The organism is Arthrobacter glycogeni, from assembly GCF_054511155.1.
The window spans coordinates 1-114,206 of record NZ_JBTNDE010000008.1; the positions used below are offsets into that span (position 1 = coordinate 1).

Here is a 114,206-nt window from a genome sequence, read left to right on the forward strand (position 1 = left end):
TCCGGGGTGTAACCGGTTGGCGGTGTTCTGCGAACTCGACCACACGATCCCCTGGTCCCGGGGCGGGACGACCAGTTACTCAAATCTGGCAGCGCTCTGTAAACGTCACCATATGTTCAAAACGGAGGGTTTCTGGCATTACACCCAACCTGAACCAGGGACGATCATCGCGATCTCCCCCGCCGGGGAAACCTACCTCACCAAACCCAACCCACCACCCACACCACCACCACCGCGACCAGAAACCCCACCACCGTTCTAGGATGAAGTGCTTCTTGATGGCCCTGATCGTTCGTGTCTGCGGCTGAACGGTGAGGTAGGGCGGGTTCGCGACTGTTGATCCCGCCTTTTCCACTTTTCCACCCTTTCGGGGGCCGTGGCGGGGGTTTGAGGGTGTGAGGTGGGTGGCGGTAGCCGGGTCTAAGATCCGGCAGGGTCCCGCCGGATCAAAGTGATCAATATTGGGTTGTGGATAACTGGTTGCAAAACTTTGGATTCGGTTATTCTGGTGTTTTCGATTGTTTCGACTTGCCCCGTTGTTCCAGGGAGTCACCATGCCACAGCCTCGCAGCACCTATCGTTCGCGGAGTTCGACCGCCGCATTGGCCATTGTTTTCGGCCTTCTTGTTGCCGGTTGTGAGGGTGATGCCGGGTCTCCTGGCCCGACGAGTCCCGGGACGTCGACGCCAGCGGCCACGTCCTCGGCGCCCGCAGGCACCCCCACACCGTCGGAGCCCGCGACGTCTGGGCCCGCGACGCCTGAGCCGACGGCTGCTTCCTCAGACGGCCCGGCCGCGAACATTCCCCTGCCGGAGAAACCTGCCCTGGCCGATGAAAACACGGTTGAAGGTTTGGAAGCGTTCACCGAGTACTGGTTCGAACTTTTCAGCTACGGGTACCTAACGAACGACTGGTCTGAGTTCCTGGAAATTACCGACGGTGGCTGTGGGACCTGCGCAAACGTTGTAGAGGGTGTGAAGGAACATTTTTCGACTGGCGGATGGGTTGTAGGCGGAAACGCTGAGATTGGCGACTTTTCATCGAAATTTGAAGTGAACACGGCCGGCTCGATCAATTCCTTCGTCGAAGTGGGGCAGGAGGAAGTGACGATGTACTCCCCTACAGGGGAAATTGTCGGAGAGTCACCGAGTTCGGACTCGACTATCGACGCCGTCATTGCCATTTACGAAGGGGATCGATGGATCATGCTTGACTTCGGGTCACCCGAGGGGACGTGATGACGGTGTACCTAAGACGACCGAGCTATGCAATGGCCATTGGCATCAGCATCATGGGATCGACGCTTTTATTCACTCCAGCTCGCGCGGCAGAAAGTGAGTCTGGGATCACATTCAGCGAGTCAAATGTAAACGCTCGAAACTTCATCAGAAAATTGGTACTTGGATCTGGAGGGTCCGAATCCCTTGATCGTTCGGTTGAGCCCGCTGTTCTGCCGTCGGATGATGGGGTTGATTATACGTATGAGCGGGTGTGTACGGCGGGGTTGCAGGATTTTATGGATCCGGCGTATTGCGTGGAGTTGAATGCTCAGTGTGCTGCGCGTGAGGATGGGGTGTTGGTGCAGTGGATTGAGGTGAATCGGAATGCGAGTCCGCCGACTCGGACGGCGACGGGCCGGAGTGGGTGTTTGTATCCTGATGAGCCTTTGGTGGCTCCGACGGTTGGGGCGTTGGTGGTGGCTCCGGTGGTGATTTCGTTGGTTGAGTTTGAGAGTCAGCCGATTGTTGCTGCTGGGGTGTTTTCGCAGCCGGATCATTTCGGGGTGCGTAATGCTTATAGCAATGTGTATGCGGTGGCGGAGGAGCAGGAGTTCACGTTTGTGTTTCGGGATGCGCAGATCCGGTTGAGGGCGTGGCCGGTGTCGTATGAGTGGTCTTATGGTGATGGGTCGGATCTGGTGACTACTGATCCGGGGTCGGCTCTTCCTGGTGATGGGTTCAACGTTCAGACGTCGACGAGTCATGTGTATGTGGAGACGGGGGATTATCCGGTGGGGTTGGATACTTTGTTCGCTGGGGATTATTCGGTCGATGGTGGGTCGTGGTTGCCGGTCGCGGGGTTGGCCAGGGTTTCCTCGGAGCCGCATGTGATGAGTATTTGGCGTAGCGAACGGCACAGTGTCGCGCAGACGTGTCTGGAGAACCCTGCCGGGATCGGCTGCTGACCGCCGACGACCGCTGACAACAGCAATCCGCCCAGAAGCCAGCTGAGGTGGATTGGCGGCGTTCCGGCCCGCCGTATCCTATGGCTCGGCGAAGCACGGTTCGGCGACGCACGTCTCGGCGAAGGCCGGGTGGAAGTGGTCCGCACACCGAACCAGTTAGTGTCCACTAACTGGACGACGCGTCCACATAGTGAGACGCGAGACCTGCCCGTTTGACACCCCCCAAAGGGTGAGTGGAAACTACAGATATGCAGTTCGAACCCGTAGTAGTCCTTCTTGCCAAGCGCGTGGCCTAAAGCCCGACTGGTAGTACTACGTCACGCGCAACCCCTCACGGAGCCAACAAGGCTGAGGGGTTTTTTTGTTCCCACCGGACGCAAAGCGCACGACACCCGAAGTACGCAAGCAGTATCGATTCATCAAGGAAGTCACCAATGTCCAAGGGATCGCCCTCCAGCCCCTCGCTGATGGCCAAACCAACCGCTCCGGCGCGCAACCAGCCCCGCGACGCAGTGCAGGCCGTCCAGCCCACTGCGGTCCGAGGCTCCAACACCGTTGTTCCACCCACTGAGATGCTTGGATCCGCAGCGATCGTGCGCTCACTCGAGGAACTCGGTGTCGACGACATCTTCGGCCTTCCCGGTGGTGCCATCCTTCCAACCTACGATCCACTGCTGGCCTCCAAAAAGCTCCGGCACATCCTGGTGCGCCACGAGCAGGGTGCTGGGCACGCGGCTCAGGGCTACGCGATGGTCACCGGCCGGCCGGGTGTCTGCATCGTCACGTCCGGCCCGGGCGCCACCAACCTGGTCACCGCCATCGCCGACGCCCACATGGACTCGGTCCCGATGGTGATCATCACCGGCCAGGTCAACAGCGCGGTGATCGGATCCGATGCCTTCCAGGAGGCGGACATCGTGGGGATCACCATGCCCATCACCAAGCACTCCTACCTGGTCACCAAGGCCGCAGACATCCCGCGGATCATCGCCGAGGCTTTCCACATCGCGTCGACCGGCCGTCCCGGCCCGGTTCTCGTGGACATCTCCAAGGACGCCCAGCAGGCGACGACGACGTTCTCCTGGCCACCCAGGATCGACCTGCCCGGTTACCGCACTGTGGTCCGCGGGCACTCGAAGCAGGTCCGCGAAGCGGCCCGACTGATCGGTGAATCCCAGCGCCCCGTGTTCTACGTAGGCGGTGGAGTCATCAAGGCCCACGGGGCGGCTGAACTGCTGGAACTGGCCGAGCTCGTCGGTGCCCCGGTGGTCACCACCCTGATGGCCCGCGGTGTCTTTCCCGATTCACACCCGCAGCACGTCGGCATGCCCGGCATGCACGGCTCCGTGTCGGCGGTGACGGCTCTGCAGCAGTCGGATCTGCTCATCACCCTGGGCGCCCGGTTCGACGACCGCGTCACCGGCGTGCTCTCCACCTTCGCGCCCGGCGCCAAGGTGATCCACGCTGACATTGACCCGGCCGAGATCTCCAAAAACCGGACGGCGGACGTGCCCATCGTCGGATCGGTCAAGGAGATCATGCCCGAACTCACCATCGCCCTCCGCGAGCAGTTCGCCGCCACCGGTGCGCCGGACATCGAGGCATGGTGGACCATGATCAACCGGCTTCGCGAAACCTATCCGATGGGCTACACCCAGCCCGACGACGGCCTTTCGGCACCGCAGCACGTGATCAAGCGCATCGGCGAAATGACCGGGCCCGAAGGGGTCTACGCTGCCGGAGTGGGCCAACACCAGATGTGGGCCGCCCAGTTCATCAAGTACGAGCGCCCTCACGCCTGGCTGAACTCCGGTGGCCTCGGCACCATGGGGTATGCGGTTCCCGCCGCCATGGGCGCCAAGGTGGGCAACCCGGATCGCGTGGTCTGGGCGATCGACGGCGACGGCTGCTTCCAGATGACCAACCAGGAACTCGCCACCTGCGTCATCAACAACATCCCCATCAAGGTCGCCATCATCAACAACTCCTCACTGGGGATGGTCCGCCAGTGGCAGACCCTGTTCTACGAGGGCCGATATTCCAACACGGATCTGAATACCGGACACGACACCGCCCGGGTGCCCGACTTCGTGAAGCTCGCTGACGCGTACGGATGTGTGGGCCTCCGTTGCGAACGGGACGAGGATATCGATGCCACGATCGCCCAGGCGTTGGAGATCAACGATCGCCCAGTCGTCATCGACTTCGTAGTCAGCCGCGACTCGATGGTGTGGCCGATGGTCCCGTCAGGAGTCAGCAATGACCTCATCCAGATTGCCCGCGACATGACCCCGGACTGGGAGCAGGAGGACTAACATGGCTCGTCACACGCTTTCCGTTCTGGTGGAGGACGTCCCCGGCGTCCTGACCCGCGTCGCCAGCCTTTTTGCGCGCCGCGCGTTCAACATCAACTCTTTGGCCGTCGGCCCCACCGAGGTTCAGGGCATGTCCCGGATCACCGTGGTGGTTGAAGCCGAGGGTGACCTGCTGGAGCAGGTCACCAAGCAACTGAACAAACTCATCAACGTGATCAAGATTGTTGAGTTGCTTCCCGAATCCTCCGTGCAGCGAGACCACATCCTGGTCAAGGTGCGGGCAGACGCTGCAACACGGCTGCAGGTAACCCAGGCAGCCGACCTGTTCAGGGCCTCGGTGGTGGATGTCTCAACGGACGCCCTGATCATCGAAGCCACCGGCACCGCCGAAAAGCTCACAGCACTCCTGTCAGTGCTTGAGCCGTTCGGGATTCGCGAAATCGTTCAGTCAGGAACCCTGGCCGTTGGCCGCGGAGCCAAATCCATGAGCGATAGAGCTCTCCGCAGCGCCTAAAACACGCCGCCGGTTTCACCCCAAGACCACAAGCTGGACTCCAGCACCAAAACACAGGAGAAAATCAAGTGACTGAGTTGTTCTACGACGACGATGCAGACCTTTCAATCATCCAGGGCCGTACCGTGGCCGTCATCGGCTACGGCAGCCAGGGTCACGCTCACGCGTTGAGCCTCCGCGACTCCGGCGTCGACGTCCGCGTGGGCCTCAAGGAAGGCTCGAAGTCACGTGCCAAGGCTGAGGCCGAGGGCCTGCGCGTCCTCAGCGTTGCCGACGCCACCGCCGAAGCTGACCTCATCATGGTGCTCACACCGGACCAGGTGCAGCGCCACGTCTACGCCGAGGACATCGCCCCCAACCTCCAGGCTGGCGACGCCCTGTTCTTCGGTCACGGCTTCAACATCCGCTACGGCTACATCAAGGCACCTGCCGACGTCGACGTCGCACTGGTTGCACCCAAGGGCCCCGGCCACATTGTGCGCCGCGAGTTTGAGGCAGGCCGAGGCGTCCCGGACCTGATTGCCGTCGAGCAGAACCCGTCGGGCAAGGCCCGTGAACTCGCGCTGTCCTACGCCAAGGCCATCGGCGGTACCCGCGCCGGAGTCATTGAGACCACTTTCACCGAGGAGACCGAAACCGATCTTTTCGGGGAGCAGGCTGTCCTCTGTGGTGGCGCATCGCAGCTCATCCAGTACGGTTTCGAAACCCTGACCGAGGCTGGCTATAAGCCGGAGGTTGCCTACTTTGAGGTACTGCACGAGCTGAAGCTGATCGTCGATCTGATGGTTGAGGGTGGGATCGCCAAGCAGCGCTGGAGCGTTTCCGATACTGCTGAGTACGGCGATTACGTCTCCGGGCCCCGCGTCATCGACCCCTCAGTGAAGGAGAACATGAAGGCGGTCCTCGCTGACATCCAGAACGGTGCCTTCGCCAAGCGTTTCATCGACGACCAGGACAACGGCGGCAAGGAATTCGCGGAGCTGCGTAAGAAGGGTGAGGACCACCCCATCGAGACCACAGGCCGCGAATTGCGGAAGCTCTTTTCCTGGATCAAGACCAACGACGATTACAACGAGGGCTCAGTAGCCCGCTAACAAAACGGCAACAAAGCGGCACGACAGGACTCGGCCAGGACGCTCCGGCGTCCTGGCCGAGTGCTGTGACGGCAGGAGCGGTGACGGCAAGGCGGGCCAACGAGCCGCCGAGTCACAAAGCGGACCCAAATGAGACGCCCATTTAGACTTGCCACACCGCTTCACATTCACCAACTCATACAGCACAGCAGCGAAGGATCACCCCCGTGACCAGTAAACCCGTCGTTCTCCTCGCCGAAGAACTGTCGCCAGCCACTGTAGAGGCACTCGGCCCCGACTTCGAGATCCGGCAAATCGACGGGTCAGATCGCGCCCAGCTGCTTGCAGCGATTGTCGACGCCGACGCCATCCTCGTGCGCTCGGCCACCCAGGTGGACGCCGAAGCCATCGCCGCGGCACCGAATCTGAAGGTGATCGCCCGCGCTGGCGTGGGCCTCGACAACGTCGATATCAAAGCCGCCACCCAGGCAGGCGTCATGGTGGTCAACGCGCCCACCTCCAACATCATCTCTGCCGCCGAACTGACCGTCGGCCACATTCTCAGTCTCGCCCGCCACATCCCGCAGGCCAGCGCCGCACTCAAGGGCGGCGAGTGGAAGCGTTCCAGGTACTCGGGTATCGAACTGTACGAGAAGAAGATCGGCATCATCGGCCTCGGCCGCATCGGCGCCCTCGTGGCGGCGCGCCTGCAGGGCTTCGACACCGAAATCCTCGCCTACGACCCGTACATCACGTCGGCCCGCGCCGCCCAGCTCGGCGTCCAGCTGGTCACCCTGGACGAGCTCCTCGAACAGTCCGATTTCATCACCATCCACATGCCGAAAACCCCCGAGACCCTCGGGATGCTCGGCGAGGCCGCCTTCAAGAAGATGAAGTCCTCGGCCTACGTGGTCAACGTGGCCCGCGGCGGTCTCGTGGACGAGGCAGCCTTGTTCACCGCGCTGCAGGCGAACGAGATCGCCGGCGCCGGCGTCGACGTTTTCGTCACCGAGCCCAGCACCGATCTGCCGTTCTTCACGCTCGACAACGTGGTGGTCACCCCGCACCTCGGCGCGTCCACTGACGAAGCGCAGGAAAAGGCGGGCGTTTCGGTTGCCAGGTCGGTGCGGCTCGCCCTCGCCGGGGAACTGGTGCCCGACGCCGTCAACGTCGCTGGCGGCGTGATCGCACCGGAGGTGCGCCCAGGTATCCCGTTGATCGAAAAGTTGGGCCGGATATTCACCGCGCTGACCCACGATTCGCTCACCCAGATCGAGGTCGAGGTCGCCGGCGAAATCGCCTCCCTGGATGTGAAGGCACTGGAACTTGCGGCCCTCAAGGGAGTCTTCACCGACATCGTCTCCGAGCAGGTCTCTTACGTGAACGCGCCGGTCCTCGCCGAGCAGCGCGGCATCATTACCCGCCTGGTCACCACCCCGGAATCGGAGGAGTACCGCAACGTGCTCACCATCCGCGGTGCCCTGTCCGACGGATCGCAGATTTCGGTGGCCGGGACGCTGACCGGCCCCAAGCAGATCGAGAAGCTGGTTGGCGTCAACGGCTACGACCTTGAGATCCCGATCAGTGAACATCTGCTGGTGCTCCTCTACCAGGATCGGCCCGGCGTGATCGGCACCCTCGGCCGGTTGCTGGGGGAGAAGGACATCAACATCGCAGGCATGCAGGTGGCCCGCAACACCGAGGGTGGCCAGGCCCTCTCCCTGCTCACCGTGGACAGCTCGGTGCCGCAGGACGTGCTCGACGCCCTCAAGGAAGCGATCGGCGCCACGGTGGCCCGCGAGGTGGACCTGCAGGGCTAGGTCTCGAAATGTTTCAGGGCCTCTCGCCGCGACAGCGGTGAGAGGCCCTTTTCCTTGTGCTGCACAAACGCCACCACCCAGTCGGCGTTCGTCTTGGCGTACTCCCTCAGCGCCCAACCAATCGCCTTGCGGATGAAGAACTCTCTGCCGTAGCGACTGTCGGAGAGGTTCGTCCCGACGACGTCGGCCAGCAGCTCAGGGTCGGTAGCAGCCTTGCTGGAGAGCTGGCACAGGATCGCTGTCCGGCGCACCCACAGGTGGTCGTCGCGGGCCCACGCCTGCATCAGCGGTGCCACGGTCTGCGGCGATTCCCGCAGGATCGGTCCCACACCGTGGCAGGCAATCACATCGACAAAGTCCCACCAGGCGCCCGTCTCCACCAGCTGCCGATACAGCGCCAGCGTCTGCTCGTCCTGATACCTGCCATACAGGCGGTCGGTCACTAGCGCGACCGCGGCGTATCGTTCCTCGCGAAAGGCGGCCCAGTCCCACAGTTGGCGGACCGCCCACTCCCACTGCGTCCGGTTAGCGAGCGGGTGCTCAGCGAACACCGACCGGCAGATGAGGTGGAGCGGCCGGGACGACACCCCCAGACAGGGCATCGCCGACTTCATGTAGGCCTGCATCCGGGGCGCCCTCGCCGGATCGGCCACCGCCCGGAGCCGGTCGCGCACGGCAGCGACCAGGTGCCTCGCTTCAGCGACCGCGGCAGGGGAGCCGTCGTCGTCGTGCTCCATGTCAGGGACCATGGCAGGGACGTTACCAGCGGGCCGCCCGGTCACGAAGCGACAACCGGGCCGAAAACAGGGTAATTTCTTTAGGTGACATCCACAGAGCAGCTGCCCCCGTATTACCTCACCACGGCGATCTCCTACCCCAACGGGATCCCGCACATCGGTCACGCCTACGAGGCGATCGCCACCGATGCGTTGGCCAGGTTCAAGCGCCTCGACGGCCATGACGTGATGTTCCTGACCGGTACCGATGAGCACGGCCTGAAGATGCAGCAGACCGCCGACCGGGAGGGCATTCCCGTCCGCGACCTGGCCACCCGCAACGCGCAGGCGTTTCAGGCCATGAACGACGACGTCGGCAGCTCCTACAACCGCTTCATCCGCACCACCGACGCGGACCACTACGAGGCTGCCGCCGCGATCTGGAAGCTGATGGAAGCCCGGGGAGACATTTACCTGGACAAATACGCCGGCTGGTACTCGGTGCGGGACGAGGCGTTCCACAACGAGGACGACACCGAGGTGCGCGACGACGGCGTGCGGTACGCCACCGAAACAGACACCGAGGTGACCTGGACCGAGGAGGAAAGCTACTTCTTCCGCCTGTCCGCCTACCAGGATAAACTCCTCGCGCTCTACTCCGACCAGCCCGAATTTGGGGCACCCCAGTCGCGGTTCAACGAGGTCATCAGCTTCGTCAAGCGCGGGCTGGAGGATTTGTCCATCAGCCGTACCACCTTCGGCTGGGGCGTCCCCGTCCCCGGCAACAAGGACCACGTCATGTACGTGTGGGTGGATGCGCTCACCAACTACCTCACCGGCGTCGGCTTCCCTGACACCGAGTCGGAGCGCTTCAAAAAGTACTGGCCGGCGGACGTCCACGTCATCGGCAAGGACATTTCGCGCTTCCACGCCATCTATTGGCCGGCGTTCCTGATGTCCGCCGGGCTTGAGCTGCCCAAGCGGATCATGATTCACGGGTTCCTGTTCAACAAGGGCGTCAAGATGTCCAAGTCACTGGGCAACACGATCGCGCCGAAGGAGTGGGTAAACCAGTACGGGCTCGACCAGGTGCGGTTCTTCCTGCTGCGTGAAGTGCCTTTCGGCGCAGACGGGTCCTACAGCCACGAGGCAATCGTCGGCCGGATGAACTCCGATCTGGCGAACAACCTCGGCAACCTCGCCCAGCGGTCGCTGTCGATGGTGGCCAAGAATTGCGACGCGCAGGTACCCGCTCCGTCGTCGTTGGCGCCAGCCGACGAGGAGATCCTGGCTCAGGCCAGCGGACTCCTCGAGGCGTCCCGCGCCGCGTTCGACCGGCAGGAATTCTCCCGCGCGCTCGAACTGACCTGGGGGGTGCTGGGCGACACCAACGCCTACTTCGCCGACCAGCAGCCCTGGGTGCTGCGCAAGACCGACCCCGAGCGGATGAACACAGTGCTGTACGTGACGCTCGAGGTGCTGCGAATCGTCTCGATCCTCGCGCAGCCGGTGATGCCCGACGGCGCCGCGCGGCTGCTGACCGCGCTGGGGCAGGGGACCGGGCCCAACGACGTCGCCCGCCAGTTCGTTGCGATCGCCACGCCGCTGGTGCCGGGCACGGCGCTCCCAGCGCCGTCCCCAATTTTCCCGAAGTACGAGGAGCCAGCGGAGGCCTAACCCCTTTCCGCCGAGACGTCAGATCTGGCGACTCAAAGCCTGTCTGAGTCGCCAGATCTCGCTGTTCGCGGCAGGTTAGTGGTCGCCGGTGAGGAACCGCTCGTGAGCCGTGACCCGCATGATGTGCGCCAGCTGTTGCTGCTGGGTGCGGGCCCGCTCGGTCAAGCGACGAAGTTGTTCGGCGTCCAGCGCGGTTGACCCGGTCTCGGTAAGGGCCTGAAGGGTTTCCCACATGCATTCCTTGCCCCGGACGGCGCTCTGGAGTGCTTCGAGCTCCAGTTGCGCACCGCTGCCCTTGTCCGAGCGGCGCAGGTTCAGGGGATTGATTCTGGTCAACTGCGCGCCAACCTGGGCGATGACCATCTTGACCTTACTCGGCGTGTAGCCGAGGGAACTCACGATCTGCGCCAGTTCCTCCCGGTCAGCTGAGATTTCCTTCACCAGCGAGGCGAAGGTCTGCTCGTGCTCGGTGCCCTCCCAGGATCCTTTGGCGGTGGCGAACAGCTTGACTCCCGACGCCGCGGCTACTAGATGGTCATCAAGGTAGGCCGATAGCCTGCTCGAGTCCGCCGGGTTCGAGTTGCTGCGGGGAGTTGAGGACTGATCCATGGTCTGACCTTTCGAGCGGAACCTGCGAAACGTAAAATCTTATCTTCGCAGGTTTCCCCCGGGGAGGTGCCCGGAGATTCCCCCGGGCACGTCCCAGGACATCCGGCGGGCTATCCGCCCGCCTAAACCGTTGCGAGCCCGTCCACCGGCGACAGCCGTGCGGCTCTGCGGGCGGGCAGCACCGACGCCAGCAGTGCCGCCAGCACGGCGACGGCAAGAACACCCCCCAGCTGCGCCCAGGGGACCGACGGCGTGACGGGGGCGATTGACCCGAGGGCCGATTGGGCGCCCAGCCATCCGTACATCACCCCGAGCAGACACCCGAAGGTTGCCGCCACCCCTGCGACGAGGACTGCCTCGACGGCCAGCATCCCGCGCAGCTGCGCCCGGGTGAGTCCCAGCGCCCGCAGCAGGGACGATTCACGGGTACGTTCGAGCACGGACAGGGACAGCGTGTTGGCGACACCGATCAGCGCGATCAGCACCGCCACGGCCAGTAGCGCGGTCACCACCAGCAGCAGCACGTCGATGATCTCGTTGAAGGACACCCGCTCCAACGCAGCGCCATTAACCTGGTACTCGGAGACGCCGAGTGCCTCAACAATGTCCGACCGAAGCCCGGTCACCCCACCCGCGTCCAGCGAGTCGTCGAGCTTGAGCCAGAGCACGCTGGTCTCGTCGCCCAGCGATTCCACCCCGGGCAGCTGCCCGTCGCCTAGCCGCTCGGCGGTGGCCTCGGTGATCGAGGGGAGGAAATCGCGTGACTGCACTTCCTGCACCGGCAGCGTGACCGGACCGTCGGAGCCCTGCAGGGTGACCTCGGTGAGCGCCGAGTCCTGTGCCATGAAAACCACGCCGTCCGCGAGCTCCACTTCATCGTTGCGGAGCACCAATTCCGCCTCCTCCGGAGCAAACCCGTAGACGGGTGTCTCGCCGGCAGCCTTATCGGTGACAGCCGCCACGGATAGCGTCATCACCGAGTCAACGCCGGCCAGCCGATCGAGGGTGTCAGCAGCGGTGGCGGCATTGTCGATGTTGCCAATGCCTTGAACTGCGAGGTCCACCGGATAGTTGGCGCCCAGTTCGCCCTCAAGCGCCGAACGGGAGGTTTGCGCTCCGGCCATCATCGTGGTCACCAGGGTCACCCCGACCAGCAGGGCGCTGGCAGTAGCCGTGGTGCGGGCGGGGTTGCGGACTGCGTTGATGGCGGCGAGCCGGCCGGGCACCCCCAGCGGGGCGGCCAGCTTCCCGACGGCGGTGACCAAGGCCGGGAAAAACAGGGAAGCGCACAGCAGTATCCCGACAAAGGAGAACACTCCACCCGGCAAGGCGATCAGCAGGTTCGCCGCCGCGGCGCCTACCCCCAGCAGACCGAAACCCAGGAGCACCAACACTCCTCCTACCATCAGCCGTGCCTTCCCCTTGCGGGTGGCGGTAGTGGTGTCGTCGGCCGGGCGCAGCGCCTCGAGCGGTGCAACGGCCGTCGCCGCACGCGCTGGTATGAACGCCGCTATCAGGGTCATCACCACACCCACGCCGAGGCCCACCAGCACTGACGACGGCGGGACGGCCAGGGTGGCAAACCCGGTACCCTCCTGGGCTGCTGCCACGCTCACCAGGGCAAACATGACCCCGGCGGCCAGCACGACACCGAGCGTCGAGGACACCAGCCCCACCACCGCAGCCTCGATCAGCACCGAGCTGCGGATCTGCCGCCGGGACGCCCCGATGCACCGCAGCAGCGCAAGATCCCGTGTCCGTTGCGCCACGAGCACCGAGAAGGTATTTGAGATCACCAGCCCGGTGACCAGGACGGCGACGACGGCGAACGCCAGCAGGATGATCGTCAAGTGGTCGGTTCCGCCGGACAACGCAGCCACATCTTCGGTGACCTGCTCGGCGCTGGTGCGTATCTCCGCCGTGATCCCGGCGGTGGTCAGTGCCGCGTTGGCATCGGCCCGGACGGTCGATGGATCGGCCGAGCCGTCGAGGGCGAGCTGGGCGGAGGTGGCCTGGGGTGGAGCGTCGCCGGGGGACGGAACACTGAGGGATTGCACCAGATCCGGCGTCGCGTACACGTGCGGCAGGCCGGAAAGGTACGGGTCGGCGGAATTTTCAGTGATCCCTGTGAGCGTCACGGCAACGGTCAGGGGAGCGGCTGCCTCGCCGTCCAGGGAGTAGAGGGACTGAGCCAGCGAATAGGTGTCGCCCACCGTCAGGTCCAGCTCGGACGCCGAGGACTGGTCAATACTGATTCCCGTCCGGTCGGTGGGCAGGCTGCCCTCCACGAGGGTCGACGTCTGAAGCTCCGCGGGAGCCGTGCTCAGCACAAACACATCGGCTGGACCCGAGGGGAGATCAAGTGCAGCGATGGTCCGTTGCTGGGCGTGGACCGTTATGACCCCGTCGACGCCGGCCAGCAGCTGTTCGGTGTCTGACGCCGGCAGTCCGGCGTCGGACATGGTGACCACCAGGTCAGCCTTCGCGTAGGTTGCGCCGACGCTTTCCTGGAGGCTTGCGTGGGTGGTGCCCGAGACCATGAGGGTGGCGGCGAGGAACCCGACGCCGAGCATCACTGCCAGCCCCACCGCAACAAATCGCCGGGTATGAAGGCGCAGCTGGGCGAGTGCAACCTGCAGCATGAGTTACGCTCCCAGTCCGGCGAGGGCCTGCGAGATGACGTCGGGGCTACTGCGCTCGAGCTGACCAGTTCGCCGTCGTTCATGAGCAGGACGCTGTCGGCGTAGGACGCGGCCACCGGATCGTGGGTGACCATGATGATGCTCTGCCCCATTTCCCGGGTGCTGCGGCGCAGGAGTGAGAGCACCTCGGCGCCCGAGCGGGAGTCAAGATTGCCGGTGGGTTCATCGCCGAACAGCACATCGGGGCGGGTCAGTAGGGCACGGGCCACCGCCACTCGCTGCTGCTGGCCACCGGATAGCTCGTGCGGGCGGTGCGTGAGCCGGTCGGTCAGCCCAAGGGTGGAGCAGATTTGGGTCAGCCAGTCCGTGTCGACTTTCCCACCGGCCAGCGCCACGGGAAGGGTGATGTTCTGTTCCGCGGTCAAGGTGGGAATGAGGTTGTACGCCTGGAAGACGAACCCGATCCGGTCCCGCCGTAACCGGGTGAGTTCGTTATCGGTGAGGCCAGTGATTTCCGTACCGCCGATCCGGACGCGCCCGGAGTCGGCGACATCCAATCCCGCCAGGCAGTGCATCAGTGTCGACTTCCCGGACCCGGAGGGACCCATGATCGCAGTGAACCGTGCCCGCTCGAAGGTGATGCTCACGTTTTTCAGGGCGCTTACCCGGGCATCCCCGCGACCGTAGGTCTTCGAGAGTAAATTGGCTACTGCGGCGGGGTGGGACGGGATGGACGACGTCGGCGTCGGATCGGCAAGATTGGCTGAAGTATTCATACCTCAACGCTAGGGACCTGCGGTCCACAGCGGATCAGCCTGCGGTGCGGTCTCCGCGGGTGGGTCACTCATCCCGCGGGATGAGCCTGCGCGGGCGCAAGGAGCCACCTACGGGTGTACAACTCCCGTTTCATAGGCGATCAGCACAGCCTGGACCCGGTCCCTGGCCTGCAGCTTCGCGAGGATGTGACCCACATGGGTTTTTACCGTCGCCTCCGACAGGTACAGATCCGCGGCGATTTCCGGATTCGACAGGCCCCGAGCGATGAGTTCAAATACTTCGCGTTCGCGCACCGTCAGAGACCTCACGGAGTCCGCGTTCTGGCCCGTCGCTGTCGCAGCGCGTCTCAGCATGGGCGCCACGTGGTCCAGGAGTCGGCGGGTGGTGGACGGCGCGATGACGGCGTCGCCCCGATACACGGTGCGGATCGCCTCCAACAGCTCCTCGGGCGGCGCATCCTTGAGGAGGAACCCGCTGGCACCCGCCTGGATCGCGGCCAGGGCATATTCATCCAGATCGAAGGTGGTCAGCACCACGATTCTGGGCCCAGTTTGCCCGGTGTTCGCCGGCAGGCTCGCCGCCGCCAGGATCCGGCGGGTCGCTTCGATGCCGTCCATCCCGGGCATCCGCACATCCATCAGCACCACGTCGGCGCTGGTCGCGTCCAGGGCAGCGACCGCCTCGGCGCCATTGCCAGCCTCGCAGACCACCTGCAGGTCTGGTTGAGAATTGATCAACATGGTGAAGCCGCTGCGAACCAGCCGCTGATCATCAACCAGAGCCACCCGGATGGTAGGAGAGGCAGGCGCGGGTTGAATGGACATAGGTTGGTCGGGCGCGGGGTTGGTGGGGACCGAGTTCTCGATCACCGAGGTATTGAACGCTGGATCGTTGAACACTGTCAAGCCTCCGTGTAGGGGATGAATGCGGTGATGCGGTACCCGCCACCGGCTGGGGCGACGGCGGTCAGCTCCCCATCGTAGAGTCTCAGCCGCTCCCGCATGCCCTTGATGCCCTGCCCGGCACCGGTCGACGCCGGATCGGCGCCAGCGCCGCGGCCGTCGTCGTCGATCGTCAGGTTCAGACCTTTTGGCGTCCACGCCAGCGCGACGACGGCGGACGCCGCAGGGCCCGCGTGTTTCAACACGTTGGTGAGGGATTCCTGTACCACCCGGTAGGCCGTCAGTTCGGCGCCGGCGGGGAGGTCCCGCCGGTTGGTGCCGTCCATCGTGTAGGTGGTGGTGAGACCGGCGTGCTGGACCGTTTCGATCAACGCAGGAATGTCACCCAATACCGGCAGCGGGCGGGTGGAGGCTTCCTCATCGGCGCGGAGAACGCCAAGGAGGCGCCGCATTTCGCGTAGCGAAGCCCTGCCGGTCTCGGCAATGGTGCCGAGCGTCGCCGGTGCCACTGTGGGGTCCTGCGCGCTTGCGTACCTGGCGCCGTCGGCCTGGGTGATGATGACCGACAGCGAATGGGCAACAATGTCATGCATTTCGCGCGCAATGTGGCTGCGTTCGTCAGCCGCTGCCAGATCCCGCTCCTGCTGGCCCTCCACCTCAAGACGGCGGGCACGGTCCTCAAGCGCCCGCAGGGTGAGCCGGCGGTTGCGTGCCAGGTCGCCGGAAGTCCAGGACAGCAGCACCATCGTCTGAACGAGGATAATCACAATCGCGTACAACGGGAGGAAGCCGACACCTACCTGAAGAGGGCTGATCCCAAAGTCGGCGCCGTAGCGGATCACGCCAGCAAAGCAGCCGGCCGAAGCGAGGGCAAGGCCCCCGAGGCTGGCCCACCGCGGAGCAAGGGCGGCCAAGGTATAAAGAGAGATGAGCACTGCAAACTGGGCTGGCATGGGCGGCAGACCAGTGACAAGCTGCAGCACCGAAACGCCAGCGATAGTCGCAGCGGCAGACACCGGGTGGGACCGCCGCCAGGCGAGGGGAATGGTCAGCGTGGCGGACACCAGGACGTGCGTCAGCAACGCGGAGCTGAGGAACAGTGGAACCACGAGGATCAGGAACAGCACCGCCATCAACACCAGGTCCACCCGGCCCGGGTGGGCGCGCAGCAAACGAGCGAGACGGTGGTGAAGGTCCATGAGGCTCAACTCTAGGCTGGCGTGGACTGGTGTACATCAGCCCGCAGGAGGAGAACGCTGTATTGTCTATTCAGCCAATCTCAGGAAGTGAGACCGATTGTCCATCATGTGACCCAAATCCCTAACCTGTTCGTATGAGCGAACTATCTTCAACAGTCCAGCTGGCCGTTATTCCGGGCGACGGCATCGGTCCTGAGGTGATCGCCGAAGCGGTGAAGGTGCTGCGCAGCGTCACCGCGGCCCTCGATACCACCTTTGCCCTGACCGAGTTCAAGCTCGGCGCTGAACACTGGCTCGAATCCGGTGTCACCCTGCCCGAGGAAACGCTGGACCAACTGCGCACGCATGACGCGATCCTCTTCGGTGCGGTCGGCGCCGCCCCGGGCGACACCCGGATCCCCTCCGGGCTCATTGAGCGCGAGATGCTGTTGAAGCTCAGGTTCTCGCTGGACCACTATGTGAACCTGCGCCCCTCCCGCCTCTACCCGGGCATTGCGAGCCCGCTCGCTTCCCCCGGCACCATCGATTTCGTCGTCGTCCGTGAGGGAACCGAAGGACCCTACGTCGGCAACGGTGGCACGCTCCGTGCGGGGACGCCCCACGAAATCGCCACCGAGGTCTCCCTCAACACCGCCCACGGTGTGGAGCGGGTCGTCCGGGACGCGTTCCGCCGGGCCAGTGACCGTCCGCGCCGGCACCTGACCCTCGTCCACAAACATAATGTGCTCGTGTACTCGGGCCACCTCTGGCGTCGGACGGTCGAGGCGGTTGCCGCCGAGTTCCCTGAGGTCACCCACGACTACCTGCACGTCGACGCCGCCATGATCTTCATGGTCACCGACCCGGCGCGATTCGACGTCATCGTCACCGACAACCTCTTCGGTGACATCATCACGGACCTCGCTGCGGCGATCACCGGGGGAATCGGGCTCGCCGCCTCGGGCAACCTCAACATGCACCGGACCGCTCCGTCCATGTTCGAACCGGTCCACGGGTCAGCTCCGGACATTGCCGGCCAGCAGAAAGCCGATCCGACGGCGGCCATCCTGTCGGTCGCGCTGCTGTTGCGTCATCTTGGCTTCGACAGCGCCGCCGCGCGGGTGGAGAGCGCGGTGGACGACGACGTCGCCTCCCGCACCGATGCCCGGCGAACCACAGCCCAAATCGGCGATGCGATCGCCGCCTTGGTGTCCTAAGCTGGTTAACCATGACAGCCACCGACCTGGAATTCAGCCAGCACCCGTCCGCCAACCCGAAATCCGACCAGCAGCGCGCCGAGATTCTCGCCGAGCCCGGGTTCGGTAACCACTTCACCGATCACACGGTTGTGGTCGATTTCACGGTGGACACCGCAGGCAACGGCGGCTGGGGTAACGCACGGCTCGAAGCCTATGGGCCTATCGCGCTCGACCCTGCGGCAGCGGTGTTGCATTACGGTCAGGAAATTTTTGAGGGCATGAAGGCCTACCGTCACGAGGATGGGTCGGTGTGGACGTTCAGGGCTGACCAGAACGCTGCCCGCTTGAACCGCTCGGCGGCACGGTTGGCCCTGCCTCAGCTCCCGGAGGGCATTTTCCTTGAGTCGTTGCGTCAGCTGGTGGCGGCGGACCAGAAGTGGATTCCTACCCGCGAGGGCGAAAGCTTGTACATTCGGCCGTTCATGATCGCCACCGAGGCGTTTCTCGGGGTGCGGCCAGCGCGTGAAGTGTCCTTCAGGGTCATCGCCTCACCGGCCGGCAACTACTTCGGCGGCGAACTGGCGCCAGTGGACATCTGGGTCTCCCGGAATTACGCCCGCGCTGGCCGGGGTGGCACCGGCAACGCCAAATGCGGTGGAAACTACGCCGCATCCCTCGCGGCGCAGCTTGAGGCCGAAGCCCAGGGCTGCAAGCAGGTCCTGTTCCTCGACCAGTTCAATGACAACGCCGTCGAGGAACTCGGCGGGATGAACGTGTTCTTCGTGTTCAAGGATGGTTCGCTGGTCACTCCGGCACTGTCGGGAACTATCCTTGAAGGTGTCACCAGATCCTCGGTGATCCAGCTGGGTAGGGATCGTGGACTCACGGTGACTGAGCGCAAAATCACCCTGGATGAATGGCGCGACGGTGTGGCGTCCGGCGACATCACTGAGGTGTTTGCCTGCGGCACCGCTGCGGTCATCACGCCGATCGGTCAGCTGAAGGATGGCACCGAAGTCATTGGTGCTCCCGACTCCAAGGCTGGCGAGGTGACCATGTCCATCAGGGAGCAGCTACTCGGCATCCAGACGGGCACCTCACCTGACACCCACGGCTGGTTGACCCGCCTGGTCTGACCCGAACTACCAGGAGACTTCTCCACACCCGGGGACGGCGACAGGGGCGTCGCCGTCCCCGGGATGGTTATGAGCCGAGAGGAAGCTTGGCACCGGACCGCAACAGGGTTGTGGTTTTTTCAACGGGCAGCGGCCGGCTGAAGTAATACCCCTGGCCGCCAACGCAGCCCATTTCCTGCAGCTTCAGCGCCTGTTCCTCGGTCTCGATGCCTTCGAAGACGGCTTCCAGACCGGCGGCGCGGATCAGCTGCAGGATGGCTGCGATAAACCCGAACTGGATCGACCCGGTGGACAGTTCACTGAGCAGGGACCGGTCCACCTTGACCATGCTGACCGGCAGTTTCCGCAGATAGCTGATTGACGAGTAGCCGGTGCCGAAGTCGTCGATTTCAATGCACACGCCAAGCTGTTTCAGGCTCAAGAGTGAGTAGGCTTCCACCTCGCCGCCGGTCACGAGGGCGGTCTCGGTGATTTCCAGTACCAACGCGGCGGGGGGAATGTCGAATCGTCGCAGCAGACCCCGCACGTAATCCACCAGGTCGAGCTGCTGCAGTTCGACGGCCGAGAGGTTCAGCCGAAGCTGGAAGTCGTCGTCGAGCTGTATCTCTGCGCGCCAGAGCGCATACTGCTGGATTGCCGAGGCCATCACCCAGCGGTCAAGTTCGATGACCGCACCGATCTCCTCCGCCAGCGGGATGAACTCGTCGGGCATGATGAAGCCCCGTGTCGGGTGGTTCCACCGGACCAGCGCCTCCAAACCGAGGACCCGACCGTCGCGCAGGTCCACCACCGGCTGGTAATTCAGGCTCAACTGGTCCGATTGAATGGCGTCCCTCAGCTCGGACGCAATCTGGCTGCGGAGCTGGCGCTGCAGCAGCATCACCGGTTCGAAGACCTTGATGGTGCTGCGGCCCTCGCGCTTGGCCGCATACATTGCGGTATCGGCATCGAGCAAGACACTTTCGGCGCTCTGCCGGCCGTCAGCGAGCCTGACGCCCATACTCGCACGGGAAAAGACGTGAAGTTCTTCAAGAGAGATCCGGTCGCCCAGTGCAGCCAGGGCTCGATTCGCAATTCTGAGGGCGATTTCCAGCGTTGCCTCGGGTACCAGAATGGCGAATTCGTCACCACCTAGCCGGGCAACAGTGTCGGAATCTCGCACCACTCCGAGGAGGCGGTGGGCGACCTCCTGCAAAACCCGGTCGCCGGCGTCGTGCCCGAAACTGTCGTTGACATCCTTGAAGGAGTCCAGGTCAAGGAGAATCAGCGCCGGCATGGTGGTCTCGCCATCGGCGTTCAGTTCAGCCTCAAGTTTGGCGAGCAGTGCAATCCTGTTGTCCAGGCCAGTCAGGGCATCGGTCATCGCCATAGTCCGCATGTCCTGATGCGCCTGATGGAGCATGGCCGTGCGGCTGGCAACGCGCTCCTCGAAGTCGCGGTGCACCAGTTCGAGTTCTTCGGCGAGCAGATTGAAGCCGGTAATGACGGCATCGACGTCGTCCCGTGCCGGGGAAGGTTCCATCCGGCTGCTCAAATCGCCCCGGGCGAGCTTCACAACCCCTTCGACCAACATGGCGAGTCGGGGATCAGCGTCCTGTTCAGGCATTGAAACAGCTACCCAACCAGGCCATCGCCTCGGACTCAGTGGTGAAGAAACGTGTGGGGCACGGTGGGGGGTCGCCGCCGAGGAGAAAATTGGCTAGCACGCGGTCCACGGAGGAGGTGCCCAGCACAGCGATCGCCGAAGAGGATCGTGAGCCCGTGAAGACGGCCCGTGCATCGCGGCTGATCGAGCCAACCCCGGAGATCTCCAGCAGCACTGGCCGAAGGCTGCCGTTGGCGAGAGCACGCGCCCGTTCGGCATGAGCCTCGGCGATCTCACCCGTGATCTCCACGCCCCGTGGCATGACAAGCCGGATGACGTCAGTCGGGTGATCTTCGCCCGCCTGGTCATTCGGTGTAATTATTGCCGACATGATCCCTTTCACTGCGCCTGCGACTGCTTTTCAACCCGGTGGGTAGTGCACGAACCGCTACCGCGAGGAAATGCGACGGCGACGGTCGTTTGATCCTCTGAGGTCACGGTTGAGGCGGCGATCTCCGTGGTACAGGATGGAGGACCAATCCGCTTCTTCTGGTGTCTTTTCGATGACCGGCGACTTCGTTTCGCGCTTCGTGCGGGGCGGAACATAGAGCCAGTTGAGGACCCCGAGCACCATGTCCACAACTGAATTGTTTACCCCAATGTAGGCGCGAATGGCGCCGGCCGCCAGCACCGCGTTCAGCCCGGCAAACGCGGCGTTGCCCCAGTTCCCCTGCATGGCGTCGCGCCACAGGGTCAGAACGGAGAACGCGACGATGACGTAGGGAATGAACACGTAGAGGGCAGGGGCGGCGGTACGGTCCTTGACCTTCGGGGTGCGCACGAAGGGAATCTTCTCGCCGGTGAACGCCTGCTGGATGGACTTCAGCACACCGGCGAGGTTCACCGGCAGCAGGACAATGTTGAAACCGTAGATCCTGAAGATGTCGCTGAAGCGGTGTCCGCAGTCGCGGAGGTCGCTGCCCATGGCGAGGAAATAGGGCAGAGCGGTCATAAAGACCAACGGGCTGAGAAGCCTGCTGTCGTACGGGTAGCCCAGCAGGAACATCAGCCCGAAGCTGGCCCATGCGATGGACGCCATGTAGTTCACCCGAAGCAGTACCTCGCGCACCAGAATCCGGTCGCGGCGGTAGCGTCGATCCTGGAGCTGGTTCCACAGTTTCGGCAGGATTAGAAGTCCGCCGTTCGCCCAGCGACGACGCTGAACCACCAGGGAGCCAAAGTCCGGGGGAGTGGCGCTGTAGCTAAGACGCTCAGGATAGTTCACGAGGGTCCAGCCGTGGGCGCCCAGGTCGACGCTCGACTCGGTGTCCTCGATGACCGTCCGGTCCTGGATGTAGGTGTGGATCTCGAATCCGCCCACATCCTCAACCTCGAGGATGTCCATCAGGGCTTCCTTGCGTATTACTGCGTTCGCTCCCACCCAGAAGGTGGCGCCGTAATAGGTCATGCCCTGATGCAGGATGTGCTGGATGTCGGTGGTGGCGCCGGCTACCCGTTCAATACGGGTCGGTGCCCCGCGGAAGGAGGAGTACGGGGTCTGCGTGACGGCGACCCGTTCATTTCCCGGCGATTCCAGAAGGTAGACAAGGCGGAGGCAGTAGTCACGCAGAAGCAGCGAATCGGCGTCGAGAGTCAACAGGTAGGTGGAGTCGGGGACGTCAAGGTCCACCTGGGCAGGGCCCTCGGCAGGCCGCAGGATGGTGCCGTTGGGGGACTCCTCGCGATGCCATCGCTTCCCCATCAGGGAGATGTAGGAGTTGAGGTTCATTGCCTTATTGGCCTCATGGGAAAGCGAGGCGAACATCTTCCGTTCAAACGTCTCAAGGCGAGCGGTGAAGATCCGGCACAGCCTGAAGTACAGCTCGGTCACCCGGTCCTCGTTGGGTTGCTCGCCCTGCGCGCGGGCAGCGGTGAGTCCCAGCACCGTCAGCCGAAGCTCCCGGGCGAGACCCATCAGCACCAGGTCGACGAAGAACTCATCGACGTGGTCCTCGACCCGCTCCGCCGCTGCCATGTCTTCAAGCCAGGCGGCGGCCGCGATGTACTCGTTGGTGAGGACTTCCAGTTCGTCGACACCGGGTGGCACCGGCGCGGTGACACGCTCACGATAGCTGATGAGCGCATCGTTGAAACGGGTTGATGGATCGAGCAGCTGCGACTCGATGTCTTCGGAGAGCTCACGGGTGGTTTTCAGGCGTGCTGCAACTGCGGGATCAGTGGGGAACGGGGGATCGTCGAGGAGCAGGACCACCCGGAGGTCAGGAAATTCCTGAAGGGCCGCGGACCAGAGGGTGGCACGCACCACCTGTGGTTCTTCGGCGTAGGAGGGTACCAGGACGGTGATGCCGTCGTCGTAATGCGCGAAGTGGCGGTCCAGCTCACCCCGCGGCACGCGTTTGTGATCCCGGAACCGGTACAGCGCACCCTGGCGTGCCACCAGATACAGCAGGGCGGAAAAGGTAAGGAACGTGACCACGATCAGGTAGGACACCGCTTCGAGCTGGAAGCGGAATCCCGCAGCCGGGTTATCGACGAGCTGCCGCAGGATCGTTGAAACGACGTACGATGCCCAGCCCACCATGGTTGCGACAATCGCCAGCCGGCCGAGTGCTATCTTCCGGCGGGATGGGGTGGGGTGGACTATCGAGAGGGGCTCGGAACGCTTCTCGGCACCCCACTGGCGTTTGCGCGCGCCCGGACCGTTTTCCTTCGTCTGCTCATCAGTCGCTGCGGTCACTTTGTGATCCTTCATCTCGCTCCCCAGCGACTCGATTGCAGGATCGATCCCTGCTGCTCCCTGCGCAGACGGCACTTGCCGACCACCCGACGGGCGGGGTTCTTCTGCGTTCATTTGGCGGCTCCGCGCAACGGCGGTGAACCGGGTGCATCCGTTATCTGACCGTGCAACAGTAGCACTCGGCAGTGGGACTTATCGTGGTCGGGTAACATGACAGTTTACCGTTCAAGTTTCCCCTCGATCGGCGGGGGGCACGATTCGTGGGGGCACTCATTGGCAAGGCACTTTCCGGGCCGGAAACTTTCGTTCGTTCGTCTTGTTCTGGTGATAGGTGTTTTCGTCGCCGTGGTCGCGGCATCGTTCTCCGGGTGGAACCGTTTTGAGGATGCGAGGGCCGCCGAGAACAGTGGTTCCTGGTTCGCTGGCTACGTCGATGCAACAGCCACCCCCTTCTACGCCTTCGAACGCCCACAGACTGAAGAGGGCGGCAGCGTGGTGTTGTCCTTCATCGTGGCTGATCCTGAAAGCCCCTGCGAGCCCTCCTGGGGTGCCGCCTACACCTTTGACGAAGCCGAATCCACCATGGACCTGGATCGCCGGATCGCCCGCCTGATTCAAAGCGGCGGAGAAGTTGCGGTCTCCTTTGGTGGCCTGCTCAACGACGAGCTTGCTACTTCGTGCACCGATGTCGATGACCTGAAGGACGCGTACGGCTCCGTGGTTGAGCGGTACAACCTCACCACCATCGATCTGGACGTGGAAGGTGAGAACCTGCTCGACACGGCCGCTGGAGAGCGTCGGGCCGAGGCCCTCGCCCTGCTGCAGGAAGAACGCCTCGCCGACGACGAACCGTTGAACGTCTGGCTGACGCTGCCGGTCGCGCCATCAGGACTCACCGAACCGGGCACCACAGCTGTGACCCAGATGCTCGAAGGCGGAGTTGACCTCGCCGGGGTGAACATTATGACCATGGACTTCGGTGGAAGCCGGCCGGAAACCATGAGCATGCTCGACGCGTCGATCACAGCCGCCGAGGCCACCCACGCGCAACTTTCCACCCTGTATGGCCGGGCCGACATGCCGCTCGGTCCCCAGGCGCTCTGGACCAAACTCGGGGTCACCCCCATGATCGGCCAGAACGACGTCGTCGGTGAGGTGTTCTCCCTCGAACACGCTGCCGGTCTTAACGCCTTCGCGGTCGAACGCGGAATTGGCAGAATGTCTATGTGGTCGTTGAACCGCGACGCCACCTGCAGCGACAACTACGCCGATGTCTCAGTCGTATCAGTGGGCTGCAGCGGTATCGATCAGGATGGTCAGAGCTTCGCGCAGATCCTCGGCCAGAAGTTCGAGGGAAGCGCCGGGAGTATTGCCACCACGTCGGCGTCGCCGGAGCCGACGTCGGAACTTGTGGAAGATGACCCCAAGACCAGCCCGTATCCCATCTGGTCCGAGGATGCCACCTACGTGGCGGAGCAGCGCGTGGTGTGGCACGGTAACGTGTACGTCGCCAAGTGGTGGAATGAAGAGGCTACCCCTGACAACCCGGTGCTGCAGGCTGACGAGACGCCGTGGACTCTGATCGGGCCGGTTCTTCCGGGTGAAGCGCCGGTCACGGCACCCACCATTCCTGCAGGAACCATTGACGAATGGGATCCGGAACAGGTGTACGAGAGCGGTGACCGCGTTCAGCTCGACGATCACGTGTTCGAATGTAAGTGGTGGAGCCAGGGCGACAGCCCTGAAGCCGCACTGCAGGGCTCGGCCGGATCGCCGTGGAACCGGCTGACCAACGACGACGTCGTCAAGCTACTGGAAGGTCTTGAGGACGCGGACACCCCGACTCCAACGCCGTTGGCGAAGCCGAGTGCCACCGCGAAGCCGAGCGCTACTGCTAGTGCCACCGCGAAGCCCACGGCTGACAAGGACTCCTGAGGCTAGGCGGCCGTGACCGGCGGTAAGCCGGGCTTACTGCGAACTTTCCTGCGGCTGCATCAGGGATTCGATCAGCTTGCCCACGTGAGCGGCGCGGTCCTGAGCTCCTGACTGAACGAAAAACGTCTTGGCGGAATCGAGGTAGCTCATGGCTTCGAAATCCTCGCCACGTCCGGCGAGTGAGCGTCCAAGCAACAGATACGCTTCGCCGGCGGTCTGCGAGGCAAGCATGGTGGCGTCGGCGCAGATCGGTTTGAGACGCTTGACTGCTGCGTTGAGCTGGCCGGTCAGGACCAACCAGTGGGCCCGCGTCAGGGACAGCTCCAGCTGATCACGTTCGTTTCCCCCGACGATAGAGCTGGCGGTCTCTGCCCGCTCGATGCATTCGAGGGTTTCAGCGTCCACGACGCCTGCCGCCAATCTGAGCGCAGCAGATGCACGGTTGAACCGTGCCCAGAGGTCAAGGTCATTGTTAGGGGAGAGACTCACGGCGGCCAAGGAGTGATATTTGGTGCCGTTGGCAACCTCGTGGCGCATGAACGCTACGTTGCCGATCGTCCAGTGAGCCTTACCCGCGGTCTGTGAGCGCGTTTCGGTGGTCAGCAATACTGATAGGGCGAGGCATTGCGCCCAGGCTTCGTCCAATCGGTCGCTTTCGGCGAGCGATGCAATCAGCGCCTGGTGTGCTTCAACCCGGAGCTCGGGAGCATCGATGGCATCGGCATCGGCAGCGACATCGACTGCTGCAGTAGCCTGTCGTACTGCTTCGGGGAGTTGGCCCAGCCCTTGCAGCCCGACGGCAAGCAGAGTAAGAACCCGGACCGCCAGGGACGGTGACTGGCTGGTCAGTGAATGATCCCGCAGTTGCTGAGCTACTTTGACCGACTCTTCGACTGCCCCTTCTTCCCGCAGACACTCAGCCTGCAGGAATGCCATGTTCCACCAGGCAACCTCATTGTCATCGTCGAGCGCCAGATCAACCGCCTGCCCCGCAATGACGCGCGCTCGCTCGTAATCGCGCTGGCTCCACGCCTCCCTCGCCCGCAGCTCATATAACAGCTGGTCGCCGGGTTGGTTTATCGCCATGGGTGGTAGCCCCTTCGTGCGGTTCTTAGTGGACCTCGGGTGGTGCTAACGGAGTCTCCCGAGTGAAGGTGAGACTCCATGATTTGAGTTTAGGGGATATTGGGCGGGTATTGCTTCCGAAAGTCCATCTTTTCAAACGCTTGGTTTTCTGTATATCGTTCGTATACTAATAAAACTGCGTGAGGTTCGGTGTCTCACGCTTTCTCGCACAAGCAAAGGACTCTCGTATGAAAAGATTATTTGCCTCTCTCCTGGTTGTATCCGTGCTGACGATCGGCGGAGTCTCCACAGCGACTGCTGCTGACGCGGCGACCGGGTTCCAAAGCTCCACGACCATTTCCAAAATTGGAAACTGGCCTCACTAGTCACCTTCTGAGTAACCGACACTTCGTTTCTCGTTGATCCGACTGTCTGGCTGGATGGCCGTGAACTTGCCCGCTGGGGACAAGGTTCACGGCCATTCGCATCTCCGGGCCTCGCCCCGATTCCCAGGCAGGACCCGGGCCGCGGTAACGTGTGATCCATGCGTATAGCCCGATTTGTCGTTGACAGTGACCCAGCATTCGGAGTGGTTGAGGGGGAGGATGGGCAGGAGGAGATTGCGGTCATGGCCGGCGATCCCTTCTACTCAGGCGTACAGCTCACCGGAGTTCGCCACCAACTGGCCGACGTCCGACTCCTGGCTCCGGTCATCCCGCGCAGCAAAATTGTCGGCATCGGCCGCAATTACGCCGATCACGCCAGGGAACTGGGCAACGAGGTGCCACCAGCACCCCTCATGTTCTTCAAACCCAACACGTCGGTCATCGGCCCCGGCGACCCCATAGTGCTTCCAGCATTCTCGGATGAGATCTCCTTTGAGTCCGAACTCGCCGTCGTCATTGGTCGGATCTGCAAGGACGTTCCCCTCGATCGCGTGGACGAAGTGGTTTTCGGTTACACCTGCGCCAACGACCTCACTGCCCGCGACGCCCAGAAAACCGATAACCAGTGGGCGCGCGCCAAAGGCTTCGATACCTCCTGCCCGGTGGGCCCATGGATCGAGACGGACCTCGATACCGAGAATCTGCGTGTTCTGGGAAGGCTCGACGGCGAGCTGAAGCAGGACGGGTCGACCAGCCAGATGATCTGGGGTGTCAGAGAGCTGGTGTCCTACGTATCCCAGGCCTTCACGCTGCTCCCGGGAGACCTCATCCTGACCGGTACGCCGGCCGGAGTAGGCCTGATCAGCGAAGGCGAAAGCTACGAAGTAGAGATCGAAGGCATCGGACGCCTGTCGAACCCGGCGCGTCGCTAATCATGCGGCGGGTACCACGGGGGCCCGTGCGGAAAGGTAGTCCGAGCGCTGAACGCCGTCGGCTTGGCCGATACATTGCGGTCGCAGCCTGCGGCATCCCGTTGGTTTCGGCGCGGGCTGCCTCCTTGAGCGGTGCGCCCCAGATATGGGTGGCGGCACTCGCAGCCCTGGGATTTGGCGCGGCCGCTGTTCTGCCGCTGCGGTATTTCCGACCGAAAACCCGGGTCCGTACCCAGGTCCTGGTTGGGCTGGCCGTCGCAACGCTCATCTTCGCCGCCTGGTGGTACTTTGCGGCTCCGCTCGGGGTCGGGGCCCTCGCCCCGTAGCGTCTCCGGGGCTCCCAACTCCTCGCTCCGCTCGGGGTCGGGGCCCTCGCCCCGTAGCGTCTCCGGGGCTCCCAACTCCTCGCTCCGCTCGGGGTCGGGGCCCTCGCCCCGTAGACTTAGGACCATCATGACTAATGCTGCTGAGATCCCCCTCGTCACCGATCAGACCCCCGTTCGTGTGCGGTTTTGCCCCTCGCCGACCGGTACCCCGCACGTCGGCCTGATCCGCACCGCGTTGTTCAACTGGGCCTACGCCCGGCACACGGGCGGCACCATGGTGTTCAGGATTGAAGACACTGACGCGGCACGCGACAGCGAGGAGAGCTACACCCAGCTCCTTGATGCGTTGAAGTGGCTGGGCATTGACTGGGACGAAGGCGTGGAAGTGGGCGGACCCCACGCTCCCTACCGCCAGTCCCAGCGCGGCGAGCTGTATCAGGACGTGATCGCTAAATTGCGGACCGCCGGCCACCTTTACGAGTCCTTCTCCACCCCCGAGGAGGTAGAGGAACGCCACCACGCCGCGGACCGGGATGTGAAGCTCGGCTACGACAACTACGACCGCACCCTCACGCAGGACCAGCAGGAAGCCTTCCGCAGCGAAGGCCGCGCCGCCGTGCTGCGGCTGCGGATGCCCGACGACGACATCACCTTCACCGACCTGGTGCGGGGAGAGATCACCTTCCGCGCCGGCAGCATCCCCGACTTCGCGGTGGTCCGTGCCAACGGCGCCCCCCTCTACACGCTGGTCAACCCGGTGGACGACGCCCTGATGGGAATCACCCACGTGCTGAGGGGCGAAGACCTCCTCTCCTCCACACCCCGCCAGATTGCGCTGTACCGCGCACTGATCGACATTGGCGTGGCCAGCTACATGCCACTGTTTGGTCATCTGCCATATGTCATGGGCCAGGGCAACAAGAAACTTTCCAAACGGGATCCCGAATCCAACCTCTTCCTTCACCGGGAGCGAGGCTTCATTCCCGAAGGCCTGCTGAACTATTTGTCGCTGCTGGGCTGGAGCCTGTCCGCCGATGAGGACATCTTCACTGTCGACACCCTGGTCGAGAAGTTCGATGTCCACGACGTGCTGGGCAACCCTGCCCGGTTCGACTTGAAGAAAGCCGAAGCGATCAACGGAACCCACGTCCGTCTGCTGGAGCCCGAAGACTTCCGCCAGCGGATCATTCCGTATCTGCAGGGGGCTGGACTGGTTGGCGAGACCTTGACCGAGCGGGACCACCGGATCCTCGCCGAGGCCGCCCCGCTGATTCAGGAACGGATCACCCTCCTCGGCGAAGCGCCGGACATGCTGGGCTTTCTCTTCACCGACGACGCCGGTATCGAGATTGCCGACGACGCCCGCAAGGGCCTCCCAGCCAACGTGGGTGAAGTGCTCGACGCTGCCCACGCAGCACTGCAGCCGCTCGAAGAGTGGACCACCGAGAATATCCAGAACGCCCTCCGACAGGCACTGGTCGAAGAACTGGGCATGAAGCCGCGGCTTGCCTTCGGCCCGGTTCGGACCGCCGTCTCCGGCAAGCGGATTTCGCCGCCACTTTTCGAATCGATGGTCATCCTGGGTAAGGACTCGTCGCTGGCCCGGATCAGCGCGTTCCGCAGCACGGCCGCCTGAGCGTGGACAATCTCCCGGAGATCGCCGGGGTGTTATTCGATATAGACGACACGCTGGTGGATCTGGAAACCGCGATGGGCAGGACCCTGCACCACCTTGGCTCCGATACCTTGACGCACCTCAGCAACGCGGACTGGACCGAGTACAAGCGGCTCTATATCCACGACCCGTTGGGCTCGTATGACCGGTTCCTCGCCGGTGAGCTCACCTTCACCGAGCAACGGCTGCGTCGGGCGAAGCACGCTCAGGCGGCCTTCGTCGAGGAACCGCTGGAAGGCGAAGCGGCCCGGCGCTGGAACACTGCCTATGAGGCGACGCTACCGTTGCACTTCGAGCCGTATGACGACGTCGTTCCGCTCCTCGACGCGCTGGACGCGGCAGGCGTGCCCTATGGGGCGGTCAGCAATAACGTTTACGATTATCAACGCGTCAAACTCGACCGCTCAGGACTGTCCCGGTTCGACGTCCTCGTCGGGATCGACACGGTTGGCGCAGCGAAGCCTGCTCCGGCGATCTATTGGGAGGGCGCCCGGCAACTCGGCACCCCGCCGGAGCGCACCCTGTATGTAGGGGACAACAGGGTTGTCGACGCCGAGGGTGCCGACGCCGCAGGGCTAATCGGGGTCTGGCTGGATCGGCGTGCTGCCGGACCGGCCGACTTTACCGGTCGCCGGGTCACGTCGTTGGCAGGCGTTTTGCAGTTCCTGCCGGATGTCCGGTAAAGTGATCTCTCGGCGCAGAGCGGTTTGAAGCGGCCTGGATGCTCCGTCTGGAGCAGTCCGGGATGTGCCATTGGGGTATGGTGTAATTGGCAACACACTGGTTTCTGGTACCAACATTCTAGGTTCGAGTCCTGGTACCCCAGCGTTGGATGTGGGCAATTTGGCCGCATTTAGCAGATGTGAAATAATCATCTAGCTCGTTTGGCGCAAGCCGGACAGCACACAGTACTGGCCCCATCGTATAGCGGCCTAGTACGCTGCCCTCTCACGGCGGTAACGCGGGTTCGAATCCCGCTGGGGTCACCATTACCCCCGGAGCCTCACAGGTTCCGGGGGTTTTTCTTTGCCTACCGCAGACTCAGCAGGGCGTACGGCAGAATGGAGTGGTGACCGACACCCTTCCCGCCGCCCAGCCGCTTCTGGCAACGCTGCGCCAGACCGGGGAGGCCCTGAGGGGGCTGTCCTTCCCCCTTGCCGTCCACGGGTCCGACGACGCACAGCTCACCGCGGCGGCCGTGGCAGCCCAGCTGGAGGACTACGTCGTTCCCCGGCTCCTCAGCCTCGATGCACCGCTGCTCGCCGTCGTCGGCGGATCCACCGGTGCCGGAAAGTCGACCCTGGTCAATGCCGTGGTGGGGCACCCTGTCACCCGTTCGGGCGCCATCCGCCCCACCACACGGCAACCGGTGCTGTTACACCACCCGGCCGATGGCCACTGGTTTGCCGACCAACGCATCCTCCCCACCCTGAGCCGGGTTCATGCTGTCGACGCCGGCAGCGCTGAACAAGTCGCGGGGCAGCCTGCCGGCGCCGGTACTCCCGGCGCCGCAGCTCCGGGCGCCGGTACTCCGGGCGCGGGCACCCTCCTGCTGCGACCCGACGCCATGATCCCGCGGGGTCTGGCACTGCTGGACGCCCCTGACCTCGACTCCATTGCCGACGAGAACCGGCGGCTCTCCGGGCAGCTCCTCGCCGCCGCCGACCTCTGGGTCTTCGTCACCACCGCCAACCGCTACGCCGACGCAGTGCCGTGGACGTTGCTGGCCGACGCCGCAGCGCGGGACATCCTGCTCGCAGTGGTCCTGGATCGGGTTCCCGCAGGGGTCGAGGAGGAGGTGCGCAGTGACCTGCACACACTGCTCGCCGCCGCCGACCTGGGCCATGCACCGATCTTCATCGTTCCGGAGCTTCCTCTGGATTCCCAGGGCATGCTCCCGGCCGATGCGGCAGACCCGATCCGCCGGTGGCTGCAGGCTCTGGCCGTCGACGCGTCGGGACGCCAGGAAATTGCCCGCCGGACCCTCTACGGCGCTGTCAGAGCGGTCGCGGGCCGGGTTCACGCCGCAGCCGATGCCCAGGATAACCAGCACGCCGAGTACCTGCGCCTGCAGGTCGCGGCGACCCGCGCCTACGACGACGCCCTGAAGGGAATCCACGAATCCACTCAGGACGGAACGCTACTCCGCGGGGAGGTGCTGGCCCGGTGGCAGGACTTTGTCGGCACCGGCGAGTTCATGAGGGGACTCGAATCGAGGGTCGGCAGGGCGAGGGATGTAATTGGCTCGTTCTTCACCGGCCGGCCGACGCGGGCCATCACCGTTGAAACCGCCATCGAAACCGGGCTCCACGCAGTCATGGTTGAACAGGCGGCGCAGGCGGCAGAGAAAACCGAGCATGCCTGGCGGGACGGCGACGCAGGCCGGGACCTGCTCGCCGGACTACCCCCACGGGGTGACTTCTCGGCTGAGGCTGCACGGGAAATCCGGGCCTGGCAGAAAGACCTGCTGGACCTGGTCAGCGCCGAGGGCGCCAACAAACGGTTCACCGCGAGGATGCTCTCCTTCGGTGTGAACGGCGTCGCGGTCGCCCTCATGGTCGTGGTGTTCGCCTCCACCGCCGGGCTGACCGGACTGGAGATCGGCGTCGCCGGAGGATCGGCCGTCGTCGGGCAGAAGCTGCTGGAAGCGGTCTTTGGCGACGATGCGGTACGCCGCCTCGCCAAGACGGCGCGGGAGAATTTGCGGCACCGGTGCGAGTCGTTGCTCAGCGCGGAACAGCAGCGTTACCAGGCGCTCCTGGAGCCGGCAGCCCGGCAGCTCCCGGCCGAGGCGCTTCGCTCCTACGCCCGGAAGCTCCAGTCACACGGATCAGCCGACCCCGTCGAGCGTGTCGTGAACGACGACGTGCATGACGACGAGAACGCCGACGAGAACGACGACGACAGGCATGACCAATGAGCCGGCATAAGGGTAGGCAGGCCGAATCGGCGGTGCAGAGCCAGCTCGAAGCCCTGGACACGGCCCGCGAGCTGGCCACCGGGCGCCTGCCCGAGGGAGACCTGCAAGCTGCCTACGACGTACTCGATCGGGCCAGCACGCGCCGGTCGCTGTCAGACGCCCATACGGTTGTCGGGATCTTCGGTCCCACTGGCAGCGGCAAGTCCTCGCTGCTCAACGCGCTGACCGGGACCGACGTCGCACGGGTCGCCGCACGCCGCCCCACTACCTCCGAACCGCTCGCCGTCCTCTGGCAGAGCGACGGCAGCGGACCGCTGCTCGACTGGCTGCAGGTGGCCCAGCGCCACGAGCTCCCCGATGACTCCCGGCTGGCGTTCGGCGGACGGTCATCGGCCGACGACGGCGGCGGGCTGATCCTGCTGGATCTCCCTGACTTTGACTCCACCGCTACTAGCCACCGCGAGGTCGTGGAGCGCCTGGCCGGGCAGGTCGACGTCCTGCTCTGGGTAGTCGATCCGCAGAAGTACGCCGATGCAGCACTCCACCACGGGTTCCTCCGGGGGATGTCCGCCCACGGGGCGGTTACAGTGGTGGCGCTCAACCAGACCGACCGCCTGGTCGGGGACGAAGTGGACCAGGTGACGGCCTCACTGCGGGGCATCCTCGCCGCCGAGGGACTCGGTTCCGTGGGGGTCCACCCGGTCTCCGCGGTGACCGGCGCCGGGCTGGACAAGCTGGTGAGGGAAATCGGGCTGACAGTGAAACGCCGGCAAGCCGCGACCGCGCGCCTTACCGCTGATGTCACGGCAACTGCCACCCGGCTGGCCGGTCAGGCAGGACCCACCGACGCCACGCTGCCGTCCAAGGCCGCACGGTCGCGGCTGGTGGATCGGCTGGCTGGGGCGGTCGGCACCGAAACGGTGGTCGATGCGGTAGTCGGGTCCTATCGCCGGGATGCCCACGCCGTCACGGGCTGGCCCGTGACCCGCTGGCTCGGAAAGCTCCGCCCGGATCCGCTGCGCCGCCTGAACCTGCGCCGCTCCGAGGTGGACGCTGCAGTCAGCCGAACCTCGCTTCCGACGCCGGGCCCCGCTCAGCGTGCCGCCATGGATGGTGCGTTGCGCGACTACGCCGACACTGCTACCGAGACGGTGACCGGACCCTGGCGGGATCAGATCCGTTCCGCCGCCCAGGGGTCAGCCGAATCGCTGGCTGACGGGCTGGATCAGGCCATCGCGCAGACCGACCTGCGCTGGGGGAGGCGCTCATGGTGGTGGCCCGTAATTGGAGTGCTGCAATGGGCGCTCTTCGCCGCTGCAGTCGCAGGGCTGGCCTGGCTCGGTGTGTTGGCAGCGCTGGGTTTCCTCCAGCTCCCAGCGCCGGAGACCCCGCTGCTCGAAGGTTTTCCCCTGCCCACGTTGCTGGCCATTGGGGGAGCGGTACTCGGTGTCGCACTGGCGGTGCTGTCGTCGGTCGCCGCGCGATTCTCGGCAGCGTCGCGTGGGCGCCGGGCACGACGCCAGCTTCACACCGCGGTGACTGAAGTTGCCGTGCGGGACGTGGTCACCCCGGTGGCGGCCGAGATCACCAGGTACAACGGATTCCGGAAGGCTGTGGCGGCGGCACGCGGCAGCGGCTAGCGGATAGGGGAGGAAAACGGGCATCGGTGGGCAACCTTTCCCTCGCGGATGTCTGGGTTGACCCGGCCTGTTGGAGTTGCTCACCGAAATGGCCCTCCCGACGGCGAACTAACCGGCTGCCGGCATGTCAGGGCGGCGCGTCGTGGTCCAGACCCTCGATCAGCTGCCGAGCGCCGCAAGGACCTTGTGCAAGGTGCGCAGGTTCCGGGTGGTGGTCGAGTTCTTGAACCGCGGCTTGGCCGTCAGCTTGCTCAGCGGGGACTCGAGGGTCCCGCCGCGTGGGGCCAGCCAGGCGGCTGCCTCCGGTCCGAGCACAGTCAGGCCCGGTTCCAGATCCGCCGCGGCGTGAACCAGATCGGCGAGCGCGTCCGGGGCCGAGAACAGTGTGAGGTAGCTGTGGGTGTCAGGATCGTCGGCGGGAAACGGACAGGAATCCACCAGCTCGCGGAGACGGCCTGCCTCAAGGACCACCACCCACGCGTCATAGCCAAAGGTTGACCGCAGCAGTGCCTCAACCGAACTCTTGAGCTCCGGCGCCGACAGATCGGTGGAGCAGGTGAGGTTGCCGGATGTTAGCAGGGTCTTCACATTGCCGACCTCGAGCGTCTGAACAGCTGCACGCAGCTCAGCCATCTTGAGGGTGATCCCGCCAACGTTGACCCCGCGCAGGAAGACAGCAAAGTTGGTCATGGCGCACCGGGATTCATAGCCACACCCTACTCGTGCGCCGCCAGGAAGGAGCCAGGTGCCGGCGGTCAGTCGGCGGATTTCCCCACGGCGTGGGTCAGTTGCACGGCGGCGTTGAGCACCACCTCGGCGTGTATGCGTCCCGGCTGCCGGGTGAGCCGCTCCATCGGTCCGGAGATTGACACGGCGGCAATCACCCGCCCCGATGGGCCCCTCACCGGAGCGGACACCGAGGCGACCCCTGCCTCCCGTTCGCCGAGGCTCTGAGCCCAGCCCCGTCGTCGCACCCCGGCCAGTACGGTTGGAGTGAACCGGGCGTCCTGCAGCCCTTTGAGGAGGCGGTCGTGGTCCTCCCAGGCGAGCAGGCACTGGGCAGCGGAGCCAGCCTTCATGGACAGCTGGGTGCCCACCGGAATGGTGTCGCGCAGACCGATCGGGCGCTCGGCCGAGGCCACACAAACCCGCCACTCGCCTTGCCTGCGGAAGAGCTGGGCACTTTCACCCGTCGCGTCGCGCAGGTGCAGCAGCACCGGCGACGCCGAGGCGATCAACCGGTCCTCGCCGGCGGCTGCCGCCAGCTCAACGAGCCGGCTGCCCAGCACGAAACGCCCCTGGATGTCGCGGCTGACCAGTCGGTGGTGCACCAGGGCCTGGGCCAGCCGGTGCACGGTGGGCCGCGCCAGTCCGGTGGCCGCAACCAGCTGCGCCAGTGTGGTGGGACCGGCCTCCAGCGCGTCGAGCACGGTCGCCGCTTTGTCGATCACACCTACACCGCTAGAATTGTCCATAGGATGATATTGCCGTCTCAGCATTTGAGATGCAACTGTTTGGGATGTACGACGTCAGTGGAACAGCACCGAAGGGAACCGGTCATGGGCAACACGCTCGCAGAAAAAGTCTGGGACGCGCACGTTGTGCGCAAAGGCGAGGTGCAGGGTGCCGAATCCCAGCCGGATCTGCTCTACATCGACCTCCACCTGGTCCATGAGGTCACCTCGCCGCAGGCCTTCGAGGGACTGCGGCTCGCCGGTCGCCCGCTGCGTCGTCCCGATCTGACAATTGCCACCGAGGATCACAACACCCCCACCTGGGACATCGACAAGCCGATCGCTGACCTCACCAGCCGCACCCAGATCGAAACCCTGCGCGCCAACTGCAAGGAATTCGGCGTCCGGCTGCACTCGTTGGGCGACGCCGAGCAGGGCATCGTTCACATCATCGGCCCGCAGCTTGGCCTCACCCAGCCCGGCCTGACGGTCGTCTGCGGCGACTCGCATACGTCAACCCATGGCGCGTTCGGCGCGCTTGCGATGGGCATCGGGACCTCCGAGGTGGAGCACGTCATGGCTACCCAGACCCTGTCGCTCAAGCCCTTCAAGACCATGGCCATCACTGTGGAGGGCACCCTGAAGCCCGGGGTGACCTCCAAGGACATCATCCTGGCCGTGATCGCCAAGATCGGCACGGGCGGTGGCCAGGGCTACGTGCTCGAATACCGCGGATCGGCCATTCGGGCACTATCGATGGAAGCCCGCATGACCATCTGCAACATGTCCATCGAGGCGGGTGCGCGTGCTGGCATGGTGGCGCCGGATGACGTCACCTTTGAGTATCTGAAGGACAAGCCCCACGCACCCCAGGGCGAGGACTGGGACGCCGCCGTAGAGAATTGGACGACGCTGCGCACCGACGACGACGCCGCGTTCGACGCCGAGGTCTTCCTTGACGCCAACGAGCTGGAGCCGTTTGTCACCTGGGGCACCAACCCCGGGCAGGGCGTCTCCCTATCCCAGGTCGTGCCGTCCCCGGACGATTTCGCCGACGAAAACGATAAGGCCGCCTGCGAGCGTGCGCTCGAGTACATGGCACTGGATGCCGGAACGCCCATGAAAGACATCCGCGTGGATACGGTCTTCCTCGGCTCGTGCACCAACAGCCGGATCGAGGATCTACGGATCGCCGCCGATATCATTCGCGGCCGGGTCAAGGATCCGGCCATCCGCATGATGGTGGTTCCCGGTTCGGCTCGCGTGCGGCTCGAGGCCGAGGCCGAAGGGTTGGACCAGGTCTTCAAGGACTTCGGCGCCGAGTGGCGCTTCGCGGGCTGTTCCATGTGCCTGGGCATGAACCCGGACCAGCTGGCGCCGGGGGAGCGCTGCGCGTCGACGTCAAACCGCAACTTTGAGGGCCGGCAGGGCAAGGGCGGGCGTACCCACCTGGTGTCCCCGGTGGTCGCCGCCGCGACCGCCGTGCGCGGGACGCTCAGTTCGCCGTCGGACCTCGATCCCCTGCCGCCCACCACAAGCCGGCACGACGATACCGGCCAGCACGACGACGTCGTCGTCCCCTCCGCTTCGAACGCCGCTTAGGAGAGTCCCATGGAGAAGATCATCACGCACACCGGTATCGGAGTGCCCCTGCGCCAAAGCAACATCGACACCGACCAGATCATCCCGGCGGTGTATCTAAAGCGCATCACCCGGACCGGGTTCGAGGATGCCCTGTTCGCCGAATGGCGGAAGGATCCGAACTTCATCCTGAACCAGTCGCCGTTCGATGGTGGCTCCGTCTTGGTGGCGGGCCCCGACTTCGGCACCGGTTCGTCACGCGAACACGCAGTCTGGGCGCTGAAGGACTACGGGTTCAAAGCCGTGTTGGCGTCCCGGTTTGCCGATATTTTCCGCGGCAACTCGGGCAAGCAGGGGCTGGTCGCGGCGCAGGTGGCACAGGACGACATCGAACTGATCTGGAAGGTCCTCGAGAATCATCCGGGCACCGAGGTGACTGTTGATTTGCAGGAGCGCACAGTGGTGTGCGGCAGCGTCACGGCACCGTTCCAGATCGACGATTACACCCGGTGGCGGTTACTGGAGGGTCTCGACGACATCGGGCTCACACTCACCCACGAGGAAGCCATCACCGAGTACGAGAGTTCCCGGCCGGAGTGGAAGCCCAAGACACTCCCGGTTCGGTCCTGAGCATTGCCTTCGGTGAGAGCAGGCTCACCGAAGGCGCACCGATCGGGTGGATCCATCGCTCGGATTTGCAGAAACCGGTGCGGACTCCTACCGCCTCGCCAATACCCTTGTTTCAGTACTTCGGAAGGGTTGTGCTGGTTAGCGGTTCTTGGAGGAAGCCCTCTGGACAATCAGCGTCGCTACTCGGTCCTTGAGGACAACTTCCGCCACGGAGATGAATTCAAAGCTAACCGCTTTGCAGACCACCTCCTCGTCATCGATCAGCAGCGTCGAGTCGCAGAGTTTGATGTCGCCCGTCCGTCGTTCAAAATCCTCAAGCACTGACCTGAACCCGGCCCAAGCCCTCCTGCCGGAACGAGCTTTTGTGAGAACGCTGTTACCAGGTGGTGGTAACGCGACGTCTGGTTGTAGAATTTCGATCGAGTGACCAGGCCGTCATGGTACGTCCGGACGGAGATGCGGATTCTGAGGTCGCCGCGTCGTGTGTCCAGATAGGAAACCTCCGCGACGTCCGTCGGATCCTCACTCGTACCCTCCCAATTGACTCGATGCAAGATGAACTGGTCGGCCGAGGACAGGCTGAGCAACGGGCTACCGAACTGTTCGAATCTCGCCCTGTAGTCGGCCATATAGTCGTCCTCCACCATCATCAGACCCCCTTCACGCTCAGTATCCGTGCCAGGTATCTCGGATTCAACGAAGCAAACGAAGCTAGCCGAGGTGGTGACCCTACCAGTCGAGGCGTACCAGGCTCTCCGGGTGACTCGGACGTACCTGACTTCACCTGCGCCCCCCGCGGCCATCGAGTCCAGATCGTTGCAATGCAATGGCTGACCGCGCACTTATCAGGGTTGGCGAAGTGGTCAGCGGTCCAGCGAATCACGAAGTGGGGCCGAGATGGGCCGTTGGGCGGGGAATGAATACGCGCAACCGGGGGTTTTCGACAGTACCCCCGGGGAGCCTATTTCAGTCTGGTTGGACATGCTCCTATGCTTAGCGGGAGGCAATTGCTGCTTTGGGGGCAATCTCTGTTGTGTGCAAATCGAAGGAATTAGGTGTTCATGGGAAGCGTGCTGACCATTCGTGGTGGAGTCCCTCTGACCGGTAAGGTCTCCGTTCGTGGAGCCAAAAACTTGGTGCCCAAAGCGATGGTCGCCACCCTGCTGGGCAACGCCCCCTCGGTCCTCCGGAACGTCCCCGAAATCAAGGACGTGGAGGTGGTGACCAGCCTCCTGAAGCTCCATGGCGTTGAGGTCACCAAGGATCCGGTCACTGGTGACCTGAGCATGGACCCCAAGGGCGCCAAAATGGCTCAGTCGAAGGACATCGACGCCCACGCCGGCGACTCCCGCATCCCCATCCTGTTCTGCGGCCCTCTGATGCACAGCATCGGCGAAGCCTTCATCCCGGACCTTGGCGGCTGCAAGATCGGCGATCGTCCGATCGACTATCACCTGCAGGTGCTGCGTAACTTCGGTGCGGTGGTGGACAAGCGCCCCGGTGGAATCTCGATCTCGGCGCCAAAGGGCCTGCACGGCGCGAAGCTTGAACTGCCGTACCCCAGCGTCGGCGCAACGGAGCAGGTGCTTCTCACAGCCACCCGGGCAGAGGGAATTACTGAGCTCAAGGGCGCCGCCGTCGAGCCCGAGATCATGGATCTGATTGCCGTCCTCCAGAAAATGGGTGCGATCATCACGGTGCAGACGGACCGCACCATCCGCATCGAGGGCGTTGAGGAACTGAACGGCTTCAACCACAAGGCCATCTCCGATCGCAACGAGACGGCGTCCTGGGCATCGGCGGCGCTGGTCACAAAGGGCGATATCTACGTTGAGGGCGCGCGTCAGCTGGATCTGACCGCCTTCCTGAATACCTACCGCAAAATTGGCGGCGCGTTCGACGTCGACGACGACGGCATCCGGTTCTACCACCCGGGCGGCAAGCTGTCCCCCCTGGTCCTCGAAACCGATGTGCACCCCGGCTTCATGACCGACTGGCAGCAACCTCTCGTCGTCGCTCTGACGCAGGCTGAGGGCGTCTCAATCGTTCACGAAACCGTCTACGAGAACCGCTTCGGGTTCACCGACGCGTTGATTCGGATGGGCGCCAACATCCAGGTGCACCGTGAATGCCTGGGCAGCGTCCCGTGCCGGTTCGGGCAGCGGAATTTCCTCCACTCGGCAGTCATTTCCGGCCCGGCGCAGTTGCACGGGGCGGACATTGACATCCCCGACCTGCGCGGTGGTTTCAGCCATCTCATCGCGGCCCTCGCGGCGAAGGGCACCTCACGGGTGACCGGCATTGAGCTGATCAACCGCGGTTACGAGCGGTTCCAGGACAAGCTCGAAGGCCTCGGCGCCGACTTCGATATCAGCTCCGATCTCGCTGCGGCATCAGTGGAGGGCGGCCGCTAGGCACGGCGGCACTCTTCTATGAATGAATCCCGGAGATCCCGCGCCACGTTTGCCGTGCTGTCAGTCACCGTCCGTCCGATCATGAACGCGCTGATGGCCAAAAAGTATTCGGGAGCGGAGAAACTGCCGCGGGACACCGGTTTCATCGTGTGCCCCAACCACATCACCGAAATTGATCCGGTGGTGATCGGCCACTTTCTGTTCAACCAGAAGGTGACGCCGCACTTCCTGGCCAAAGCATCCTTGTTCACGGTGCCCGTCATGGGGTGGATCCTTCGCGCTACCGGCCAGGTGCCGGTGGATCGGACCACCGCCGGCGCCAACCGGTCACTGGAAGCGGCGCGTGAGGCGATCAATGCTGGCGGCGGCATCGTGGTGTACCCGGAGGGAACGCTCACCCGGGATCCCGATATGTGGCCCATGAAGGGGCGCACCGGCGCCGCGCGGCTGGCCCTCCAGACCGGCGCGCCGGTGGTGCCGATTGCACACTGGGGAGCCCACGAAGTCTTCCCCCGCTACGCCAAACGGTTCTACCTCTTCCCCCGAAAAACCTCGCGGGTCCTGGTCGGCGACCCGGTCGACCTATCGGACCTCGTCGGCCAGCCCATCACCAAGACCGTGCTGGACGCCGGAACAGAGAGGATTCTTGATGCGTTGACGGCCCTGGTCGCCGAGCTGCGTCAGGAGGCACCGCCCACCGAACGATGGAACCCTGCTGATAAGGACCAGAAGAGCACCGGCAGGGATTTCGAGAGCAAGCCCGAGGAGAATCCGTGACGCGTCCGCCGCCGGCAGTGGCCGCCGTCCTCGGCTCCGGTAGCTGGGGGACGACGTTCGCGAAGATCCTGGCCGACGCCGGGGCAGCCCACGGCACGCAGGTGCGGTTGTGGGCCCGGCGTGAAGATGTGGCGGACGAGATCAATACCTCACGCCGTAACAGCAGGTACCTCGCCGACACGGTGCTGCCCGGGAACATCTTGTGCTCCACCGATATTGCCGAGGTGCTCGACGGCGCCGAGCTGGTCGCCGTCGCCGTCCCCGCACAGTCGCTGCGTCCCCAGCTTCAGGGGTGGAAGCCTCTGCTGCGCGACGACGCCGTCGTGGTTTCGCTGATGAAGGGCCTCGAAATCGGATCGGACGCCCGGATGAGCCAGGTCATTGCCGCGGAACTGGACCTGCCAGCCGGCCGGATCGCGGTCGTCTCCGGGCCCAACCTGGCCCTGGAGATCGCTCGCCAGGAACCCACCGCCTCCGTGGTGGCGTGCCCCGATGAGGAAGTCGCAGCGTGGATCGCTGCTGCCTGCACCGCGAGGTACTTCCGCCCGTACACCAACCCTGATGTGGTGGGGGTGGAGATCGGCGGGATCGTCAAGAACGTGATCGCCCTCGCCGTCGGGATCTGTGAAGGAAAGCAGATGGGCGATAACACCAAGGCATCGGTCATCACCCGCGGACTGGCCGAGACCACCCGCCTTGCCGTCGCGCTCGGCGGCGAAGCGGAGACCATGGCTGGGCTGGCGGGGATGGGCGACCTGATTGCTACCTGTTCTTCCGCCCTGTCCCGCAACCATACGGCGGGCCGGCTGCTGGGCCAAGGGCTGACCCTCGCCGAGGTCACCGGGACCATGAACCAGACCGCCGAGGGGATCAAATCGGCGCAGGCTGTCCTGGATCTTGCCGGCCAGCTGGGCGTGGATATGCCCATCACCGAGAACGTGGTGGCGGTGCTCCAGGGCACCGTCTCCGTCCATGACCTGGGGCCGCGTCTGCTGGCCCGCGATCTGAAATCCGAAGGCTGACTGTGACTGCTGTTTTTCCTCATTCCACCGGTCTCGATTCGACGCTTCCCGACTCGACCGGTCCTGATTCGACGCTTCCCGATTCGACCGGTCCTGATTCGACGCTTCCCGATTCGACGCGGCGGCCGCGGGTGCTGGTGCTCTTCGGCGGACGATCCAGCGAGCATGCTGTCAGTTGCATCACTGCCGCAGGGGTGCTGGAAGCGATCGATCGGGAGAAGTACGAGGTGATTCCGGTGGGGATCGCCAAGAACGGCCAGTGGGTCGAGGTCTCCGGTGACCCCTCCCAGTGGTCCCTACGGTCGGCAACCCTGCCCGAGGTCACCGCGTCTGACGAGTCGCTGGTGCTGGCCGCTGCGGCGTCCGGAGCCGATTTCGCTGCCACCGAGCTGATGGTCACCGCGGCAGCCCAGATGCCGCGCAGCCTGGGTGGGGTCGACGTCGTCGTGCCCCTCCTGCACGGCCCGTTCGGCGAGGATGGCACCCTGCAGGGCCTGCTGGAAATGGCTGACATCAGGTATGTGGGTGCCGGGGTGTTGGCCTCAGCTGTGGGGATGGACAAGCACTACATGAAGGTGGTCTTCGCCGCCGCTGGTCTCACGGTGGGGCCGTACGAGGTCATCACCGACCGGCAATGGGCCACCGACCCTGACAGGTGCCTCGAACGGGCCGCCGCCCTCGGGTTTCCGTCCTTCGTCAAGCCCGCCCGAGCCGGGTCCTCGATGGGGATCACCCGGGTCTCATCGGCGTCAGACCTTGCCGCCGCCGTCGAGACCGCGCGGGAGTTCGATCCCAAGGTGCTGGTCGAGGCCGGCATCATCGGTCGGGAGATTGAGGTGGCGGTGCTGCAGGGTCGCGGCACCAACGAACCCCGTACCTCCCTGCCCGGCGAGATCGCTGTCCAGCCGGGGGAGCACGACTGGTACGATTTCGAGGCCAAATACGTCGACGGCGCCGCTGCAGAACTGAGCTGTCCCGCTGATCTGCCCCCCGCCGCCAGCGAAAAGGTCCGTACCCTGGCCGCCGCCGCGTTCGACGCAGTGGGCGCCGAGGGCCTGTCCCGGGTCGACTTCTTCTACACTCCAGCCGGGGACCTCATCATCAACGAGATCAACACCATGCCAGGCTTCACGCCGATCAGCATGTACCCGCAGATGTGGGCCAAGTCGGGCCTCACCTACACGGAGCTGATCGATGAGCTGATCTCTCTGGCCCTGAGCCGCAAAACCGGCCTCCGCTAGCCCTCTTATGGGGTAGCCCGATCCGGTTGCGGGTGATGCAGCACGACGACGGCGCCCGCCCCGTTTGGCCGGTCAGGCGTGGACGACGACGTCGTTCCGGTGAGCAGTCTGGACCGGCGGGGTCAACCTCGACGAGTGGGGCGGAAATGTCGGCCACCGATGTCCAGTTTGCCCACCGATCGGGGCAAAGCCGGAGCCGGAGCCGGAGCCGGAGCCGGAACCGGAGCCGGACCCGGGCGATACAGCTAGGCGGTGACCAGCACAGCCCCGGCGAGCGTGATCCCGCCAAGGAAGACAGTGGAGATGCCGCCGAGGACCAGGTTTTTCCCACCGGTGCGGGCCAGATGGGGGATGTCGATCCCTGTGCCGAGGCCAAACATCGCGGCGGCGAGTAGCAGCGTCGCGGCGAGTGAGGCAAACCCGAGCACAGGTTCGGGTACGACGCCGGTAGAGCGGAGCAGGACCAGTGCCAGGAATCCCACCACGAAGAGCGGCACAATCGGGGCCGCCCGCCCGGGCACGGTCGGCCGGGTACCCTCGGCGCGGCGGATACCGATCGAGACGAACGCGGCCACCGGCGCCAACAGCACCACACGGCCGAGTTTCACCACGGTCGCCACAGCAAGCGCTACAGCCCCGGCGGTGCTGGCCGTCGCCACCACCTGGGCCACCTCGTGCACGGCGAGACCGGACCAGATGCCGAACGTTTCGGGGGAGAGCCCCAGCAGATTACCCATCAGCGGCAACCCCAGAATCACCGCCGACCCGTACAGAGTGACCATCGCGATGGCGCTGGCCACCTCGTCGTCGTCGGCGTTGACAATGCTCTGCATCCCGGCGATCGCCGATGCCCCGCAGATCGAAAACCCGGCAGCCATCAGCGTGGAGGCGGCCCGGCTGAGCCCGAGCCGTTCGCCAATGTACCGGGTGAAGAGGAAGCTAATGAAGACCGAGGCGATGATTAACGCGAGCACCGGGACGCCAAGGCCCAGAATCTCGGGAAGGGACAGTTGCAGACCCAGGACGACGACGCCGAGCCGTAGGAATCTTTTGGTCGCCCGCTGGATACCGGGCCGGATCCGGGGGTGGAACATCCCCGTGTTGCGCACCAGCAGCCCTAGGGCCAGGGCCACGACGAGAGCGCCGATGAACCCCTGCAGGCTGGCGACAAAAAGGGAAAGAGCCACAGCGGCAGCCATGACCAGCACTCCCGGGAGCAGGCTAAGAAACGCGGCCGAGCGCTGTGTAGTCACTGGGTTTCTTTCAGGGCGCTCGGGTGGGAAGTGCCAAAGAGGAGGTGCTGCCCGTCCCAACAGCGAAAAGCCGGGACGGGCAGCCACTGCCTACAGGAGGTTGTACTCTTCGAGGAAGGCTGTCGCGACAGTCTCGCTGGACTCCTTGTCCACCTGAACCCGTGCAAGGTACTCGGTGAGGTTCTCGGTGGTCAGCGCCGCGGAGACCCCGTTGAGCGACTCTGTCACCGCGTCGGTGACCTTCGCTTCGCGCACGATCGGCACAATGTTCTCCGACAGGAACAGGTTCTGGGTGTCCTCGAGGACCACCAGCGACTCGGTTTCGATCGTCGAATCGGTGCTGAAGATGTTGGCGACATCCGCTTCGCCGCTCAGCAGGGCTTCGCGGGTCAGCGGACCACCGGCGTCGAGGGGCTTGAATTCACCGAAGGTGATGCCGTACACCTCTTCAAGACCGACGAGACCCTGGAAACGCTCGGAGAATTCAGGGCCAGCGGCGAGCGTGAGATCCCCGGCGATGTCCGTCAAGTCATCCATAGTCGCCAGGCCGAATTCCTCGGCCGTTTCGGGCAGGACGGCAAGCGTGTCCTTGTCCTCAGCCTCTGACTGCTCGAGCGCGACAATTCCCTCAGGGAGGACCTCAACCATCGCGTCATACACTTCGTCGGGACCGGTGACACCCTCAGGCGCGCCACCCTCAACGAGCGAGGAATACAGCGCACCGTTGTATTCGGGCAGCAGGTCAATCGAGCCGTCTTCAAGCGCGGCCAGGTAGAGGTCGCGTGCACCGATGTTGAAGCTACGTTCAACCTCAATGCCTTCAGCTTCGAGAACCTGGGCATACATCTCGGCGAGCAGTTCGCTCTCCGGGAAGTTGGCCGAACCAATCGCAATGGTCTCGGCGTCAACTGACTCTCCGCCCGCGTCGGGCTCCAGCGGATCGCCGCCACAGCTGGAAAGGGCGAGGGCCGCCACTCCGAGGAGAGCAACACTGCTCAGCAGTTTGGGTGAGCGTTTCTTTATCATGGGTCGTGCCTTTCGGTCTGGTGTTTACAGCTTATCGGGCATTAGGACGTCGGAACATCCGCGCTGACGGGCGTGGTGCGCCGCGCGGGCTTGTTCGATGTGCGGGTCAGCGCCCTACCCGACACGCCAGGTGACACCACCAGCCGCTGAAGGGCCGCGGCGCCAAGGTCAAGAATGATCGCCAGGAGTGCGACGACGACGGCGCCCGCCACCACGCGGTCGTACTGGTTCAGCGCGATGCCGTCAACCAGCAGGCGGCCCAGCCCGCCCAGACCTACATAGGCGCAGACGGTTGCGGTGGAGACCACCTGGAGGGTGGCGCTGCGCAGCCCGCTCATGATGAGGGGTAGCGCCATGGGGATTTCCACTCTGAACATGATCTGCAGCGGCCTCATCCCCATGCCCTTTGCGGCATCCACTGAGGCGGGGTCGAGGGCGCGCAGGCCGGCATAGGTGGAGGTGAGGATGGGCGGGATGGCGAGGATCACCAGCGCGGTAATCACTGGCACCAGTCCGAAGCCGATGAGGGTCACCAGCAGGATAATCAGGCCGAGAGTCGGAAGTGACCGACCGGCGTTGCCGGCGTTGATGGCAACGAACGCGAATTTTCCTGTGTGGCCGATGTAGAGCCCGACGGGGATTGCAATCAGCGCACCGATGAGCAGCGTCAGGAATGTATAGAACAGGTGTTCAGTGATCAACGAGGGAATGGTGCCGCTCCGGCCCAGCTCCCAGTTCTCAGGATCAAGGAGAAACTCGAAATAGTCCATCAGGCCCTGCCTCCCACTCGTGTCCACGGAGTCAGGCGCCGCTGGATCACCACAATAATGATGTCGCAGACCGCCGCCAGTAGCACTGACAGGATGATCCCCACGTAGATAGGTGCCAGGTAGTCGAGCTGCAGACCGCGTAGGAACAGCGCACCGAGCCCGCCGACACCGATCAGCGCGCCGACGCTGACGATGCTGACGTTGGCGACCGTTGCCACCCGCAGTCCGGCAAGCATCACCGGCAGGGCAATCGGAAGTTCAACGCTGAGCAAGCGTTTGACCCGCCGGTAACCCATCGCGGTGGCTGCCTGGGTGACAGCCGGGTCCACCGAGTTCAGGCCATCGGCGACCACGCGGACCAGGAGCGCCACCGTATAGATGGTCAGGGCGATGATGATGTTCAGGGGCGATAGGACGGGGGTCCCGAGGACTGCCGGGATGAGCAGGAACAGAGCCAGGGAGGGGATCGCGTAGAGAATTCCGCTCAGATTGACCAGCGGATAGTAGAGCTTGTTGTAGCGAACCGCAAGATAGCCCAGTGGCAGCGAAATAATGATGCCGAGGATTACAGGGATCAGCGCCAGATACAGATGTTCCCGAAACGCGATCCAGATTAGCTCGGAGTTGCCGGTGATGTAGTCGATCATGCGGTGGTCCCCGCACGCTGTCGGCGCCGTTCGTCCAGTTGCCGCACCAGGCTCGGATGCCTGATGACGCCGTCGGCCACGCCTGAGGTATTGACCCTGATGGCGATGCCCACTGGGGAGCTGATCGCCAGGTCGGTCACCACCCGCAGGGAGTCGGTAGCGGTGAACGTGCCAGCCACGGGAAGGGGCGAGCGCTCATCGGCCAGGCCAGGACCGGACCAGCCAAGCGGACGCCCGGCGCCGTCGAGCACCAGCATCTCGCTTCCCGAGGTCACCGACTCCACCGGATCCAGGACCAGCATCTCGGAGGAGTCGAAGGACAGGCTGCGGAATCCACGGTCCCGGCCCACAAAGTCGGCAACGAAGTCGTTGGCGGGGTTCTCGAGAAGTTCCTGCGGGGAGGCGTACTGGGCAAGATGCCCGCCTTCCCTAAACACAGCCACCATGTCGCCGAGCTTGATGGCCTCATCAATGTCATGCGTCACGAACGCAATAGTTTTCCCCAGCTCGCCCTGGAGGCGAAGAAACTCGGTCTGCAGGCCGGCGCGGACAATGGGGTCGACGGCGCTGAATGGTTCGTCCATCAGCATCACGGGGGGATCGGCGGCGAGCGCCCGGGCCACCCCGACGCGTTGCGCCTGTCCACCGGAGAGCTGGACCGGGTACTTGTTGGCCATGCTCTCGGTGAGTCCCACCCGGAGCAGCAGCTCCATCGCCGAGTCCCGCGACTTTTTCTTGTCGCTGCCAACCAGATTGGGCACCGTCATGACGTTTTCTATCACCGTGCGATGGGGGAACAGTCCCGCGTGCTGGATGACATAGCCAATGGATCGGCGGAGCAGTGCTGCGTCCTGCGACGTGACGTCCTGCCCATCAATGAGGATCCGGCCGCCGGTGGGCTCGATCATCCGGTTGATCATGCGGAGCGAGGTGGTCTTGCCGCAACCCGACGGACCCACGAACACGGTGATCTTTCCGGTGGGCAACTCGAGGTTCAGATTCTCGACGGCGAGGGTGCCATCCGGAAAAGTCTTGCTTACCTTGTCGAACGTAATCACGGTGGCTCTCCAGGTCCCTTGGCACCAGCCCCAGAAACAGGCAGTGAATAAGTTGATTCATAGTTCCAGCGAATGAATAGACAGTTGACCCGATATGTGAGATGACTTACCTATCGACATGTAAAGGACAACGGTTCACCCATGACTTCCGAGGACAACATCAACCGGGTGGTGCTGGATGGCGCCTCGCTGACACTTGACGATCTTATTACTATTTCAACGGGTACTTCCCGGGTGGAGGTTCCCGACGGCGTTTTCCTCGCCTTGGAGGGGGCACATACCCAACTCGTGCGGGCCCGGGAATCGGGTCGGGTGTATGGGGCCAACACCGGAGTCGGAGCTAATCGGGCCATGAATGTTGACCCGGGCGGTTCGCCGGACGAGCGGCGGGCGGCCCACGCCCGGCGCCTGTTGCTGAGCCATTGCGCGGGGGCGGGCCGGGTCGATGAGGAGACAACCGTCCGCGCCACCATGGCGGTGCGGCTCAACCAGTTCCTCGCTGGCGGTTCGGGAATCAGCGTGGGGGTGGTGGAGGGTCTGCTGGAGGCCCTCCACAACGGATCGGTAGCCACCATTCACAGCCTCGGCGGGCTGGGGACCGGCGACCTGGCAGCCATGGCCGAGCTCGCCCTGACCCTGAGTGGCGATCGCCCATGGCTCATCGGGGGAATCGCCCCGGTGCGCTTCGAGGACACCGATTCGCTGCCCTTCATGAGCTCCAGCGCCCTGACCCTGGCCACCGCCACCCAGGGAGCCGTCGCAATGGAAAACCTGATGAAGAGCGCAATGGTGGTGGCGTCCCTGACCATGCTGGCGCTGGAGGGTTCACCCGAACCGTATGCGGAGGCAGTTCATCGGGCGAGGGTTCACCCGCACCAGGCCTCCGTCGCGGCGGAGATGCGACGGCTGACCGGACCGGACACACCGGTGGCTCCGGCCCGGTTGCAGGATCCCTTTGCGCTCAGGGCCTTGCCGCAGGTGCACGCACCGGCGCTTGACGCGCTGCAGCGGCTGAGGTCCATCATCGAAACCGAGTTCAACGGGGCTGCTGAGAACCCGTTGATGACCCAGGAAGGGCTCTTCCACCACGGGCAATTCCACCTGGCCATGCTCTCCGCGGCCTTGGACGCGACGAGAAATGCCGTCTATCCGGTGATCTCGCTCTCGGCGGCGAGGCTGTCCCACCTTTTCCGCCCCGAGCTGAGCGGCCTGCCGTCCTTCCTGGCGGCCGGTCCGGCGGGAAGTTCGGGCCTGATGATTGCCGAGTATGTGGCCCAGGACGTGCTGTCGATCCTGCGCACCTACGCGGCACCCGCCAACGGGCCCGGCATCAGTGTGTCCCTCGGCCTCGAGGAACACGCCGGTTTTGCCACTCAGGGTGCCCGGCTGCTGCGGCACCTGGCTGCAGAGGCGCCGGTCGTCGTCGCACTCGAAGCAGTGGCAGCGGTGAGGGCGTTGCGGATGGCTCCCCAGCGGCTCGGGACCGCCCCGGCGAGGGCGGCGTTCGACTACCTCGCGGCGGGGCTGGACCCGGACCAGAACGACCGGCCGCTGGGCGAGGACCTGGAGCGGGCACTAGGGTTGCTCCCGGGCCTCGCGCGGTTCTGAAGACCCTTCCTACAGAGCAGTTCGAGGCCAGGTCCAGAAGGACTTATCGACCCAGTTCGTCGGTGACCGACTGGAGTTGCTTGTACTGCTCGATGACGCTTTCGTCGTCCATAGGCCGCAGTTCGTCGGCGTAGCTCACCGACATGCGCCGGATCACCCCGTTGCGCCCAATCGCGTACTGTCCCATCCGCCACAGCGGCGGCGAGTACGCGTGGATAGTGACCGACCCGTCCACCGAACCGCCCATGCGGTGCACGTGGTCGGGTCCGAAGGAGAACGAGCGGCCAGCCTCGACCACCCGACGCACCGGTTCGCCGTTCATCCGCGGGTTGGCTTCGGAGACCGCGCCGTGGGTAACGACGACGGCGCCGGAGGAGATGTCGTGATCATGCCAGCCCGTGTCGTCCTGGGTATTCCAGCACAGCAGCCAGACGTCGATATTGGAGTCCCGGTACACGGAGGCGTAGTGGCGCTTGCCCCCCTCGTGGTTGATGTGGTGTTCCCACAGTTCGGGGTGCGCCGCGAGGCCGGTGACCCAGTCCTGCAGCTCTTTCTGGCTCAGGGTGCGCCCGGGCAGGGCAGGAACATCTGACTCGGTGAGGGCTGCGCCCCTGAACGGTGTGGTGGTCATCGTGGAGTTCCTTTCAGGAGATGTTGAGGGTTGGCGGAGAACAATGCATGGGTGAAAGCGTGCCCGAGGCCCGGATCGCGCGGCTCGGCATACGGCCGGTCGGAGCCGTGGATGATCGGGTCGACGCCGACCACCCGGATGGTCGCGTCAATCGCCCGGGTGTCGTAGGAGGACGTTTCGTAATAGACCAGCGGGTCGACGGCGCCGAAGGTACCGCCGCGTGCCGCGAGCCGCTCGTGGTGCAGCGGTGCGAGTCCGGCCAGAGCCACGAACGCCACGCGCAACCGGGGGTGCTGGGCCCGGCCCACTGCGTGCCAGGCCAGCCAGGACGCGTGGAGCTGGGCCACGTAGGGCACCAGGGCGGGCCACCACGACGGCGTCCCGGCGGTCACTGGGGCGGGCCCCGGATGGATCAGCAACGGTTTGTCGGATGCCTGCACCACGTCGAGGACCGGTTGCATCCGACGGATCGCGTCGGGGTCACCCAGTGCTGTGGCGGGCAGTTGCAGGCCCACCACCCGCTCGTGCTTGAGGATGCGTCTCAGCCCGTCGAGATCAAAGCTGCTCACCGGCGTCGCCGCCCAGACCAGGAAGGGGTCGCCGAGCTCGATCGCCGAGCGGTGCCAGATCTCGATCAGCTCGCGCGCCTCCCCGGACGGCAGATGTTCGATGCCGAGGGGACTGGAGAGGGACAGTAGCACCTGGTCCTTGCCCTCGCAGGTCTCGCGGGTGCGGCGGATCTCGGGGTCGTGGGCCAGGGGGTCGACGGCGTAGGGTGCTTCGCCGTCGATCAGCAGCTCCCAGCCATCGAGGCGGGGGTTCCGGGTGCGGGTGCGGAGGGCTTCGATCAACGCGGCTGGCCACAGGTGCTGGTGGCAATCCGTGCGCATGATGCCCTTTCGCTGGTATTGATCGGCTGGAGAATTGATGTCGAGCAAACTTCGGTGTGAACCGGTTCACTCCACTAATTGAACCGGTTCACACGTCCCCTTGTCAACTTCCCCACCCCATCCGGCAAACCCGCCAGACCCCTCCCGCCGAGCCCTGAGTCAAGGCGAGTCAAAGGGGCCCACAAGTCGCCGCATCTAGCTTCTCGGCGAGGCAGCCCGCGTCCCACGTATGCTGGTCTGATGACCGGGGCCCAGCGAAAAACACTCCAGGACATCGCAGACGCTGCAGGGTTGTCGAAGGCGGCGACCTCGTATGCCCTGCGGGGGCTGAGGGGGTCGGAAGTTACCCAGGCCAGGGTCCGGGCCCTGGCCGAGGAGCTGGGATATTCAGTTGATCCGATCGCCCGGGCGCTCGCCAGTGGGCGCAGCGGCAACGTAGCTATCGTCGGATCGCTTCGCGACCTGTGGCGCCAGGGCTTGGCGGTGATGCTCTCCGAGGCGCTCCGGGTGCAGGAACTCTCATCGATCATTGCCGACGTCGACGGCTCGCCCCAGCGCGAAGAGGAAGTCCTCCACTCCCTTGCTGCGCAGCGGGTCGACGGAGTCATCGTGCTCCCCGTGGATCCGTCGGCCGGCTACTGGGCGGAGGTGCCGGCCCAGACCCGGATTGTGTCAATCGGGGATGCGCTCACGGCCCGCCCCGAATCGGAAAGCGTCCTCTTCGATAACGAGTATGGCGTCGGCACGGCCCTCCAGCACCTGGCCGACCTGGGACACCGAACAGTCGGGTTGTTGGCACCAACCATGCCCACGACGCCGGGCCGGCCCGCTGAACTGCTGGCCCGGAGCCTTGGAGAATCAATGGGGGTGAAAGTCACCGTGTCGTCGTCGCCGTCGTCAGTCCACGGTGCTGCCCACGCCGCGGCCCGGCTACTCGAAGGAAAAGACCGGCCCACGGCACTGTTCTGTCTGGGCGACTCGATCGCCTTCGGTGCCTACCGCGCGGCCCGGGGCCTCGGGCTCACGATCCCCGGGGACCTGTCGATCCTCGGGTTCGACGACAGCGAGTTGGCCTCACTGGTCAGCCCGGAGTTGACCACCTTCGGCTGGGACGAGCAGGCGATCGTTGACGCCGCGGTCAGCGCCCTCACGTCCCCGGAAGGCACCGGAACCGCCAGCGGCCAGGTGATGTTCCGCCCGGTGTTCATTGCGCGGGCGTCGACAGCTCGTCCGTCAACACCCAACGCCCCCAACCACTCGCCAGCAGGCCGTTGAGCACAGTGATGTCCTTGCCGTAGGCGCGGTCATCGGTACCTTCGGGCAGGAGGGCCGAGGCATCGTCCACCAGGGTTTCGAGGCGCGGATCAATGCGCTCCAGCGGGCGATCCGCCAACCGCACGCCCTGGATGACCGTCAGGAGTTCACACGCCAGCACGTCGCGCAGCCCAGTTGCGGAGTGGCAGCACGCCTCGGCCGCTTCAGCGGAGAAGCTTTGCACGTCCTCCTGGCCGAAGGAGGTCTCAATCGCCCCGACGCTTGAGGGCCGGGCGACCGCCACCAGTTCGTGGATGACGCCGACCGCGCGTTTGTGGACGGCCACCATCCCGGCGTGCAGGCCGGGTTGGCCGGACAGCTGCCGGGGGAGCCCGGTGAATTTCTCATCCAGGAGGCGGTGCACGCGGGCGGCCGACGTTTCGGCCACGTGGGTCATGGAGAGCCGCATTCCGTCCAGGGTCGCGGCAAGGTCAAACCCGTCGAAGCCGGCGGTCCCGATGAACCGCCCGTCCAGGTAGGCCGGTGAATCTGTCACACCATTCAGTGCGCGTTCGACGGCGTCGTCCACCGACGCGATGGACCGCAGCAGCTGGGCGACAGCCGTTCCCAGCACCCTGAACGAGAGGGGTGACTGAAGGGTGCGCGGCCGCGGATCGGGTCCGGACAACCGGCGGATGGCCCCCAGTACAATGCCCAGCCCGACGTCGGCCCGCGCCAGAGCGGGATCAAACGGATCGCGGCTGGCTCCCACAAGGGAGACCTCCGCAGCGGTGAGGGCGACGGCCTGAGCGGCGAGCAGGCGGGCATCGGCGGCACGGAGAATGGCGAGCGCCGTGGTGACGGGGATCCCCTCGATCAGAGCGACCCCTTCCTTGGTCCCAAAGGAGTAGGGATCCATGTCTGCCGCCCTGAGCACCGCTGCAGCGTCGACGGCCGACCCGTCTGCAAGGAACTCGCCGGATCCCGTCAATGCCCCACCCAGATGGGCGAGCGGGATGATCTCCCCGGCAGCACCAATCCGGGTGCGGGGAATGGCCGGCAACATGTCGGCGCTGAGCAGTTCAGCCAACCTGACGCACAAGTTCTCCGATACCCCGGCGTCGCCGGAGAGGAACGTCCGCAACCGCACAGCAAGAACGGCCCGGGTTTCCGGTTCGGTAAGCCAGGGCGCTGATCCCACGGCGCGGCCCAGCATGAGGTTGTTCTGGTGCCTGGACTGCGCCGCATCGTCGAGACGAACCTCGCTGGCGGCACCCATCCCGGTGTTGACCCCGTAGACAGGATCGCCGTCGGTCAACAGGTTGAGAACCTCCCGGCGTCGGGCGGCGATGCGGTCCAACAGGGGCTGCTCAATCCGAAGGGGCCGGCCACCGGCGATATCCAGGATGGCGGCGGCGTCGAGCTGTTCAGCCTGCGAGATCCGCAGGACCGGGAGGTGAAGGGCGGGGCTAATGGTGTGCACGGTAGTTACCGGTACCTCAGCATGGTTCCGGTGTCGGACTGTTCAGCCTTGGTGAGAATCAGGTGAGCCACCGCCACGTCAAGGATGGATAGGCCACGGTGCCAGAACAGGATCCGCTCGTCCGCGGATTCGCGTCCCGGTTTCTGCCCGCTGACAATCTCCCCGAGCTGCGCGTAGAGGGTTTCGGGGGAGAGCCTGCCGGTATCAACATGCGGGCGCAGGGCACCGAACCGCCCCGATTGCGCCTCGCGCCAGTCATCCACCACCACTTTGTCCATCACGTCGAGCAGGTCGAGTTCGACGGCGCTTACCGTCCCGTAGGGGACCACGAAGGCGCCGGGCTTGACCGTCGCGGTCCGCAGCAGGGGGGTGGGTTCGTTGAGGCGGGATGCCTCCACCAGGATGTCGGCGTCGTCGAAGGCCTCCTCGGCGGTGCCCACGACGCGCACCGGAGTGCTGATCTCGGCGCGCAACTGCTCGGCGAAAGCTTCACGGGATTCTTCGCGTTTGCTGGTTACCCGGATCTCGTCGAAGTCGAACATGCTGTCCAACATGGTGACGTTGGAGAACGCCGTGCCGCGGGCGCCCACGTGCCCCAGAATTTTCGAGTCCTTCCGCGCCAGGTGCTTGGCGCCGACGGCGGTCATGGCGCCGGTGCGCACCTCGGTCACCAGTGTGGCGTCCATGACGCAGAGCGGCACCCCGGTGGTCGGGTCGTACAGGGTGGCCATGGCAAGTTCGCTGGGGAGTCCCTGCAGGTAGTTGGGGACAAAGTCGCCCACGACCTTGACGCCGCTGATGCCGTGGGCTCCCAGGTTGGAGACGTGCCCGCGCAGGACGTTGAAGTGACCTATTCCGCCGTTGTTGGGCATCAGGTGCATGCGGGGTTCGAAGACCGTCTCGCCCCTGCCATGGGAGGCGACGACGTCGTCCACTGCCCGGATGATCTCGGGGCGAGTGAGTTCAAGAGAATCGATATCCGGACCGGAGAGAAACCTCAACCAGATTTCGCGGTGACTCTGCTGTGACATTCGAACCTCCGAATATGAATTGTTTCATGCACGTAGCTTGACTGTGTATCATGCTATTCATGGTGAGCGGTATCACCAAACGATGACGTCACGGAACCGGGGGACTGACCATGCTGAGCGACCAATTATCTGCCGACCGTGCGCACGACTGGCTGGTCGACCTGGCGCATCGTCATCGGGTGTCACCCACCCAGCGCCGCGTGATCCAGTACATGCTCTCCTCCCTGCCGGATGTCGCGTTTGCCTCAACCATCGATGTCGCCGAGGCGGCTGGGGTGAGCCAGCCCACCGTCACCCGGCTGGCCACCGCGCTGGGCTATCCTGGCTACCCCGAGTTCCGCAATGCCATCCGCGATGTGGTGCGGGGAAAGTCGGACCCGCTGAACGGCGCCGGCGTTGAGCGGCCCACCATCCTCGAATTCGAGCAGCAGAACATCGGTGCACTGGAACGAACAGTCGCCAGTGAGCAGATGCAGAAGGCCATTGACCTGCTCGCCGCCACCCAGCCGCTCGGGATCATCGGGCTGCGGGTTTCGGCCGCGCTCGCCGAGTACCTGGGCTATTTCGCCCGCCGGGTGCTGCCCGACGTTCATGTGCTCTCCGACGCAGCCTCCATGGACGACGCCATCCTCCAACTGCACCGCAACGGCGCCACCGCCGTCCTGGCCTTCGTGATGCCCCGGTATCCTGCGGCAACGGTCCGCGCGCTGGCGCAGGCCCGGGCGCTGGGCATGGCGACGGTAGCCGTCGTCGACAGCCCGCTGGTCCCGTTTGCCAACGACGTCGACGCCCTCCTGGTCGCGCCGGTTGGCACCGATCTGGTGTTCGACTCCCACGCGGCAGCCGTTGTCCTCTCTATCTCGCTGCTGGACGCCCTCGCTGCCCGCGATCCGCACCGCACTCAGGAGCTGCTCGAAGCCCATGAGGAGCTGGTCGAGCGGTGGGCCCACACCCAGCGATGAGCGCCATTCTGCTTCCCGCGTCGGCGCACCGGCGCGTGCCGTGGCGGAACGGCGGCGGCCACACCACCGAGCTGGCAATACGGCCCGACGACGGCGCCGCCACCCGTGGCAGCGGTCCATTTGACTGGCGGCTCAGTATCGCCACGGTCGACAGCGACGGCGGATTCTCGGCGTTCCCCGGCGTGGATCGTTCCCTGATGGCGCTGTCGTCCCACGGCCTGCAACTGGTTGATGACGGAAACCCGGTAAACCTGCGCCAGCATGAGGTACACCGGTTTGCCGGCGAGAATCAGGTCGCGGCGGTGGGCGTGACCGTTCCGACGCTCGACCTGAACCTGATGACCCGACGCCCTGCGTTCTCCGGCGGACTTCAGTATCGTGAGCTGACTTCGGGGCAGCTCATCGAGACCGAGCTGGGCGTCGTCGTCGTCGTTCTCTTGTCGGGGGAGCTTAGGTTCAGCGACACGCGGCTGGAACCGCATGATGCAGTGCTGATTGAGAACGGAGTGGCCGAGTTCACCGGTCACGCTAAGGTAGCCATCGCCTCGGTCTCGCCCCGCTAGTAGCTGGTTCGGTGTGGCGCTCACCGGATGAGGCGGACGTGGATTGGGAGATCGAGACTCTTCCATGCCTCCCCTAGGTCGTCGAGCAGCTCGCCAACGCCGAGCGACAGACGCCTAAAGAATGAGCACGGTCTTTCCCCGGACGTTGCCACTCATGGCATGTCGATAGGCGTCGGCGACTTGGTCGAGTGGGAACAACCGGTCCAGGGGGACCCTTATTCGTCCCGTTTCGATGAGGGTGCTGAGATACGCCAGATCCTGGTTGGAGGGTCTCGTTGTCACGACGGTGAATCTTTGGGTCCGCCGGTGAGCGGACGCCGGGTTCAGCATCCGAAGTGTGTCGACGGCGATTGGTCTAGTGGACACGAGCATGCCCTGAGGCGTCAGTATTGGCCGAACCGTTCGGTAGTGGAACGAGCCGGGAACGTCCAGCACAACGTCATATCGAAGTCCGCGACCGAGAAGGTCTGTCTCGTGCCGGTCCAGGACGGTATCCGCGCCAAGGTTGTGGAGGTAGCGTTGGCGGTTGTTGCTGGTAATGGCGGTTACCTGAGCGCCGAAGTTCTTGGCCAGTTGTACCGCGAATGAGCCAATTCCCCCCGCCGCTCCGTTGACCAGCACCTTCATCCCCTCGCGCCGGTGGATTCCCGCTCGGCCTCGTAGTGCCTGGAGTGCAGTAAGCCCGGCGAGAGGAAGCGCCGCAGCGTCGCCGTTTGTCATGAAGTCCGGTACCCGTGCGGCGCTGCGTTGCGGGACGAGAACCAGCTGGCCTTGGCCGCCACCGCGGTGGCCCAGCAGTGCCATTACCCTGTCGCCCGGTGTAAAGGCGGTCACCGCTTCGCCGCAGGCCACCACCACGCCCGAGATGTCGAAACCGGGCCTCGCCTTCCGGCTCAGCCAGGCCATGAGCGAACCGCTGCGGACGAGCCCCAGGTCGCTGCCATTGATGCTTGATGCTGCCACCCTGACCAGAATTTGTGACCCGGCCGGTACGGATGGTTCAACGACGTCGTCGACCGTGGGCTCGATGCTTCCACTCACGGTTTTGAAAGTCACGGCACGCATCCCCTTAGCGTAGGGCGGCCGAACCCGATCCGCCAGGATTTACCCGGGGTTGAGGTCTGCGGCGGATCGGGCAGCGTGACCCCGGCCTGTTTGCCGTGTGGCGCCGTAGTTCGCCACAGCTCGTGGCAGGCCGACGACGAGCGTCGCCCCGACCAGGACGTGCATCAGCATCAGTACCGCTTTGGTTGCAGTGCTGGCTTCGGCGGTCAGCGGGCCAGCCATGGACAGGACCAGCACGACGACGGCGACGATCATCCAGATTCGTTTTCCGTTGCGAAGGTAGCGCTGCAGCAGCAGCAAAAGGCCCCACGCCACCAGTCCGGAGAGAACCGAAGCCATCACGACAGAGATGGGGGTGATGTCCATGGGTGGCGTGCCACCCATCGCGACAGTGAGCGCGACGTCAGCAATCGGGCCAGCTATGAGCCAGACGATAAGTGCTGCCACCGCGGCCAGGAGTATCCAGCCGAGGGGCTGGAGGATGTGGGATTTCATGACGTTCTCCTTTGCCATGTTTTCGTTAGGTGCCTAACAAACATCATGTTAGGCACCTAAACACTTCGGCACAAGAGGGTCTTTAGGCCTGCCTCAGACTATTGGCGAGATCGTTCAAGGTCGCGATCAGATTCTGAAGCTCGGTGTGTTCGAGACCGGCAACAGTTTCGTCGGCCAACTCCTGCCACAGCCGCTCTAGGTCAGCGATTACTGCTTCGCCTGTGGGTGTGAGTTCGACGATCATTGCTCGGCGGTCAGCGGAGGAGGGCGACCGGGTAACCAGCCCGTTTGCTTCCATCTTCTTGACAGCGGAAGTAATGGTCGGTGGCTCACAGCAGGCCGCAGTGGAAAGCTGAGACTGCGTTCGAGGACCTTTTGCGAACAACTCTTTCAGCAGCATCTCCTGCCCCAGAGAGAGGCCTATTTCGGCCAGCTTGGCGCCCGCCAGGGATCGGTGGCGCATGCCGATCGTGCGGATGGCAGCGTTTATGACTGCAGCTTGCTCTGGATCCACTAATACTCCCTGATTGCGGCGTGCGCGGTGATTGATTAGACAGGTAACTATATCCTGCAACGCTACGACACCGGGTCTCGCTCCGCGGTTCTAACTTGCCTCCGAATTCGGATCTGCGCGCCCGCTCCTGCCCGGACCGGTCCGCACGGCGTCCCACTGCCCAAGACTTTTCGCCGTCACCAGAATACGCGGGCAGGGCCCTTCACGGCACGTCCAAGGCTGTCTTGAGGAGGCGTAGCCCGTCGCATATTCGGGACTTCACGGTGAGCTCCGAAACGCCGAGGAGTTCGGCGGTCTCCCGATAGGTGAACCCACCCCAGTAGGCGAGGTTCATTGCTTCGCGCTGCGGGTCGGTTAAGGCTGCTTGCTGGGACAGAAAGTTCTCAGTCCCAATCCGGTCGGTGGCGGCTTCAGTAGCCTTCTCGTGTTTGATGATCCTCGAGACTGCGGTCCAACGGGCAGCCTTCCCGGCGGAACTGTGATCGGAGCGCGCCCGTTCAACGGCCCGGCGGTGGGTGATGGCGGTCAGCCACGCCAGCGGACTGCCCCGGGAAGGGTCGAAGCGGGCCGCTGTCAGCCATACCTCGACATAGACGTCCTGGACGGTTTCATTGCTTCGTACCTGGTCGAGGATCACACGTCGCACCAACCCCTGGATACGCCCGGAGGTGTGGCCGTAAAGCCGGGTAAAGGCCTCCCGATCGCCCTGTCCCGTCCACAGCAACAAGTCCTCAAGACCGTCAGTACCTGCGATCACCGGGGTGCGAATGGCTTGGTTTCGGGCGCTGAATGGATCATGCACGAGAGCCCGTTGTCCCTACGGTCCACGCAGATCGTATTCTGTCGAACCGCGAAGACCAAGCGTCTAGCTCCGGAACGGTGTCTCCAGGTAGATTCCGCCCGCTCCGGAGTTGTCGCTGCTGACTGGCAAGCAAAGTCATATTCGTCTCCCCTTTTGCGCGTGCTGTCTCAATGAGGCCATGCCGGGGTTCTGGGCAAGTACTGCCAATGTAATACTAAGCACCCTGATTGTCCATCATGACCCCATGAGCCAAGCCGACCTGATGCTGGCTTGGCTATGAAGGGCTGGGGCGGGGGCCTGCGGACCAGACGAGGCTGCACGGGTCTATGGTTGTCTCAAAGGGTAAGGGTTTGCAACGACGCGAAGGGTCGGAGATTGGAAGCTATGACCAGTACCCTGACTTCCTGTTCGGACCTCCGGTGGTGCCATGTCTGAGTGGTTCCCTGATGCTGCTCCCGGAGAGGCGCAACTATGCGATCCATTTCTTGAGTTGCTGCCGGTGACGGGGGCCTCGGTATCAGTATTTGGCGGAACAATGCAGGAGACGCTGCTTTGTGCCAGTGATTCGGTGGCAGCCCGGCTCGATGAGCTGCAATTTGACTTGGGCGAGGGGCCCCGCTGGGTGGCCCTTCGCACCCGACTTCCGGTCCTGCTGCCCGACCTACAGTCCGCGGATCATCATTCTTGGCCGGTGTTTGGGAAGGCCGTCGCCGCGACGGGGGCGGCGGCACTTTTCGTTTTTCCGTTGGCTGTGGGGGCGATCGACATCGGGGTGGTCGAACTCTACAGGGCATCACCCTGGGAGCTGAGCCGTGAGGATCAAGGCACTGCCTCGGTTCTTGCGGGGCGGACGTCGTGGACGGTGTTGCGTCAACTGCTGAATCTTGGTGCCGTCAGCGGTGAGGAGGCACCGCAGGGAAGCTCGACGCCGTCCCGGCGGGAGATTCATCAGGCCACGGGCATGGTCCTTGCCCAGGCATCGCTGACCGCAGTTGAAGCGTTACTGCTACTGCGGGCGCACGCGTTTGCCAACGGGCGCACACTGGCGGAGATTTCCCGGGATGTTGTCGCCAGGGAGCTGAATTTTTCCCCACCCGATGAAGGGAACGACCGGCGTGTGCTGCAGTAAACTGGGTGGATGGTGACTACATCGCGCGCGGAACGGGTCAGTGCCGCGTTTGTGCGACTCACAGACACACTCGTCGCCGGTTACGATGTGCTGGATCTCTTCCACACGCTAGTGGAGGAGACGGTCAGTCTGCTTGACGCCGCTGCTGTCGGACTGCTGTTGGCCGATCCCCAGGGAGAGTTACAGGTGGTGGCCTCCACCAGTGAGGAAAGTCAGCTGGTTGAGATACTGCAGCTCCAGGCCGGAGAAGGGCCGTGCGTTGAATGCTTCGAAACAGGCGTTGCTGTTGCCATTGACAACATCGACGCCCTGGAGGGGCGCTGGCCAGGATTTCAGGCGGCGGCGCTAAGCCAGGGATTCCACTCCGTGCATGCGGTCCCCCTGCGGGTTCACGGTCGAACGATAGGCGCAATGGGCCTATTTGGTCGCGACATCGGAGCAATGACCGCGGAAGATTCGTCCATTGGACAGGCGCTGGCAGATGTCGCGACCATTAGCCTGCTCCAGGAGCGCACCATCCGCGAAAGCTCACTGGTCAACGAGCAGCTACAGCGTGCGCTGAACAATCGCATCCTGGTTGAGCAGGCGAAGGGGGTCATCTCCCACCTGGGCGATGTGGACATGAGCGAGGCCTTCAGCCGACTTCGCGGATACGCCCGTTCGAACAGAGTCAGCCTGCACGAAACCGCAAGCAGGATCGTCGACCGATCGCTCACGTTGTAGCGCTAGTGGGCTTCCGCGTCTCTGCGGTCGAGTTCTTCAGTAACCTCGTCCAGCCGTGCGCTTGTTTCCGGATTCGGCTCCAGATCGCGGAGGTATTCCGTGTCCAGCTGACGGTGGGTTCGGCTATTGAGTACCTCAACCTCAGTCTGATCCAACGCGGTAAGATCCGCAGGGAAAGGTTCGTCGGGCGCGAGCCAGGTCCACGGCCCCGTGCGCACCTGTTTCTGCCGGTCGACTTCGCTGGACAGGGGGTTGGTGGCGGAGCCGTCGCTCATCATGGTGGTCACGGGCGAGCCCGGCTCGATGACCATCCATGTGGGGTAGTTCCCGAGCCTACTCACAGCCTGGCTTTCCACGGTCTTTGCCTCGCTGAGATCCACTGTGATACTAAGATCGGAGGCCAGGTAACTGGTACGGGCGACCATCCGGATCAGCTCGTCACAGTTCGACCGGGAGAGTGATCCGCGCACAACCACTGTTGCGTATCCCAGATCGGGATTCACCTGGATCAGAGTGTTTAGCCGCAATTCCGGGGTGGAGTACCTCACTTGTTGCTGTCTGGCCTGCTGGCTGGCGTCCACTGCAATCATCCCCTCATTCTTAGACGTCCACATAGTCCATGCGGCTTTGCCGGGGTCCGGGGCAAGCTCAACAGTAGCCCGCAAGAGACAATCAGTCCACTATCGGCCGTTATTCTTGGCCGGTGAATGGATCATGCCGGACAGCTCTCTGATCGGTCCCGCCAGGCTCTATCGATCAATACATTGGAGGTCTTATTGTCCGCCTCTGTAGTGATCGTCATCCGGGCGGTCACGTGAGGAGACCGTGGAGCTTTTCTGTCAGTGACAGTTTCACGGTCGGCCACTCGCTCTCAATGATCGAGAACACCACAATGTCGCGCATGGTCCCGTCACGCCACAGGTCGTGGTTACGCAGCACTCCGTCCTGCTTTGCTCCGAGCGCGGCGACGGCCCGGCGGGACCGCTGGTTGTGCCAGTGGGTGCGGAATTCCACGGCAATGCAGTCGAGTGCTTCGAAGGCGCGGGTGAGCTGCAATAACTTCACCTCGGTGTTGAGTCCGGTTCCTTGAGCGCTGGGAGCGATCCAGGTAGACCCGATTTCCAGCCGCCGGTGGTCGGGGCGGAGATTGAGGAAGGTCGTCATCCCTACAGCCTTGCCATCGCTTGCCCTGCGGATCGTCCACGGGACTATCCGGCCGGCGGCGTGTTTGGCCAGCCGGTTCTCGATTTCGGCGCCCATCTCTTCCGGAGAGGGCAACCGGGTGTACCAGACCTTGTACAGGTCGTTCTCGGCAACCGCGTCAGCCAATTCCGCGGCGTGTTCCGGCAAGAGCGGTTCCAAAGTGGTCAGGGAGCCGATGAGCGGAGGGATCGAAACGAAGGTCATCCCGCCAGCCTACAAAACGATCGTGCCTGCAGAAGGCGAAGCGTTGCCTGCCCCGGGGTGTTCAGCAGGAATAGCGGTTGCTACAGTCCTTGATTGGCGGTCCTACTATTCGAGTATCCAACCCGCTGCTGACGGCGATTAGTTTAGTCTGGGCCTATGATTCCTTCGACTTGGACCGCCTATCACCGCGAGGACGACGGCGAGCTTCTCGGCTACCTTGTTGTTGACGGCTCCCTGCACACTCCGGTCACGTTTTTCGGCTATCGACTTGCCGACGCCGCAGACGAGTTCGACGCTAGCCAGGTGCTTCAGGGTGTCGGTCTGAGCTACTTAGCCGATACGTGGCGGCTCTCGCTGAAGGACCGCAAGGAGCCGATCAACGTACAGATCGTCGAAGCCAGTCCTGAACGGCTCCGAGTCAAAAGCATCGATTACGGCTATGCAGAAAACTACGGGACTATCTTCGAGCTACCGGTGCCAGAGACCGGGCGGCTGACAAGGTAACCCGGCCTTCTCACCTGTTTTCATGGCATTGCTCCAAGAATCGGCCGTCTTCGGCGAACTCAAATATTTCAGGAAGAACCTGCTGCTCAGACCATCATCGAGAAGGCTCGACTGCGGTTCGATAATTAGACAGTCTCCTTGAGCCGTGCGGTGGAGTGAATGATGGTTCCGGGAGTCGGTTCCAGGGATCCGGCCGATCCGCCCTCGATGTGCAGCACGAGGCGTCTGGTCCCGCTCGGCGTCGCGGTGGGGAACCAATGCCGGCCACGATTCACCAGGATAAGCAGGCCCTCGAGATCTCCGACCGGTTGGAACGTGGGTGCCCCGCTGCCGTAGGCATCCAGGCCGAGAACCCGTTTAGCGCATGCCGCGCTCTCGGGAACGTCGTCGACGGCGATGCCGACTTCGCTGGCGCATCGGACGTGCTCGGGGCGGAAGGGCCCACCCTGGTCATCGTGGATATCTCTGCGGATGATGAACTCAAGGATGTTGCCGTCCGGGTCCGGGAAGTAGAGGGAATGGGCGTTCCAGTGCGGCGACGTTTCGAATTCATCCCGCCCATCGGCGTCGAGAAGCAGCGGAGCACGCTGGGCTGTCCATTCCTTGGCGCTGTCGAACAGGAGGCGCGGGATGGTGAAGGCGAGATGCTGCTTGCCTCGATCACTAGGCCCCTGTTTGAGGAGGATTATCGACGAGCCGGCCCGAATGGTGAGGGTGCAGCCCTCCCGTGCCGTCGGAAGGCCGAGAAGGGAGCCATAGAACTTTTCTGCCCGGGTGAGGTCTTCTGTTTCAAATTCGACTGAGATTATTCGCATGTTCTTTACCCAACAAGCTCAAGTGGACTTGAGGTCAAGTCGGCTTCGATGGCATTCTTGGGCGATGCCTACGATTGAACCCGACGAGCTCCTTTCCATCGGTTTCATCGCGCGCCGGTCCGGGGTGAGTGTCTCGGCTTTGCGGTATTACGAGGAGCGTGGCCTCATTCGCGCGGCCAGATCGGACATCGGCCGGCGCGTGTTTCCGCGCCACACGCTGCGCCGCCTGGCCGTGGTTGCTGCCGGGCGACGGATCGGACTCTCGTTGGAACAGATCATGTCGACTCTCAGCGCCGTTCCGGTCGATCGCGCCCCAACTCAGCGCGAGTGGACTGGGATCAGCACCCGTTGGGCTGAGCTGGTGGCGGCTCGTATCAGCGAATTGCAGGCGCTCCAGGGCGATCTCGGCGGGTGTATTGGTTGTGGTTGCCTTTCGTTGGGTCGTTGTACGTTGTTCAATCCCGGCGACGTGGCAGCGGTCGAAGGCCCGGGTTCCCGCTGGGTAAGATCGGCCGCGATACGGTCAGCCGGTCGCACGGGCCATAGCGCCAGCTGATTAGGGAAGCCGGGATCCGACGATCTTCCCGTGATGCTGGGTGCCTTTCGCCAGAGCGGGCGCGTCCTGGTCAGCGAGGTGGCGGTGAAGGTCGGACGCTGTCATCGGTCGGTTGAGGAGGAAGCCCTGGACAGCGTCGCAGCCGAGTTCGCGTAGCTGGTCAAGTTGAGCCGGGGTTTCTACTCCTTCCGCGACGACCTGAAGACCCATTCCGTGAGCCATGTCCACGATGGCTTTGAGGATGAGATCTTTGGGCCCGGCGTCGATAAGCACGTCAATGAAGGTTTTGTCGATCTTCAAGGTGGTGAAGGGCAGGTTGCGTAGTCTGCCGAGTGAGGAGTGCCCGGTACCGAAGTCGTCCACCGCCAGCTTCACGCCGAGGGCACGTAGCTCCCGCAACTAGACTGCGATGGCAGCGTCGGGTCCGGCGAGTATGCTCTCGGTGAGCTCTAGGGTGAGGCGGCTAGCAGATAGCCCTGATACCTCAAGGACATGCCTGACGACGTCGACGAAGCCGGGTGTGGTGAGTTGGCGGACGGACAGATTCACGGAGACAGCCAAGTCACCCGAAGCGGAGGGCACCTGAGAGATCTGGCAGCAGGCTTCGGCAAGTACCCAGGCGCCAATGGGGACGATCAACCCGTTCTTTTCGGCGATGGGGATGAAGTCAACGGGTGAAATCGGGCCGAGGGTGGGTGGTGCCAGCGCAGCAGCGCTTCGGCCGCTATGGTCCGGCCCGTAACCAGATCGCAGATCGGCTGGTAATTGAGGGTCAACTGACCGGTTTCAGGAGCAACGTGCAGGTCCGCCTCCAGCTGCACCCGTGCGGTGAGCATTTGGTGCATACCGGCCCGGAAGCTTTGCCATTGGGCTTTGCCGGCTGTTTTGGCCGCGTACATCGCCAGGTCGGCGTTGCGGAGCAGATCCTCGGGACCGACGGGGTGTTCTCCACCGGCTTCGGCAAGCCCGATACTGGCGCAGGGGATGATGCGTTGGCCACTGATGTCAACCGGTTTACCGAGTGTTTCCACGATCCGTCGGGCGAGTACCTCACCCTGCGCGGTAGACGTTTGCTCGGCGAGGATCGCGAACTCGTCCCCACCGAGCCTTGCCACGGTGTCGCCGGTCCGAACAATGGTGCCGAGCCGTTCGGCGATCTCACAGAGCAGTTGGTCTCCGGCTTTGTGTCCGAGGGTGTCGTTGACATATCTGAAGTCATCGATATCGATCATCAACAAGATGGTGGTGGCATCGGTCCGTTCGGCCTGAACCAAGGCAAGCCCGACCCGATCCATCAGCAACGCCCGGTTCGCTATTCCCGTTAGCGGGTCGTGGAAGGCCCGATGCTCCATTTCCATGGCCTGACGGGCTAGCGCGTCCCTGGTCTCGCGCAACCGCCGGTCCGCGGTCTTGGCCGCGGTGATGTCACGCCCAACATACGCCAGCCGCAGCACTGCTCCGGCTTCATCCCTGACAGGTGAGATCGCCAGCGACATCTCCACTGGCATCCCGTCGGCCCGAAGCCGGACTGTCTCCATTTGTTCGATCCGCCGTCCCGCGGACACCTCAGCCAGAATGTACTCAAACTCGGCAGATAAGTCTGCCGGAATGAGCCGGACAAATGATTTACCGATCATCTCAGCCGCCGTGTAACCATAGATCCGCTCGGCGCCCGCGTTCCAGGTCCGCACAGTACCGTCCAATTCAGTGCTAAAAATCGCGTCGGACGACGTCGTGACGATCGCGGCGAGCTGCCCGGACAACTCGGACGCTGCTGCCCGTTCGCTGACATCGCGCACGAACGCATACATCGACATCCCATCAGGATCCTCTTGCGCCCAGATTGTCAGATCAATGGGGAACTCACGGCCCAGCCGGTGCTGAGCAGTAACCTGGACCGGTCGCCCGACCAGCCGCGCTTCGCTCGTATCCACGAACCGGTGCAACCCTGCATCATGTGCTGCCCGGTCCTGTTCGCGGATGATCAGTTTGCTGACCGTCTGGCCAATGGCTTCGTCCTTGGTGCTGCCGAAAAGTCTCTCCGCCGCGTGATTCCAATCGGTCACCACCCCGAGAGCATTCATTCCAACGAAACCATCAGCGGCGGTGTCGACCAGCCGCTGCGCTCGCTGGTCAGCTTTCAGCAGCTTCATCTCCGAACCATCGGGCATTTCTTACTCTCTCAACTCGGGACCACGCGGGCCTGCCCGAGCTGGTGAGCGCGTCGTGGGCTGCCGAATCGAGCCCCGTGTGGACACCATCCTCGCCTGAGTCTATCGGCACCCAAACCCAGGCTGTTAGAGGTACCCCTGCGGTTCCCCGCAAGCTGATGCGATAACGCCGGACCGCGTGCGTGTCCTTGTCGCCAGGTTCTGGTCGGGCGACCGGTCGACTGATACCGTTTTTGCATGGGGAGCAACCGGTTTCAGCGTTGGGTTGGCATTGTTATTGCGGTCTTGGCCGGTGGTGCCGCCGCGCTGCTGTGGTTTGCAGTTGCCAGTGGTGACCCTGAAGTCCGTGATGAACCCTCCGAGGGTATCGTCCTGGGATTCTGGCGTGTCCTCTACGATGCCGAAGCGCCTGCGCTACGCGTGATCCTGACGGCAGTGGCTATGGCCCTCTTGCTCGCTATCGGGGTCGCCTTGCTCGAACGGCGGATCTCTTCGAGGTCACGACGCTCAGATGACGCCGCAGCCGCTCCGCTGGCACCGAAGATTGTGATGGCAGCTACTCGCGGAGTGTATGCGGGTCCGGTCACGGTGACTGTCCTGATCCCCGCTCACAACGAGGAAATCTCCTTGCCATCGACCATCGCCTCGCTCCTCGCCCAGTCCCACCCGCCAGACCGTGTCATCGTCGTGGCCGACAACTGCACCGATTCAACTCCCGACATCGCCCGCAACGCAGGCGTCGAGCTATTCCTCTCAGTGGACAACGAGCACAAGAAGGCTGGCGCGCTGAACCAGGTGCTGGCACAACTCCTGCCGGGCCAGAAGGACAACGACGTCGTCATGGTGATGGATGCTGATACCAGGCTCGACGACGGTTTCATCGAGGCAGCCATCGCGCGGTTCACCAATGACAGGGCCCTGATGGCTATCGGTGGCCTTTTCTACGGCGAGGATGGTCACGGTCTGCTAGGGCAGTTCCAACGCAACGAGTACATCCGGTACGGGCGCGAGATTCGCCGACGGCGGGGCCGTGTGTTCGTACTGACCGGCACCGCTTCGATGTTCCGTCCCGTCGCCCTTCGCACCGTGGCAGGGAGCCGGGGCCAGTCGATCCCGGGTGCGCCCGGCATGGTGTATGACACGGCCGCGTTGACTGAGGACAACGAACTGACAATCGCGCTGAAGTCTCTCGGCGCCCAGATGGTGTCACCCGCGCAATGCACTGTGGTCACCGAGCTGATGCCCAGCTGGCGGACCCTGTGGGCCCAGCGGCTACGGTGGCAGCGCGGCGCGCTGGAGAACCTCGGCGCATACGGTCTGAGGTCACAGACCATGCGGTACTGGGCACAACAACTCGGTATCGGCTACGGGGTCATTGCCCTCAGCTCCTATCTCCTGCTGATCCTGCTGGCGCTATTGTCACTGGAGAACTGGATCTGGTTCCCCTTCTGGCTGGGACTCGGGGCGCTCTTCATGGTTGAGCGGGTTGTCACGGTCTGGAAGGGCGGGTGGCGGGCGCGGATCCTCGCGGCGACCCTGTTTCCCGAATTGCTGTTCGATACGGTCCTGAACCTTGTCTACGTGAAGGGGATCCTGGATATCGCCGTCGGCAGGCAGGCGGCCTGGAAACATGTCACCCACGAAACCCCCGAACCTCACAACCAGTCCCTGGAGGTCGGTCGATGATCAAGACGGCTGTTGTCGAGTTGCCCACCGGGATTTTGTTGCCCGAATCAATTGTGCACACCGAGGTGTTCGCGGTTCTTGCCGCCTTTGTCGCCATCAATACGGTGATGTATGCGGCGCTGGCCGCCTCGAAGGTATTGCCGAAGGTCTACCCCTCAGACTGGGTGCGGGGGCGCAATCGCCGTTCGGAGACGCGCAGCATTCACCCGGAGGGTGCGTCTTGAAGAAGCGCCTGATGTGGGCCGCTGCGGAGCGTCAACCGCGAGGATAGTTCGATCCCACGCTGACAGGCCATCCCAGCAGTAGACAGGAGGACGGGCGGAATGAGTAACACGGTAGACCGGGAACGGCTGCTCCAGTTACGTCTTTCCGCCCAGTTGATCCGGAACGACGACGGCGCCCGGCCACCGGTTCGCGACGTCGTCGGGCGGCTGCTGGCGATGCAGGCGCAGGACTTCAACCAGGCCCTGTGGGCTGTCGGTCTACGGTCGCCAGGCTTAACCCGGGGCGATGTCCTTGCGGCGCTCGAACGCGGCGACATCGTGCGGTCGTGGCCCATGCGCGGCACGCTGCACTTTGTGCTGCCGGCCGATCTACGCTGGTTTCTCAGTCTCACCACAGACCGTCTGCTTGCCGGCGCTGCTGCCCGACGCCGGGAGTTGGGGCTTGACCAGGTGACGCTCGAGCGAGCACGCGCTGTCGCCCGGACGGTGCTGGCCGGCGGCGGACAATTGGGCCGCAACGAGTTCCTCTCCGCGCTCAATGTGGCGGGCATCGACACAGCCAGCCAACGCGGCTACCACCTGATCTGGTATCTCGCACAGACCGGCACTCTCTGCTGGGGTCCACCCGCCGGCACCCAGCAGGCGCTGGTGTTACTCGACGAGTGGGCGCCATCCGGCGCCGAGCCGGACCGAGAGGAAGCGCTCGGCCGTTTCGTCCTCGGGTACTTCACCGGGCACGGTCCGGCCACACTCCGGGATTTTGTCTGGTGGTCCAAGCTGACGGTCGCCGACGCGAAAGTTGGATTGGCACTGGCCCGCAGCCACCTGACAGAGCTGATCTGTGACGACATCACCTATTGGGTGGCAACGGCGCGCTCCGAGGACCTACCGCGGACGGCGGGCCTGAACCTCCTGCCGGCGTTCGACGAGTATGTGATCGGCTATCAGGATCGTTCACCGGTGCTCGCACCTGAGTACGCGCAGCGCATAGTCCCCGGCGGCAACGGGGTGTTCAGGCCCACCGTGGTGACGAACGGCCGCGTCACCGGGACCTGGCGTAGCTCTGCGGGCCGGTCCGGCGGCCCAGTCGCCGATTCGTTCGAGCCAATGACGAGGAGGAATGAGCGAGAGTTACTCAGGGCGGGACGTTCATACGAGAGGTTTACCGCTGCACCTAACGCCAGTTCTCCCCCGCGAGGGGGTCTGGAGACATACCCGGCAGAGGCGAGGCCCGCACAGGAGCGTTGACCTCACGGGGTCCCGGGTCCAGCCGCTGGTCGGACAAGGCGCAGGAGCCGCCCAAGTTCGCGGACCTCGGCCGCCGACAGCGCATCGAAGCGGGGGGCGAGCGCTTCCTGGTAGCCACGCTGGAAGTCATCAACCTCGTCCCGCGCCCGGTCGGTGAGGGTGACGATCCGGGCGCGCGCGTCCGCCTGATCAACCTCCACCCGGACAAGTCCTGCCCGTTTGAGCGCCTCGACGGTCTGGCTGACGGCACCGCTGGTGACATTCAGGGCGGCAGCCAGACCTCCAATTCCTAGCCCTTCAGAACGGGATAGTTGATACAGCAGGTTCATCTGCGCCCGGCCAAGCCGACGTTCCCGGAACGGGTAGGTGCCTCCCGCGGCGAAGTCACGAGTCAGCGACCCGATAGCGTCGATCGCCTGAGCAAGGTGTTTGTCCCGATCCGATGCCGTCCCACCCGCCATCAGCGACTGACCAGGGGAAGCTGATGCAGGTAAGTCTCGTCAGTAACCTGGCGCACAATGAATTCAGCCAGATCCGCTCGCCCTATCGATGTGCTGGCATTGACACCCACCCATCCCACGCGATACCGGCCAGAATACGGTTGGTCAAGCAGCCGCGGACCGCGCACCACAACCCAGTCCAGGCCGCTCTCCTGCAGGACAATCAGGTGCTCCTTGGCATCCCTGAGAACCTTTGGTGCAAGTAGTTTCAGCAGGGTGCGGATGATGTGGTCAGGCATTTTGGGGCGGTCGTGCCCAGGGTCGGGAAGTCCGCCGCCGGAAAGCGACACGATACGGCTCACCCCGTGCCCGGCCATGGCCGCGGTGATGTTGCGAATTCCATCGGTCTGAAGAAAGGCGGGGGAGCCCTTCACCTGCCCAAAGACGCTGATCACGGCGTCCGAACCGTCAATCACCCGCGCCACCGCCTTGGCATCCAACACATCGCCCTCGATGACGGTGAGCCGCGAATTGGTCTGCGGAATCGATAATCCCGACCGCGCCAACGCGCGCACCGCGTAACCGGCAGCAAGCGCCTGCTCAATCACCAAGCGGCCTGTCCTACCCGAACCGCCAAATACCGCGAGTGTCGCCACTGTCTTGTCCATTCTCGGTCCTGCCCTTCCACTAGATGGGTTAGCTACTAAACTAAATGCATTAGGAGCTAAAGTAAACCATGTGCGAACCAAGAGACACGGCGCCAAATCGGCGGGTCTTGCCTCGGTTTAACCCGACTCCTATTCTTAGGTACCCGACAGACCGCAATCCTCGGACGCGGCCCTATCGGTCCGTCCCGGAAAGAGGCTGGCATGGCAACAAGTGAAATAGCGATTAGCGCCGAAGCTGTAGTACGACGCTTCGCCGATGTGGTCGCCGTCGACGGCGTCAGCCTCGCGGTGAGACGGGGCGAAATCTATGGGTTTCTCGGACCGAATGGGGCAGGCAAATCGACGCTTACACGTGTCCTGTGCACCTTGTTGAAACCCTCAGCGGGTCGCGCGACGGTAGCTGGATACGATGTGGAGTCCCAACCCGGGCAGGTGCGGTTGCGCGCCGGTGTCGCCCTGCAGGAAGCAGCCCTGGACGATATGCAGACCGGGGCCGAAATGCTGGCTCTTCAGGGGCGCTTTTACGGGCTGTCCGACAAAGCAACGAAAGCCCGGGTCGGCCAGTTGACCGAACTGGTGGATATCGGGGAGGCGCTCAATCGCAGAATAGGCACCTACTCGGGCGGAATGAAGCGCCGGCTGGACCTTGCTTTGGCGCTCGTTCACGATCCCGAAGTGCTCTTCCTCGACGAGCCGACCACAGGCCTTGACCCGGTCAGCCGGGCCAAAGTGTGGCAGGAGGTACGAAGGCTCAACGAAGAGCTGGGAGTGACGGTCTTCCTCACCACCCAGTACCTCGAGGAGGCGGACGAACTCGCCGATCGGGTCGGCATCATCAATAGGGGCACACTGGTTGCCGAAGGTACGCCAACCGAGCTCAAACGCACGATCGGTACGGATGTGGTCACTGTCAGCATTGCCGGTCAACCGTTGAAAGCGCGGCGGGCACTGGAAACCCTTGATCTGGTCGAACGCATCGAAGTAAATGAGACAACCCTGACGCTCAGCGTGTCCGACGGACCCTCAGCGATCAGCCCCATCGCGGTGGCGCTGGCTCAAGTGAACGAGGTTGAGGTTCTCGAACTGTCCCTGCGTAGGCCCTCACTCGACGACGTCTTCCTGTCCGTGACCGGCGAGCACATCACCACCTCGACCTCGCCCGCCGTCGGCGCCTCAGTTCCACCACAATCACGGGAGTCCTAATGGCAACATCGACCACATCGACGCGAGCCTCCCGGATCGAACCCAAAAGTGCTGGATTCATCCGTGACCTCACCTCCGTGGCGGGGCGGGCGCTCCGTGCGATACCGCGGGAACCAGCAGCGGTGATCCCCGCCCTCCTGATCCCGCTCTTCTTCTTCATCGTGAACATCGGCGCCCTGGAACCGGTAGCGCAGGCCACCGGAGTCGAGGACTTCCGAGCCTTCCAGCTGCCCGTGGCCATCGTCTTCGCGGTAACCGGGGTGTCACGGGCAAGCGGACTGGTGACTGACATCAGCAGCGGCTACTTCGACAGACTCCTCCTCACCCCGATGCGCCGTTCGGCGCTCCTTCTGGGCCTGATGGTCGCCGATCTTGTGCTGGTCATGGCCCTGTGCGTGCCGGTCCTCATCCTCGGGGTCATCGTCGGCGTCAACTTCGCCACCGGCCTGCTCGGGGTGATCGGATTCGTGGTTATCGCCGGCCTCTGGGGCCTGGCTTTCACCGGGTTCCCCTACGCTATCGCGCTACGCACCGGCAGCCCGGCGGCGGTCAACTCATCATTCCTACTGTTCTTCCCGTTCGCGTTCCTCACCACCGCGTTCCTGCCCAAAGAGGCCCTGACCGGTTGGCTTGCGACAATCGCTGACTACAATCCGATCACCTACCTCCTCGCCTCCCTCAGATCGTTGCTCACCGACGGGTGGATCTGGGCGGACCTCTGGCCGGGACTCACGGCAATTCTCGTGGTCGGTGCCACGAGCTTCGCGCTGGCCTTTGCCGCCCTCAGGGGACGCGTCTCACGCGGGTGATTCTCAGCGTTCCTCTGAGTTCTGCAGGGAGGGAAGGCGGACGGCGAACCGTACTCCCGGCCCCGGAGCCAGGTTCTGTGCGGTCACTGACCCGCCGTGATCGGCGACCACTGCGCGGACGATGGCGAGGCCCAGACCCACGCCTGCTGCCGCGGGGGTGCGGGCGTCGTCGAGGCGGACAAAGCGGTCAAAGACTCGCTCAGCATCCTCCGGCGGGATACCAGGACCGGCGTCGGTAATCTCCAGCACGAAGTCGTCAGCTTCCGTCGTCAGCGCCACACGGATCGGCGAAGCCCCGTGCGCCGCCGCGTTCTCCAGGAGATTGCGCACCATCCGGGCCAGCCGTGCGGGCCGGCCAAGAACCCGCGCCGCTCCGACGGCACGGGTCTGCACCGACACCGTGGGATGTGCCACGCGTAGCGCAGCCACTTCGCGGAAGACGATGTCATCCAAGTCGACCACCTCGGCACCCGGAGCGGCCTGCGGGTCGCCGCTTGCCGCCAAGGCCAGCAGATCGTCGACCAGCCGCTCAAGTGCGATGAGGTCGCCATGCCGGTTGGTGCGTTCGGTGTCCTCGTCGGTGAGTTCCGGGTGGGCGATCTGCACGTCGAGGTTCGCACGCATCCTGGCGATGGGGCTGCGAAGTTCATGGGATGCGTCCGCAACGAACTGCTGCTGCTGCTTCGCGGCCCGCTCGACCCGGTCGAGCATGCCATTCATGGTGGCCGCCAACCGGGCGATTTCATCGCCGGTGCGCGGGTCGGGGACCCGCCGGGACAGCGTCTCCGACCCGATACCCGCCACCTCGCGTCTGATGGAATCCACCGGCTCCAGCACACGCCCGACGAGCAGCCACACCCCTGCTCCGAGCAGGGCGGCGGTGAGTGGCACGCTCACGAGGAGCCCCACCGAGAGGGTATCCACGCTTTCGTTGACGTCGTCCATCGAGGTGGCGGTGTGGACCACGACGTCGCCTGGCTGCTCGGATCGCACCCGGTAGGGCTCGCCGTCGTTGGGCGCAATTACCGTGGTGAAGACTGCCGCATCCACCGCGGGCGCGACCAGGCGGATTCCTCCCGTGCCACGCGCTGTGGCGGCAATCACGGTCCCTGCAGGATTGAGAATCACCGCGAAGGAGTCCTCATCGCCGGCCGGCGGCAACACTGTCGGGGAGGCGGCGGACTGGGCCTGCGCGAGTACCGTCGCTGCACGCACGGTGAGCGTCTCGTCAACCGATTCGGTGAGCACCACGCGCTGCGCCGTGATCAGGGCCCATCCGGCGAGTGCAAGTACCGCCAGCACCAGGACAGTTACGACGGCGGTCGTTCGGCCGCGGATGCCGGCGAGCACGTCAGCCCTCCTCGATTCGATAGCCTGCGCCCCGCAGGGTCGTGATCCGCGCCGTTGAACTGTGCGTCTCCAGCTTTCGCCGCAAGCGGCCGATGTAGACCTCGACAATGTTCGGATCTCCGTCGAAGAAGTCCGTCCAGACTCCTTCGATGATCTGGTGCCTGGACAGGGACTCACCGGCGTGACGGATCAGGTAGTGCAGCACCTCGAACTCACGGGAAGTGAAGGGCACCTCCCGGTCCCCGACGTGCGCCCGTCGGGTCCGCGCGTCGACGGACAGATTGCCGACCGATTCCGGCGTCGGTGCGCGGGTTCCCCGCCTGAGCAGGGCATGCAGCCGGGCCACGAGTACCACGAAGGAGAATGGTTTGACCAGATAGTCGTCTGCTCCGGTGTCCAGCGCCTCCGATTCGTCGAGTTCACCGTCTTTGGCGGTGAGCATGAGGATCGGTGTCCAGCATCCCGCGCGCCGCAACTCGCGGCACACCACGAACCCGTTCATGCCGGGGAGCATAATGTCGAGGACAATCGCGTCGAAGGAACCCTCGGTTGCCCGCCACAGGCCACCGGGGCCGTCGTGTTCCGTTTCGACCAGGAAACCTTCGGCGGTCAACCCACGCGCGACGATCGACGCCAGTTGGATGTCGTCATCGACGATGAGCACCTTCACCTTCCGGGCTCCCTCCTGCCGATACCGACCATGATAGATCCGCAACGCCGGCGGCGCAGCGCATCGCCACCTTAAATTTGGTGGCCTGACGGCAGCCTGAACTTCCGGTTGTCGTGGTTCAGGAACGGGTCAGCACCCCGGACCCACTATGGAAGTCGGACCGGCCGTTTCGCCGGAGATTGGAGCAGACCATAAAAAATCGAACACGGCAGACGATCGTAGCGGTCGGACTGAGCACCTTGATGGCCGCAGAGGTCACCGGGTGCGCGGGCGTCGCCCCGTCGGCGTCGACTACGTCACCTGACCAAGCATCCGCAGCCCTCCCGGTAGGGGACCAGCCTGTGACGCTTGACCCGTCGACCTTTACCACTGACATCGACAATCCGTACTGGCCGATGAAGCCAGGCACCCAGTGGAGCTACCGCGAAGTCGGCGGTACCGGAGACACCCTGAGTGTCACGGTCATCGTCACTTCTGAGACGAAGAAGATCGCCAACGGCGTGACGGCCCGGGTAGTGCGCGACACGGTCCGGCGGGGCGACGTCATCGTGGAGGACACGATCGACTGGTACGCGCAGGACGCCGCCGGAGCTATCTGGTACCTCGGCGAAGACACCGCCGATTTTGAGAACGGGAAGCTGGCGTCCCGCGCCGGCTCGTTTGAGGCTGGCGTGAACGGCGCACTGCCCGGAATCGCGGTGCCCGCGAAACCCGCAGTCGGCATGGCATACCGCCAGGAGTACCTCGCCGGTGAAGCCGAAGATAACGGTGAAGTTCTCAGCGTTAAGGCGATGGCCGAAACCCCCGCTGGCCATTTCGACGATGTGCTTATGACGTGGGACACGATCACTATCGAACCCGACGTCGGCCAGGTCAAGTTTTACGCAACGGGGGTTGGTCCGGTACTCGCACTCGGAGCCGCTGGCGGCTCAGGACGTGAGGAGCTAGTCGCTATTGACACGGTGGCGGCGGGGACCGGTCTGGGCCCGCTCGGCAGTCCCTAGTCAGCCGAGCGTCAGCATCTGAAGAGTATTGTCCACAATCGAAGGAGGAAATCAATCATGGAACCAGGAACACGGAAAAGAATCATGACCACGGTCGCCGTTGCCGTCGCACTTGTTGGCGGGGGTGGCGCGGTGGCCGTCGCGGGAAACATGGAGGAGGATGCGTCGGAGACGGCGATAACCGGCGACGCGCTGAATCGGGCCGGGTCCGCGGCGCTGACGTTCATCGGTGAAGGCACTGTGACAGGCACCGAGATCGGCGACGAAGAAAGCTACTACGAAGTCGAGGTGACCAGAGGCGACGGCTCACAAGTTGACGTTCAGCTCGACGAAACGTTCACCGTCGTCGGCTCTAAAGCTGACACCGAAGACGACGGGTAGGCCGCCATTTGGCTGACTAGGCTCCGAGCCGTGCCTCATGCAGGCGGTCATCGAGCTCTTCGAGATCCTTGACCGCCGCACACAGCAGTAGCTGCCCGAAGGTCGGCGTGGCGGCCTGTGCCGGGAGGTCGGATTCAGCAGGGAGCGGAGGCGTGGCGGTGCGTTCGCATAGTTCGCGGGCATCGAGGACCGCACGCACCAGCGGGTGCCGCAGGGCTTCCAGGCCAGAGAGTCGCTGCTCGGAGCTCTCGATCCGGCGACGGGCGGGTGGGGCGGCGTCGGGGGAATCAACCACGACCGCGAGGCTGCCAGCTCGCGCAGTAGATGACCGTGCCAGGCGGCGTCCAGTGTCCGGTGATGCCCGTTGCGGTTCCATGCTGCCTTACGCTCGAATGGAGGCAGCACCCCAGCGGGCTGCCCGTGTTGCATCACCGGCGCGTCCGGTCCTCACCGGATGGCCTAGCTCTCGGGTTCAACGTCCCGGGCGCGCGGCCGGTTCCTGTTGCTGACGATAGTGATCGCAGAGGATCAAGGCAATAATCAGCATGCTTTCTTTATTCGAGTGTAGGGGACTCCTGCTGGCAGTGACGAGTCCATGACAATATCGCCGGTAGCGGATTGCAGGATCTTCTCTCCCGCAGGTCGCCTATTGTAGGTCTATGTCGATCAGTTCGGCTCCCGGCTGGGGCGCCTCTCAGGTAGAACGTGTTGTAGAAACGGTACTGCCGACGCGCTACGGCGTGTTCCGGATGGTGGGCTATCGCGACGCTCAGGAAAACGAGCACGTAGCGCTGGTCCGAGGTGACATTGAGGGGATCGTGCCGCTGGTGAGGGTCCACTCCGAATGCCTCACGGGAGACGCGCTCGGCTCCTACCGGTGCGACTGTGGCGAACAGTTGGATGCGTCGCTGCGGCGCATCAGCGAGGAGGGCACCGGCGTCGTCATCTATGTCAGGGGCCATGAAGGCAGGGGGATCGGCCTCCTCGAAAAGCTTCGTGCCTACGCGCTGCAGGACCAGGGCGTGGATACAGTGGACGCCAATACCACTCTCGGGCTCCCGGTCGATGCCAGGGACTACCAGCAGAGCACCGAGATCCTCCTCGACCTTGGTGTCACCCGCATCCGGCTGTTGTCCTCCAACCCCGCCAAGCAGGAGGCGCTGGAAAGCGGCGGGATCACCGTCGCCTCACGCAGTGGGCTGAACGTTGCGCAGCGCCCCGAGAACGCCGGCTATATCGCCACCAAACGTGCCAGGATGAGGCACGACCGCGAACCCGCCCAGGATGTGTGGCGCCACCTCACCGAGGGAGTTGTCCCGCGGGGGTCGGTCCACGGCCTCGGAGCCGACCTGCTCGCCCGGTACGGCCCCCTGGTTCAGGCGATCCGCCCGGACGGACGGCTGGTGATCGGCCAGCTCGGGCAGAGCCTGGACGGATTCATCGCATCGCGCACCGGCGATGCCCGGTTCGTCACTGGCGGGGAGGACCGCGAACACCTGCACCGGCTCCGGGCACTCGTGGACGCCGTCGTGATCGGCGCGTCGACAGTCGCGTCCGACGACTGCCAGCTCACCGTCCGCACGGTTGCAGGAACGAACCCCGTCAGGGTGGTGCTTGATCCTCAGGGCCGGATCCCTCGCGGCTCCCTGGTACTGACCGATGGTGCAGCCCCCACTCTCTGGCTGGTCGGGAACAAGGCGGTCATCCCGGAAGCCCTTGCCGCTCAGGTGAGCGTCAGGCGCCTGTCCGCCGAAGAATTCGAGCCACGCCGCATTCTTGACCTGCTGGCGGAGCTCGGCCACCCGCGGGTTCTGGTGGAAGGCGGCGGGCACACGGTGTCGCGTTTCCTTGAGGCGGGTGCGCTCGACCGGCTGTACCTCACCTGCGCACCCATCCTGGTGGGCGACGGCGTGCCGGGTATCCGCTTCACGGGGAGCGACGCGCTCTCAGGCGCTCTCTCCGCTCCCGTAAGGCGCTTCGAATTTGGCCGGGATATCTGCACCGAGTTCGACTTTTCGGCTGCGGTTTCCGCCTCTGTTGCGTAAGAGCCCACGCACGGCCAGCACCAGCAGCAGGGCTGCGCCGGGCAGCACCGATACCAGCGCCAGCAACCCGTAGCCCACCGACACCTCAAGTCCGAGGGCGCCCGGGTAGCCGGTCATGATGAACGCCAGCGCCGCGACTCCCTCGCGCGGACCCCACCCGCCCAGATTCAGGGGGATGGACATGCCGGCCAGGCAGATCGCTGCGAGAACGACGACGTCGGCAGTGTCCAGGTGGGGCGCCGTCAGCGCGGCCGACACGGCAAACAGGGACGCATACGACGCCCACCCCAGTACCGACAGAGCCCACACCGCGGCGACGGCCCGACCGGGAAGCCGCCGCAAGGACGGTCGTGCGGCGAGGAGCACCAGCACCGCACCGGCGGCAACAGCTGCCGCGAGCCGCCAGTCGGTGGTGAGAAGTGCGGTCACAGCGGCAAAGAGTACCACCACGGTGCCGGCCAGGCGTTCGCCTAGCACCGAGCCGATACTGTCGAGCCAGCTGGAGTGGTGGGCTGAGCGTTGCCGAGCGGTGCGAATGGCGTCGCCGGCGAGCCCGCCGGGTAGCACCGAGTTCAGGAACGACGCCTCATAACACTGGACGAGTGCGCCACTTCGGGGTAGCCGCATCGCGAATCCGCTGGACACCAGCCGCCAGCGTTGTGCCTGGGCGGCGGTCCCGATCAGGCCAAGCAGCAGCGCTGCGGCGATCGAGGGGGCGGTGAGAGCCTCCGTCCCGGCAGCGAACGGCGCGGTCCCGAAGGTCAGCACGAGGTAGTAGATGACCGCCGCGGCGCAGGCCGCCTGGAGAATCCCCAGCCAGATCCGGCGCGTCACTGCTGCGGAGGGAGGGCCAGCAGGTCCCGGTGCCCAATCGTGATGCGTAGCGAGCCGTCAGCGGCCTGGGCGCTCCGACGGGAGAGCCACTGCCCCACGTCGTCGGCTAGGGCCGGGTTTTCCTCACGGATGGCATCGGCCCGGTCGCCAAGGAACCGTTCAATGAGCTGGGAATGATTGCCCGTGAGTTCCCACGGTGTCTCCACCGTGGTGACGGCGAACCCGGCATCAGCGAGGAACCGGGCGGTGAGATCAACGCCTCGTGGTCCTGCGCGACCCCCGCGATTCTGGTGGGTGTTGAAGGTGTCGTTGAGGAGGCCGTCCAGGGGATCCGCGGGGTGGATGGCCATTACCCCGGTAACGCTGAGGCTGAACAACGCGGCGGTTCTCGTTTCGGCAAGCGCCGCGCACAAAGTGTGGAGCTGCGCCGGGGTGAGCAGATCCAGCAGCGCTGAACAGGTGACAATCCGGGGCCCGTCAGCCGGCGGACCTTCGCCGAGAATCCGCCCGAGGTCATCTATCCCGGCAACCACGGCTTCCGTGCCGGCGACGCCGTCGAATGCTGGGGCGCTCGCCGTGTACTCCAGGAGATCCGGGTCGTGGTCAATCAGGGTCCAATGCTGGGTCAGGGCCGGTTGGGTCAGGGCCAGCTGCGGGGCCAGCCACGCCTGGTTGGCTCCGGTACCCGCTCCGAGATCGAAAACCCGGATCGTACGGGCGTCGTCGCCGTCGGGCAGTGAACCCTGGGTCAGGAAAGCCTGCAGTTCGGCAATGAGCGGCAGGCTGGACTGCCGGGCGGCTTCGTCGGCGGGGCGACGGAGGGTGAGCCAGCCGCTGCTGATCGGCCGGGGCGCGTCGGAATCGGGGTTGGTCACCGATGAATGATTCTCAGGAGTGTTGTCGCGGTCTTGGCCCATGTCGGCAGTGTATCGCGGCGGCGCAGAGCGGCGTCCCGCCAGGATCGGCGCAGGGCCGGGTCGGTGAGCCAGTCCCGCAGCAGCCCGGCCAGTTGGTCCGGGTCGTAAGGGTCGACGACGCCGCCCGGCAGCGTCGGGCACGCGCGAACGGCGCCACGATCGAAAGCGTTGCCAGCAGCGCCCCCGGTGAGTGCCTCGACGGCGCCGGTGCCCGCGCCGACCACGCCCGGGATCCCGCGGGCCAGCCCCTCGGTGACCACCATGCCGAAGGTTTCAGCCACCGACGGCAACAGCACCAGGTTCGTCCGGTTCCATTCGGCGTCGAGCTCGGGACCCTGCAGTACCCCCGGAAAGGTGATGCGGCCGGGCTCGAAGCGGTCTGCGAGGTGTTGCAACATCGCGACGTGGGAGCCGCCCTGCTGACCTGCGCCGCCCACGAAAGCAGCGGTCCACGGCAGGTCGGTAACGTCGGCGAGCGCCGCCAGCACCATCGGGTGGTTCTTCCGGGGCGTCAGGGACCCCAGCAGCAGCAGATGCGGGGGGATGCTACCCGTTGCCAACGCCGCAGGTTCGGTGCCGGGAGGCACCGCGTGTACCCGATCCAGCCGGTAGCGGCGGAGCAGATCATCCCGGGCCCAGACGCTGGTGCAGATCACACCGCTCGCGTGCTGCAGCGCCGCTTCCTCGGAGGCCGCAAAAGCGGTCATCTCCTGTTCGGATAGGCCGGTCTCTGCTGGGAGCGGCAGATGCAACAGCACCCAGACGGTGGTCCCGGCGTCGACGGCGGTGCGGATCGCCTCGGGAGCCGCGGACGCGATGATCCCGTCGACCACCACCACCGGCTCCTGGCGGAGCGCCCGGGTCAGCGCCCGATGGTCTTCGGGGGTGGCATTCGGCCAGTTGCCTCTTACCGGGGAGATCGCCACGAGATGTCCGGCCTCGCCGAGGGCGGCGGCGAGGTAGTGGTTGTAGACGCTGCCGCCGCTCGGTCCTGGCAGACCGCGGGGAACTACCAGACCCAGCTCCACGTCGCGGCTAGCGTGGGGCGTCGGCTGGTGTGAAGTCCACCGAATAGCCAGCCCATGCGTCGGGGTGTTCGCGGAGCACGACATCCAGCCCGTCGAATAGCACCGTGTCGAAGCGCTTGCCCAGTTGGTCCGAGATATACCGGGCAACAGCTTCGGTCGTGGAGAGGACGCCGTCGAAGTCGGGATGCTCATCAAGATTCTGGTACCGCAGGCCGTTCAACACCTCGCCGAGCATGGCGGTCGCCTCGCCGATGTCGATCACCACCGCGTGCTCCGTCAGCTCACGACGCCGCCATGTCACCTCCACTACGAGGGTGGCCCCATGCAGCCCCTGGGCGGGTCCGAAGAAGGGGTCGGGCAGGCTGTGGGCGATCATCACGTGGTCGCGGACGGTCAGGCGATACATGGGGCTCCTGAGGGAGGGGGTGGCCGCGGCGATGGCGGGATCTCGATGGCGGGTTCGTCGGCGCACGGGTAGGCGATCACATGGCAGAGGGCGGACAGGGTACCGCTGGAAAGGTCGCGCATCACATGGGGGAGGTCTTCGAACTGCGACGTTCCGCTGAGCAGCGCATCGAACGCCGGATCCTTCAGGGCGTCCAGGGCGGCAGCGAGCCGGTCCTGGTGGGTCCGGCGGGCGCGGCGCGGCGCGGCGATGCTTCCCACCTGGCTGGCCCTGATGCTGAGGCGTCGGGCGTGGAAGTCCGCACCCAGCGGCACCTGGGGCTCGTGGGTGCCGTACCAGGACAGCTCGATCACCTCGCCTTCGTCGCCGAGCAGGCCAAGCCCCAGAGCCAGGCCGGCGGCTGTGGAGGAGCAGTGGAACACGATGTCGCAGTTGCCCAGGGCATCGTCCGGGTGCACCCAGTCGACCCCCAGTTGCGCAGCGAGGTCGGCGCGGGACGGATCCGGGTCCACCAGCTGGAGGCGGTCCAGCGGGAACCGGCGCAGGAGCATCGCCAGCGTCGCACCGATCATGCCGCCGCCGACGACGGCGATCCGGTCGCCCATGCAGGGTCGGGCATCCCACAGGGCGTTGACCGCCGTCTCGACGGCGCCAGCCAACACGGCGCGCTCGCTCGGGACGTCGTCGGGAATCACGGTAAGCGCCGCAACCGGAACCACATACAGGTCCTGGTGAGGGTAGAGGCAGAAGACCCGCTGGCCCACCAGGGTTGCGGGTCCTTCTTCCACGACGCCGACGGAGAGGTAGCCGTACTTCACGGGGCCGGGGAAGGAACCCTCCTGGAAGGGGGCCTCCATCCGGGCGGCCACCTCGGGCGGGATGTGTCCGTCATGGACCAGCGTTTCGGTGCCTCTGCTGATCCCCGAATACAGGGTGCGGACCAACGCCTCGTCGGGTGCCAGCGCAGGCAGGGGAGCGGTGCGCAGTTCGCCGTGGCCGGGCCCGGTGGTCCAGTACGATTGGCTCTGCTCACAAGAGGTGCTGTCCATAGCTTGATTATGCCCTGCGGCGTCGACACGACGTTTCCTAACCATTTGCCAAAGTCCGTCAGTAAGCTGGGTAGATGATCACTGTCAAGGGAACCATCAGCACACCCCTCTCGCCGTCGAAGGCCTTCGCCTTCCTCTCCGAGTTTGAGCACACCAGCGAATGGGATCCAGGCACTCCAGTGGTGGAGAAGCGTTCCATTGGCCCCGTGGCTGTCGGTCACCGGTATCACGCGGAGGCGGAGTTCCGTGGAAAGCGGCAGCCGATCGAGTATGAGGTCACCGAACTGCGCGAAGGCCACATCAAGTTGCGCGGCGAGAACAAGACGCTGGTCTCGTTCGATTCCATCGACGTCGTGCCATCCGGATCGGGCAGTGACGTCACCTATACCGCCGAGTTTGAGCTGAAAGGGTTTCGCCGGATTGCTGAGCCCTTCGTGAAGCCAGCACTGAACGGCCTGCGCGATCCCGCGTTGAACGGTCTGCGGGACAAACTGAACTCGCTCGCCTAGTTCGACAGGCAATCCGGTGGCTCAGGTCAGCAGGCGGGCCCTGTTCGATGCGGCGAGCGCAGTCCTCGGCTCGATCGGGGTCGGCGTCACGCTGCTGGCGCTGAACGATTCCCGGGATGTGACCAACCTGGCGGCGGTGGTGGCCGGTCTGACGCTGGTGACCATCGCTGCGCTCAGCGTCGTGCGACGCCGGCCGTCCTATTCCGGGCCAGCTGACCGGGTCACCCTGTTCCGGGCGGTGCTTGCGGGTGGGTGCGCCACTATCGTGGTGTTGTCGCTGTGGGGGACGGTCCCCACCCGGTCCTGGTGGCTGGTGCTGTTGGCTGCGCCGGCGGTGCTGCTGGACGCCGTGGATGGAGCGGTGGCCAGACGGACCGGCACAGCCTCTCCAGCGGGCGCTCGCCTTGATATGGAGACCGACGCCATCCTGCTCCTGGTGCTGTCCATTCCCGTTGCGCTGACCCTCGGCTGGTGGGCGTTGCTGATCGGGCTGATGCGGTACCTGTATGTCGCGGCGTCCTGGTTCCGTCCCGCGCTCAGGCGCGAGCTGGAGTTCAGCCAATTCCGCCGGGTAATAGCTGCCACCCAGTCAGTGGTGCTGGTGGTGGTACTGATCCCGGTGGTGCCGGTGGCTTGCGCGACGCTGGTGACTGCTGCCGCGCTCGCGGTGCTGTGTGTGTCATTTGGCCGGGACGTGGTCGCGTTGGAGCGGAACACCGCCCGGCCCGTCCACCCCTGAGGTCAGGAACCTGTCAGCGTCTGAATTCGGCCGCTGTACGATCGACGCATGGATGCCGAGGAGCTCATCAATACGATTCGTCTGCTGGTGGAGGAGGGCGTCGTGCCCGGCGCAGTGGTGGGCGTTCTGGATGGAAGCGACGAAACATTCGCGGCGGTCGGAAAGACCGAACCCGGGGGAGCCCGCGCGATGCCCGTCGACGCGCTCATGCGCATCAGCTCCATTACGAAGCCGATGCTCGCCGCGGTCGCTCTGCTCTTGATTCAGGACGGGGTGCTGAACCTCGACGATACCGTCGACACGCACCTTCCGGAGCTGGTAGACCGCCGCGTCCTGAATCGACTTGACGGGCCACTCGACGACACCGAGCCAGCCCATCGCGCGATCACCCTCAGGGATCTACTGACCATGCGAATGGGGTTCGGGTTTGTGTTTGAAAGCCCTTGCCCGGCCGTCGAGGCCGCTTGGGCCGCCGCTTTGGGATTCGGCCCACCCGATCCGCAGGCGATGCCTGCACCCGCAGAGTGGGTGACCCGCTTCGCTACCCTGCCGCTGCTCGAGCAGCCGGGGACAGTGTGGCGTTACGAGCTCGCGTATGCGCTGCTGGGGTGGTACTTGCCCGTGCGGCAAAGAGTTCGCTGGACGTGCTCATGAGTGAGCGGTTGTTCACGCCTCTTGCCATGTCGGAGACGGCGTTCGTTGCCGCGCATGGACGCCTCGTGCCCTCGTACATGAGAGGTGAGAACGGATTGGTCAGTTTTGACAGCGTCGATGAGAGCCGCTGGTCGACGGCGCCAGCGTTCCCCGACGCCCGGAGCGGGTTGGTGTCCACAGCGGGTGACATGCTGCGCTTCGCCGGCATGCTGCTCGACGACGGCGGCGGGCTGTTGTCTCCTGAACTGACAGAGGCCATGACAACCGATCAGCTCACCGCCGAGCAGCGATCAGGTCCCTCAGCACAAGCCTTCCTCGACGGAGGTGGTTGGGGATATGGCGTAGGGATAAAGCAGGGGCCTCTTGGCCGCCGTTACGGATGGGGTGGCGGTCTGGGCACGCTTTGGTATAGCTGGCCCGACCAGGGGGTAGCCATTACCCTGATGACTCAGGTGCTGCCGCCATCCGCCGCCTTATTCGATACTTTCGTTGACGCCGCCGAAGCGGCATTGGGGCGTCGTTAGCGAGTTTAGCTTCTCATTCGTACCTCAGGGCGTCGATGGGATTTTGACGTGATGCCCGCCGGGCGGGGAGTGTGCCGGCGAGGAAGGCGATGAGCATGACCAGGAGGATGATGGCGCCCATAGGTAGAGGTGCAAACCGGAGAACTTCAAGTCCCTCAAGTTCGGCATGCACGGAGCCTGCGCGCACATTGTTGGCGATCGCCCCGGTTCCGATCGCGGCAAGGGCTCCGATGACGCTTCCGAGGAAGCCAATGAACACGGCTTCGATGCTGAACAGGGCGTAGATCCGTCCACCTCCCATCCCCATGGCCTTCATCAGCCCGATTTCACGAGTTCGTTCCTGCACGCTCATGAGCAGTGTGTTGATGATCCCGAAGCCCGCGGCGATCAATGCGATCACGGCAAAGGCGTTGAGTACGCCAATGATTCCGCTGATGACGGTTTGGATGATTCCGACCTGGTCAGCCACCGTGACAGCGGCATAGCCTTGCTCTGCGAGGTCTGCCTGGAGCACATCAATATCCTCCTCGCTCGACACTGAGTCGAAGTGTCGTCGGCGAAGATCACTTTCGGATTGTTCACCAAAGCGCGGGCGATCACCACGCGCTGCTTTTGCCCGCCGGAGAGGGTGATGGCCTAGTTTTTCGCCTTATCGTCGAGTTCGAGCTGCTTCAACACAGCTATTCCACGGTTCTTGCGTTCCCGGGCTTCGACTCCCGCGATCTTCAAGGGCAGAACCATGTTTTCAAGCACGGAAGCGTTGGGTGTGAGAAAAAACTGCTGGAACACGAATCCGAAGTCTTCGTTGCGGAGTCGGCCGACCTGCTTCACACTGAGTTCGTCCGCGTTCGTACCCTGAACGAGCAGCGCGCCGCCGTCGGGCTTGTCCAAGAGGGCAAGCAAGTGCATCAGAGTTGACTTCCCGGAGCCGCTCTTACCGACGATGGCGAGCGATTCGCCCGCCCGAATTTCCAGCGACACGCTTTTGAGGGCATTGAAGCGTGCGGTGCCGTGTCCGTAGGACTTGCGGATGTCACGGACTGCCAGGACTGGAGTGCTCATTGGGCCGGACCTGGTCTGGAAAGGGCGGACTGTGGGGGTGGGTCGAGTGCACCCTGGTCCAGCCGGAAGGGCGGGTAATCGTCGCGCATCAGGGCTACATAGGTGATGGTCCGGTAGACCCATCGGTTGATGCCCATGATCAGGTTGAAGAGACCCAGACGGTAGACACCGGTGAACAGCAGGATCACGGCGGTGATGAACACGAGCAGACCCAACAGTGACATCCCGTTGGTGCCTCCCTCGGCTGAGGAGGCCCACACGCTGCCGGTGAGCACCCCGACAATGAGCAGATGGGGCAGTGCGAGGAGCCAGGACTTGACCAGGACCCGCGCATGCGAGAGTTTTTCCGGATATGCCACGTCGAAGGAGGCCGGGTAATCGGTGTGCGCCAGGGTGAAGGGGGGATAGTGGTCCGTGCCCATCACACCGTTGGCGTAGAAGGCGACCCGCCAGTTCCAGCGCATGACGCCGACGGTGAACTGGAAGAGCGACGCCGGGTAACGGCCAGTGAACAGGATCATCACGCCTGCGGCGACGGTGACCATCACGAAGGCAATCCCGAGGATGGCCAGCACGATGTAGTGGGGAATCGCCAAGATCCACTTAACCAGCCACATCCACCGCGAGAGATTGGGATCCAGTTCTCCCTCAAGCCGCGCTGGATAGGTTCCTCCGGCGTCTGCGTTGATTCCACGGCTGGATGAGGAGAGCATCCCCCTACCAAGACCGGCAGCCCCGGCGATGACAAGGGATGCCCCGACGACCAGCATCGCGATCACTGCGAGGACGGGTCCCGAGTTGGCGACGACGCCGATCGAGCCTGCGGTTAGCAGAACTCCGGTGACGAGAATGAACATGTGCGGCGGACTCATTTTTTCAGCTGGCGGACTGTACTGCCCGGAGGTTTGGGTTGGATGGGTGTTCATGGTGATTATCCTGGGTTTCTCGTGGTGGAACTGATTGGAATTTGATGTCACCCACCGCGTGCGGCGGGCAACGGAACAGGACGGGGACTGGACTTGGGTTCACGCTTGCTGTTGGACGCGATCGGCCTGACGGGCCGGGCTGGTCGGCGTGGTTGCTGGCGAGGCGGTGCGGGGCCAGGTCCAGGCGGAGCGCAGGATGAAGGCTAGGAGCAGCACTTCCAGTGCGACGCCGAGGCCGTAGTAGTACGTCCAGGACTCGCCCACCACGTTGAATGCCGCGTAGGGGATTTGTATCGAGGCCACGATGAGGTTCATGATGCGGTTCGCCCGGGCCGGCAGCGTCATTGACAGCACGATCATGAGGATCGGGATCGCCATGAGGGCGAGGAAGGTGGTCAGCAACGTCTGGCTGATGTCGAATTCAAAGACGACGCCGACCAGGATGTCATCGATGACGCCGGGCTTGAAGAAGGCGATAATGTCCACGTAGGCGTACAGGAACATGAAGCTGATCCAGGCTGCAGCGATCTTGGCTTGCACAGGGATCGGTGGGATGTCGAGCAGGGTTGGGGTTTTCGTTCGTATGGTCATCGGTTCTTCTTTCGAGAGGAGCGGTCCGTCCGCCGGAGTGGCGGCAGGCCTGGGCGTTTATACGCACGGGTTGGGTCGTTCTCGTCGATCCGGTTGTCAGACGGTGATCACGACCTTCCCTCGGGTGTGGCCGGCCCCGACGTAGCGGAGGGCATCGGCTGCTTTGTCGAGGGGGTAGGTGCGGTCGATGACGGGAGTGACCTGCCCGGTCGTGAGCAATCCGGCCAAGGTGAGCAGGTCCTCGTGCTTCCCGACCGATAGGAAGGGCTTCAGCTGCTGACGGGTGAACCCGGATAGCACGCGCGCTTTGACGATCCGACCGAGGGGGCCGAGCCAGCGTCCGCCGCGTCCGCTGTTGGGGATCAGGGTGCCGGTGGGCGTCAGTGCCCGGCGGACAGCCGCCAGGGGCTGGGCTTCCACATTGTCGAGAATGACGTCGTAGCGCTTCTCGGTGCGGGTGAAGTCGGTCCTCGTGTAGTCAACGACGTAGTCGGCACCGAGTGACCGGACCAGGTCGGCGTTACGGGTGCTGCACACACCCGTCACCTCGGCGCCAAACGCCTTGCCGATCTGTACGGCGAAGGAGCCCACGCCGCCCGACGCGCCCGTGACCAGCACTGTCTGGCCCGGTCGAACGTTCGCGATGTCGCGCAATGCCTGCAACGCCGTCATAGCCGACGTGGGCACCGCTGCCGCCTCCACGACCGACAGGTTGGCAGGCACGGACACGAGGTTGTCCGCCGGGACGCAGGCGTACTCCGCGAACGTTCCAGCGGTGCTCCAGCCGAACACCTCGTCGCCCAGGTGGAAAGCGGTGACATCCCTCCCGACCGCTGCCACCACGCCCGCGAGGTCCATGCCGGGGATGTCGTGGCGCGGCCGCCGGAGCCCGAACGCCAGGCGCACCACGTACGGCTCACCGGTCATGATGAAGTAGTCGCCAGGGTGCACCGAGGCCGCGCCCACCCGGACGAGCACATCGCTTCGACCGGGTAGCGGTAGCCCGACCTCGGACGACTCGAGCACTGAAGGCGGGCCGTAGCGGTGCTGGACGGCGGCCCGCATCGTCGCCGCCCCGGCCGGACTCGCCCCCGGCACCAGGCGTGCTCCGGCATTCGATCGCTGTTCGTTTCCCACCAGGGCCTCCTCATCTCCGAGCGGCGACTCTCGCTGGCTCGTACACCGTACGTCTTACGGTGTACGCTACACTATGCTCGTACGCTGTACTAGTGTCAAGGGTTTCGAGAAAGAAGGAGAGAACCGTGTCTGCGAGGGAACAACGCCAGGGCGCGTCAGACGCGGGGCTGAGCAAGCAGCGGGTGGTTGTCGAGGCGGTCCGGCTCGCCGACCGCGAAGGGGTCGACGGGCTGAGCATGCGCCGGCTGGCTGGCGTACTCGGCGCGGGCGCGATGTCGCTGTACCACTATGTGGCAAGCAAGGAGGAGTTGCTGGACGCCATGATCGACATCGTGTTCGAGGAGATCGAGCTCCCGCCCGAAGACACCGACTGGCAGTCGGCGATGCGACGGCGGGCGGTATCCGCCCGACAGGTTCTCGCACGCCACTCGTGGGCGATCGGCCTGATGGAGTCGCGGACATCGCCGGGGCCCGCGAACCTCCGCCACCACGAAGCGGTCACCGCCTGCCTGAGGAGGGCTGGCTTCCCGGTCTTGATGGCGACGCATGCCAACTGGTTGCTCGACAGCCTTGTCTACGGTTACGCCCTGCAGGAAGCCAGCCTGCCGTTCGACACCGCTGATGAGCTCGCGGACATGGCCGAGAACGTCTTCCTGCCCCAGCTTCCTCCTGACGAGTTCCCCTACCTCAACGAGTCAGCCGCGGCGCTCGTCGCTGCCGGCTACGACCCGGGGGAGGAGTTCATCTTCGGCCTCGACCTCGTCCTAGTCGCCCTCGAGCCACTGAGGGCCTCCGCATAGCGACGCTCAGCGGCGCCGCATACCGTTCCAGGTGATCCCAACAGTCTTTCCGCAGAAGGGTTTGAACGACCATCAGGTGCTTCCCTGGTTGGTGACGGATTTCGACGGCGGTCGGTGGGGCAAGTGCGCGCCACGCTGGTAGATCACCGAAAGTCGGTGAAGGTTCGATCCCTCGACAGGTGGGTCAGCGATTCTACAGAGTGTCTTTCGCATCATGTCTTGACAGCTTGCAATATTACAAAGCATGCTTATATCGTTGCCCCGGTCCCCGGCAGCATGCCAAGTAGATGGCTGCTATCAAGGGGACAGTTCACATGATTTTGACGGGTAACCTGCGTCAGATCCAACCTCGGGATCCACAGATATTGCGCGCGTCAGCCGCGGCGACCGTCATCCCGTCCACCTCCCATTTGCCCGTTCTGGAAACGGTCTGTGCACCCACCACACGGCGCACCGGACGATTCGCGCGCGGTCAGCGTGTCTCGGTCGATTTTGGCGGCGCCGAAGCGGCTGATGTCGCGGCATTCGCTCGGCACTACCTCGAACGGCCCCGGGACCGCGAATGCGTAGTAGACCGAAACAAAGGGGACGGAAGGAGGAACAAGGGTGGAAACCTACAGGAAAGCCTGGACAGCGATCTGGGGTAGCGTGCTGACAATCGGGGTCGTTATCGGTTTGCTCATCCTTCCTCTCGCTGGCCTGATCTGGGCGGGTATCGTCGCGGTCGCCGCGGCTTTGGTAGGCGTCGCTTCTCTGCGTTCCCGGCAGCCCGGAGAGAAGCAAAATCTGCTGCGTCCGGTTGCCATCCGTACAGGGCTGATCACGGCCGTCATGGTCGGTGCGGCCGGACTCATGGCCTTTCTCGGGAGCATGGTTCTGGTTCTGGCGCTGTTCGCCGCGGCCACCTACCCGCAGCTTATTTGCTTTTATCACCGGCGCCTGGGCACGGTGCACCGGCCCCTCGTCTCACGCGCAACCACTGCCCTACCGCCCGACCAAATCACTGCCCCTCTCGGACCTGAGCTGGACCGCTACTCCCAGCCGGTTCACCAACTTAGTGATGCTGACCTGTGCCGGACGTGGCGTTGCACCTACCTCGTGGTGATCCGCGCCAGCACGGCGCATGAGCTGAACCGTTTCGGAGTCCTCCGCGGCGACTGCCTGGATGAACTGCAGCGCCGCGACCCGGCAGCCTTCGCAGCGTGGATCAAGTCCGGCGCCCGCGCCTCGAGCGACCCCGAGAAGTTTTTCGGCCACAACCTAAGAAACCCCCGCACAGGGGCTGTATAAAGGACCCGTAGCAACCACCCGATTACCGAATTCCCGTTAGACCATCACGACGCATTGAAAGGATGAATGACAAATGAACTACAAGAGCTTGCTTTCACCTGAAGATCCGTTCCCCGTGGACCTCACCAGTCTCGACGACACGGAGGTCGAGGTACTGAACAGCCGGATACACCGGGCGTTGGATGCCGAATACCGGGCCTTTGGTACCCCTGACCCGGAAACGGAATTCCGTAAATAATTCCTCACCGAAGAACTTGACCGGCGCGATGCCGCTGCGATGATCGCCGTCCCCAAAGTGATGCGCTCCGTGGAAACTTTCTAACCATCTGATCAAGAGCCTCGGTGCTCGGGCACCGGCGGCGGCCCCGCCAACATGAGCGCTAAATGATCAGCGTGCGGTTCAGTACGGCTTCTGCTACTTCATGGAGGCTTCGCCTGTTGGTCCGCGCGTAGCTTCGAAGGCGGTGAAAAGCCTCGTTTGTGTCGACGTCCTGGAGGTGAGCGATCATGCCCTTGGCTTGTTCGATAAGGATCCGGCTGTTGAGGGCCTCCTGCAATTGCTCGTTGACGACTTCGGATTCCCTGACCAGGCGCTTTTGCAGGATCCCGATGGTCGACACGTCAGCTAGCGCCTGTCCAATCGCTACGTCTTCGTCGGTGAGCTCTCCGACGTCCGTCCGGAAAAGGTTCATTGCCCCGATGGTCCTGCCGTGTAGACGCATCGGGAAGGCGTGTACTGAACGAAAGCCCTGCGCCGTCGCTGCGTCCCTAAACTCAGGCCAGCGGTCTCTGGTTCCAGCGATGTCGCGGACGGTGACCGGGACCCCTGTGGTGTAGCACTCAACGCAGGGCCCTGCGCCGGATTCCTGCTGGAGCACCTCAACTAGCTGGCTTTCCTCGCTGGTGGATGCCAGCACCTGGAGCACCCCGTCAGGGCTAGCCAGCATCAACCCAGCGGCCGTGGCATCGAGTAGTTCCACGGACTGCTCCACCAGCGTGTACAGCAGGTCCAGCACATCGTAATCACCGACCAGGGTATCGGCGATCTTAACAAAGGCGGCGCTGACCCGGCTCGAGCGGGTTGCCATGTCCATGCAAACATGGTATCAAGGATCCGTTACTTCCATCAGGGCATAGAGGGGGTGAAGTTCAGCCTCCTATCCAACACAGCGTCGGAGGTTTGGCGGAGGGTGAGCCCGTTGGCGAACGCGTGGCCCCTCAGGATCAGCAAAGCACTAGCGGCAGAGCCGCCAGTCTGCGCCAGCACCATCCCGGTCGCCTGATGAATTTCCCGCCGGGACATCAACGAAGCAGACTGGTGTTCGCCGTCGTCGGGGTCCAATGCCAGGATGCTACGCAGCAAAGTCCACGCCGCACCGTCGGCAAGAGATCGCGCTGTCGAAAGATCAGGTCCACTCAGTGGTCCCGGACTGTCGCAGTACAGTTCGACCACCCCAATGTCCATTGCGCCGATAGCCAGCGGGAAAATGAAGAGGGCTTGCGCGTCCGTTTCGAGCAAAGCGTTGCCGAACACCGGCCAGTCCTCATGGGACTCCGAACGCACCCGGGGAATGAGCACCGGCGCGCGGGAACGGACGGCAGTCCATCGAGGTCCTTCACCCAAGTCGAACTGCAGCTCATCCAGCCGGGCGGAGAGGGCATCGCTCGCACATAGAGTGGTTTCCTGCATGGAACCGCCAAATGCGGACAGAGCGGCCCCAGACACCGGCAGTGCGTCAAGAAAGGATGCACACAAGGTGCAACACACCTCTTCCAGCCCGGATACCGTTCCGTCAGTCATCGTTGCGCTTTGATCTGAACGACGACGACGACGCGGCAGCGGCGGGGTAGAGAGTCCGTGTACTGGGGGTGCGCAACGCGGACAGCATCCTTCTCGCCCTTTCTTACGGCCGCCGACTCCCGAGGCAGTGAGCCAACCGCGCCGAATTTGAAAACTTCTCCAATTTTAGCCGCATGTGACCCAGCAAAAAAAGATACGCAGAGATAGGCGGGCTCACCGTTTTAGGACACTCTGAGCGGTCGTCAGTCGTCGGACTTCGCCGAGCTGGACTCAACCCCGCCGGAAGGCGTAGGACCCCGGGGATAGGGTCGGCTTCCGCCGGATAGGGATGCAGGGGACATAGCTCGTTCTGCGATTCGTCCGGACGCTCTGCTGTCGGCGCATCATGAGCGTAAAGTCATTTCATCTGGCTAGGAGGTGACCATGAAGTGGACCAAAGCAAGTGACATCGACGCAGGTTACACCTGTCGGGTCGACGGCGTTGAGCGTGCGCACGCCGGGTAACTCGCATTCAGCGGCCGTCAGCTCGCGCGCGTGGCTCGAAGACGCACGAGCGCGTGATCGTGGGCGGGTTCAAATGTTCAACGCCACCCGCCCGGATGGCCTGGACGGGTGGACAGTCGCCGTCGAGCAGTACGAACTGCTTGTCGACATTATTCTCAAGACGATCGATGCTTTCTCCGCGGAGGATGGCACAGTACTTTTGCAGGTCATCGTCAATGAAGCTCAGAACACCCTTGGAGCCCATCCTGCCTTCCCTAACGGAAGGCTTCCAATTGCGTCCGCTACACCAAGGTCGATCTCGAGGCCCGCGGCATCGTTGAAAGAGTCCTGAAAAGTTCACCCCAACGCGTCCGCAGGACACCGGGTAGCTAGCGACGGGCGGCGGACCGTTCAGATGATGGATTGATTCAGGCCAAGGAATGCCTGTCGAAAGATCATGGGCAAGCTTCCACCGATTCGTAGAACTCATGATCCCGTTGGGCCCGCAGATCACCTTCCTCCTCAGGGCTCACGAGCTCGACGACGAAAAGGACATCGCGGCAAGGAGCCGGGCACTCGACGTCGTGATCCGCGAGGCAATCTCGCGCGGACAGCACCGCGGAGCTCTCACCGGGGATTACACAGCTGAATGGATGACCGCTTCCCTCCATGCGCTGCTTTTTACCGCGTGGGAACACGTCGACGTCGGGCGCCTGGCCAAACTTGACGCACCTACTCTGGTAATCCGATCCTGGCTCTACGGGGCAGCTGCCACCAAAAACCTAGCCGTACGCTGACACCTGCGTACCACTCGCTCGACCGTGCGCGCGCGGGGGAGTGGAAACCGAGTAGTCCGACGTCGGAGCCGAGAAAAGTCGGGTAGGTGCCACTCGTGCGTGCGGGCTGGGGAATTCCTAGATTGGGCCTTGTCAACATTCACTGTTAGTTGAAGGTCTCGGATATGACTCAGTCAGTAGATTTCGCTGTAATTCGGCCCCTCGTCAGTAGGCCGTCCACCACTCCATGTCATCTCAGCGTCCAGATCATCGGAAGCCTCATCGTGAGGCGCGGCGATACAGTGCTCAACGCGCGGCAGCTCGGCGGGCCCAAGCCGCGCCAGATCCTGGAGTTGCTTCTTCTGGAACTTGGACACCCCGTGTCCAAGGACCGGCTCATCGAGCGGCTATGGGCAGGGAACAAGCCTGCAGAGGCGCTTCCGACCCTTGAAAGCTATATCAGCGTGCTTCGTCGTCACATTCAACCCGGTGCGGGGAAAGCCGGACCCCTGCGGACGGTCACCGCCGGCTACGTCATGGATCGCGACCTCGTCGACCTTGACCTGGACCGCTTCTCCGCGCAGATCAGTGCGGCACACCGGTGCGTCGACCCGTCGGCGGCTTACGAACTCTTGTGCGACGCGCTACGGCTCAACCATTCGCCGCTTCTCGGGGACGAACTCCGGCCTGCCTGGGCGGATGAAGAACGTGCACTCCACGCGGCGAGAGCAGCCGCGGCCAGTGTCCTTGCCGCCGAGGCCGCCGCGTTTCTTGGCAAACCCGCTGAGGCCGTGTCCTGGGCACGACAGGCGCTGGCAACAGATCAGCTGAATGAACGCGCCTGGGTTGCCCTCATCCTTGGGTTGGAGCAGGACTCCCAGTTTGCGGAGGGACTGCAATGTTATGAACAATGCCGCCGCACCTTTGACCAGGAGCTGGGGTGTGCCCCAGGCCCCGTCCTTCTGGCAGCCTACGCTCGGCTCCTCAGCGCAACGGCGGAGGGGGAGAACGAATTGGCACCCCTTTTGTCGGCCTTACTCGTCCTCCACCGGCAACTTGCCCAGCGTCCGGATTCGACGGATCCCGCTGCGCTGCAGTCAGTTCCCCCGGTTCGAAGCGCCCTCATCGAAGCAAGCGAACTCCTCACATCGTTCCTGATCCGCACGGTGCCAGCGGCGTAAGGTCGTCCGTCAAGGAAGTTGTCGCTGCACCGCGTCGTCGTTTGCAAAGGTGAGCGGGCAAAACGGAAGCGGGTAAAGGTGAGCGGGCAAACCAAGGGTTCTAGACCGCGTGAATCCGCCACGAGGCAGTGTGCTCCGCGCCGGGCGGCAGCGCCACCAGATCCGTTCCCGAGTTGAAGGCGTCAGGCGGGCAAGTCATGGGTTCGACGGCGAGTCCCCGTCTGCTACCCGCAGGATTCGCCGGCAGATCCCCGGTGTGCACCTGTACCCAGGGTAGGTCGCGGCCAAACGAGACCGCAGCCCCACGCCCGTCGGCACCGGTCACGCTGACCGTGGCCTCGTCGCCGTCGTACTGGACATCGGTGAACGCGTGGTCGAGGAACGCGGAATCGATCTGCCGCGGCGAACGGAAATCAAAGGTACCGCGCACGGGTGTCAAAACCGTGGGAATCAGCCGGTCGGGCGTCACTTCCAGCACTGTGGCGGCGGGCAGGGCCAGGGTCCAGTCATCCACGTGGTCGTCGCTGGCCACCAGATAGGGGTGGGGTGCCACCCCGTAGGGTGCAGCGTCGGGGCCGGTGTTGAGAGCGGTGACCGAGGTGGTGAGGCCGCCGTCGTCGAGCGTGTACGTCGCCTGGACGGTGAGCCGGAACGGGTACCCCTCCTGTGGGACCACGGTCGCCCGAAGCCGCACCGACGATTCACTCTGCTCAACCGTTTCCCAGTCCTCCCAGGCGAGGAGCCCGTGCAGGGCGTGGCCGCGCTCGGGCTCGGACAGGCCGAGCTGGTGCGCGACGCCGTCGAACGCGTAGGTGCCGTCCACCACCCGGTTGGGCCAGGGGATCAGCAGCGCGCCCCGATAGTTGGGGCGGATCTCGTCGGCGGAATAGGCGCGAATCAGGTCGCGGCCCCCGAAGCGGAGTTCGCGCAGCGACGCTCCAACACTGACGACGACGGCGGTGTACTCGCCGCGCCGCAAGCTGAGTTGGCGCCCGGACAGGGGAGTGGCGGCGGCGTGATCCATCACGAGCCCTCGGGTAGTTCCAGGTCGTCATTGAGGCTGAGGCACTCGGAATCCTGCGCCACCACAGACACAGCCGCCCCCAGATCTACCAGAATGGTGCTCGACGGCACCTCATTCGGATCAAACAGCACTTCCACCGCCGGGTTGCGGCCATAGGTGGTGGCCCGCCACACCTCGGCTTCTTCCTGGACGATCCAGTCGACGCCGTTCACTGACGCGCAGGAATCCGTGGTGGGTCCAGGGACGGCGACGCCGCAGCGCAGCACCACCTGCGAGGGATTGCCCCACGCAGCGGTGGCCTGACTGTTGGTTTCGCGCAGCTCGTTCTCGGCAACCAGTTTCGGCAGGGACACCATCACTGACGCGCATTCTGGGTTGGCGGCGTCGGCGGCTGCCTCCACACCAACGATCGGCGAGCAGGCCGTCAAGCCAAGGACGACGACGGCGAGCGGGGCTAGGAGACGGGAGGCACGCATGGTGTCAGTTTAGTGGCCCCTGGTGACGCCGTTGCGCCTCTCAGCTTCTTCCCACGGTTGATCGCTAGGATGAGGAGCTGTCTCAGGTCAGGAAAAATTGTCGTGTCACAGTATCCCGAAGAACCCGTTCAGCGGAGCGCTCGCCGGAAGCGCCATCCGGTCCGCGTTGTTCTCGTCTCCGCGGTCGCGTTGGTGCTGGTCACTGGCCTCGTCGTCGGCGGGTACTTGTTTAACCTGGCGAGTACGTACAACACGCAGACCCAGACCATCGAAGACGCGTTCCCGGATTCGGCCGACCGGCCCACCCGCACTGCAGCAGCCGAGGGAGCCCAAACCATCCTCTTGCTCGGCACCGACGAGAACGGTGGCAGCGGCGAGACCGAGGACCTGCCGGGCGTACCCAATGCTGGACGCTCCGACACCATCATGGTGATGCACATTCCCGCCAACCGCGAGGGTGTGTACGTCATGTCGATCATGCGGGACATCTGGACCGAGATCCCCGGCTACGGGGAGCACAAGATCAATGCCGCCACGGCGTTTGGGGGAGTGCCGCTGCTGGTTCAGACGCTTGAGGGCATGTTCGATGCGCCGATCGACCACGTTGCGATCCTCGACTTCGAAGGCTTTACCGGCCTCACTGATGCGCTGGGCGGTGTGACGGTCAGCAACGAGATCCCGTTCCAGTCACGCGGAGCGGACGGCGAGTTCTTCGAGCAGGGCGAGATTAACCTGCGAGGGGAATCGGCGCTCAAGTTCGTTCGTGAGCGGTATGCCTTTACCGACGGCGACTTTCAACGGGTGAAGAATCAGCAGCTGTTCATCAAGGCCATCATGGGCAAGATCCTCACCTCTGAGACGCTATTTAATCCGTTCAAGGTCTACGAGGTAGTGGATCAGGTCACGCCCTATCTGAGTGTTGATGAGGGGCTGGACGCCGGGACGGCAGGCGGTCTGGCGCTGTCATTGAGGAGTGTTCGCGGCGATGATGTGCAATTCTTCACGTTGCCAAACCTGGGGATTGGCACCTCCGTCGATGGTCAGTCGATTATTCTGAAGGACGACGCCGCAATTGCGGATATTGCCGGAGCGCTGGACACCGACACGCTGGGCGACTACGTCCAGGGTGCAGCACAGTAGAATTAGGACCCATGGGATCATTGATGCGCCGTGCTTTCGCCGGTCTAGCCGCGGCCTCACTCTGTGTTGGTGCCGGGGTAGGCGTCGCTCAGGCCGATGTCATAGAGCCGCCGTTGCCCGTGGGACCGGTTGAGCCAATACCCGCGCCTTCGGCAACCACGCGCCCGCCGGCGCCAGCGCCGGCACCCACAACCCGGCCGACGCAGCCCGCACCTGCACCCGCACCTCAGCCCGCTCCTGCACCACAGCCCGCTCCTGCACCCGCTCCGCAGCCCGCTCCGGCTCCGGCTCCCGCTCCGCAGCCCGAACCCGCTCCGCAGCCCGCTCCGGCTCCCGCTCCGCAGCCCGAACCCGCTCCGGAGCCAGCACCCGAGCCGGAGCCGGAGGAGGATCCGGCTCCAGCTATTGATCCTGCAACTGGTTTTGCTATTGACCCGGTAACCGGATACCCGATCCACCCGCCCACAGGGTTCCTGATCGAACCCGACACCGGCAATCTCATTGACCCAACCACGTTTTTCTACACAGACTTCAGGTTCATTGCCGTCACCGGTGCAGTGGTCGATTTGACTGAGTCGACCGAGACTGAAGAGCCGGAAGAAACACCGGAGCCCGAAGAATCGGAATCCGCCGAGCCTGAAGAGTCCGAGTCTCCCGAACCGACAGCCACCGAAAGTCGTACGGCAACACCTACGCCGACCTCTACTTCGTCGGCAACGCCGTCCTCAACGCCATCTGCGGCAGCCGTGAGCGAAGCGAGCGTCACGTCTGAGGAGACCTCCATTGGCTCCAGCCCGGTTACCAGGGTCTTGGTCATCCTGGCTCTCGTCGGCCTGGGAGTTCTGTATTACGCGAAGCTTCGCGGCGGCGGCTCGGCCAGTCCAAGGCCCAAAAAGTAGCTCGAAGGTCCCGAGCGGACCAGCACGGGAACCGGTGACGTTTCGATCACGCTTACCCCCGATTCGCGCTCACAGCACGTATGGCCAGTAGCCCCGCCATACGATGAATGAAACATTCGTATCAGTAGGGGGACTTAGCATGACCAGAGTGGAATTACCGCGCCCGGACAACCAGCCACAAACCCGCTGGAGTGTTGGGCGACGTGCAACCGCAGCTGCATCGGGCCTTCTCATCTCGACCCTGCTGATGGGCGCGGGAATCCCCTCCGAACCGCCAGTACAAGAATTAGGTCAAATCACGGGAACCGTCGACGCCGATCAACAGGTCTGCGTGTCTGCCTTCCCGATTACTGGCAGCACCCTCCTACCCGGGGTGCCCTCCGAGCCCGTAGCGGATCTGGCGTCCGAAACCATGGCTCCGGAAAGGCCTTGTAAGGCAATCCCCGGCGCTGTGCAGACCCAGCCTGTCGTCGACGGAAGCTACTTGCTAGACGGACTCGAGCCCGGGTCCTACCGCCTGTACCTGGACGAGTCACGGCCCGACCAGGCCGAATTGGCTGGTGCATCCCAGTGGATAGCGGCGAAGGTGCTCAAGACCGCTGCGGAGACAGTGATTGTCGAGGCCGGCGTAACGGTCGTCGCGACCACCGCCAAAGCCTTTCCCGTCCGCTCTTTCGCCGACGTTCCCCGGAAAGTGCAGTTTTTCAAGGAGATCTCGTGGCTAGGCTCAACCGGCATCACTACTGGCTGGAATGAAGGGAACGGGAGGACAACGTTCCGTCCGGTCACACCCATCGCCAGGGATGCGATGGCAGCGTTCATCTACCGCCTCGCCGGTTCACCGGACTACACGCCGCCGGCAGTCTCGCCGTTCACTGACGTCGCCAAAAGCAACGTGTACTACAAGGAGATCTCGTGGCTGGCCGGCGAGCGGATCAGCACCGGCTGGGCGCAGGACGACGGAACGCGAATCTTCATGCCTCTGAGCCCGGTAGCCCGGGATGCGATGGCAGTCTTCCTGTATCGGTTTGCTGATCGGTCCGACTTGGAGAAGCCGCCGGCGTCGCCGTTCGCTGACGTGGCCACCGACAATGTCTATTTCAAAGAGATATCCTGGCTGGCATCTACTGGAATCAGTGGAGGGTGGAACGAAGGCAACGGCTCTAAGACCTTCAGGCCCTTTACGGCTGTCAACCGCGACGCCATGGCAGCGTTCATGAATCGCTACGCGGTGATGATCAACACGCAACCATAGCGACCGCCGTAATCCAGTCAAGACGGTCGCAAACCGGATCTTTGGTTGCCCGAGGTCTACACTTGATCCTGATCCTGATTGACACGAAGCAACCGAGACACGTTGGGGGTGCATAGTGCGTATTTTATTGTTGACGCATTCTTATGCCCCGGAGCACAGCCCGCCGCAGAGAAGGTGGACACAGTTCGTTCGTTCGTTCCGCGCCGCTGGCTGGGACGTCGACGTCGTTACGCCGGTTGCGCATGCGCCGCACGGCCGACGGACACTGCCCCGTAGCGTAGCGGGAGTTCCTTTTCTGTGCTCCCGCGGAGAGCACGGCGAACGGATCCGAAGGGTTCCTTTCCTCTGGCACCGGAATACGCGCTTGGGTCGTCTCAGCAATCACCTTTTCTCCGCAGCGTGCAGCATTCCCGCGGCCCTCATATCCAAGCGGCCCGACGTCGTCGTCGTCACGGTTCCCAGTCTCCCCATTCTTGGTGCAGGGTTTGTGGTGTCCCGGATGCTGAAGCGCCCGCTGGTCGTGGACATGCGCGATGCCTGGCCGGATATTGCCCGGGATGCGCGGCTTGTGCGCGGGAGCGCCAAGGGCGTCGTGGAGCGAATCATCATGGCCATCCAGGATCGGGCCGACCTGGTGGTGACGGTCACCCACGGGTTCGCCAGGACACTACGCGACCGTGGCCTCCAGAATGTTGCCACGGTGACCAACGGGGTGGACCTGCGTGGGCTGGATAAGCTGCCAGCGCCCCCGCTGGAATCGGACCGGCTTGAGGTGCTGTATCTCGGCAATCATGGCGAGAGCCAGCGATTGGATGTGCCCATCAGGGCGGCAGCGCTAGTCGGTCGCCAGATGCGTTTGACGATGGTGGGTAACGGCGTGCAGAGAGCCGATCTAGTGCGATTGGCCCACGATCTGCAGGCACCGGTGGAGTTTCACCAACCCGTGCATGGACCGGCGGTGATGGGCTTTTATGATCGTACGGATAGCTGCATCGTGTCGCTGCGCGATGATTGGAAGTCCTTCGAGACGACCATTCCTTCCAAAACCTACGAAGTCTTGTCCTTGGGCAGGCACGTTACCGGAATCGTCCTCGGCGAGGCACGGAAAATCCTTGAGGATGCCGAGTCGGGTCATATTGTCTCTTCCTCTCCCGAGGATGTCGCCGAGCTGTGGCGGTCCCTGCTGGCAGACCGAACCTTGCTTCAGGTGAACGGTGCCGGGCGCGCGTGGGTGGAGAATAACGCCGACGTCGATGCGCTGGGCCAAACGTATATTGATCTGCTGGCCGAGGTTGCTGGGGGCCCACACCGGTGAGTCCAGGATCGGTGCTGCGCAACACGCGGTTGTTAGGTGTGACTGCTTTCCGTCATCTGGGGGATGATCCATTTCTGCTCTTGCTGCAGGTATCGCGAAGGCTGTCCGTCGGTTTGGTGTACCGGCTGGCTGGGGTGGCGGCCCGGCTGAACGGCGGGCCAGTGGTTCAGTCGGTGGCGGCTTACCTCCGGGGTGACCAGTCGCGCACTCAAGCCGTCTTGAAGGCAGCCCTCGATAGCGGTGCTTCTGCATCGCGAGCGGCTTTGTTGGCAGATATAGCCCTCGCCGCTGGGTATCCGTTGCTGGCCGACGAGTTCCTCCTTCAGTCGCAGCTCACGGGCGCCGCGGATGTGAGTAGAACTGTTGCTCGACGGCGATGGTTCGACGGCGATATGTGCGGCGCAGTGGCGGCGCTCGAGTCAGGCGGGCACCGCGGCGCAGCGGAACGGCTTGACTCCGAACGGCGGGTCTTTGCTGGCTGGACACCGACACTAAGCGAAGTGACGGGGTATGTTCCCCGTGACCGCACGGTGCTTCACGTCCTGACCAACTCGTTGCCCCATACGGGCAGCGGATATGCCCAGCGCTCACACTCGATACTCAAGGCACAGCACGACGCCGGGTGGACCGTCCATGCTGCGACCCGGGTCGGCTATCCGGTGCAGGTAGGCAAGCTCTTTGCCGCTGACACCGATCACATCGATGGGGTGTCCTATCACCGGCTTCTTCCGGCGCGGCTACCGAAGGGCTTTGACGCCCGGCTGCAACAGCAGGCCGATCAACTTCTCGAGCTGGCGTTACAGGTTCGGCCGGCCGTGTTACACACCACTACGCACTTTGTTAACGGCGTAGTTGTCCGGGAGGTGGCGCGGGTCCTCGGCATTCCCTGGGTATACGAGGTTCGCGGTCAGTTGGCGGATACCTGGGCGTCGAGCCGTGCTGATGCGGCAAAGCAGAGTGAACGCTATAAGCTTTTCACTGAAAGTGAAGCCCAGGTTATGCAAAGTGCCAGCCTGGTGGTGACGTTGGGCGAGGCTATGAAGCAGGACATTGTGACCAAGGGAGTTGATCCCAGGAGGATTCTGTTGTGCCCCAACGCAGTGGGCGATGAGTATTTCACTGAACCGATGGATTCACGGAGTGCACGTGAGTTGCTGGGACTGCCCACTGACGGAGTTTACGTTGGCACTGTCAGCAGTATTGTCGACTATGAGGGGCTCGATGATTTGCTGCGGGCATTGGCCCTTCTGACGCCGGAGCGTCCTGGATTGCGATGCCTGATTGTAGGAGATGGGGCTGCTTTGCCTTCGCTCAAAGCCTTGGCCCTGGAACTCGGCGTATCCGGTTTGGTCACCTTCACCGGTCGGGTGCCACGGGAAAAGGCGCGGCTTCATCATCAAGCCATCGACATTTTTGTTGTACCGCGAAAGGACCTGGCAGTGACCCGAGCGGTAACGCCGTTGAAGCCAGTCGAGGCGATGGCCTGCGCCCGTCCGGTGGTCGCAAGTGATCTGCCAGCGCTGCGCGAAATAGTTTCCACCGGAACCGGAGTCTTGGTTCCGCCTGAGGATGTGGCATTCCTTGCCGCGGGGATCGGTAGTCTGATTGACGACGGCGGTCGCCTCACCCCGGTGGCTGTGGCGCTCGGCGACGTTGCCCGCTCATTGGTGCTGGCGAAGCGGACCTGGGCCGGTAACTCAACAGCCCTGCTGGAGGCCTACGTCGGGCTGGGGCGGTCCGCCTAGTGGCCAGTGTGAACGATGGGCACCAGAGCGGCGTCGTACCGACGTCGGTAGACCTTCGCCCGCTCACCCGGGTGGGGGCCAAACCTCCGTTCTTCGACTATCTCGTGGCGCTCTGGGATTACCGGCACTTCGTCTTTTTCGATGCGAAGGCAAGCGTCCAGACGGGAAACACCAAAGACAGACTTGGAAGTTTTTGGCTGATTCTCAACCCAGTGCTGAACGGGTTGACCTTTTACCTCATTTTCGGCGTCCTGCTGCAGGCAAGCCGCGGCATGGAGAACTTCATTGGCTATCTGATTATTGGGGTTTTTCTTTTCCAGATGAGCAGCCGGGCCATTTCCACGGGTGCCCGTGCAATCCCATCCAATCTGAAGGTTATCCAGGCATTCAATTTCCCCCGGGCAACTCTGCTGCTTTCAGTGAACATCCGTGAGCTCTTGACCAGTGTCCCGGTAGTCATCACCATGTTGGTGTTGGTACTGCTATTAGAACCCACTGAAGACATCACCTGGCTGTGGCTGCTGATCATCCCGGCGTTACTCCTCCAAACAGTCTTCAACCTGGGGATCGGTCTTCTTCTGGCGCGCGCGGTATCCAAAGTCAACGACCTAGCAAATTTCGTCGGCTTCGCAATGCGCCTGTGGATGTACGCGTCCTGCGTCATGTTTTCTATCGAGCTGTTTGACCCCTACCCCGCCGTAAGGCCCTTCATCGAACTGAACCCGCTTTACCAAGTACTCACCATAGTGCGGCAGGCGGTTTTGTACAGTGAGGTTCCGTCCTGGGAATCGTGGGCAATTCTCGGTGCGTGGGCGCTCGGGGCGTTGGCAGTTGGCATGATTTACTTTTGGTTCGCAGAAGAAACGTACGGCCGTGACGAGTGAGCTAGAGTTCGTTCACGAACCCCCAGCGGTCGTGGTAGACAACGTCAGCATGGTCTATCGGGTACCTACTACCCAGCACGATTCCGAAGCTAGACGGGGCCTCTTAGGCTCCATTCGTCGGTCCATTGGACATGGGCCAACTGTTCATGTCCATGCAGTGAAGAACGTTTCGCTGGTGGTGGCTAGAGGCGAGTCCGTAGGAATCATCGGGCGTAATGGATCAGGCAAGAGCACGCTGATGAAGCTAATAAACGGGCGCGTGCCGCCTACTTCAGGGGCAATCTATGCGTCTTCTCGTCCCACCCTGCTGGGGGTGAGTGCAGCTCTGGTACCGGACATCTCCGGTGAGGAGAACATCACGCTCGGTTGCTTAGCAATGGGTATGTCAAGGAGCGATATCGCCGGCGCGTACCAAAATATCGTGGAGTTGTCTGGACTTGAGGAATCAATCCATTTACCAATGCGGACCTATTCATCTGGTATGGGGTCGCGGCTTCAATTTGCGATTGCAACGGCAGTCGATCCGGAGATTCTGCTGATCGATGAAGCGCTCAACACCGGGGACGACCAGTTCAAGGGCCGCACTAAACAGCGGATGGATGAACTTCTTGATAAGGCGGGCTGTGTCTTCCTGGTCAGTCACAGCGTGGGCACCATCACGGAAATGTGCAGCAGGGTGGTCTGGTTGGATGAGGGCGAGGTGGTGATGGACGGCGACCCAAGCGAGGTCATCAAGTGGTACCGGATGTTCATCAAGCATCTAACTGCGCGCGATCGCGTCGCGGCAATGAAGGTAAAGCGCCGGATGATGAACGACCTCCTAACTCCACAACTGGTGGCACGAGAAACTGGCCGTCGGAGCACCGAATGACCGTGCTGGATGTACGCCGGCTGAGAACCATGATTTGGCATCTACGCCACGGTGGGACAGCGGCAGTCCAGGCCTGGCGACGCCGAGAAAGCGCTGCACGGGGAGTTTTCACCGTTGACAATGCACAGGGCGCCGAAGGCGCGTGGACTGGGCGCCGGAAGACGCGGCAATTAGTCTTCGCTGACGCACACCCAACAGCCCATGCTGGCGCTCGGCACGCGATCCGCGTTGCCACTATTCTGGATGAGTTCTCATCGCTGGCATTCTCTTATGAGTGGGACACAGTCGCCCTCACCCCGTCGAACTGGCGGCGGGTGATTGCTGAGGAACGAATCGACCTGCTCTTTGTCGAATCAGCGTGGCATGGCAGCTCGGACGCCTGGAAATACCAGCTCTCGGGGGCGGATGGGCCGTCAGATGTGATCAAGGAATTGGTGGGGGGTTTTCGAGTTGGCGGCACCCCCACGGTGTTCTGGAATAAGGAAGACCCGCCGCACTATCAGGACTTTCTTCCTACTGCCAAGCTCTTCGACCACGTCTTCACTAGCGATTCGAACAAGGTAGAAAGCTACATAAAGGATTTAGGTCACAACCGAGTTTCGACCTTGCCCTTTGCGGCACATCCCGCGCTCCACAATCCCGTCCGTCCTCGAAAGGGCTGGCATACACGCGACTTGGCCTTTGCCGGTATGTATTTTGCCCATAAGTTTCCCGAGCGCCGGGATCAAATGGACTTGCTACTAGGGGCAGCCGCGGACGTTTCTGATTCCATGGTTACCGGACTGGAAATTTTCTCCCGTCAGTTGGGGGGAGCAGATCAGTACCAGTTTCCAGAAACTTTGCGGAACCACGTAGTCGGGTCTTTGCCCTACACCCAGATGCTGACTGCCTACAAGGCCTACAAAGTGTTTTTGAACGTAAATTCAGTGGTGGACTCTCCCAGTATGTGCGCCAGGCGGGTTTTCGAGATCGCCGCGTCAGGCACTCCCGTGGTCACCACCCGAAGCGCAGCGATCGAGGGATTCTTTCCGAACGAAGAGATCCCGATCGTCGATACCCGTGATCAGGCGCGCAGTGTCTTATCGGCACTCGTTCGACAGCAATCGCTGGGGGATCGGCAAGTCCATCTGGCGCAGCGTCGGATTTGGAACGAGCACACCTATGCGCATCGGGCGGAAAAGATCCTCGCTGCAGCAGTGCCTGCTCTCGCCCAACCGGTAACCTTGCCGTCGCTGTCGGTCTTGGTTTCAACAATCCGACCGCATCAGTTGGATCATGTGTTCCGCACCGTGACTTCCCAACTTGGCGTATGTCTTGAGCTTGTTCTGCTGACACATGGTTTCACGGCCGGAGCGCGAGAGCTCGAAGAACTGCGTCAGAGGTATCAGCTTGACGCTCTCACAATTTTGACTGCGCCCGTCAGCCAAAGCCTCGGTGAGTGTCTCAATCGCTGTGTTGATGCGGCGACTGGGGAAGTCTTGACGAAAATGGACGACGATGACTACTACGGTCCGCATTACCTGCTGGATCAACTGCATGCCCTGAATTACTCGGGCGCTCAGGTGGTCGGCAAACAGGCGCACTACATGTATCTGCAGACTCAGGACGCCACAGTGCTGCGATTCGCCCAAAAGGAACATCGTTTCACTAACATGGTCATGGGTCCCACGCTCATGGCAGCGGGCGACGTGTTCCGAAGTTTTCGGTTTGAACAGCGGACCAGAGGCGAAGATACAGCGTTCCTCGGCGCGGTGACAGCGGCGGCCGGTGCTGTTTACTCAGCTGACAAATACAACTACTACCAACAACGCAACGGGACAGGCCATACTTGGCAGGTTTCCGATCAGGACATACTCGCAACAACAAATGTCGTTTTCTTCGGAAAGCCCGACCGCCATGTATCCATCTAAGGGGACAAAATGAACAACATAAAAAAAGTCGCGGTCATCGGGCTCGGCTACATTGGCTTACCTACCGCAGCAATCCTCGCTACAAATGGACTTGAGGTTGTTGGCGTGGACATCAAGCAGGAGAACGTTGACGCAATCAACCGCGGCGAGGTGCCGTTTGTTGAACCGGACCTGAACATTCACGTGGCAGGTGCAGTAAGTGTCGGATCACTGACGGCGACAACCGTCACACCGCCCGCTGATGCCTTCATTCTCGCAGTGCCAACTCCCTTCAACGCCGATAAGACGGCTGATCTTAGTTATATCGAAGCTGCGGCACGGGGACTCGCGCCACAGTTGCAGGGTGGGGAGCTTATCATCCTAGAGTCCACTTCACCTCCGGGAACTACTCAACATCTGGCCGATTATCTCGTCGGTCTTCGGCCCGACCTCAGCCTTGATGGCGTCAATGGGAAGCCCATCCTGCACGTCGCCCATTGCCCAGAACGGGTACTTCCCGGCCGGGTCATGATCGAGTTGGTCACCAACGATCGAATCGTCGGCGGAATCACCGACGAGTCGACCGAACTTGCAAGGCAGCTCTACCACGTATTTTGCCAGGGTGACATCCACCTCACAGATGCGGCAACTGCTGAAATGGCTAAGCTGGTTGAGAATGCTTACCGCGACGTCAATATCGCCTTCGCTAACGAGCTCTCGGTCATAAGCGATAAAGTCGGCATCGATGTTTGGGAACTGATCGAGTTGGCCAACCACCACCCTCGTGTCAACATCCTGCAGCCCGGCCCAGGTGTGGGTGGGCACTGCATTGCCGTCGACCCTTGGTTCATTGTTTCGGCAGCACCCAACGAGTCGAAGTTGATCCGCCAGGCCCGCGAAACCAATGACGCTAAACCCGCTTGGGTTATCGATCAAGTGAAGCTTGCCTTGAAAGATGTTGGGAGCGATGCGAAGGTGGTTGCCTTGGGGCTTGCGTTCAAAGCAAACATAGACGATCTGCGCGAGTCTCCATCAGTCAGCATTGTGAAGCAGCTGAGCGCTGACCTACCGGGCCACACCATCCTTGTGGCTGAGCCGCATGTGTCAGAACTTCCCCCTATGCTGTCTCCCATTGCAAACGTTCAACTCATGGAGACGGAGCGGGCCATCAGCGAAGCAGATGTGGTTCTCCTTCTTGTTGACCATGACGAGTTTAGGGAGATGGACCGGTCGGCGCTAGAAGGTAAGTCGGTAGTGGATACCAGAGGGATTTGGCGGTGACAGTGAGGCCCACCGGCCGACGGGCGCCAACGGAGGAGTATTGTGCAGTTTGAAGACGAAGTTCGTACCCAACCCATAAGCGTCTCGGCTAAAAGGTCGGAATATTTGACCGATATCGATCGATTCATCACCGAGCACGAGAAGCTAATGTTGCGCAGACGCCGTGATGCCACCACTATTAGGTCCTTAGAGAGGGATCTGAAAGCGGCCAAATTTGGTAACAACAAGATACTACGTGAAACGAAAACTTTACGAGAAGAAAACACGAAGCTACGGGCTAACCTTTCCGCGCTCCGCCAATCGAAGCGGTTGAAAATCGGATCCGCAATTGTCACACCAGCGAATGCAATTGCTCGACTTTGGGCACGCCCGGCTCCGGAGCGGGCAAATCCAAAGCTGCTGGAACTTCGAAACAACACCCTTAGTGCAGCCACGCCAGCTAAGGTTCCGCTGGCTTCAGCTAACGAACCAGCCACTCTGACGGTTGGGCGCCCAGTGGGGCCAACGCTGACGCCGGTGGGACAGTCAGAACGCGCCGAGCAACTTCGCGATACGGTATCGAAGCAGCCATCCAAAGCAAATGTCTATAACCTGATCGCGCATCTCTATTTCGTTTCGGGTAATATCGCTGAACCAGCTAGGCTAATCGACGCTCACGCGGGTAACTTAACAGAACTAAGCGCTAAGCAACAGCAGCTCGTCGACGCTGTGTTGGGGTTGGATCGGCTCATTAAACATCCGCCTAAGTTACCGCCGAAACAGGACACACCGGGCTATCAGGCGGAGAGGGGACGGATTCTCTACTGCGCACATAGCGTTTCACCCTACAATTCGAACGGCTATTCGACTCGAACTGCTGGCCTGATCAAGGGTTGGACTCAGGCCGGGGCCGACATCGTCATAGCTGCTCGGCCGGGATATCCGTGGGACATCAAAACCGACGTTGCACCGCGGTCGGCTTCGAGCTACAACGAAGTCCACGACGGAATCAACCACTTTTTTAGTCAAGGTCCCACCTGGACACAGGGTCCGCTTGACTACTATGTCCAGCAGGCCGCCGACAGCTATGTGCAAGTGGCTATGCGCAATCGCGTCGAGCGAATCCATGCAGCATCGAATCACGTGACTGCTCTACCTGCGCTGATCGCCGCGCGACGGCTCGGACTGCCCTTCAGCTATGAGGTTCGCGGACTGTGGGAGATTACTGAGTCCTCGACGAAGGCGGACTGGGATCAATCCGACCGATTCCAATTCGCAAAACAGATGGAAACCTTAGTGGCGATAGAAGCCGACCAGGTGTTCGCCATCACCGATCAGGTGCGGGACGAACTCGTTCGCCGAGGGGTCCAGTCGGAGAAAATTTTGGTCCTTCCAAATGCTGTTGATACTGACGAGTTCAGCGACATGCCGCCTCACGGTCCAACAATTAAGCGACTCGGCATCGACAAGAATGTTCCGGTGATCGGTTATGCCGGGAGCCTCGTCGATTACGAGGGCTTAGGTACGCTACTCGATGCATGTCATCAAATGTTGACGAAGGGCACCAAATTCAGGCTTGTAATAGTCGGAGACGGCTCCGCGTTGCCGACCTTGAAGTCCCGGGCAGCCGCCCTGGGTTTATCTGAATTTACGGTATTTGCGGGCCGGGTACCAGCCAGCGAGATTCCAGCCTTCATCAGTGTGTTCGACATTATGCCCTGCCCAAGGCTGCCTCTTCCGGTGACAGAGATGGTGTCACCCATCAAGCCTTTGGAGGCGATGGCGGCCGCTAAAGCTGTAGTGCTTTCTGACTTAGCCCCGTTGAGGGACCTGGCCGGCGGTAATGGTGAACGAGCAATCCTGTTTCCTGCCGGGGACGCAGTCCAGCTCGCCGCGGTTCTCGACAATCTGGTGAATGACGAGGGCCTCCGTCGGGATTTGGGCCGCCGAGCGCGATTGTGGACTGTGGGGGAAAGAACCTGGCGAACCATGGGCGAGTTCACTCAGAGGGCTCTGGCTGCTTCGGAACAATTGGCAACTCCCGCACCAGCTAGCAAATTGTCGGAGCTGACGATCGGGATCATCGCTGATGAGTTTACGACCGCAGGATTGCGCCCCGACATCTCGCTCGTCGAGCTACTGCCCGATAGCTGGGAGAGCCAAATAACCAATTCCCGGCTGGACGCAGTGTTTGTCGAATCGGCATGGGATGGAAATGGGGGTGCGTGGCGTGGGAAGGTAGGCTATTACGATGAAGAATCATTCGCTGATCTTCGCGCCCTACTAAAACATTGTCGTGCCGAGTCGATTCCGACCATTTTTTGGAATAAGGAAGACCCGATACACTTCAACCGGTTCCAGGAGACCGCTAGGCATTTTGAACATGTTTTCTCCAGCGACGACGGATCAATCCGACGCTACTTGAAGTCTGGTGGAGAATTCCTCAAGACGGTGGCCTCACTTCCTTTTTATGCACAACCAGCGCTTCATAACCCGCTCCCCAGCGCCAGGGATTACTCGCACACCGTTACCTATGCGGGCTCGTACTATGGCGCGCGGTACCAGAAAAGGTCGGATCAGCTCCACAGTTTGTTAGCGGCCGCCCTTCCTGCAGGACTGACCATCTATGACCGCCAGCATCTGAACGAAGAAAGTCCTTACAAGTTCCCACTTGATCTAGCCCCGCACGTCAGTGGCGGTTTGCCCTACGCAGACATGGTGGAAGCGTATAAGGCTCATCCGGTACACGTGAACGTGAACTCGGTAGAACAATCAGGAACTATGTTTTCCCGGCGGGTTTTTGAGGTCGCCGCCTGCGGTGGGGCCATCATTAGTGGGCCGGGTAAAGGAATTGATCGGGTTTTCGGAGGCATTATCCCGCTTGTATCGGATGAGCCTAGTGCCCAGGCGCTAATCACCTATTGGATGGAGAATGAGGAAGCCCGGAATGACGACGCGTGGTTGGCGATGCGTGCCGTCTTCCGAGCCCATACAGCGGCCTTTCGCATGACGTACGTGCTCAGAACGGCAGGCCTCAAAGTCCGTACGCCAACGCTTGAGAAGTATGCACTCCGAGTTGACGAAATTACTCCGGAAGTCGTTGCGGGGCTCAAAGCCCAAAGTGTCAGGCCTGCCTTACTGTTAACCGATTCCAAGTCTGTTTCGACTGGGTCGATCGACGGAATCGAGGTTCAGACCATGGGTCCGATCGATTCTCAGAACCTTTTGGCCGCTGGAATCACCCTCATTGGAGGTCATCTCTCCCGACCGGTCGACCGCACGTATTATGAAGACCTGCTGACCTCGAGGAAATATCTGGCATGGGATTCGGCACGTGTAGACCAGACCGACATTGGTAAGCCTGGCGGGGGACTGATCCGTGTTGAGGCTAACGAATTGGCTGACGAGGGTGACCTCGAGGCTTTGGTACCTAGCGGTACCGGAAAATCGATAGTCCTCAGTCGGAAAGTATCCGAATATGCACGGACGGGTGGGTTGCGTTCTACCCAAACTGGGAGAAGGATTCTCGTCGCTGGACATGACTTGAAGTTCGCCAGGGGCATCATCGCGCATCTCAAGGCCGTCGGCCACACGGTAGAAATCGATCAGTGGCTGGGACATTCTCAACACGACGAAGAAACCAGCCGCTCCAAGCTGAAAGATGCAGACGTCATATTTTGTGAATGGACGCTGGGAAATGCGGTGTGGTTTGCCAAAAACAAGCGAGTTGGTCAAAGGCTGGTGTGCCGATTGCACCTTCAGGAGTTGAACACTCCATACCTTCGACAGTTGAATGCCAAAAGCGTAGATAAATTCATCTTTGTCGGTCGGCATATCGCGAAGGTCGCCGAGCGGGATTTCAACATTCCGGATTCTAAATCAGTAGTGATACCCAATTACGTGGACACGCAGGGCCTTGACCGAGACAAGCAGCATGGTGCCGAATGGAACCTCGGATTAGTAGGCATCGTTCCACAGCGAAAACGATTGGATTTAGCGCTCGATGTCCTACGTGGTTTGAGGACTGCTGACAAGCGATACCACCTGTTCATCAAGGGCAGACGTCCTGAAGACTTCCCATGGATGGCCGACCGCACTGACGAACTTGCATACTACCTAGACCAGTATGAGCGTATTGAAAACGATCCGCTGTTATCAGGTGCAGTTACTTTTGACGCTCAGGGCGATGATATGGCTGAGTGGTATAGCAAGATCGGGACGGTCTTATCGGTAAGTGACTTCGAGTCCTTCCATCTCACACTCGCCGATGGGGCAGCATCAGGGGCACTTCCAGTAACATTGGCCTGGGCTGGAGCAGACCAGATCTATCCAGCGTCGTGGGTATTTCCGACAGTAGAATCTATGACGGAACATATCGCATCGATGATATCTCGCAGCCCCGCGCGGGTAAGTGCCCTCAAGAATGCCACGCGATACACTCGAGATAATTTCAATCAATCGATGGTTCTACAGGTCTTAATGGAAACCATTCTGGAAGAGTGAAAATCATGAAGCATACTCAAATCCAGGACGTCGAGGGGTGGAAATGAAAGTTTTTTTCACTTTCAAGGACGCTGCAAGATATAGTCGACAAGGTGGATTCTATATTTCCTATAGAAACGTACTTTTCCCTTTTTGGTGGAACCTGACCGGCTCCCATGAATGGACTCTTTTCACGCCAGGCCGATTCGATCGAACGAAGCCTGTCCCGGCCTTTCAAAGATCTTCATATGCAGAATCCATGGACGAAAATGTTGTTTCGATGTTTGATCCGATGCTTTTCATGAATCGCGACATCAGTCTGGGATGGTACGTGGGGAACCGGTCTCACCATTATGCGGAGTGGCTTGCAATCCTGGTGGAAAAGATGGTGGCCCAAATGAACGTTGACGCATCGAAAATCGTCATTTACGCGTCGTCGGGTGGAGGTATACCTGCTATCAGAATTGGGACGCGAACGGCTGGCGTCAAGATTTACTGTTCGAATATTCAGGTCGATGTCAGATCATATTACAAGAAAACATTCAACAAGATGATTGAAGTGGCCTATCCAGGAATGGGGGAGGTCGAGGTGTCTGAAAAGTTTTCATCCAACCTAACGTGTATTGACTGGGATGGGGACTTTTCTCTTACTTACGCTCAAAATTTGAGCGATAATTTTCATTTTGAAAATCATTTTTTGCCATATAGGGAAGAATACAATAAGATGCCGGGACGCCGGAAGGTTCGATTCCTGGTCTACCGGGATGAGGAGAGCGGTCACGGCGTACTCAGTAGAGGAGTTGAGTTGGAAATAATTAAATCGATGCATTCTGGTAGTGACGTCTCTGTGCTATTGCCTGCTGGACGTGTCGTGGTGAAATCTGAACCACTCAAAAAGCCGCTAAAAGATGTCGGCCACAGATGAAGCCACAGCATGACCTATGGCCGCTGAGCGGCTGATCGCATTGGATTCGAAAGAGTTCGGCCAAAAATTGATGTACCGATGGCCGATGGACAGCTACACACAGCAGGCCTTCGACAACCATGCCAAAGAGCTTCGCACCCGGTTTGCCACGCGCGGATCGGCTGTGACCAAGGGCGCTCGAGTCGACTTTAGAAACTACATCGATTTCCTAAGGGTTTCTCAGGGACTCCCTGAGGCACTAGCGCGGCTGGAAGATCTCCGCGAGAGCGGATTGATGCCGGAACTATATGCGACAGCCGGCATGATTGCGGCCCGACGGGCGGGCGAATACGGTCAGGCGGCAGACTTCCTCGTCGCTGCGCATAATCGGTGGCGCGACCACTCAGGAATTTTTGTGTTCCTTATTGAGACCCTCATATCCGCAGACCGCGTTCCGCAGGCGGTTGATTTGCTAAGTGGAGTCAATCGATCCGACAACTACGTGCGTATCTCTCGGTCCGCGATTGGCCTTAAGCTCGGTGAGTTGGCGTCGGTTTGCGGGGCTTGGGAGGAGGTCATGCGATTTGCGGAGTCGATCGTGCCCGATCCCGAGGATTTTGCTTGTCAAATCATGAGCAAGAGGGCAGAAATGTCTTTGTCGTACAGCGGCCAGACAGCAGAACTACCTGCTTTTGTGCTGAACATGACGGAAGATAGCCGGAAGCTCAGCCTGTTGCTGGGGCTCTACCGTAAGTTCGACCTGGTTCCAGAACGACGAGAGGCAGTCGACGGACGCGCCCTCGACCCCTCTGGCCTACCCGACATCGCTGCACACCGAGGGCTGAGGATTGGCGGGGGTGCGCTCGGATGCGCTCTGGGGCACATTTCGATGTGGAAGGAATTTCTAGTGGGAGGGCAGAGCCATGGTTTGTTCCTTGAGGACGATGGTCTGCCTTTCGCCTGGCAAGACCTATCAGAAATTATTGCAAAGGCAGGATTCTTTGACGTTTTGTATGTAAACGAGCGGATGTCAGGAACTAAGGCCGGGATTTTATCCACCGGGATCAGCGCACTTTGGGATACTTTGGGCACCAGGCCCGATTCGGTTCACGGTTGGGGAGCTGATGGCTACATGCTAAGCAGAGAGGGAGCTGACCGCCTTCTGGACGCTGTATCTGCGGATAAA

At 63.1% G+C, this 114,206-nt stretch carries 107 protein-coding genes, 2 tRNA genes and 3 pseudogenes (1 of these 112 running past the window's edge); 61 read left to right on the forward strand and 51 right to left on the reverse strand.

Annotated elements, in window-relative coordinates; all coding sequences use genetic code 11:
* From ACX80O_RS07010 to serA, 7 genes are all read left to right on the forward strand, one after another.
* Positions 1-262: HNH endonuclease (locus ACX80O_RS07010; protein WP_459332983.1), on the forward strand; the 262-nt coding region annotated here is incomplete at its 5' end.
* Between the two features lie 292 nt (positions 263-554).
* On the forward strand, positions 555-1,238 hold the full coding sequence (locus tag ACX80O_RS07015) for a DUF6318 family protein (RefSeq protein WP_459332984.1): 684 nt from the start codon (positions 555-557) through the stop codon (positions 1,236-1,238).
* 32 nt (positions 1,239-1,270) lie between these two features.
* Positions 1,271-2,185, forward strand: coding sequence for a hypothetical protein (locus ACX80O_RS07020; RefSeq protein ID WP_459332985.1), 915 nt, complete (start codon positions 1,271-1,273; stop codon positions 2,183-2,185).
* 434 nt (positions 2,186-2,619) lie between these two features.
* Entirely contained in the window at positions 2,620-4,500 is a 1,881-nt protein-coding gene (locus ACX80O_RS07025) for an acetolactate synthase large subunit (RefSeq protein ID WP_459306862.1), read from the forward strand.
* Position 4,501: 1 nt separating this feature from the next.
* Complete coding sequence (gene ilvN, locus ACX80O_RS07030; protein WP_459306860.1) at positions 4,502-5,014, forward strand: acetolactate synthase small subunit; 513 nt, start codon at positions 4,502-4,504, stop codon at positions 5,012-5,014.
* 68 nt (positions 5,015-5,082) lie between these two features.
* Positions 5,083-6,108, forward strand: coding sequence for a ketol-acid reductoisomerase (gene ilvC, locus ACX80O_RS07035; protein ID WP_459306858.1), 1,026 nt, complete (start codon positions 5,083-5,085; stop codon positions 6,106-6,108).
* A 206-nt stretch (positions 6,109-6,314) separates the two neighbouring features.
* Positions 6,315-7,907, forward strand: a complete 1,593-nt coding sequence (gene serA, locus ACX80O_RS07040; RefSeq protein WP_459332986.1) for a phosphoglycerate dehydrogenase — start codon at positions 6,315-6,317, stop codon at positions 7,905-7,907.
* On the opposite strand, the gene ACX80O_RS07045 is transcribed toward serA, so the two are convergent.
* Entirely contained in the window at positions 7,904-8,656 is a 753-nt protein-coding gene (locus tag ACX80O_RS07045) for a DNA alkylation repair protein (RefSeq protein ID WP_459332987.1), read from the reverse strand. The two genes, serA and ACX80O_RS07045, sit on opposite strands and share 4 nt — an antisense overlap.
* Positions 8,657-8,728: 72 nt before the next feature.
* Here ACX80O_RS07045 and metG point away from each other — a divergent pair, with 72 nt between their 5' ends.
* Positions 8,729-10,300, forward strand: coding sequence for a methionine--tRNA ligase (gene metG, locus ACX80O_RS07050; protein ID WP_459332988.1), 1,572 nt, complete (start codon positions 8,729-8,731; stop codon positions 10,298-10,300).
* Between the two features lie 75 nt (positions 10,301-10,375).
* Here the strand turns inward: metG and ACX80O_RS07055 are convergent, their stop codons facing one another.
* The 5 genes from ACX80O_RS07055 to ACX80O_RS07075 all read right to left on the reverse strand — a co-directional run bounded on the left by ACX80O_RS07055 (position 10,376) and on the right by ACX80O_RS07075 (position 16,429).
* A complete protein-coding gene (locus ACX80O_RS07055) occupies positions 10,376-10,909 on the reverse strand; it encodes a hypothetical protein (RefSeq protein ID WP_459306852.1) in 534 nt (177 codons plus the stop codon).
* Positions 10,910-11,031: 122 nt separating this feature from the next.
* Entirely contained in the window at positions 11,032-13,551 is a 2,520-nt protein-coding gene (locus ACX80O_RS07060) for an FtsX-like permease family protein (protein ID WP_459332989.1), read from the reverse strand.
* A complete protein-coding gene (locus ACX80O_RS07065; protein ID WP_459332990.1) occupies positions 13,482-14,327 on the reverse strand; it encodes an ABC transporter ATP-binding protein in 846 nt (281 codons plus the stop codon). The genes ACX80O_RS07060 and ACX80O_RS07065 overlap by 70 nt, the downstream gene beginning before the upstream one ends.
* A 108-nt stretch (positions 14,328-14,435) precedes the next feature.
* The gene (locus tag ACX80O_RS07070; protein ID WP_459333059.1) at positions 14,436-15,152 is read right to left on the reverse strand and encodes a response regulator; all 717 of its coding nucleotides are present in this window, start codon (positions 15,150-15,152) and stop codon (positions 14,436-14,438) included.
* A gap of 77 nt (positions 15,153-15,229) precedes the next feature.
* Entirely contained in the window at positions 15,230-16,429 is a 1,200-nt protein-coding gene (locus tag ACX80O_RS07075; protein ID WP_459332991.1) for a sensor histidine kinase, read from the reverse strand.
* 134 nt (positions 16,430-16,563) lie between these two features.
* Here ACX80O_RS07075 and ACX80O_RS07080 point away from each other — a divergent pair, with 134 nt between their 5' ends.
* Both ACX80O_RS07080 and ACX80O_RS07085 read left to right on the forward strand, forming a co-directional pair.
* Positions 16,564-17,625: a 3-isopropylmalate dehydrogenase gene (locus tag ACX80O_RS07080; RefSeq protein ID WP_459332992.1), complete on the forward strand. Its 1,062-nt coding sequence runs from the start codon at positions 16,564-16,566 to the stop codon at positions 17,623-17,625.
* 11 nt (positions 17,626-17,636) lie between these two features.
* Positions 17,637-18,743, forward strand: a complete 1,107-nt coding sequence (locus ACX80O_RS07085; RefSeq protein WP_459332993.1) for a branched-chain amino acid aminotransferase — start codon at positions 17,637-17,639, stop codon at positions 18,741-18,743.
* Between the two features lie 67 nt (positions 18,744-18,810).
* Here ACX80O_RS07085 and ACX80O_RS07090 read toward each other — a convergent pair whose 3' ends face one another.
* The 3 genes from ACX80O_RS07090 to ACX80O_RS07100 are packed head-to-tail and all read right to left on the reverse strand — an operon-like array spanning position 18,811 to position 23,101.
* On the reverse strand, positions 18,811-20,349 hold the full coding sequence (locus ACX80O_RS07090; RefSeq protein WP_459332994.1) for a putative bifunctional diguanylate cyclase/phosphodiesterase: 1,539 nt from the start codon (positions 20,347-20,349) through the stop codon (positions 18,811-18,813).
* The gene (locus ACX80O_RS07095) at positions 20,342-20,719 is read right to left on the reverse strand and encodes a SpoIIAA family protein (protein ID WP_459306843.1); all 378 of its coding nucleotides are present in this window, start codon (positions 20,717-20,719) and stop codon (positions 20,342-20,344) included. Before ACX80O_RS07095 ends, ACX80O_RS07090 begins: the two co-directional genes overlap by 8 nt.
* A 57-nt stretch (positions 20,720-20,776) precedes the next feature.
* Positions 20,777-23,101 (reverse strand): glycosyltransferase family 2 protein, encoded by a 2,325-nt coding sequence (locus ACX80O_RS07100; protein WP_459306841.1) that lies wholly within the window; start codon positions 23,099-23,101, stop codon positions 20,777-20,779.
* Between the two features lie 309 nt (positions 23,102-23,410).
* On the opposite strand from ACX80O_RS07100, the gene ACX80O_RS07105 reads away from it, so the two are divergent.
* On the forward strand, positions 23,411-25,021 hold the full coding sequence (locus tag ACX80O_RS07105; RefSeq protein WP_459332995.1) for a carbohydrate-binding protein: 1,611 nt from the start codon (positions 23,411-23,413) through the stop codon (positions 25,019-25,021).
* A gap of 33 nt (positions 25,022-25,054) precedes the next feature.
* Here ACX80O_RS07105 and ACX80O_RS07110 read toward each other — a convergent pair whose 3' ends face one another.
* The gene (locus ACX80O_RS07110) at positions 25,055-26,107 is read right to left on the reverse strand and encodes a hypothetical protein (RefSeq protein ID WP_459332996.1); all 1,053 of its coding nucleotides are present in this window, start codon (positions 26,105-26,107) and stop codon (positions 25,055-25,057) included.
* A 523-nt stretch (positions 26,108-26,630) separates the two neighbouring features.
* Here ACX80O_RS07110 and ACX80O_RS07115 point away from each other — a divergent pair.
* The 8 genes from ACX80O_RS07115 (at position 26,631) to ACX80O_RS07150 (ending at position 33,965) form a co-directional block, all read left to right on the forward strand.
* On the forward strand, positions 26,631-27,404 hold the full coding sequence (locus tag ACX80O_RS07115; protein ID WP_459306835.1) for a fumarylacetoacetate hydrolase family protein: 774 nt from the start codon (positions 26,631-26,633) through the stop codon (positions 27,402-27,404).
* Positions 27,405-27,430: 26 nt separating this feature from the next.
* Complete coding sequence (locus ACX80O_RS07120) at positions 27,431-27,730, forward strand: hypothetical protein (protein ID WP_459332997.1); 300 nt, start codon at positions 27,431-27,433, stop codon at positions 27,728-27,730.
* A gap of 127 nt (positions 27,731-27,857) precedes the next feature.
* Complete coding sequence (gene gltX / locus ACX80O_RS07125) at positions 27,858-29,366, forward strand: glutamate--tRNA ligase (RefSeq protein ID WP_459306833.1); 1,509 nt, start codon at positions 27,858-27,860, stop codon at positions 29,364-29,366.
* Positions 29,367-29,368: 2 nt separating this feature from the next.
* Positions 29,369-30,088 carry an HAD family hydrolase gene (locus tag ACX80O_RS07130; protein WP_459332998.1) on the forward strand — a complete coding sequence of 240 codons (720 nt, stop codon included), beginning with the start codon at positions 29,369-29,371 and terminating at the stop codon, positions 30,086-30,088.
* A 71-nt stretch (positions 30,089-30,159) separates the two neighbouring features.
* Positions 30,160-30,231, forward strand: a tRNA-Gln gene (locus ACX80O_RS07135).
* 87 nt (positions 30,232-30,318) lie between these two features.
* Positions 30,319-30,394 (forward strand) — tRNA-Glu (locus ACX80O_RS07140).
* 80 nt (positions 30,395-30,474) lie between these two features.
* Complete coding sequence (locus ACX80O_RS07145) at positions 30,475-32,325, forward strand: dynamin family protein (protein WP_459332999.1); 1,851 nt, start codon at positions 30,475-30,477, stop codon at positions 32,323-32,325.
* Entirely contained in the window at positions 32,322-33,965 is a 1,644-nt protein-coding gene (locus tag ACX80O_RS07150; protein ID WP_459333000.1) for a GTPase, read from the forward strand. Before ACX80O_RS07145 ends, ACX80O_RS07150 begins: the two co-directional genes overlap by 4 nt.
* 159 nt (positions 33,966-34,124) lie before the next feature.
* Here the strand turns inward: ACX80O_RS07150 and ACX80O_RS07155 are convergent, their stop codons facing one another.
* Positions 34,125-34,655, reverse strand: a complete 531-nt coding sequence (locus ACX80O_RS07155) for a DUF1697 domain-containing protein (protein ID WP_459333001.1) — start codon at positions 34,653-34,655, stop codon at positions 34,125-34,127.
* Positions 34,656-34,720: 65 nt separating this feature from the next.
* On the reverse strand, positions 34,721-35,440 hold the full coding sequence (locus ACX80O_RS07160) for an IclR family transcriptional regulator (protein ID WP_459306825.1): 720 nt from the start codon (positions 35,438-35,440) through the stop codon (positions 34,721-34,723).
* 84 nt (positions 35,441-35,524) lie between these two features.
* On the opposite strand from ACX80O_RS07160, the gene leuC reads away from it, so the two are divergent.
* On the forward strand, positions 35,525-37,021 hold the full coding sequence (gene leuC, locus ACX80O_RS07165; protein ID WP_459333002.1) for a 3-isopropylmalate dehydratase large subunit: 1,497 nt from the start codon (positions 35,525-35,527) through the stop codon (positions 37,019-37,021).
* Between the two features lie 9 nt (positions 37,022-37,030).
* Entirely contained in the window at positions 37,031-37,630 is a 600-nt protein-coding gene (gene leuD / locus ACX80O_RS07170; RefSeq protein WP_459333003.1) for a 3-isopropylmalate dehydratase small subunit, read from the forward strand.
* Between the two features lie 138 nt (positions 37,631-37,768).
* On the opposite strand, the gene ACX80O_RS07175 is transcribed toward leuD, so the two are convergent.
* Positions 37,769-37,951 (reverse strand): hypothetical protein, encoded by a 183-nt coding sequence (locus ACX80O_RS07175; protein WP_459333004.1) that lies wholly within the window; start codon positions 37,949-37,951, stop codon positions 37,769-37,771.
* A gap of 740 nt (positions 37,952-38,691) precedes the next feature.
* On the opposite strand from ACX80O_RS07175, the gene murA reads away from it, so the two are divergent.
* From murA to ACX80O_RS07195, 4 genes are all read left to right on the forward strand, one after another.
* Positions 38,692-40,044, forward strand: coding sequence for a UDP-N-acetylglucosamine 1-carboxyvinyltransferase (gene murA, locus ACX80O_RS07180; protein WP_459333005.1), 1,353 nt, complete (start codon positions 38,692-38,694; stop codon positions 40,042-40,044).
* Positions 40,045-40,062: 18 nt separating this feature from the next.
* On the forward strand, positions 40,063-40,821 hold the full coding sequence (locus ACX80O_RS07185; RefSeq protein WP_459306817.1) for a lysophospholipid acyltransferase family protein: 759 nt from the start codon (positions 40,063-40,065) through the stop codon (positions 40,819-40,821).
* Complete coding sequence (locus ACX80O_RS07190; RefSeq protein WP_459306815.1) at positions 40,818-41,843, forward strand: NAD(P)H-dependent glycerol-3-phosphate dehydrogenase; 1,026 nt, start codon at positions 40,818-40,820, stop codon at positions 41,841-41,843. Before ACX80O_RS07185 ends, ACX80O_RS07190 begins: the two co-directional genes overlap by 4 nt.
* Before the next feature lie 131 nt (positions 41,844-41,974).
* A complete protein-coding gene (locus ACX80O_RS07195; RefSeq protein WP_459333060.1) occupies positions 41,975-43,084 on the forward strand; it encodes a D-alanine--D-alanine ligase family protein in 1,110 nt (369 codons plus the stop codon).
* A 245-nt stretch (positions 43,085-43,329) separates the two neighbouring features.
* On the opposite strand, the gene ACX80O_RS07200 is transcribed toward ACX80O_RS07195, so the two are convergent.
* The 5 genes from ACX80O_RS07200 to ACX80O_RS07220 form a co-directional block, all read right to left on the reverse strand.
* Positions 43,330-44,337 carry a YeiH family protein gene (locus tag ACX80O_RS07200; protein ID WP_459306811.1) on the reverse strand — a complete coding sequence of 336 codons (1,008 nt, stop codon included), beginning with the start codon at positions 44,335-44,337 and terminating at the stop codon, positions 43,330-43,332.
* 90 nt (positions 44,338-44,427) lie between these two features.
* The gene (locus tag ACX80O_RS07205) at positions 44,428-45,363 is read right to left on the reverse strand and encodes an ABC transporter substrate-binding protein (RefSeq protein WP_459333006.1); all 936 of its coding nucleotides are present in this window, start codon (positions 45,361-45,363) and stop codon (positions 44,428-44,430) included.
* Positions 45,364-45,404: 41 nt separating this feature from the next.
* Positions 45,405-46,133 (reverse strand): ABC transporter permease, encoded by a 729-nt coding sequence (locus ACX80O_RS07210; protein ID WP_459333007.1) that lies wholly within the window; start codon positions 46,131-46,133, stop codon positions 45,405-45,407.
* A complete protein-coding gene (locus tag ACX80O_RS07215) occupies positions 46,133-46,780 on the reverse strand; it encodes an ABC transporter permease (protein ID WP_459306806.1) in 648 nt (215 codons plus the stop codon). Before ACX80O_RS07215 ends, ACX80O_RS07210 begins: the two co-directional genes overlap by 1 nt.
* The gene (locus ACX80O_RS07220; protein WP_459333008.1) at positions 46,777-47,838 is read right to left on the reverse strand and encodes an ABC transporter ATP-binding protein; all 1,062 of its coding nucleotides are present in this window, start codon (positions 47,836-47,838) and stop codon (positions 46,777-46,779) included. The genes ACX80O_RS07215 and ACX80O_RS07220 overlap by 4 nt, the downstream gene beginning before the upstream one ends.
* Before the next feature lie 141 nt (positions 47,839-47,979).
* Between ACX80O_RS07220 and ACX80O_RS07225 the strand changes: the two genes are divergently transcribed.
* Positions 47,980-49,446 carry an aromatic amino acid lyase gene (locus ACX80O_RS07225; protein WP_459333009.1) on the forward strand — a complete coding sequence of 489 codons (1,467 nt, stop codon included), beginning with the start codon at positions 47,980-47,982 and terminating at the stop codon, positions 49,444-49,446.
* A gap of 43 nt (positions 49,447-49,489) precedes the next feature.
* Here ACX80O_RS07225 and ACX80O_RS07230 read toward each other — a convergent pair whose 3' ends face one another.
* Both ACX80O_RS07230 and ACX80O_RS07235 read right to left on the reverse strand, forming a co-directional pair.
* Positions 49,490-50,077: a cysteine dioxygenase gene (locus tag ACX80O_RS07230; RefSeq protein WP_459333010.1), complete on the reverse strand. Its 588-nt coding sequence runs from the start codon at positions 50,075-50,077 to the stop codon at positions 49,490-49,492.
* A complete protein-coding gene (locus ACX80O_RS07235; protein ID WP_459333011.1) occupies positions 50,074-50,967 on the reverse strand; it encodes an amidohydrolase family protein in 894 nt (297 codons plus the stop codon). The genes ACX80O_RS07230 and ACX80O_RS07235 overlap by 4 nt, the downstream gene beginning before the upstream one ends.
* A 240-nt stretch (positions 50,968-51,207) precedes the next feature.
* Here ACX80O_RS07235 and ACX80O_RS07240 point away from each other — a divergent pair, with 240 nt between their 5' ends.
* Entirely contained in the window at positions 51,208-52,242 is a 1,035-nt protein-coding gene (locus ACX80O_RS07240; protein ID WP_459333012.1) for a LacI family DNA-binding transcriptional regulator, read from the forward strand.
* Here ACX80O_RS07240 and ACX80O_RS07245 read toward each other — a convergent pair.
* Both ACX80O_RS07245 and ACX80O_RS07250 read right to left on the reverse strand, forming a co-directional pair.
* Positions 52,172-53,704 (reverse strand): aromatic amino acid lyase, encoded by a 1,533-nt coding sequence (locus tag ACX80O_RS07245; protein WP_459333013.1) that lies wholly within the window; start codon positions 53,702-53,704, stop codon positions 52,172-52,174. The two genes, ACX80O_RS07240 and ACX80O_RS07245, sit on opposite strands and share 71 nt — an antisense overlap.
* 5 nt (positions 53,705-53,709) lie before the next feature.
* The gene (locus ACX80O_RS07250) at positions 53,710-54,735 is read right to left on the reverse strand and encodes an ornithine cyclodeaminase family protein (RefSeq protein ID WP_459333014.1); all 1,026 of its coding nucleotides are present in this window, start codon (positions 54,733-54,735) and stop codon (positions 53,710-53,712) included.
* Between the two features lie 110 nt (positions 54,736-54,845).
* On the opposite strand from ACX80O_RS07250, the gene ACX80O_RS07255 reads away from it, so the two are divergent.
* Both ACX80O_RS07255 and ACX80O_RS07260 read left to right on the forward strand, forming a co-directional pair.
* On the forward strand, positions 54,846-55,697 hold the full coding sequence (locus ACX80O_RS07255) for a MurR/RpiR family transcriptional regulator (RefSeq protein ID WP_459333015.1): 852 nt from the start codon (positions 54,846-54,848) through the stop codon (positions 55,695-55,697).
* On the forward strand, positions 55,694-56,260 hold the full coding sequence (locus ACX80O_RS07260) for a HutD/Ves family protein (RefSeq protein WP_459333016.1): 567 nt from the start codon (positions 55,694-55,696) through the stop codon (positions 56,258-56,260). The genes ACX80O_RS07255 and ACX80O_RS07260 overlap by 4 nt, the downstream gene beginning before the upstream one ends.
* Positions 56,261-56,374: 114 nt before the next feature.
* On the opposite strand, the gene ACX80O_RS07265 is transcribed toward ACX80O_RS07260, so the two are convergent.
* The 4 genes from ACX80O_RS07265 to ACX80O_RS07280 form a co-directional block, all read right to left on the reverse strand.
* Positions 56,375-57,325, reverse strand: coding sequence for an NADP-dependent oxidoreductase (locus ACX80O_RS07265; protein WP_459333017.1), 951 nt, complete (start codon positions 57,323-57,325; stop codon positions 56,375-56,377).
* A 39-nt stretch (positions 57,326-57,364) separates the two neighbouring features.
* Entirely contained in the window at positions 57,365-57,820 is a 456-nt protein-coding gene (locus tag ACX80O_RS07270; protein ID WP_459333018.1) for a DUF6069 family protein, read from the reverse strand.
* 82 nt (positions 57,821-57,902) lie between these two features.
* Positions 57,903-58,334 carry a MarR family winged helix-turn-helix transcriptional regulator gene (locus tag ACX80O_RS07275; protein WP_459306785.1) on the reverse strand — a complete coding sequence of 144 codons (432 nt, stop codon included), beginning with the start codon at positions 58,332-58,334 and terminating at the stop codon, positions 57,903-57,905.
* 202 nt (positions 58,335-58,536) lie between these two features.
* Positions 58,537-59,136 (reverse strand): sigma-70 family RNA polymerase sigma factor, encoded by a 600-nt coding sequence (locus ACX80O_RS07280; protein ID WP_459306783.1) that lies wholly within the window; start codon positions 59,134-59,136, stop codon positions 58,537-58,539.
* 427 nt (positions 59,137-59,563) lie between these two features.
* Between ACX80O_RS07280 and ACX80O_RS07285 the strand changes: the two genes are divergently transcribed.
* A complete protein-coding gene (locus ACX80O_RS07285) occupies positions 59,564-60,265 on the forward strand; it encodes a GAF and ANTAR domain-containing protein (protein WP_459333019.1) in 702 nt (233 codons plus the stop codon).
* Positions 60,266-60,274: 9 nt separating this feature from the next.
* Positions 60,275-60,988 carry a GAF domain-containing protein gene (locus ACX80O_RS07290; RefSeq protein WP_459333020.1) on the forward strand — a complete coding sequence of 238 codons (714 nt, stop codon included), beginning with the start codon at positions 60,275-60,277 and terminating at the stop codon, positions 60,986-60,988.
* 2 nt (positions 60,989-60,990) lie between these two features.
* Here ACX80O_RS07290 and ACX80O_RS07295 read toward each other — a convergent pair whose 3' ends face one another.
* Both ACX80O_RS07295 and ACX80O_RS07300 read right to left on the reverse strand, forming a co-directional pair.
* The gene (locus tag ACX80O_RS07295) at positions 60,991-61,578 is read right to left on the reverse strand and encodes a hypothetical protein (protein WP_459306778.1); all 588 of its coding nucleotides are present in this window, start codon (positions 61,576-61,578) and stop codon (positions 60,991-60,993) included.
* Positions 61,579-61,798: 220 nt separating this feature from the next.
* A complete protein-coding gene (locus tag ACX80O_RS07300; RefSeq protein ID WP_459333021.1) occupies positions 61,799-62,395 on the reverse strand; it encodes a GNAT family N-acetyltransferase in 597 nt (198 codons plus the stop codon).
* A gap of 156 nt (positions 62,396-62,551) precedes the next feature.
* On the opposite strand from ACX80O_RS07300, the gene ACX80O_RS07305 reads away from it, so the two are divergent.
* Entirely contained in the window at positions 62,552-62,899 is a 348-nt protein-coding gene (locus ACX80O_RS07305) for a hypothetical protein (protein WP_459306775.1), read from the forward strand.
* Positions 62,900-63,024: 125 nt separating this feature from the next.
* Here the strand turns inward: ACX80O_RS07305 and ACX80O_RS07310 are convergent, their stop codons facing one another.
* Positions 63,025-63,714 carry a VOC family protein gene (locus ACX80O_RS07310; protein WP_459306773.1) on the reverse strand — a complete coding sequence of 230 codons (690 nt, stop codon included), beginning with the start codon at positions 63,712-63,714 and terminating at the stop codon, positions 63,025-63,027.
* 64 nt (positions 63,715-63,778) lie between these two features.
* Between ACX80O_RS07310 and soxR the strand changes: the two genes are divergently transcribed.
* Positions 63,779-64,270, forward strand: coding sequence for a redox-sensitive transcriptional activator SoxR (gene soxR, locus ACX80O_RS07315; protein ID WP_459333022.1), 492 nt, complete (start codon positions 63,779-63,781; stop codon positions 64,268-64,270).
* On the opposite strand, the pseudogene ACX80O_RS07320 reads toward soxR, so the two are convergent.
* A pseudogene (locus ACX80O_RS07320) lies at positions 64,271-66,441 on the reverse strand (putative bifunctional diguanylate cyclase/phosphodiesterase). It abuts the gene before it with no gap.
* Positions 66,442-66,678: 237 nt separating this feature from the next.
* Here ACX80O_RS07320 and ACX80O_RS07325 point away from each other — a divergent pair.
* From ACX80O_RS07325 to ACX80O_RS07335, 3 genes are all read left to right on the forward strand, one after another.
* On the forward strand, positions 66,679-68,127 hold the full coding sequence (locus tag ACX80O_RS07325) for a glycosyltransferase family 2 protein (RefSeq protein ID WP_459306769.1): 1,449 nt from the start codon (positions 66,679-66,681) through the stop codon (positions 68,125-68,127).
* Positions 68,124-68,351 carry a hypothetical protein gene (locus ACX80O_RS07330; protein ID WP_459306768.1) on the forward strand — a complete coding sequence of 76 codons (228 nt, stop codon included), beginning with the start codon at positions 68,124-68,126 and terminating at the stop codon, positions 68,349-68,351. Before ACX80O_RS07325 ends, ACX80O_RS07330 begins: the two co-directional genes overlap by 4 nt.
* A 99-nt stretch (positions 68,352-68,450) precedes the next feature.
* Positions 68,451-69,599, forward strand: coding sequence for a winged helix DNA-binding domain-containing protein (locus ACX80O_RS07335; RefSeq protein WP_459333023.1), 1,149 nt, complete (start codon positions 68,451-68,453; stop codon positions 69,597-69,599).
* A 2-nt stretch (positions 69,600-69,601) separates the two neighbouring features.
* On the opposite strand, the gene ACX80O_RS07340 is transcribed toward ACX80O_RS07335, so the two are convergent.
* Both ACX80O_RS07340 and ACX80O_RS07345 read right to left on the reverse strand, forming a co-directional pair.
* Positions 69,602-70,060, reverse strand: a complete 459-nt coding sequence (locus ACX80O_RS07340) for a MarR family winged helix-turn-helix transcriptional regulator (RefSeq protein ID WP_459306766.1) — start codon at positions 70,058-70,060, stop codon at positions 69,602-69,604.
* Positions 70,060-70,707, reverse strand: coding sequence for an NAD(P)-dependent oxidoreductase (locus ACX80O_RS07345; RefSeq protein ID WP_459333024.1), 648 nt, complete (start codon positions 70,705-70,707; stop codon positions 70,060-70,062). Before ACX80O_RS07345 ends, ACX80O_RS07340 begins: the two co-directional genes overlap by 1 nt.
* 201 nt (positions 70,708-70,908) lie before the next feature.
* Here ACX80O_RS07345 and ACX80O_RS07350 point away from each other — a divergent pair, with 201 nt between their 5' ends.
* Positions 70,909-71,910 carry an efflux ABC transporter ATPase subunit, DrrA-related gene (locus tag ACX80O_RS07350; RefSeq protein ID WP_459306762.1) on the forward strand — a complete coding sequence of 334 codons (1,002 nt, stop codon included), beginning with the start codon at positions 70,909-70,911 and terminating at the stop codon, positions 71,908-71,910.
* On the forward strand, positions 71,910-72,719 hold the full coding sequence (locus tag ACX80O_RS07355) for an ABC transporter permease (protein ID WP_459306760.1): 810 nt from the start codon (positions 71,910-71,912) through the stop codon (positions 72,717-72,719). Before ACX80O_RS07350 ends, ACX80O_RS07355 begins: the two co-directional genes overlap by 1 nt.
* A gap of 3 nt (positions 72,720-72,722) precedes the next feature.
* On the opposite strand, the gene ACX80O_RS07360 is transcribed toward ACX80O_RS07355, so the two are convergent.
* On the reverse strand, positions 72,723-74,069 hold the full coding sequence (locus ACX80O_RS07360) for a sensor histidine kinase (RefSeq protein WP_459306758.1): 1,347 nt from the start codon (positions 74,067-74,069) through the stop codon (positions 72,723-72,725).
* Between the two features lies 1 nt (position 74,070).
* A complete protein-coding gene (locus tag ACX80O_RS07365; RefSeq protein WP_459306757.1) occupies positions 74,071-74,739 on the reverse strand; it encodes a response regulator transcription factor in 669 nt (222 codons plus the stop codon).
* 341 nt (positions 74,740-75,080) lie between these two features.
* On the opposite strand from ACX80O_RS07365, the gene ACX80O_RS07370 reads away from it, so the two are divergent.
* Together ACX80O_RS07370 and ACX80O_RS07375 are read left to right on the forward strand one after the other, a co-directional pair.
* Positions 75,081-75,743 (forward strand): hypothetical protein, encoded by a 663-nt coding sequence (locus tag ACX80O_RS07370; protein ID WP_459333025.1) that lies wholly within the window; start codon positions 75,081-75,083, stop codon positions 75,741-75,743.
* Positions 75,744-75,800: 57 nt separating this feature from the next.
* Complete coding sequence (locus ACX80O_RS07375; protein WP_459306754.1) at positions 75,801-76,124, forward strand: PepSY domain-containing protein; 324 nt, start codon at positions 75,801-75,803, stop codon at positions 76,122-76,124.
* A 16-nt stretch (positions 76,125-76,140) separates the two neighbouring features.
* Here ACX80O_RS07375 and ACX80O_RS07380 read toward each other — a convergent pair whose 3' ends face one another.
* Entirely contained in the window at positions 76,141-76,419 is a 279-nt protein-coding gene (locus tag ACX80O_RS07380) for a hypothetical protein (RefSeq protein WP_459306752.1), read from the reverse strand.
* Between the two features lie 364 nt (positions 76,420-76,783).
* On the opposite strand from ACX80O_RS07380, the gene ribA reads away from it, so the two are divergent.
* Positions 76,784-78,169, forward strand: a complete 1,386-nt coding sequence (gene ribA, locus ACX80O_RS07385) for a GTP cyclohydrolase II (RefSeq protein ID WP_459333026.1) — start codon at positions 76,784-76,786, stop codon at positions 78,167-78,169.
* Here the strand turns inward: ribA and ACX80O_RS07390 are convergent.
* The 5 genes from ACX80O_RS07390 to ACX80O_RS07410 are packed head-to-tail and all read right to left on the reverse strand — an operon-like array spanning position 78,071 to position 82,403.
* Positions 78,071-79,003 (reverse strand): lysylphosphatidylglycerol synthase transmembrane domain-containing protein, encoded by a 933-nt coding sequence (locus tag ACX80O_RS07390; protein WP_459306750.1) that lies wholly within the window; start codon positions 79,001-79,003, stop codon positions 78,071-78,073. The genes ribA and ACX80O_RS07390 overlap by 99 nt on opposite strands.
* Positions 79,000-79,920, reverse strand: a complete 921-nt coding sequence (locus tag ACX80O_RS07395; protein ID WP_459306749.1) for a small ribosomal subunit Rsm22 family protein — start codon at positions 79,918-79,920, stop codon at positions 79,000-79,002. The genes ACX80O_RS07390 and ACX80O_RS07395 overlap by 4 nt, the downstream gene beginning before the upstream one ends.
* Positions 79,875-80,948: a glycosyltransferase family 4 protein gene (locus ACX80O_RS07400; RefSeq protein WP_459333027.1), complete on the reverse strand. Its 1,074-nt coding sequence runs from the start codon at positions 80,946-80,948 to the stop codon at positions 79,875-79,877. Before ACX80O_RS07400 ends, ACX80O_RS07395 begins: the two co-directional genes overlap by 46 nt.
* 7 nt (positions 80,949-80,955) lie before the next feature.
* The gene (locus ACX80O_RS07405) at positions 80,956-81,354 is read right to left on the reverse strand and encodes a 6-pyruvoyl trahydropterin synthase family protein (protein ID WP_459333028.1); all 399 of its coding nucleotides are present in this window, start codon (positions 81,352-81,354) and stop codon (positions 80,956-80,958) included.
* Positions 81,342-82,403, reverse strand: coding sequence for a zinc-dependent alcohol dehydrogenase (locus ACX80O_RS07410; protein ID WP_459333029.1), 1,062 nt, complete (start codon positions 82,401-82,403; stop codon positions 81,342-81,344). The genes ACX80O_RS07405 and ACX80O_RS07410 overlap by 13 nt, the downstream gene beginning before the upstream one ends.
* Before the next feature lie 74 nt (positions 82,404-82,477).
* On the opposite strand from ACX80O_RS07410, the gene ACX80O_RS07415 reads away from it, so the two are divergent.
* The 3 genes and pseudogenes from ACX80O_RS07415 (at position 82,478) to ACX80O_RS07425 (ending at position 84,829) form a co-directional block, all read left to right on the forward strand.
* Positions 82,478-82,912 carry an SRPBCC family protein gene (locus tag ACX80O_RS07415; protein ID WP_459306743.1) on the forward strand — a complete coding sequence of 145 codons (435 nt, stop codon included), beginning with the start codon at positions 82,478-82,480 and terminating at the stop codon, positions 82,910-82,912.
* A 16-nt stretch (positions 82,913-82,928) separates the two neighbouring features.
* The gene (locus ACX80O_RS07420) at positions 82,929-83,651 is read left to right on the forward strand and encodes a CDP-alcohol phosphatidyltransferase family protein (protein WP_459333030.1); all 723 of its coding nucleotides are present in this window, start codon (positions 82,929-82,931) and stop codon (positions 83,649-83,651) included.
* A gap of 48 nt (positions 83,652-83,699) precedes the next feature.
* Positions 83,700-84,829 (forward strand): annotated as a pseudogene (locus ACX80O_RS07425) (serine hydrolase domain-containing protein).
* A 13-nt stretch (positions 84,830-84,842) separates the two neighbouring features.
* Here ACX80O_RS07425 and ACX80O_RS07430 read toward each other — a convergent pair.
* The 5 genes and pseudogenes from ACX80O_RS07430 to ACX80O_RS07450 form a co-directional block, all read right to left on the reverse strand.
* Entirely contained in the window at positions 84,843-85,367 is a 525-nt protein-coding gene (locus ACX80O_RS07430; protein ID WP_459333031.1) for an ABC transporter permease, read from the reverse strand.
* 20 nt (positions 85,368-85,387) lie between these two features.
* Positions 85,388-85,891 (reverse strand): annotated as a pseudogene (locus tag ACX80O_RS07435) (ABC transporter ATP-binding protein); the annotation flags it as partial.
* Positions 85,888-86,817, reverse strand: coding sequence for a DUF4389 domain-containing protein (locus ACX80O_RS07440; protein ID WP_459333032.1), 930 nt, complete (start codon positions 86,815-86,817; stop codon positions 85,888-85,890). The gene ACX80O_RS07440 and the pseudogene ACX80O_RS07435, both read right to left, overlap by 4 nt.
* A gap of 99 nt (positions 86,818-86,916) precedes the next feature.
* Positions 86,917-87,408, reverse strand: a complete 492-nt coding sequence (locus tag ACX80O_RS07445; protein ID WP_459333033.1) for a DUF6326 family protein — start codon at positions 87,406-87,408, stop codon at positions 86,917-86,919.
* 96 nt (positions 87,409-87,504) lie between these two features.
* On the reverse strand, positions 87,505-88,545 hold the full coding sequence (locus tag ACX80O_RS07450) for an NAD(P)-dependent alcohol dehydrogenase (RefSeq protein ID WP_459333034.1): 1,041 nt from the start codon (positions 88,543-88,545) through the stop codon (positions 87,505-87,507).
* Positions 88,546-88,670: 125 nt separating this feature from the next.
* On the opposite strand from ACX80O_RS07450, the gene ACX80O_RS07455 reads away from it, so the two are divergent.
* From ACX80O_RS07455 to ACX80O_RS07465, 3 genes are all read left to right on the forward strand, one after another.
* On the forward strand, positions 88,671-89,345 hold the full coding sequence (locus ACX80O_RS07455; RefSeq protein WP_459306731.1) for a TetR/AcrR family transcriptional regulator: 675 nt from the start codon (positions 88,671-88,673) through the stop codon (positions 89,343-89,345).
* A 606-nt stretch (positions 89,346-89,951) separates the two neighbouring features.
* Positions 89,952-90,635 carry a hypothetical protein gene (locus ACX80O_RS07460; RefSeq protein WP_459333035.1) on the forward strand — a complete coding sequence of 228 codons (684 nt, stop codon included), beginning with the start codon at positions 89,952-89,954 and terminating at the stop codon, positions 90,633-90,635.
* Between the two features lie 73 nt (positions 90,636-90,708).
* Positions 90,709-90,873 (forward strand): hypothetical protein, encoded by a 165-nt coding sequence (locus tag ACX80O_RS07465; RefSeq protein WP_459333036.1) that lies wholly within the window; start codon positions 90,709-90,711, stop codon positions 90,871-90,873.
* Between the two features lie 142 nt (positions 90,874-91,015).
* Here ACX80O_RS07465 and ACX80O_RS07470 read toward each other — a convergent pair whose 3' ends face one another.
* The gene (locus ACX80O_RS07470) at positions 91,016-91,729 is read right to left on the reverse strand and encodes an ANTAR domain-containing protein (protein ID WP_459306725.1); all 714 of its coding nucleotides are present in this window, start codon (positions 91,727-91,729) and stop codon (positions 91,016-91,018) included.
* A 32-nt stretch (positions 91,730-91,761) separates the two neighbouring features.
* Complete coding sequence (locus ACX80O_RS07475) at positions 91,762-92,436, reverse strand: GAF and ANTAR domain-containing protein (protein WP_459333037.1); 675 nt, start codon at positions 92,434-92,436, stop codon at positions 91,762-91,764.
* Between the two features lie 442 nt (positions 92,437-92,878).
* Between ACX80O_RS07475 and ACX80O_RS07480 the strand changes: the two genes are divergently transcribed.
* The 3 genes from ACX80O_RS07480 (at position 92,879) to ACX80O_RS07490 (ending at position 94,876) form a co-directional block, all read left to right on the forward strand.
* Positions 92,879-93,271 (forward strand): hypothetical protein, encoded by a 393-nt coding sequence (locus tag ACX80O_RS07480; RefSeq protein ID WP_459333038.1) that lies wholly within the window; start codon positions 92,879-92,881, stop codon positions 93,269-93,271.
* A gap of 88 nt (positions 93,272-93,359) precedes the next feature.
* Complete coding sequence (locus ACX80O_RS07485) at positions 93,360-93,716, forward strand: hypothetical protein (protein WP_459333039.1); 357 nt, start codon at positions 93,360-93,362, stop codon at positions 93,714-93,716.
* Positions 93,717-93,880: 164 nt separating this feature from the next.
* A complete protein-coding gene (locus ACX80O_RS07490) occupies positions 93,881-94,876 on the forward strand; it encodes an AfsR/SARP family transcriptional regulator (RefSeq protein ID WP_459333040.1) in 996 nt (331 codons plus the stop codon).
* Positions 94,877-94,976: 100 nt separating this feature from the next.
* Here the strand turns inward: ACX80O_RS07490 and ACX80O_RS07495 are convergent, their stop codons facing one another.
* Both ACX80O_RS07495 and ACX80O_RS07500 read right to left on the reverse strand, forming a co-directional pair.
* Positions 94,977-95,900: an aldose 1-epimerase family protein gene (locus ACX80O_RS07495; RefSeq protein WP_459333041.1), complete on the reverse strand. Its 924-nt coding sequence runs from the start codon at positions 95,898-95,900 to the stop codon at positions 94,977-94,979.
* On the reverse strand, positions 95,900-96,376 hold the full coding sequence (locus ACX80O_RS07500; protein WP_459306713.1) for a DUF3515 family protein: 477 nt from the start codon (positions 96,374-96,376) through the stop codon (positions 95,900-95,902). The genes ACX80O_RS07495 and ACX80O_RS07500 overlap by 1 nt, the downstream gene beginning before the upstream one ends.
* 102 nt (positions 96,377-96,478) lie before the next feature.
* Here ACX80O_RS07500 and ACX80O_RS07505 point away from each other — a divergent pair, with 102 nt between their 5' ends.
* Positions 96,479-97,516 carry an LCP family protein gene (locus tag ACX80O_RS07505; protein WP_459333042.1) on the forward strand — a complete coding sequence of 346 codons (1,038 nt, stop codon included), beginning with the start codon at positions 96,479-96,481 and terminating at the stop codon, positions 97,514-97,516.
* Positions 97,517-97,615: 99 nt separating this feature from the next.
* On the opposite strand, the gene ACX80O_RS07510 is transcribed toward ACX80O_RS07505, so the two are convergent.
* Both ACX80O_RS07510 and ACX80O_RS07515 read right to left on the reverse strand, forming a co-directional pair.
* Positions 97,616-97,885 carry a hypothetical protein gene (locus ACX80O_RS07510; protein ID WP_459333043.1) on the reverse strand — a complete coding sequence of 90 codons (270 nt, stop codon included), beginning with the start codon at positions 97,883-97,885 and terminating at the stop codon, positions 97,616-97,618.
* A 151-nt stretch (positions 97,886-98,036) separates the two neighbouring features.
* Complete coding sequence (locus tag ACX80O_RS07515; RefSeq protein ID WP_459306707.1) at positions 98,037-98,333, reverse strand: hypothetical protein; 297 nt, start codon at positions 98,331-98,333, stop codon at positions 98,037-98,039.
* 221 nt (positions 98,334-98,554) lie between these two features.
* Here ACX80O_RS07515 and ACX80O_RS07520 point away from each other — a divergent pair, with 221 nt between their 5' ends.
* The 10 genes from ACX80O_RS07520 to ACX80O_RS07565 form a co-directional block, all read left to right on the forward strand.
* Positions 98,555-99,670: an S-layer homology domain-containing protein gene (locus ACX80O_RS07520; RefSeq protein ID WP_459306705.1), complete on the forward strand. Its 1,116-nt coding sequence runs from the start codon at positions 98,555-98,557 to the stop codon at positions 99,668-99,670.
* 115 nt (positions 99,671-99,785) lie between these two features.
* On the forward strand, positions 99,786-100,985 hold the full coding sequence (locus tag ACX80O_RS07525) for a glycosyltransferase family 4 protein (protein WP_459333044.1): 1,200 nt from the start codon (positions 99,786-99,788) through the stop codon (positions 100,983-100,985).
* A gap of 38 nt (positions 100,986-101,023) precedes the next feature.
* Complete coding sequence (locus ACX80O_RS07530; RefSeq protein ID WP_459333045.1) at positions 101,024-102,730, forward strand: glycosyltransferase family 4 protein; 1,707 nt, start codon at positions 101,024-101,026, stop codon at positions 102,728-102,730.
* A complete protein-coding gene (locus ACX80O_RS07535) occupies positions 102,730-103,614 on the forward strand; it encodes an ABC transporter permease (protein WP_459333046.1) in 885 nt (294 codons plus the stop codon). Before ACX80O_RS07530 ends, ACX80O_RS07535 begins: the two co-directional genes overlap by 1 nt.
* 157 nt (positions 103,615-103,771) lie before the next feature.
* Complete coding sequence (locus tag ACX80O_RS07540; protein WP_459306698.1) at positions 103,772-104,485, forward strand: ABC transporter ATP-binding protein; 714 nt, start codon at positions 103,772-103,774, stop codon at positions 104,483-104,485.
* Positions 104,482-106,395, forward strand: coding sequence for a glycosyltransferase family protein (locus ACX80O_RS07545; RefSeq protein ID WP_459333047.1), 1,914 nt, complete (start codon positions 104,482-104,484; stop codon positions 106,393-106,395). The genes ACX80O_RS07540 and ACX80O_RS07545 overlap by 4 nt, the downstream gene beginning before the upstream one ends.
* Positions 106,396-106,404: 9 nt before the next feature.
* Complete coding sequence (wecC, locus tag ACX80O_RS07550) at positions 106,405-107,655, forward strand: UDP-N-acetyl-D-mannosamine dehydrogenase (protein ID WP_459306695.1); 1,251 nt, start codon at positions 106,405-106,407, stop codon at positions 107,653-107,655.
* 42 nt (positions 107,656-107,697) lie between these two features.
* Positions 107,698-112,137 carry a glycosyltransferase gene (locus tag ACX80O_RS07555; protein WP_459333048.1) on the forward strand — a complete coding sequence of 1,480 codons (4,440 nt, stop codon included), beginning with the start codon at positions 107,698-107,700 and terminating at the stop codon, positions 112,135-112,137.
* 238 nt (positions 112,138-112,375) lie between these two features.
* On the forward strand, positions 112,376-113,041 hold the full coding sequence (locus tag ACX80O_RS07560; protein ID WP_459306691.1) for a hypothetical protein: 666 nt from the start codon (positions 112,376-112,378) through the stop codon (positions 113,039-113,041).
* A 16-nt stretch (positions 113,042-113,057) separates the two neighbouring features.
* Positions 113,058-114,206, forward strand: partial view of a glycosyltransferase family protein gene (locus ACX80O_RS07565; RefSeq protein WP_459333049.1) — the 5' portion only. 204 nt of this gene lie beyond the right edge of the window; 1,149 of the gene's 1,353 nt are visible here — the first part of the coding sequence; it begins with the start codon at positions 113,058-113,060; its stop codon lies beyond the right edge, outside the window.

What these genes read in the sequence shown, in the direction of transcription:
- ACX80O_RS07015 (WP_459332984.1), top strand. Translation starts at nt 555, where the DNA reads ATGCCACAGCCTCGCAGCACCTATCGTTCGCGGAGTTCGACCGCCGCA.
- ACX80O_RS07020 (WP_459332985.1), top strand. Translation starts at nt 1,271, where the DNA reads ATGGCCATTGGCATCAGCATCATGGGATCGACGCTTTTATTCACTCCA.
- ACX80O_RS07025 (WP_459306862.1), top strand. Translation starts at nt 2,620, where the DNA reads ATGTCCAAGGGATCGCCCTCCAGCCCCTCGCTGATGGCCAAACCAACC.
- ilvN (WP_459306860.1), top strand. Translation starts at nt 4,502, where the DNA reads ATGGCTCGTCACACGCTTTCCGTTCTGGTGGAGGACGTCCCCGGCGTC.
- ACX80O_RS07045 (WP_459332987.1), bottom strand. Translation starts at nt 8,656, where the DNA reads ATGGTCCCTGACATGGAGCACGACGACGACGGCTCCCCTGCCGCGGTC.
- ACX80O_RS07055 (WP_459306852.1), bottom strand. Translation starts at nt 10,909, where the DNA reads ATGGATCAGTCCTCAACTCCCCGCAGCAACTCGAACCCGGCGGACTCG.
- ACX80O_RS07060 (WP_459332989.1), bottom strand. Translation starts at nt 13,551, where the DNA reads ATGCTGCAGGTTGCACTCGCCCAGCTGCGCCTTCATACCCGGCGATTT.
- ACX80O_RS07065 (WP_459332990.1), bottom strand. Translation starts at nt 14,327, where the DNA reads ATGAATACTTCAGCCAATCTTGCCGATCCGACGCCGACGTCGTCCATC.
- ACX80O_RS07070 (WP_459333059.1), bottom strand. Translation starts at nt 15,152, where the DNA reads ATGTCCATTCAACCCGCGCCTGCCTCTCCTACCATCCGGGTGGCTCTG.
- ACX80O_RS07075 (WP_459332991.1), bottom strand. Translation starts at nt 16,429, where the DNA reads ATGGACCTTCACCACCGTCTCGCTCGTTTGCTGCGCGCCCACCCGGGC.
- ACX80O_RS07080 (WP_459332992.1), top strand. Translation starts at nt 16,564, where the DNA reads ATGAGCGAACTATCTTCAACAGTCCAGCTGGCCGTTATTCCGGGCGAC.
- ACX80O_RS07085 (WP_459332993.1), top strand. Translation starts at nt 17,637, where the DNA reads ATGACAGCCACCGACCTGGAATTCAGCCAGCACCCGTCCGCCAACCCG.
- ACX80O_RS07090 (WP_459332994.1), bottom strand. Translation starts at nt 20,349, where the DNA reads ATGCCTGAACAGGACGCTGATCCCCGACTCGCCATGTTGGTCGAAGGG.
- ACX80O_RS07095 (WP_459306843.1), bottom strand. Translation starts at nt 20,719, where the DNA reads ATGTCGGCAATAATTACACCGAATGACCAGGCGGGCGAAGATCACCCG.
- ACX80O_RS07100 (WP_459306841.1), bottom strand. Translation starts at nt 23,101, where the DNA reads ATGAAGGATCACAAAGTGACCGCAGCGACTGATGAGCAGACGAAGGAA.
- ACX80O_RS07110 (WP_459332996.1), bottom strand. Translation starts at nt 26,107, where the DNA reads ATGGCGATAAACCAACCCGGCGACCAGCTGTTATATGAGCTGCGGGCG.
- ACX80O_RS07115 (WP_459306835.1), top strand. Translation starts at nt 26,631, where the DNA reads ATGCGTATAGCCCGATTTGTCGTTGACAGTGACCCAGCATTCGGAGTG.
- gltX (WP_459306833.1), top strand. Translation starts at nt 27,858, where the DNA reads ATGACTAATGCTGCTGAGATCCCCCTCGTCACCGATCAGACCCCCGTT.
- ACX80O_RS07150 (WP_459333000.1), top strand. Translation starts at nt 32,322, where the DNA reads ATGAGCCGGCATAAGGGTAGGCAGGCCGAATCGGCGGTGCAGAGCCAG.
- ACX80O_RS07155 (WP_459333001.1), bottom strand. Translation starts at nt 34,655, where the DNA reads ATGACCAACTTTGCTGTCTTCCTGCGCGGGGTCAACGTTGGCGGGATC.
- ACX80O_RS07160 (WP_459306825.1), bottom strand. Translation starts at nt 35,440, where the DNA reads ATGGACAATTCTAGCGGTGTAGGTGTGATCGACAAAGCGGCGACCGTG.
- leuC (WP_459333002.1), top strand. Translation starts at nt 35,525, where the DNA reads ATGGGCAACACGCTCGCAGAAAAAGTCTGGGACGCGCACGTTGTGCGC.
- leuD (WP_459333003.1), top strand. Translation starts at nt 37,031, where the DNA reads ATGGAGAAGATCATCACGCACACCGGTATCGGAGTGCCCCTGCGCCAA.
- murA (WP_459333005.1), top strand. Translation starts at nt 38,692, where the DNA reads ATGGGAAGCGTGCTGACCATTCGTGGTGGAGTCCCTCTGACCGGTAAG.
- ACX80O_RS07185 (WP_459306817.1), top strand. Translation starts at nt 40,063, where the DNA reads ATGAATGAATCCCGGAGATCCCGCGCCACGTTTGCCGTGCTGTCAGTC.
- ACX80O_RS07205 (WP_459333006.1), bottom strand. Translation starts at nt 45,363, where the DNA reads ATGATAAAGAAACGCTCACCCAAACTGCTGAGCAGTGTTGCTCTCCTC.
- ACX80O_RS07210 (WP_459333007.1), bottom strand. Translation starts at nt 46,133, where the DNA reads ATGGACTATTTCGAGTTTCTCCTTGATCCTGAGAACTGGGAGCTGGGC.
- ACX80O_RS07215 (WP_459306806.1), bottom strand. Translation starts at nt 46,780, where the DNA reads ATGATCGACTACATCACCGGCAACTCCGAGCTAATCTGGATCGCGTTT.
- ACX80O_RS07225 (WP_459333009.1), top strand. Translation starts at nt 47,980, where the DNA reads ATGACTTCCGAGGACAACATCAACCGGGTGGTGCTGGATGGCGCCTCG.
- ACX80O_RS07230 (WP_459333010.1), bottom strand. Translation starts at nt 50,077, where the DNA reads ATGACCACCACACCGTTCAGGGGCGCAGCCCTCACCGAGTCAGATGTT.
- ACX80O_RS07235 (WP_459333011.1), bottom strand. Translation starts at nt 50,967, where the DNA reads ATGCGCACGGATTGCCACCAGCACCTGTGGCCAGCCGCGTTGATCGAA.
- ACX80O_RS07240 (WP_459333012.1), top strand. Translation starts at nt 51,208, where the DNA reads ATGACCGGGGCCCAGCGAAAAACACTCCAGGACATCGCAGACGCTGCA.
- ACX80O_RS07250 (WP_459333014.1), bottom strand. Translation starts at nt 54,735, where the DNA reads ATGTCACAGCAGAGTCACCGCGAAATCTGGTTGAGGTTTCTCTCCGGT.
- ACX80O_RS07255 (WP_459333015.1), top strand. Translation starts at nt 54,846, where the DNA reads ATGCTGAGCGACCAATTATCTGCCGACCGTGCGCACGACTGGCTGGTC.
- ACX80O_RS07260 (WP_459333016.1), top strand. Translation starts at nt 55,694, where the DNA reads ATGAGCGCCATTCTGCTTCCCGCGTCGGCGCACCGGCGCGTGCCGTGG.
- ACX80O_RS07265 (WP_459333017.1), bottom strand. Translation starts at nt 57,325, where the DNA reads ATGCGTGCCGTGACTTTCAAAACCGTGAGTGGAAGCATCGAGCCCACG.
- ACX80O_RS07270 (WP_459333018.1), bottom strand. Translation starts at nt 57,820, where the DNA reads ATGAAATCCCACATCCTCCAGCCCCTCGGCTGGATACTCCTGGCCGCG.
- ACX80O_RS07285 (WP_459333019.1), top strand. Translation starts at nt 59,564, where the DNA reads ATGTCTGAGTGGTTCCCTGATGCTGCTCCCGGAGAGGCGCAACTATGC.
- ACX80O_RS07290 (WP_459333020.1), top strand. Translation starts at nt 60,275, where the DNA reads ATGGTGACTACATCGCGCGCGGAACGGGTCAGTGCCGCGTTTGTGCGA.
- ACX80O_RS07295 (WP_459306778.1), bottom strand. Translation starts at nt 61,578, where the DNA reads ATGATTGCAGTGGACGCCAGCCAGCAGGCCAGACAGCAACAAGTGAGG.
- ACX80O_RS07300 (WP_459333021.1), bottom strand. Translation starts at nt 62,395, where the DNA reads ATGACCTTCGTTTCGATCCCTCCGCTCATCGGCTCCCTGACCACTTTG.
- ACX80O_RS07305 (WP_459306775.1), top strand. Translation starts at nt 62,552, where the DNA reads ATGATTCCTTCGACTTGGACCGCCTATCACCGCGAGGACGACGGCGAG.
- ACX80O_RS07310 (WP_459306773.1), bottom strand. Translation starts at nt 63,714, where the DNA reads ATGCGAATAATCTCAGTCGAATTTGAAACAGAAGACCTCACCCGGGCA.
- soxR (WP_459333022.1), top strand. Translation starts at nt 63,779, where the DNA reads ATGCCTACGATTGAACCCGACGAGCTCCTTTCCATCGGTTTCATCGCG.
- ACX80O_RS07325 (WP_459306769.1), top strand. Translation starts at nt 66,679, where the DNA reads ATGGGGAGCAACCGGTTTCAGCGTTGGGTTGGCATTGTTATTGCGGTC.
- ACX80O_RS07330 (WP_459306768.1), top strand. Translation starts at nt 68,124, where the DNA reads ATGATCAAGACGGCTGTTGTCGAGTTGCCCACCGGGATTTTGTTGCCC.
- ACX80O_RS07335 (WP_459333023.1), top strand. Translation starts at nt 68,451, where the DNA reads ATGAGTAACACGGTAGACCGGGAACGGCTGCTCCAGTTACGTCTTTCC.
- ACX80O_RS07340 (WP_459306766.1), bottom strand. Translation starts at nt 70,060, where the DNA reads ATGGCGGGTGGGACGGCATCGGATCGGGACAAACACCTTGCTCAGGCG.
- ACX80O_RS07345 (WP_459333024.1), bottom strand. Translation starts at nt 70,707, where the DNA reads ATGGACAAGACAGTGGCGACACTCGCGGTATTTGGCGGTTCGGGTAGG.
- ACX80O_RS07350 (WP_459306762.1), top strand. Translation starts at nt 70,909, where the DNA reads ATGGCAACAAGTGAAATAGCGATTAGCGCCGAAGCTGTAGTACGACGC.
- ACX80O_RS07355 (WP_459306760.1), top strand. Translation starts at nt 71,910, where the DNA reads ATGGCAACATCGACCACATCGACGCGAGCCTCCCGGATCGAACCCAAA.
- ACX80O_RS07375 (WP_459306754.1), top strand. Translation starts at nt 75,801, where the DNA reads ATGGAACCAGGAACACGGAAAAGAATCATGACCACGGTCGCCGTTGCC.
- ribA (WP_459333026.1), top strand. Translation starts at nt 76,784, where the DNA reads ATGTCGATCAGTTCGGCTCCCGGCTGGGGCGCCTCTCAGGTAGAACGT.
- ACX80O_RS07395 (WP_459306749.1), bottom strand. Translation starts at nt 79,920, where the DNA reads ATGGGCCAAGACCGCGACAACACTCCTGAGAATCATTCATCGGTGACC.
- ACX80O_RS07405 (WP_459333028.1), bottom strand. Translation starts at nt 81,354, where the DNA reads ATGTATCGCCTGACCGTCCGCGACCACGTGATGATCGCCCACAGCCTG.
- ACX80O_RS07410 (WP_459333029.1), bottom strand. Translation starts at nt 82,403, where the DNA reads ATGGACAGCACCTCTTGTGAGCAGAGCCAATCGTACTGGACCACCGGG.
- ACX80O_RS07415 (WP_459306743.1), top strand. Translation starts at nt 82,478, where the DNA reads ATGATCACTGTCAAGGGAACCATCAGCACACCCCTCTCGCCGTCGAAG.
- ACX80O_RS07440 (WP_459333032.1), bottom strand. Translation starts at nt 86,817, where the DNA reads ATGAACACCCATCCAACCCAAACCTCCGGGCAGTACAGTCCGCCAGCT.
- ACX80O_RS07445 (WP_459333033.1), bottom strand. Translation starts at nt 87,408, where the DNA reads ATGACCATACGAACGAAAACCCCAACCCTGCTCGACATCCCACCGATC.
- ACX80O_RS07465 (WP_459333036.1), top strand. Translation starts at nt 90,709, where the DNA reads ATGAACTACAAGAGCTTGCTTTCACCTGAAGATCCGTTCCCCGTGGAC.
- ACX80O_RS07470 (WP_459306725.1), bottom strand. Translation starts at nt 91,729, where the DNA reads ATGGACATGGCAACCCGCTCGAGCCGGGTCAGCGCCGCCTTTGTTAAG.
- ACX80O_RS07475 (WP_459333037.1), bottom strand. Translation starts at nt 92,436, where the DNA reads ATGACTGACGGAACGGTATCCGGGCTGGAAGAGGTGTGTTGCACCTTG.
- ACX80O_RS07485 (WP_459333039.1), top strand. Translation starts at nt 93,360, where the DNA reads ATGCCTGTCGAAAGATCATGGGCAAGCTTCCACCGATTCGTAGAACTC.
- ACX80O_RS07490 (WP_459333040.1), top strand. Translation starts at nt 93,881, where the DNA reads ATGACTCAGTCAGTAGATTTCGCTGTAATTCGGCCCCTCGTCAGTAGG.
- ACX80O_RS07495 (WP_459333041.1), bottom strand. Translation starts at nt 95,900, where the DNA reads ATGGATCACGCCGCCGCCACTCCCCTGTCCGGGCGCCAACTCAGCTTG.
- ACX80O_RS07500 (WP_459306713.1), bottom strand. Translation starts at nt 96,376, where the DNA reads ATGCGTGCCTCCCGTCTCCTAGCCCCGCTCGCCGTCGTCGTCCTTGGC.
- ACX80O_RS07515 (WP_459306707.1), bottom strand. Translation starts at nt 98,333, where the DNA reads ATGACCAAGACCCTGGTAACCGGGCTGGAGCCAATGGAGGTCTCCTCA.
- ACX80O_RS07520 (WP_459306705.1), top strand. Translation starts at nt 98,555, where the DNA reads ATGACCAGAGTGGAATTACCGCGCCCGGACAACCAGCCACAAACCCGC.
- ACX80O_RS07545 (WP_459333047.1), top strand. Translation starts at nt 104,482, where the DNA reads ATGACCGTGCTGGATGTACGCCGGCTGAGAACCATGATTTGGCATCTA.
- wecC (WP_459306695.1), top strand. Translation starts at nt 106,405, where the DNA reads ATGAACAACATAAAAAAAGTCGCGGTCATCGGGCTCGGCTACATTGGC.
- ACX80O_RS07560 (WP_459306691.1), top strand. Translation starts at nt 112,376, where the DNA reads ATGGACGAAAATGTTGTTTCGATGTTTGATCCGATGCTTTTCATGAAT.